Below are 115,343 nucleotides of genomic sequence, written 5' to 3'. Positions count from 1 at the left end.
AAAGCCCGTGGCGTAGTCGTCCGTCTTGCCGCCCCAGGCCGCATCGGCCATGCGCAGCATCAAGGGGCCCTGCGTGGTGCTCACGTCGGGGAAGGCCACGCGGCCCTTCAGTTCGGGGCGCCACAGGTCCTTCCAGGACGTCAGCGGGGCGACCTTGTCGCTGCGGTACACCAGGCCCACCGAGTACAGCGTGTAGCCGACGGCGTAGTTGCCGCCGATAGGGTTTTTCGCCACGTCGTACAGGGCTTTGTAATTGCTCAGCTTGGAGTAATCCATGGGCTGAATGACACCCTTTTGCGCCGCTTCCAGCATGCCGGAATCGGACAGCAGCACCAGGTCGATCACCGGGTTCTTGGCGTGCACCACCAGCTTGGCGATGCGGTCCGCATTATTCCCCGTTTCCACCTTGATATCGCAACCGCATTTGGCCTTGAACGGCTCGTACACATACTTCATGAACAAGGGCTGGGCAATCGGATAGGCCGAAATGACCAGCTCGCGTTTTTCCGCGTGGGCGGCGTTGGCCAGCAAGCCTAGGCTCAACGCCAACATGAGGTGCTTTTTCAAGATGCTTCCTTTCAGGGGGCGGCGCTGCGGGACAGCGCCTGTAAAGATGAATCAGAATCAGAAATAATGTCGCATGCCGACGATCAGCACGCTTTGCGTCTTGCCGCCCGAGGCGCCGAAGCCGAACACGCGGGCGAACGTCGCATCGCCTGCCGCCTTCTGGTAACTCCAGGTGATGGCGACGTCGGTGCGCTTGGACAGGAAGTAATCGGCCTGGAAGTTGACCTGATGCCATTTTGGCGTCTTGTTGATCACATCATATTTACCCGTGGTAAAGAAATACGAGGCGCCCAGGTTCAACGCTTCCGTCAGCTTGTGGTTCACGTTCAGGTCCACGTTTTGCAAGGTCAGATTGCTTTGATCCAGGTAGTGGTAGCGCACGTTGGTGTACAGCGCGCCGAACTTGGTCCTGCCGACATTATAAAAGCCTCCCGTACCGGCGATGGCCTGGCTGTCCACGCCGGCGCCCTTGACGGCGCTCTTGTTGAAGATCAGCAGGGAACTGCCGTAGTCGTTGCCGATGGCGCCATTCGGCGCATCGGGGCTGTTCGGGCGATCCATCTTGGTGTAGGCGACGGCCCAGCTGAAGGCATCGACCTTGTAGCCGGCGCCCATGCTGTAGACGCGGTTGCGGTTGGAGTCTTCCGGATTTTCGCTGAAACCGTACAAGCCCGTGAACGACAGGTTGCTGATGTTCGGGCTGACATACTTGACGGCATTTTGCACGCGCAAGTTGTTGTAGCCATTGTCGTTGTCGCCGATGTGCACGCCGTTACTGGCGATGACCACCGGGCCCAGCAGATCCTTCACGGCTTCGTACTGGCGGCCCAGGGTGAGCGTCCCCTTGTCGTTGCTCGACAGGCCCACATACGACTGGCGGCCAAACAAACGGCCGCTTTGCGAGGCCGTGCCCGTCATCACGTTAAAACCGTTTTCCAGCACGAAGACGGCCTTGGTGCCGTCGCCCAGGTCTTCCTGGCCGCGAAAACCGATGCGGGGATTCTGGTTCGTGCCGCTCAGCGCATGCGTGCGGCTGCCCTTGCCCTCATCCGACACATAGCCGATGCCGGCCGACAGCAAGCCATACACTTGCACGCTGCTTTGCGCCTGCGCCGCGCCCTGCGCCGCCAGCAAGCCACCCACCACCATCGTTCCCGTCATCCATTTGTTCATCGCCGCCACCCTAAAAAGAATAAACCCTGAGTTTTTTTGGAATTATTTTATTGATACATCCCTAGTCTGGCGCACCGCCGCACCTGCCGGCGCCGCATTCCAGGCTCTTCTCCCGAATATTGTTGCTTTCAAGACAAGTAAGGACCAGTCCAGAATATGGTAAATTGCGGGATAAGAAAATTTGTTTATTTTTATAAATCCATTACTTTTTCTAATAAGCAAAGCCATGCATGAACTGAGCAAGAAAATTTCCTTACGACATTTGCAAGCATTTGCCACCCTAGCCCGGGTAAACAGCTTCAGCAAGGCTGCACAGGAATTGTGCGTGACCCAGCCGGCCCTCAGCGCATCGATCAAGCTGCTGGAAAATCAACTGGGAAAAAAGTTGTTTAACCGCACAACCCACCAGTTGGAACTGACGCGCGAAGGCAAGCTGGCGCTCGATTACGCCACACATTTATTGAATACGGCCAGCAACACCTTTGCCGATATCCAGCGCGCCATCGGCAGCGGCCGGCACCGCATCCGCATCGGCGCGATTCCCTCGGCCATGGCGATGACGGCCGTGGTGGTGGCGCGCTACTGCGAGCAGCATGGCGATGAAGTGGAAATCGTCCTGTCGGACATGCCCAACGACGGCTTGCTGCATGCGCTGCATTCGGGCCAGCTGGACTTTTGCGTGGGCATCGAGGTGCCTGGTTCCGTCTCGCTGGAAAGCGTGGGCCTGTTCGAGGACGAGCTGGTCTTGGTGACGGCGGGACGCCATGCGCTGGCGCCGCTGAAGGAAGTGCGCTGGGAACAGCTGGCGGGCCAGGAAATCGTCGTGTTTACCAAGGGCAGCATCTGGGAGTTCGCCTCGAGCGCGCTGCGCCAGCATGGCTTGAGCCCGTCGAGCCTGTACCAGATGATCCACAGCGAATCGCTGTATGGCGTGGTGCGCGCCGGCATCGCCGTGGGCATCATGCCCAGCCTGTACACGACCTTCCTCAACGACGAGGATCTGCATGTGGCGCCCCTGCGCCAGCCCACCTGCAAGCGCAAGATCGCCTTGATGCGGCGCAATGAAATCAGCCGCAACCACCATGTGGACGACTGTTTTTCAGCGTTGCGCCAGGATTTACAGCAGGTCGATCAGTGGTTTTAAGTTAAAACTCAAGCAGGTGCTTTCAGCAGATTCGCCAGGGCAACATACTGCTCCAGGCCCACGGTTTCCGGACGCAGGGTCGGATCGATGCCGGCCGCCTTGATCTGCTCTTCCGTAAACATGCCGGCCAGGCAGTTGCGGATCACCTTGCGGCGCTGCGAGAAGGCCTTCATGACCACCGCTTCCAAAGTGGCCTGGTCGCAGGCCAGGCGCTCGGCCACGGGAATCATGCGCACGATGGCCGATTCCACCTTCGGCGGCGGATCGAAGGCCGTCGGCGGCACGATGAACAGCAAGGACATGTCATAGCGCCATTGCAGCATCACGGACAGGCGGCCATACGCCTTGCTGCCCGGCTCGGCCACCATGCGTTCGACCACTTCCTTTTGCAGCATGAAATGCTGGTCCTGCACCAGCGGGGCGAAGTCCGCCAGGTGGAACAGCAGCGGGCTGGAAATGTTGTACGGCAAGTTGCCCACGATGCGCAGCTTCTGGCCGGCCGGCACGGGAATTTGCGCGAAATCAAACTTCAGCGCATCGCCCGAGTGGATCGTCAGCTTGGCCGGATTGAAGGTCTTTTCCAGGCGCACGATCAGGTCGCGGTCCAGTTCCACCACATGCATCTGTTTCAAATGGCGCAGCAGCTGCTCCGTCATCGCGCCCAGGCCGGGGCCGATCTCGACCATGGCGTCGTCCGGCTGCGGCGCGATGGCGGCCGTGATGTCGTCGAGGACGAAGCGGTCATGCAGGAAGTTCTGGCCAAAGCGTTTGCGGGCAACGTGTTTCATAATGTGTTTTCTATCAATGCGGTAAAGCCGGCACAGGCCGGCGGGATCGTTGAGCAGGCAGCGTCGGGTTACGCCTTGCGGCTAACCCGACCTACGCTCTGGTCGGGATACTCGCGCGCAGCATGTCGAGCGCCGTTTGCAGGGCTTGCTCCATGCTGTGGCTATCGGCCAGGCCCAGCCCTTGCGCGGCCAGGTCCAGCGCCGTGCCGTGGTCGACCGAAGTGCGGATCAGCGGCAAGCCCAGGGTGATATTGATGCCGCGCCCGAAGGTTGCGTATTTCAGCACGGGCAAGCCCTGGTCGTGGTACATGGCCAGCACGCAGTCGGCGTCCGCCAGGTATTTGTGTTGGAACAAGGTGTCGGCCGGGTACGGTCCGCGCGCATCGATGCCGCGCGCTTGCGCCGCGGCAATCGCGGGGCTGATCACCTCGATTTCCTCGCGTCCCAGATAGCCGCCCTCGCCCGCGTGCGGGTTCAAGCCGGTGACCAGGATGCGCGGCGCGGCGATGCCGAATTTCTGTTGCAAATCAAGCTGAATGATATCCAGGGTGACGGCCAGGCTGTCCATCGTGATGGCAGCGGACACGTCCTTCAATGGCAGGTGCGTGGTGGCCAGCGCCACGCGCAAGGTCGGCTCGCCGTGACCCGGTTCGCCGGCCAGCATCATCACCACTTGCGGCGTGCCGGTTTTTTCTGCCAGGTATTCCGTATGGCCGGAAAAGGCTACGCCTGCATCGTTGATCGTGCTTTTTTGCAAGGGTGCCGTGACCATGGCGCCAAACCAGCCGGCCTGGACACCTTCCACGGCCGCGTCCAGGGAGGCCAGCACGGAGCGGCCATTTTCCTTGTCCAGCACGCCGGGAATGACATTGTTAACAGTAGGAATGTCGATTACGGCCAGGCGGCCGGGACCGAACTGGGGCAAGCCGCTGTTGCGCACGGCTTGCAGCGACAGCGCCGCCAGGCGGATCTCCGGATCGATCAGACTGGCCGTCAGCGCCAGGAAGGCGGCGTCGCCCAGCAGGATGCAGTTGACTTCATTGCGCATGGCCCAGGCCGCGCGTATGGAGATTTCCGGGCCGACACCGGCCGGTTCGCCACAGGTGATGGCGATGGCCGGACGGCGTGCAAGGGGCAAGTTACTCATGCGCAATGAATCAGCAGCATTACTGGTCGTCCGCGCGGAATTCGACGTAGGCACGGTCGCGCACTTCGCGCGCCCAGTTTTCCGTCGCTTCTTCCAGCTTGCGTTCGCGCAAGGCATTGCGTGCGGCGGCGCGCTGCTTCTCTTTCGAGACGTCGTCGCTCTTGCGTTCCAGCACTTCGATCAGGTGGAAGCCAAAGCTCGATTCGATCGGCTGGCTCACTTCGCCCGGTTTCAGCGCATTCATCGCCGTTTCAAATTCCGGCACGGTGTCGCCTGGATACAGCCAGCCCAGGTCGCCGCCCTTGGCCGCGGAACCGTCGTTCGAGAACAAACGGGCCAGGTCTTCGAATTTGGCGGCCTTGTTGTCGAGACGCTCCTTCAATTCCAGCAGTTTGCGTTTAGCTTCGGCCGCCGACAGGGTCGGCGTCACTTTCAGCAGGATGTGGCGGGCATGCGTTTGCTGCACGGCGGCCACGGCTTGCGCCTCGGCAGCGCTGCGGCGGTCCAGCAGCTTCAGGATATGGAAGCCCGTGTTGCTCTTGATGATAGGCGTGATCTGGCCTGGCTTCAATTTCAGCAACTGTTCCGTGAACAGGGGCGGCAGGCGGTCGCTCTGGCGCCAGCCGATATCGCCGCCGCTCAGCGCATCGCTGGCGTCGGAATAGGTGGCGGCCATCTTGGCGAAATCGGCGCCCGTGCGCAGCTGGCGGCTGACTTCTTCGGCGCGCGCGCGGCGGGCGGCGATTTGTTCGGGGCTGGAATTTTCCGGAATGCGCACGAGAATTTGCGCCAGGTTCATCTCCACCTGTTCGCTGGCTGCCGCTTTTTCCGCTTCCAGGAAGTTATCCACCTCGGAATCGGAAATCTGGATCTTGGCGTCGACTTCGTGCTCGCGCAGGCGCTGCATGATGATTTCATCGCGGATTTCTTCGCGGAAGGTCGCAAACGGCGTGCCTTCCTTTTCCATCTGGTTGCGCAGCTCTTGCACCGTCATTTTTTGCTGTTCAGCAATACGGCCAATCGCGCGGTCCAGGGTCAGGTCATCCACGCGCACGCCCATTTCCTTGGCCAGCTGCATTTGCGCGCGCTCGACAATCATGCGCTCGAGCAACTGGCGGCGCAGGTCGGCAGGGTCGGGAAGCGGGATATTCTGCGCCTTCATGCGCTGCTCCACGCTCTTGATGCGGGCCGCCACTTCATTGCGCGTGATCACATCGTCATTGACGACGACGGCGATGGAATCGATGGTCTGGCCACTGCTCGACGCGGGGGGCGTGAAGCCCTTGACCGGCGCTGGGGCAGCGGCAGCGGGCTTGGCCGCAGGCGCTGGCGCTGGCGCTGGCGCTGGCGCAGCCTGTTGCGCCCAGACACTACTGGTCGTGGCGCCGGAAATGGCGCACAACAAAACCGTTGCAATTTTGAGTTGGTGCATACTGGCATTACGCATAATGTGTAGAGCGCTCATGAGTTCAGGTGAATAAAAAAACCGGTTTGTGCCAGCGCCGGGAACACCGGCGGCGGCAACGGTGCCTATCTTAACGGAGTGGCTGGCTCAGTGTCTGGTAACCGGGGATGGTTTTTGTAAAAGTTTCCAGGCCATTCGCGCCCAAGCCCAGGCCACTCGACAAGCCCGTCAATTCCAGCTGGAAGAAGATCGGTGTCGAGACAGTCTTGTTCGTCGTCACGAAACGCTGCGCCCCCATGCGGAACACCCAGCAGTCGCCCTTGTATTCCAGGCCGACCAGGCTTTCCAGCATGCTGCGATCCTTCACGGAATAGCTGATGCGTCCCACGCCATACAGGCGGTCCGTCAACGGCCATTGGGACGACACTTCAACATTGCGCCAACCAGCATCTCCACGCTGGAAACGATTGCCAAAATTCAATACCTTCTTGGCACCGGGCTGATATTGCAAGGTGTAGTTGTAGCTCACCAGTTGACGGTCGCTGGGATTGTACTGCACCAGGCTGTCGGCGGTCCAAGTCTCGGACACGCGGCCCGTCGCGGCCAGCAGGATATCCGAACGCGACTGATTCACGGGCGTGCTCGAATTGAGCTGCACGCGCTGGTCGGCAAAATAGAAACGCTGGCCGAAGGTCAGTCGCATGCGCTCCGTGCCGTCCGCCTGCAGGAAGCGCGACACCAGGGCGGCCGTGACCTGGTTGGCGTCGCCGATGCGGTCGCTGCCGACAAACCGGTTTTCCGTGAAGATCTGCGTCAGGTTGAACGTGCCGGCGGCCGTATCGAAGTTCGGAAACTGCGACTGGTCGCGGTACGGCGTATAGACGTAGAACAGACGCGGTTCCAGGGTTTGCGTGCCGCCCTTGGCGCCAAACAGATTCGTGTCGCGTTCAAACACCAGCCCGCTGTCGACCGAGAACGTCGGCACGGCGCGCGTAAACGAGGTCGACGGGAACAGTGCCTTGGTCCTGGCGTCATTGTCGAGCTGATACGCGCTGGCATTGAGCATCAGCTTGGGCGTGATGAAGTAGCCAGGGCGCAGGATGGGGAAACTCACTTGCGGCACGGCCACGAGGCGCGAGCCTTGCACCAGAGTCGGATGCGCGAAGCGCGTCGCTTCCGCGTCGAAGGTCCAGTCGAAGCCGCCCCAGACATCGTATTTGCCAGCATGAAAGTTCACCGCCGGCAAACGGTCATACGGACGCGTGACGGTCAGGCTGGGATTGTTGACCGCATCGGGATCCTGCAGCACCTGGTAATTCTGCACGCGCGCCGTCAGGCTCCAGTCCTCGGTGCGGTAGTCGGTGCGCAATTCGCGCAGCAACTGGCGCTCGGTGGCGGTGGCGACGGTTTTCGAAAAATCGTTCGGGTAATTATTGTCGGACGCTTCGCGCAGATCCCAGCTGTAACTCCAGTCCTTGGCCAGCGCCTGCTCATGCTTGGACTTGATCATGTAGCGGTTGGTCTTGGTCTGCTTGTCGTTAGGCAAGAACTCGAACGACGTTTCGCCCTGGTACAGGCCGGCATCCGTCTCGCCCATGTAGCGGCCCGTCGCCCCGAGCTGGATGCCGCGCCGCTGGATATAGCGCGGGTACAGGGTCAGGTCGCGGTTCGGCGCGATGTTCACGTAGTACGGCATCAGCAGTTCGAAACCGTTCTTCGAGGCAAAGCCTGGCGTGGGCGCCAGCCAGCCCGAGCGGCGCGCACCCGACAGCGAAAACGAGATGCCCGGCGTGCCCAGGATCGGCACGTCCTTGAAATAGATGATGGTCTTGCTGCCGGTGCCCACGTCGCGGCCCGTGTCGAGGTTCAAGGTGCTCGATTTCAGGTACCAGTCAGGATTCGGTCCCTCGCAAGTACTATAGGTGCCGTCGATCACAGTGGCTTCATCGGGATTGATGAAGTCGACGCGCTCGGCCTTGCCCTGGCCGCCGCCCACTTCGAAGCGGTAAGTCGGGTTGAGCAGGAAACCCTTGCCGGTCTCCATGTTCAGCTTCAGGACGTCGCCCGTGTAGTAATCGCCGAAACGCCACATCTTGATATGGCCCTCGGCATCGAACTGATCTTCAACTTGTTTGTAACAAGCTGTATCGGCCGTCATTTTTGTGGTTTTTCCGCGCTCAATCACGACATTCTGGTCGAGATTGATCTCCCGCTCCGGGCGTCCGTTCATGCTGTTCGCCGTCATGACGGTGGGCGCGTCGGGATCTTCCACATGCACCGGACGCGGTGCTTTCTGGGCGTGGACAGGCACCGTCGTAGCGGCGACGAGCGCGCTGATGGCGAAAGCCCAGCGCTGCGAAGGGGGGGAGGCCGAAAACCAGCTCATGAATTGGAAGGGGCAAGCACCATTGACAGGCGATTTTTTGATTTGAATCCCTTATTATATGGGAATCTGCACCATCAACCCGATTCCACAGGCCGCTTAATGTCATTCTCCCCCAATTCCCCTGCCGCGCCGGCATCCGCCGACGCTCGCCTGACCCTGTTGAAAGCCTGGTTGACCTCGCTTAACCTCGTTTCTCCCGATTCCGCCCGCCCCGCTTCCAGCGATGCCAGCTTCCGCCGCTACTACCGTCTCGATGTGCTGCCAGGCAATGCAACATTGCCGGGAAGTACACTGGTCGCCATGGATGCGCCGCCCGAGCGCGAAAACGTGCCCGCCTTTGTCAAGGTGGCCGGCTTGCTGAAAAGCGCCGGCGTGTCCGTGCCCGACATCATCGCGCAAGACCTGGAGAATGGCTTCCTGCTGCTCTCCGACCTGGGCACGACCACCTATCTCGACGCCTTGAACCACGACAATGCCAGCGTGCTGTACGCCGAAGCGCTGGAATCGTTGATGAAAATCCAGCTGGCCAGCGCCCCCGACGTGCTGCCCGAATTCGACCGCGCCTTCATCCTGCGCGAAATGAATCTGTTCCCGGAATGGTTTATCGGCAAGCACCTGGGCGCCACCTTGACGGATGTGCAACAAACCCAGCTGGACAAGGTCTTCGAGGCCATCACGGCGAATATCTTGTCGCAGCAGCAAGTATTCATGCACCGCGACTACCATTCGCGCAATTTGATGCACATCAACGATGGTTCGACCCCCAATCCCGGCATCCTCGACTTCCAGGACGCCGTCTTCGGTCCCGTCACCTACGACATCGCCTCGCTGCTGCGCGACGCGTATATCCAGTGGGACGAGGAACTGGTGCTCGACTGGGTGATCCGCTACTGGCAGCGCGCCAAGCAGCTGGGCTTGCCCGTCAATCCCGACATCGACGCCTTCTACCGCGATTTCGAATTCACGGCCCTGCAGCGCCACCTGAAAATCCTCGGCCTGTTCGCGCGCCTAAACTACCGCGACGGCAAGGATCTGTACATGGGCGACCTGCCGACCGTGCTCGACTACGTGCGCAAGACGGCCAACCGCTACACGGAACTCAAGCCGCTGGTGCGTTTGCTCGATGCGCTGGAGAATAAAACGCCGCAAGTCGGCTATACGTTCTAGGCACTTTCCTGCTGCGCGGCCTGTCCGCGCAGCCGACTTACCGATACTGAAAACGACTACCCATGAAAGCCATGATCTTTGCCGCAGGCCGCGGTGAACGGATGCGTCCGCTTACCGATACCTGTCCCAAACCGCTGCTGAAAGTACGCGGCCGCCCGCTGATCGTCTGGCATGTGCTGAACCTGGTGCGCGCCGGCATCACGGACATCGTCATCAACCATTCCCATCTGGGCCACCTGATCGAAGAGACCCTGGGCGACGGCAGCGCGTATGGCGCGCGCATCGCGTATTCGCCGGAAAGCACACCGCTGGAAACGGCGGGCGGCATCGCCCAGGCGCGCCACTTGCTGGGAGAAGAGCCGTTTCTCGCCATCTCCGGCGACATCTATTGCCCCTATTTCGACTTCAAGCAGGTGCTCGACGTGCTGGCCGACAAGGATGTGCTGGGCACGCCGTATCCGGCCGACCAGCGCGACATCGCCTGGACCTACCTGGTGCCCAATCCCGACTTCCATCCCAAGGGCGACTTCGGCCTGACCTTGTTCTCGATCAACAATACGGACGACACCAAATGGACCTTCGCCAATATCGGCGTGTACCGTCCTGAAATGTTCGACGGCATCGCGCCGGGCAGCCACGCCAGACTGGGCGATCTGCTGCGCCAGTACGCGGACCAGGGCCGCGTGGGCGGCGAAGTGTATACGGGCGAGTGGACCAATGTCGGCACCCCAAAGCAACTCGACGCGCTCAATGGCGCGACAGCCAGGGCGCCGGCGGCATGATGGCCAATTACGCGGCACGGCGCGCGGCGCTGCTGGCACAGATGCTGCCGGGCAGCGTGGCCATCCTTGCCACAGCGCCCGAAGTGCCGCGCAACAGCGATTGCGATTATCCGTACCGCCACGACAGCTATTTCTATTACCTCAGCGGTTACACGGAACCCGACAGCGCCGTGGCGCTGGTGGCCGCCAGCGCCACGGCGCCCGCGCGCGCCATCCTGTTTTGCCGCGCCAAGAACACGGAGCGCGAAATCTGGGATGGTTTCCGCCATGGCCCCGAGGCGGCGCGCGCCAGCTTCGGTTTTGACGCCGCCTTCCCCATCGAGGAACTCGACGCGGAAATGACGCGCCTGCTGGCCGACTCCCCCGCCATCTACTATGCGCTGGGCGGCAGTCTCGATGCGCAGGTGAAGCTCTGGCGGCACAACGTGCGGCAAAAGGCCCGCAGCGGCGTCACGGCGCCGGCCATGGCGATTGAACTCAACGGCATGCTCGACGCCATGCGCCTGCTGAAAGACCCAGAAGAACAGCAGCTGATGCGCCGCGCCGCCGCCATTTCCAGCACCGCCCACGCGCGCGCCATGCGCGCCACGCGGCCCGGCCTGCACGAATACGCGCTGGAGGCGGAGCTGCTGTACGAATTTCGCCGCAGCGGCGCCCAGTTCCCCGCGTATTCCTCCATCGTGGCCGGCGGCGGCAACGCCTGCATCCTGCACTACAGCGCCAACAATGCGGTATTGAAAGACGGCGAACTGGTCTTGATCGACGCCGGCTGCGAACTCGATGGCTACGCCTCCGACATCACGCGCACCTGGCCCGTCAACGGCCGTTTCAGCGGCCCGCAGCGGGCGCTGTACGAACTGGTGCTGGCGGCGCAGCAGGCGGCGCTGGACATGGTGCGCCCCGGCTTGCCGCACAGCGCCATCCACGAGGCGGCCGTGCAGGTGCTGGCGCAGGGCATGCTGGACCTGGGTTTGCTGGAGCGGCAAAAAAACGGCGGCGTGCAGGACGTCATCGCCGACAAGGCGTATATGCCCTTCTACATGCACGGCACCAGCCACTGGCTGGGCATGGACGTGCATGACGTGGGCGCCTACCGCGACACGGACGCGCCCGGCAAGCCGTGGCGCGCGCTCGAAGCGGGCATGGTGCTGACGGTGGAACCGGGCATCTACGTGCGTCCCGGCGCCGGCGTGCCGGAGCAGTTCTGGCATACGGGCATCCGCATCGAGGACGATGTGCTGGTCACGCCGCAAGGCCATGAAGTCTTCAGCACGGCGCCCAGGAGCGTCGCTGAAATCGAACAACTGATGTCACAGGATTAACCCCGCCGCATGCATACACCGTCCACTTTCGATCTCGCCATCTGCGGCGCCGGCCCCGTCGGCATGGCCCTGGCCGCCCTGCTGATGCAGCGGGGCAGCCGCGCCGCCGGCATCGCCCTGCTCGACGCCAAATCCCTCGAACAGGCCAGGCGCGACCCGCGCACCATCGCCCTGTCGCACGGCAGCCGCCAGATACTCGAGGAAGCGGGCGCCTGGCCCATGGAGGCGACGCCTATCCACCAGATCCACGTGTCGCGCCGCGGCCAGTTCGGGCGCAGCCTGATGGACCGCAGCGAGCATGGCGTCGAGGCGCTCGGCTATGTGGCGCGTTACGGCGCCGTCGTCAGCGCGCTGGCCGACGTGTGCGAGCGCCTGGGCGTGGCCAGCCTGCGCCAGGCCATGGTGACGGGCAGTGAGGAAGACGCCGACGGCGTGTCCGTGCAGATCGACCAGGCGGGCGCCCCGTCGAGCTTGCGCGCCAGCCTGCTGGTGCAGGCCGAGGGCGGTCTGTTCGGCCAGCAGACGGAACGCGCCGTCAGCCGCGATTATGGCCAAAGCGCCATCATTGCCCATGTGCGCACAAGTAGCCCCATCGCCCACCGCGCGTACGAGCGCTTTACCGATGAGGGTCCGCTGGCCCTGCTGCCGCAGGACGACGGCTACGCGCTGGTGTGGTGCGTGCCGCCCACGCGCGCCGAACAATTGCTGGCCCTGGACGACGCTGCCTTCCTGGCCCGCCTGGGCGTCGCCTTCGGCAGCCGCCTGGGACGCTTTACGCACACGACGGCGCGCCTGGCCTATCCGCTGGGCCTGAACGCGCAGGCGAACGGCACGGCGCGCACGGTCACCATCGGCAACGCGGCACAAACCCTGCACCCGGTGGCGGGACAAGGCTTGAACCTGGGCTTGCGCGACGCCGCCGTGCTGGCCCGCGTGCTGGCGCAGGACAGCAGCCCCGCAGCGCTGGAACGCTACGCCAGCCTGCGCCAGGCCGACAGGGGGCTGACCGTGCGCGTCACCGACACCATGGCGCGCATCTTCACGGGCAGCGCTCCCACGCAAGGCTTGCTGGGCCTGTCGCTGGGCTTGCTGGACGCCTTCCGCCCGGCGCGCAAGAGCCTGGCGGAACTGATGATGTACGGCCGCCGCTGAGCCTTATCAATAAGCAAAGAGCACGGGCGAAAAAGAAACAGGCGGGCGATCCGGCATGGAGTAAACGGCCCGCGGATGCGACAATGGCTGTCACCTGGTTTTTGGCGACCGTTCCATGACAGATGCATTGCCCGCAGCACCGCCTGCCGCTCTTCCCGAAGTGCTTTTTTCCCGCCTGCTGGAAGACGCCCTCGACGCCGTCATCATCATCGATGAACATTGCCGCATCCGCTATATCAATGGCGCCATGCAGGCGCTGTCGGGCTATGCCGGCGGGGAATTGCTGGGCCAGACCCTGAACGGCCTGCTGCCCGACGCCGTCGGCGCGCAGCACGACAACCACGTGATCAACTACATCCGCAGCTCGCGCACGTCCAGCGTGCTGGGCAAGATACGCGAATTCGCCATCCGCCACCGCGACACGCAAATGATCCCCATCGAAATGAAGGCGCTGGACCTGGGCGTGGTCGACGGCATGCGCTATTTCGGCGCCTTTTTGCTCGACGTGCGGGAACGGCGCGAACTGGCGGCAAAGAACGCCAGCCTGCTGGCGCAGCTGGAACAGCAGGCGCTGCACGATGCGCTGACGTCGCTGCCCAACCGGCGCGCCTATGAAGCGCAAGCCGCGCAGGCGATGGCGCGCGCGGCGCGCAGCGGCGCCGCCCTGACCGTGGGCGTGGCCGACCTCGACCATTTCAAGAAGATCAACGACCGCTATGGCCATGCCGTGGGCGACGCCGTGCTGCGCACGGTGGCGCAGGCGCTGCGCGACACGGGACGCATCACCGACGTGGCGGCGCGCCTCGGCGGCGAGGAGTTCGGCCTGCTGTTCCCCGACGCCAGCCTGCGGCAGGCGCACCAGGTGGCCGAACGCATCCGCGCAGCCGTGGCGGCGGCGGTCACCGTGCTGCCCGACGGCGGCTCGCTGCAGGTGACCATCAGCATCGGCGTGGCCTCCCTGACGGCCGGCGCCACCCTGGACGCGGCCATGTCGGATGCCGACAAGGCCCTGTACGCGGCCAAGCACCAGGGACGCAATAAGGTCGTCGCAGCCTGAAGACAAGCGTAGGTCGGATTAGGCGGGGCCGCCGAGGCCGAAGGCCGTAATCCGGCAACATTGTTGGCCCCAATACGTCGGATTACGCGGGGCTTTGCCCCGCTAATCCGACCTACGGCAAAAAATACCACTTATTCGACTGCCTTGAGCATATCCTCGATCACCTTCTTGGCGTCGCCAAACACCATCATCGTGTTCGGCTGGTAGAACAGGTCGTTGTCCAGGCCCGCATAGCCGGACGCCATCGAGCGCTTGTTGACGATGATGCTCTTGGCCTTATAGGCTTCGAGGATCGGCATGCCGGCGATCGGCGATTTCGGGTCCTTCGCCGCCGGGTTGACGACGTCGTTCGCGCCCAGCACCAGCACCACGTCCGTCTGGCCGAATTCGCCGTTGATGTCTTCCATCTCGAAGACCTGGTCGTACGGCACCTCGGCTTCGGCCAGCAGCACGTTCATATGGCCCGGCATGCGCCCCGCCACCGGGTGGATCGCGTACTTGACGGTGATGCCCTTGTGCGTGAGCTTTTCCACCAGTTCTTTCAACGAGTGCTGCGCGCGCGCCACGGCCAGGCCGTAGCCGGGCACGATGATGACGGTTTCCGCATTGCTCATGATGAAGGCGGCGTCGTCGGCCGAACCGGATTTGACCGGACGCTGTTCCTGCGCGCCGGCCGCGCCGGCCGCCGGCGCATCGCCGCCGAAGCCGCCCAGGATGACGTTGAAGAACGAGCGGTTCATGGCCTTGCACATGATGTACGACAGGATCGCGCCGGAAGAGCCGACCAATGAGCCGGCGATGATCAGCATCGAGTTATTCAGCGAAAAACCGATGCCGGCCGCGGCCCAGCCCGAGTAACTGTTGAGCATCGACACCACCACCGGCATGTCGGCGCCGCCGATGGGGATGATGATCAGCACGCCCAGCGCGAAGGCGATGAGGGTCATGATGACGAACGGCGTCCAGGCCGGTTCGACGCCATCGGCGAAGCAGAACGTCAGGCCCAGGCCCACCATCACCAGCGCCAGCACCAGGTTGAGCATGTGCTGGCCCTTGAAGCTGACGGGCGCGCCCTGGAACAGGCGGAACTTGTATTTGCCCGACAGCTTGCCGAAGGCGATCACCGAGCCGGAGAACGTGATGGCGCCGACGAAGGTGCCGATGAACAGTTCGAAACGGTTACCGATGGGCAGCGCCTCGCCGTGTTTCGCGATATTGAAGGCCCACGGTTCCGACACGGCCGCCACGGCGATGCAGACGGCCGCCAGGCCGATCAGCGAGTGCATGGCCGCCACCAGTTCCGGCATCTTCGTCATTTCCACGGTTTTCGCCAGGTAGGCGCCGATGGCGCCGCCCGTGACGATGCCGATGAGGACGAGGGTCAGGCCCATGCCGCCCGTCTGCTGTTCCTTCAGTTTCAGGATCAGCGCGACGGTGGTGACGGCGGCAATGGCCATGCCGCTCATGCCGAAGGCATTGCCGCGGCGCGCCGTCGATGGCGACGACAGGCCTTTCAAGGCCTGGATGAAGCACACCGAGGCGATCAGGTACATCATCGTCACCAGGTTCATGGTGACGAAGCTCATGGCGTGACTCATTCTTTTGCTCCTTGCTTGGCCTTCGGTTCTTTTTTACGGAACATCTCGAGCATGCGCTGCGTGACGAGGAAGCCGCCGAACACATTGACGGCGGCCAGCGCCACGGCCAGGGTGCCGGCCACTTGCGCCAGCGGGCCATCGGTCAGGCCGGCCGCCAGCATGGCGCCGACGATGATGATGGCGGAAATGGCATTGGTGACGGCCATCAGCGGCGTATGCAGCGCCGGCGTGACGGTCCAGACGACGTGGTAGCCGACATAAATGGCCAGCACGAAGATGATCAGGTTGGTGATGGTGTGACTGATTTCCATGATGTTGTTCTCTCCGGCGCCGCGTTATTTTCTGAGGATGTCATTGCCCGCGCAAACCAGGCTGGCCTTGATGATTTCATCCTCGCGGTCGATCAGCAATTGATCGTCCTTGTCGATGATGAGCTTTAAGAAGTCCAGCACGTTACGCGCATACAGGGCCGAGGCGTCGGCCGCCACCAGGGTCGCCAGGTTCGGCTCGCCTACGATGTACACGCCGTGCTTGACGACCGTCTTGCCCAGCTCGGACAGCGGGCAGTTGCCGCCCTGCTCCACGGCCAGGTCGACGATGACGGAACCGGGTTTCATGGCTTTCACCGTCTCTTCGGAAATGAGCACGGGCGCGGCGCGGCCGGGAATCAGTGCCGTGGTGATGATGATGTCGGCCAGTTTCGCCCGTTCGTGCACCAGTTCGGCCTGGCGGCGCATCCAGTCGGCCGGCATGGCGCGCGCATAGCCGCCCGAACCCTTGGCGATTTCCTTTTCTTCATCGGTGAGGAAGGGCACGTCGAGGAACTTGGCGCCCAGCGACTCCACCTGTTCCTTGACGGGCGGGCGCACGTCGGACGCCTCGATGACGGCGCCCAGACGCTTGGCCGTGGCGATCGCCTGCAAACCGGCCACGCCCACGCCCATGATCAGCACGCGGGCCGCCTTGACGGTGCCGGCCGCCGTCATCAGCATGGGCATGAAGCGCTGATAGGTATTCGCCGCCACCAGCACGGCCTTGTAGCCGGCGATGTTCGCCTGCGACGACAGCACGTCCATCGACTGCGCGCGCGTGATGCGCGGCACGGCTTCGAGGGCGAAGGCGGACAGGCCCGCCGTCGCCATGGCGGCGATATTGTCGGCGTCAAACGGGTTCAACATGCCGATCAGCACCGTGCCGCTGGCCATCAGGGCCCGTTCGCCGGCGTCCGGTGCGCGCACCTTGAGCACGATGGCGCAGCCATAGGCTTCCTGGGCGGTACCGATCTGCGCGCCGGCGGCGGCATACGCGTCGTCGGGAATCGAGGCTTGCAGGCCCGCCCCCGACTGCACGACGACTTGATGCTTGGCTGCCAGCTTCTTGACTGTCTCGGGCGTGGCTGCCACCCGGGTTTCACCAGGCCGTGTTTCGGCCGGTATGCCTATCCTCATGATGCCTCCGCTAATTGATAAACTGACTAGAATCTAACACGGAAAGCAGCGCGTTAAACGTTTGTGAAGCAGCAACTTTTAGTCGTACGACACTAATTTCATCCGCATCCATGATTTGTTTCACCATGCGGCGCGGCGCCCATATTGTGGGAAAGGTGTGTCAATCTCACCACAGTCGAGCAAGCGTGCGCGCTTGTTTTGACCACAGGGAAAGCCTATATTAGCGGGCGCTTCCTGCCATCTTGCCAACTAAGCCCCCATGCTAGTGCGCTCCCCGGGAAAGACGTAAGTACCTCCCACCGCTATTTGCTAAAACGTTGTCATTTATCAATATGTCCGCGCAACAAAAGGCCGGCTTCAAACCGCGCGCGCAGAACAAGATAAAATGTCGGCTCTTTCAAGGATGGAATCATGCCGAGAATCTGGAAACCCTCTGTCACCGTGGCCGCCATCGTCGAGCGCGATGGCCTGTTTTTACTGATTGAAGAAGAGACCAGCGAAGGCATCAAGCTCAACCAGCCAGCCGGCCACCTCGACCCGTTCGAGTCGCTGGAACAGGCGGTGATCCGCGAAACGCTGGAAGAAGCGGCCTACGATTTCATCCCCACGGCACTGGTCGGCATGTACATGTCGCGCTACCAGTCACTGCGCACGGGCGAGGACGTGACCTATCTGCGCTTCACCTTTTGCGGCACGGCCGGCGCCGAGCACGACCGCCCGCTGGACGAAGGCATCATCCGCACCCTGTGGATGACGCGCGACGAGCTGGCGGCGTGCCAGGAACGCCACCGCAGCCCGCTGGTGCTGCAGTGCGTGGACGAATACCTGGCCGGCCGGCGCGCGCCGCTGGCCCTGCTGCACACGCATGCGTCCGTTTTCAATAGCGCATAGCAATACGCATTGCCATATTATTAAAGTACACTGGAAAGCAAGATGAGCAAGAAGAAAGTCGTGATCGGCATGTCAGGCGGGGTCGATTCCTCGGTCGCGGCATGGATGCTGAAGGAACAAGGCTATGAAGTCATCGGCCTGTTCATGAAAAACTGGGAAGATGACGACGATTCGGAATACTGCTCCACGCGCCAGGACTGGATCGACGCGGCCAGCGTGGCCGACGTCATCGGCGTCGATATCGAAGCCGTCAATTTCGCCTCCGAATACAAGGACCGCGTGTTCGCCGATTTCCTGCGCGAGTACCAGGCCGGCCGCACGCCGAACCCGGACGTGCTGTGCAACGCCGAAATCAAGTTCAAGGCCTTCCTCGACCACGCCATGACCCTGGGCGCAGACCTGATCGCCACCGGCCACTACGCGCGCGTGCGCCAGGCGCCGGCCGATGCGGGCCGCTATGAACTGCTCAAGGCCGTCGACGCCAGCAAGGACCAAAGCTACTTCCTGCACCGCCTGAACCAGGCGCAATTGTCCAAGACCTTGTTTCCGCTCGGTGAAATCCCGAAGACGCAGGTGCGCCAGATCGCCGAGAAGCTGGCCTTGCCGAACGCGCAGAAGAAGGATTCGACGGGCATCTGTTTTATTGGCGAACGTCCGTTCCGCGAATTCCTGAACCGCTACCTGTCGTACAAGCCGGGACCGATGAAGACGGCCGACGGCAAGACCGTGGGCGAACACGTGGGACTGAGTTTCTATACGCTGGGTCAGCGCAAGGGCATCGGCATCGGCGGCGTGAAGTCGTACCAGAACGCGGACGGCAGCAGCGACGCCTGGTATGTGGCGCGCAAGGATATCGCCAACAACACCCTGTGGGTGGTGCAGGGCCACGACCACCCGTGGCTGCTGTCGCCGGCCTTGAGCGCCGACCAGGCCAGCTGGGTCGCCGGCACGGCGCCGCAGGCGGGCGCCTTGAGCGCCAAGACGCGCTACCGCCAGGCCGACGTGGCTTGCCAGCTGCTGCCGGAGGGGAATGAACACTTCGGCCTGGCCTTCGACCAGGCGCAATGGGCCGTCACGCCGGGCCAGTCGGCCGTGCTGTATGACGGCGACGTGTGCCTCGGCGGCGGCATCATCGCCGGCGCGACGGGCCTGGCCGGCGTCTAGGAATTGCCTTGCGCAGCGGCGGCCAAGGCCTGCTGCTTGCGCACCATGGCGATCACCGTATTGCGCACGGTTTTCAGGACCGTGTCGGCCATGAACGGTTTCACGATGAAGCCCGACACGCCCATGGCGTGGGCCGCCTGCAGCGAGGCGGCGTCGATGCCGCCCGAGACCATGAAAATGAGCGTCTTCGGATACTGGGCGCGGATGGTCTGCACCACATTCGTCCCGTCTTCCACCTGCTCGCGCGCGATGCAGACGAAATGCGGATGGTGCTTGACCAGCAGCGCCAGCCCCAGCGCGCTGGTATGCGTCTGCCCGCAGACATCGTAGCCGCCATCGGTCAGGACCGTGTTCAGCAGGCCGCGCGCCACGGCGCTGCTGTCGATCAGGACAGTCTTTAACATCATGATTACATCCCTTGCTTGATTTTCTATTGCGAGTTCCACTCAGAGAGCGCCCATCAAAATGCTCAGGGCTAGGCGCGTTGCCGAAGGCAGTACGAATGTACGACGAGGCAAGGCAACAACGCCATGAGCTTTTTTTGGGCGCTCTACTTTTCCCACGCCAGCTTGTTCCAGGTGACGCCCAACGTCACGTCGGTCTTGAGTTCGACCAACTTTCTTGAAAGATACAGTATTTCCCGCTCTTTTCGCAGGCTTTCGCCCAGCGCGCCGGGCAAAATCCCCGCGCCGGCCATCACGGCGTCGATATTGCCGTAGGCACGCAACAGTTTCGCGCCCGTCTTCAGGCCGATCTTCGACACGCCGGGAATGCTGTCGGTGACATCGCCCATCAGCGCCAGCAGGTCGGGCAGCAGTTCCGGCGGCACGCCGAACTTTTTCTCGACCCAGGCGCGGTCGTGCCAGATGCCCTTGAAATGGTCCCATACCAGCGCGCCGTGGGCGATCAGGCCATGCAAATCCTTGTCGGTGGTGGCGATGACGGCCGCGCCGCGCCCCTCGTGCAGCCAGCGCATGACGGCCGTGCCGATCACGTCGTCGGCCTCGACCTCGGGAATGCTGACCACGTGCATGCCGAAGCTGGCCAGGGTGGCGTAAAAGCCGGGCAAGGCGTCGCGCAGCACTTGCGGCATGGGCTGGCGCCCCTCGCGGTAGCCGGCATACAAGGCGTGGCGCCAGGTCGGGCCGCCGAAATCGAAGGCGGGCAGGATGTGCGTTGGTTCGTGGTCGTTGATCAGCGTACGGAACGACGACAGCGCATGGCGCAGCGCGATCTCCGCCTTCAGGTCGGAATCGGGTTCAGGACTGGCTTCGTAGACGCGGCGTACGATATTCAAGCCGTCGATAGCGAGGAGTCTGGCCATGCGGTAAGTGGATACTGGTTGAATCGGGCATTTTACCGTATGGCGCCCCGCGCATAGCCCGTCAACGCCGCTTACTTTGCGAAATCGTACGGTCCGCCTTTTTCCAGCGCACGCTGGTAGGCAGGCCGCGCGTGGATGCGCTGCAGGAAGGCCGTCAGCTTCGGCAGGCGCTCGTCGAGTCCGCCGCGCATGGCCGCCGCTTCCAGCGGAAAGCTCATCTGGATGTCGGCCGCCGTGAATTCATTGCCGGCAAACCATTTGCTTTTCTCCAGTTCCGCTTCCATGTAGGCCAGCTGGCTGTTGATATTGGGCAGGATGAAGCTGCTCTTGACCTTGCCGGCGATACCGCGCGCGACCGGTTTGACGAAAAACGGCATCGGCGACGATTCGACCTTGTCGAACACCAGCTTCATCAGCAGCGGCGGCATGGCCGAGCCTTCCGCGAAATGCAGCCAATAGGTCCAGCGCAGCTTCTCGGGCGTGCCCGCCGCCGGTATCAAACGGCCATTGCCGTAGCGCTCGACCAGGTAATCGATGATGGCGCCCGATTCGGCGATGGTGTTGGCGCCGTCCGTGATCACGGGCGACTTACCCAGCGGATGCACGGCCTTCAGCGAGGCGGGCGCCAGCATGGTTTTCGGGTCGCGCTGGTAGCGCTTGACCTCGTAGTCGAGGCCCAGCTCCTCGAGCAGCCAGAGCACGCGCTGCGAGCGCGAATTGTTCAGATGGTGGACGACGATCATGGCGATTTCCGTTGGCAATGGTTGAGTCCCAGTATAGCCGGGCGCTGCGTACAGGGCGCGCGCCGCTCCGATTCGGCCATTCAGACAAAATATATTACGCCTGAACAATATTTTTATTGACAACTTCTTGACAATCATGCATCTTAATTCTTTTTCAATTGCAAGGATTCCTGGCGTGGATATCGACACCAACAACCCGAACACCCAGCGCGAAGGCATTACCTTCAGCGCCACCGGCAGCGAATACTTCCGTATCTGGATCGTCAACCTGCTGCTGAGCATCGTCACCCTGGGCATTTATTCCGCCTGGGCCAAGGTGCGCCGCAACCGCTATTTCTATTCCAGCACCCACCTCGCTGGCAGCAGCTTCGAATACCACGGCAATGCCGTCGCCATCCTGAAGGGCCGCATCGCGGCCGTGGTATTGATCGGCGGCTACAACATCGCCTTCCAGGTCTCGCCCATCGTCGGCCTGATCATGCTCGTGCTGATGATGGCCGTGCTGCCATGGCTGGTCTGGAAAAGCCTGCAGTTCAAGCTCTACAACACCAGCTACCGCGGCATCCGCTTCGGCTTTGACGGCAGCGCCAGGGAAGCCTACAAATACTTCCTGTGGCTGCCGATCCTGAACACCTTCACGGCTGGCCTGATGACGCCGTTCCTGCACCAGCGCCTGAAGCGCTTCCAGCACACGCAGAGCCGCTTCGGCAGCAGCAATTTCAGCTTCGACGCCACGGTGGGCAGCTTCTACAAGACCTATTTGCTGTTCTTCGCCCTGCTGCTGGCCGGATTCCTGGTCCTGATCTTTGTCGTCTTCGCCAGCGTCTTCGCCACCTTTGCCACCGATGCCAATGATGTCACCAAGGCCGGCAGCATCTTCGGCGCCGTGGCCGCCCTGTATGCGTGGGCCTTTATCGTGCTGCCGCTGTTCCTGACCATGATCCAGAACCTGATCTGGAACCACACGCGCCTGCAGCAGCACCAGTTCCAGTCGCAGCTGACCTGGGGCCGCACCACCTTCGTCATGCTGACCAACCTGCTCGGTATCGTCGTCACCCTGGGCCTGTTTTCGCCGTTCGCCCAGGTGCGCTGGCTGAAGTACCGCCTGGAAGCGACATCGATGCTGGTGCATGGCAGCCTGGACGCCTTCGTCGCCGCCACCGGCGAGCAGGTCTCTGCCACGGGCGAAGGCATGGTCGACCTGCTGGACTTCGACCTGTCGCTGTAGCATGACGCTCGATCACCAAGCGCCGGGCGCGGCCCCCGTGCCCGCGCGCTATTTCGACGGCCAGACCTCGCGCCTGTACCACGTCACGCTCAGCGTGCACGATGGGGTGGCCGTGCTGGCCGGCGACATCGCGCGCAGCTGCCCGCTGGGCGAGCTGCACGTGTCCGAACGCAGCAGCCACGCCGTGCGCAAGGTCAGCTTTCCCGACGGCGCCTACCTGGAGATCGCCGACCAGGCGGCCTTCAACAGTCTGCTGCACGACACGGGCCACCGCGACGGCTGGGTGGTGCGGCTGCAGCAAAGCTGGCGCGGCGCCCTGCTGGCCACGGTCGCCACCGTGCTGGCCCTGTGGCTCAGCTATCAGTACCTGCTGCCCGTGGTGGCGAAGGGGGTCGCGTATGCGATTCCCCAGTCCGTCGAACGCCAGCTGGGCCAGGGCGTGCTCGATTTCCTCGACGGCCACGTGTTTGAGGCAAGCAAGCTCGATGGCAAGCGCCAGCAAGCCTTGCGCGCCCGGTTCGCGCGCCTGGCCACGCCCGGCGACAGCACGCCCGAACACCGCATCGTTTTCCGCAAGAGCAAGATCGGTCCGAACGCGTTCGCCCTGCCGTCGGGCGACATCGTGCTGACCGATGAAATGGTGGAACTGATGCCGGACGACGACGCCATCATGGGCGTGCTGGCGCATGAACTGGGCCATTTGCAGCAGCGCCACCTGACGCGCCGCCTGATCCAGACCTCGGCCGTGGGCGCCGGCGCGGCGCTGCTGTTCGGCGACGTCTCGACCGTGGTGGCGACCTTGCCGCCGCTGCTGCTGGACCTGAAATACTCGCGCGACGTGGAGCGCGAGGCGGACGACTACGCGATCGCCATGCTGCGCCAGAACGCTATTCCACTGGAACACCTGGCGCAGGTGTTTGTCGCCCTGGGCAAGCTGGACGAAGGCACGCCGTATCTGTCGAGCCATCCGGCCAGCACCGAACGGGTCGAGCGCATCCGCGCCGCACAACGGTGAACACCTGACCAAACCTACTGCGCGTCGCGCTTTGCGGCCGGCGATGCTCACCGTACTAAAGTACGGTTGCGCTTCTCGGCCACAAATCACTGCCGCTCGCTACGGTTTTGTCAGGTGTCGCATGCGTGGATAGCATCGCTCCAACCGCACACTTTCCCATTCAGCAAGATCCACAAATCACCGGTACACTCAGCAATATCAGTCTGACTTCCCCGGAGTGCCCATGCACCTAGTACCATTTCGCTACCTGACCTTCATTGCGACGGCAGCCATCTTTGTCCTGTCCCTGTTCTACTACGACCATTACTGGCTGCCCGTGCTGGCCGGTGCCCTGACCCTGGTCGGCATCAGCGACCTGCTGCAAACCAAGCGCGCCCTGCGCCGCAACTATCCCATCCTTGCGCATTTCCGCTTCTTTTTTGAGAGCATCCGCCCCGAAATCCGCCAGTATTTCCTGGAAAGCGACAGCGAGGCGACGCCGTTTTCGCGCAGCCAGCGCAGCATCGTCTACCAGCGCGCCAAGGAGCAGACGGACAAGCGCCCGTTCGGCACCCAGCTCGACGTGTATGAGGCGGGCTATGAATGGATCAACCACTCGATCGCCCCCGCCAAGGTCACGGGCCACGACTTCCGCATCGAGATCGGCAACCATCCCGACTGCCCGCGCAATAAGCCGTATTCGGCCAGCGTCTTCAATATCTCGGCGATGAGCTTTGGCGCCCTGTCCGCCAACGCCATCCTGGCCCTGAACGGCGGCGCGCGCAGCGGCGGCTTCATGCACGACACGGGCGAAGGCAGCATCAGCCCCTACCACCGCGAAAACGGCGGCGACCTGGTGTGGGAAATCGGCTCCGGCTACTTCGGCTGCCGCAATCAGGACGGCACGTTTTCGGAAGAGCGCTTCATCGCCAACGCCAGCTCGGAGCAGGTCAAGATGATCGAGCTGAAAATGTCGCAGGGCGCCAAGCCGGGCCACGGCGGCGTGCTGCCCGGCCCGAAAGTGACGATCGAGATCGCCACCACGCGCGGCGTGATGGTGGGCGAGGATTGCGTCTCGCCGGCCGCGCACAGCGCCTTTTCCACGCCGATGGAAATGCTGCAGTTTATCGACCGCCTGCGCACGCTCTCGGGCGGCAAGCCGACGGGCTTCAAGCTGGCCATCGGCCATCCATGGGAATTTTTCGCCATCGTGAAAGCCATGCTGGAAACGGGCATCACGCCCGACTTCATCGTCGTCGACGGCAGCGAAGGGGGCACGGGCGCCGCGCCCCTGGAATTTACGGACCACGTGGGCACGCCCCTGCAGGAAGCGCTGGTGCTCGTGCATAACACCCTGGTGGGCGCCAACCTGCGAGACAGGATCAAGATCGGCTGCTCGGGCAAGATCATCACGGCCTTCGACATCGCCCGCTTGCTGGCGCTGGGCGCCGACTGGTGCAATTCGGCGCGCGGCTTCATGTTCGCGCTGGGCTGCATCCAGTCGCAAAGCTGCCACACGGACCGCTGCCCCACGGGCGTGGCCACGCAAGACCCGCAGCGCCAGCGCGCGCTGGTGGTATCCGACAAAATCGCCCGCGTGGCGCACTTCCACCAGAACACCATGAAGGCGCTGGCCGAGCTGATCGCCGCCGCCGGCCTGGCGCATCCGCAGGAACTGCGCCCGCACCACCTGGTGCGGCGCATCTCGCCGAACCAGGTGAAACTGGCGTCGGCCCTGCTGCCCTTCCTGGAAGCGGGCCAGCTGCTCGACCCGAGCCAGCTGCCGCAGCTGCCGCCCGTGTTCGGCCTGTACTGGCCCAAGGCGCAATCGGCCTCGTTCCAGCGCCTCGATTGACACGGTGCTTGCGCAAGTGCATTAATACCACTTAATAACCACTTGCGCAAAAACCCAAATCCAATACAATACCAAAACAAGTACAAAACCAAGGCAGCTTTTCCGGTGACCGCCACGATGCGCCACCACGGTGCCAGAATACGTATGCCGTCGTCACAATCAATACCGGAGGAGTTGCAGCATGGAGCAGGGTTTGCGCGAGAAAATAGGACAGTTGTTCATGGTGGGCTTCGACGCCCTGCAGGCGGACGAGCATATCAAGACCTTGATACGCGAAAAGAAGGTAGGCGGCGTGATCCTGTTCCGCCGCAATGTGCACACGCCCGCGCAAGTGTCGGCCCTGTGCCGCGAGCTGCAGGAAATCAACGCGGAAGTGTCGGACATCCCGCTCTTGATCTCGATCGACCAGGAAGGCGGCATGGTGATGCGCATCGAGCAGGGCGTCACGCCGATTCCCGCGGCGATGGCCTTCCAGGCGGCCGGCTCCATCGAGGACTGCGAACGCATGAACCAGATCAGCGGCGATGAAATGCGCCAGGTCGGCATCAATATGCTGCTCGCCCCCGTGCTGGACGTGAACAACAACCGCAACAACCCCGTCATCGGCGTGCGCGCGTATGGCGAGGATGCCGCCACCGTCATCGACTATGGCATGGCAGCCATGCGCGGCCAGCGCGCCAGCGGCGTGGCCGTGACCGCCAAGCACTTCCCCGGCCACGGCGACACGGCCATCGACACGCATTACGCCATGGCGCTGGTCCCGCACGACAAGGAACGCCTGCGCGCCGTGGAACTGGCGCCCTTCCGCGCGGCCATTGCCGGCGGCGTGGACGCCATCATGACGGCGCACGTGGTCTTCCCTGCCTTCGAAGCCGACACCAGCGTGCCGGCCACCCTGTCGAAGGGCGTGCTGACGGACCTGCTGCGCGACGAGTTGAAATACCGGGGCGTCGTCATCACCGACTGCCTGGAAATGGCGGCGATTGCCGACGGCATCGGCATCGCCCAGGGCGCCATCGCCACCCTGCAGGCGGGCGCCGACATCGTCCTCATCTCGCACCGCGAAGCGCAGCAGACGGCCGCCATCGAGGCCGTCATCGCCGCCGTGGAGCGGGGCGACATTGCGCTCTCCCGCATCGACGCGGCGTGCGCGCGCGTGGCGGAACTCAAGCGCAACCGTGCCGTGCGCGACTGGCGCACACGCCCCCTCGCCCCGCCGGCGCTGATGCAGCCGGCCGCCATGGCCCTGTCTCAGCTGCTGCAAAAAGCGGCATTGCGCGTGCAGGGCGACTACCGCCCGCTCGACGCGGGCCTGCCCGTGACCCTGCTGACGGTGGAAGTGCGCTCGCGCAGCGAGATCGACGAAGTGGCGCTGGGCCGCAACAAGGAAGCGCGCAGCTCGATGCTGCCGGCCCTGCTGGAAGCGGGCCTGGATGTGCGCGAATACGCCTTGTCGGCCGAGGCGCTGGACGACGAAGTCGACGAGGCCATCGCCTTTGCGCAAGGCGCGGGGCAGATCGTGCTGCAAACGTATAACGCCATGTTCGTCGACGGCCAGCGCCGCCTGATCGACGCCCTGCCGCACGACAAACTGTGGCTGGTGGCGGGCCGGCTGCCCTACGACCTGGACCTGGCGCCCCACGCGCAAGGCCGCCTGGCCGCCTTCGGCTGCCGCCCGGCCGCGCTGGTGCCCGTGGTGGAAAAACTGGCCGGCAAGGCGTAAATCCACGCCGCCGTCATGCACATGCCGGGCACTGCCCGGCATTTTTTATGCCGCGTCGCAATCGAAGCGCATGCCCGTCATCTGCTCGCTCTGCGCCCATAGCCGGCGTGCCTGCGCGGGGTCGGCGGCCCAGCGCCGCACGCCCGGCCCCGTGCTGTCGTCCGCCACCAGAGTGGCGATGTCGCAATCCTCGCAATACACGCCGCCCAGACCATCGAGCTGCGCGCTGGTGGCGCACCAGACGGCGGTGGCCGCGCCCTGCGCCACATTCTTGAAACCCGATTGCGGCGGTGGATTCACCTGGCCCTCGTCATCGAGCGCCCCGACCCGGCGCAAGTCGTCGAGGTCCAGATGGCGCACCAGCGGCGTCAGGATGGCGCCCGGATGCAGCGAAAAGGCGCGCACGCCGTGCGCCGCGCCGCGCCGGTCCAGCTCCAGGGCAAACAAGGCATTCGCGCTTTTCGACTGCGCATATGCGCGCCATTTATCGTACGGCTGGCGCAGGAAATGCGGGTCGTCCAGGTGGACGGCAGCCTGCCGGTGTCCCAGCGACGACACGCACACGACGCGCGCGCCTTGCGCCTGCCTAAGGGCGGGCCACAGGCGTGCCGTCAGCTGGAAATGCCCCAGGTGATTCGTCGCGAACTGCCCCTCGTAGCCGCGCGCATCACGCAGCAGAGGCGTGGCCATGATGCCGGCGCCGTTGACCAGCACGTGCAAGGCGCGGCCGGTGGCAAGAAAGGCGGCGGCAAAGGCATCGATCGATTGCGGATCGAGCAGGTCGAGCGCGGCGACCTCCACGCCGGCCATACCATCCAGGGCCGCTTGCGCCTGATGCGGGTCGCGCGCCGGCACCAGTACCTTGGCGCCGGCACCGGCCAGCACGCGCACCGTTTCCAGCCCCAGGCCCGACGCGCCGCCCGTGACGATGGCCTGCACGCCGGACAGGTCGCGCCCGGCCAGCGCCTCGGTGGCGGTCGTGGCGGCATCAAAGCCGGAGCGCAGGGGAATTTGTTGCTTGTTGATGCTGTCCATGGGATCTGCCTTTGCAAGTGGCGCCAGTCCGAATGGCTGGCGAGATGGATATGTTGCGCGCAAAGAACTGGACTGTGAATGGCATAAAATCTTCAATACTATCGCCATCGTCCAGAATTGAGCTCCGCCATGGATTTACTCTCCGATGTACTTTCGCTGTTTGATACGCGCAGTTCCTATTTTGCCGGCCTGAAGGCGGGCGGCGACTGGGCCATCGACTTTCCGCCGCCGGACGGCATCAAGTTCAACGCCGTGATCGAAGGCGGCTGCTGGCTGACGGTCGCGGGCATCGACGCTCCCGTACAACTGCATACAGGCGACTGCTTCCTGCTGGCGCAGGGGCATGCGTTCACCCTGGCCAGCGCACCCGGCTTGCCGGCCGCGCCGGCGCTGGAAGTGTACCGGCACGCGCAGCACGGCGTGGCCCGCCACGGCGCGCCACAGCACGATTTTTTCCTGATCGGCGGACGCTTCAGCTTTGGCGACGAGGCGGCCATCCTGCTCGACTGTCTGCCGCCGCTGCTGCACGTGCGCGGCGACACGGACCAGGCCGGCGTGCTGCACTGGGCCTTGCAACGCATGGCGCAGGAGCTGCAGGCGACGGCGCCCGGCGCGGCGCTGATGACGCGCCACCTGGGCCACATGATGCTGCTGCAGATGCTGCGCCAGCATCTGGCAGCGCAGGCCTCGCACCCGGCAGGCTGGCTGTTCGCGCTGGCCGATCCCCGGCTGCGCGCGGCCATCGAAGCCATGCATGCGCAGCCGGCGCAGCGCTGGACATTGGCGCAGCTGGCCGCCGTCGCGGGCCAGTCGCGCTCCGCCTTTGCCCTGCACTTCAAAACCAGGGTGGGCGTGACGCCGCTCGGCTACCTGCTGCGCTGGCGCATGCGCCTGGCCACGCGGCGCCTGAAGGACAGCGGCGCGCCCATCGCCTCGATCGCGCAGGCGCTGGGCTACGATTCGGACAGCGCCTTCAGTCACGCCTTCAAGCGCGTCATGGCGTGCTCGCCGCGCCAGTACCGGCTGCGCCACGCGGGCATGCAGGCGTAAAAAAACCCGCAATGGCGGGTTTTGAAAAACGGGGTCAGGGTGGCGGCACGGGCGGCAGGGCCGCTACCGCCAGCAAGGCAAAGGGGCCGAGGAACAGGCCGATGCCGAACCACAGTCCCCCGTGGCGGCCGCGCCGGCTGGCCAGCAGCCAGGTGGCGACGGCAAACAGAAACATGAAGATCAACAGTATCGCCATTGCCACTCCTTGCCATGCGAAAAGCCCAGTGTAGCCCACGGGCGCACCCGTGGCTACACTGCAATACAGGCTTTAGCGCTGTACCTGCATCAGGATCACGCGCTTGCTGCTGCCGTCGGCCGGCGGCGTGTTTGACGGCGGAGGCGGACTGTCGCAGGAGCCGCAGGAACCGCAGCCGCTGCCGCAGCCAGGCGCCACCTTGAAGAAGGTCGACATCTTCGCCTCATCGAGGCCGCAGCGCACCAGGCCGCGCACGATGGCGCGGCGCACGCCCGCCGGCAGGTACTTGGTCGAAAAATGCAGCAGCGCGGCGGCGACGATCAGGGCGACGATGAGGGTTTGCCACATGGTTTTCTCCTAAGCGCCCAGCAACAGGGCGACGCGGTACGTAATGAACGAGGCCGCATACGCCAGCGCGAACATGTAGCCGGCCATCAGCAACGGATAGCGCCAGCCGCCCGTTTCGCGTTTCACCACGGAGAGGGTCGACAGGCACTGCGGCGCGAACACGTACCAGGCCAGCAGCGACAACGCAGTGGCCATCGACCACGAATGGGCGATCAGCGGCTCCAGGGTGGAAGCCAGCGCGTCGCCCGTTTGCGACAGCGCATACACGGTGCCCAGGGCGCCGACGGCCACTTCGCGCGCCGCCATGCCCGGTACCAGCGCGATGCAGATCTGCCAGTTGAAGCCGATGGGCGCGAAGATCACTTCCAAGCCGCGGCCCAGGATGCCCGCCAGGCTGTAGTAGATGGGCGGATGGATCGCGTTGTCCGGCGCGCCAGGGAAGGTGCTGAGGAACCACAGGATGATCATCAGGCTCAGGATGATGGTACCGACGCGCGTAAGGAAGATCTTCGCGCGCTCCCACAGGCTGACGGCCAGGTTGCGCAGATGCGGCCAGTGGTAGGCCGGCAGCTCCAGCAGCAGCGGCTGGTTGCCGCGCACGCCCATGCCGCGCTTCATGACCCAGGCCACGGCCATGGCCGAGATGATGCCGGCGAAGTACAGCACGAACAGCACCAGGCCTTGCAGGCTCAGGTAGCCCCACACTTCGCGCTCGGGGATGAAGGCGGCGATGATCAGCGCATACACGGGCAGGCGCGCCGAGCACGTCATCAGCGGCGCGATCATGATGGTAACCAGGCGGTCGCGCGGGTTCTGGATGGTGCGCGCCGCCATCACGCCGGGAATGGCGCAGGCAAAGCTCGACAGCAGCGGGATGAAGGCGCGGCCCGACAGGCCCACGCCGCCCATCAGGCGGTCCAGCAGGAAGGCCGCGCGCGGCAGGTAGCCGCAGTCTTCCAGGCTCAGGATGAAGAAGAACAGGATCAGGATCTGCGGCAGGAACACCAGCACGCTGCCGACGCCGCCGATGATGCCTTCCACCAGCAGGCTTTTCAGGTGGCCATCGGGCATGTTCGCCGTCAGCAGGGCGCCCAGGTGGCCCACGCCATCGGTGATCATTTCCATCGGCGTGGCGGCCCAGGCAAACACGGCCTGGAAGATCAGGAACATCAGCACGGCCAGGATGATGGGGCCGAAGACGGGGTGCAGCACCACGTCGTCGATCTTTTCCGTCAGGTTGCCGCTGTCGCGCGTGTCGTTGCTGACGGCGGCCAGGATGCGGCGCACTTCGCGCTGCGTCTCTTCGACGCTGACGGCGTCGATGGCCGCCAGCGGTTTCGGTTCCACTGCCGGCAGCGGCAGCATGGCGTCGATGGCGCCCAACAATGCCTTTTCGCCGTCATGCTGCACCGCGACGGTTTCCACCACGGGCATGCCCAGTTCCTGCGACAGCCTGGCCGTGTCGATGAGCATGCCGCGCTTGCGCGCCACGTCCGTCATGTTCAGCGCCAGCAGCATGGGCAGGCCCAGGCGCTTGACTTCCAGCACCAGGCGCAAATTCAGGCGCAGATTGGTGGCGTCGACCACGCAGATGATGGCGTCCGGGCGCGGGTCACCCTTGCGCAAGCCGCCCACCACGTCGCGCGTGATGGCTTCATCAGGCGTGGTGGCCGACAGGCTGTAGGCGCCCGGCAGATCGAGCAGGCGCACGGGTTTGCCGGCGGGCGAGGTGAAATGGCCTTCCTTGCGCTCGATGGTCACGCCGGCGTAGTTCGCCACTTTCTGGCGCGCGCCCGTCAAACGGTTGAACAGGGCCGTCTTGCCGCAGTTCGGATTGCCCAGCAAGGCGATTTGTGGCTGGTGCGGCGGCTTGTGCGCGCCCGCTTCCACGATAGTTTCGACAGCACCCATGGTTATTCCGATTGAGACAGCGGTTGAATCGTGATCAGCGCCGCTTCGAAGCGGCGCAGTGCGAACGTGGCATTGCCGACCTTGATGGCCAGCGGATCGCCGCCGGGAATGCCGCGCTTGAGCATGCGGATGCGTTCGCCGGGAACGAATCCCAGCTCCATCAACCGGCGGACGAGGTCGACGCCGTCTTCCGTCTGTCCTGCCGCGTGGGGCGTGATATGCAACACCGTGCCGCTCTGGCCGACTGCCAGCGCGTCGAGCGTCATCATGGGTGGAACTAGAGTCATGAGCAAATTCCGTTCAAATTAAGAACACCGGGACAGACTGCTGCGCCTGGCGCATGTCCTGATGTTGTGAGGTAAAACGCAACTGTTGCGCATTACCGACAAGCGGCCTTTCAATGTGTCCGGACGGCGACCGTCCGAGACAATACCAGCATTATAAACATGAATGCGAATTGTTTTTATTTAGCCCGGAGAGCCGCCCCCATCAAGGGCTGCGCCATGCGCGCAAAGCGCATGGCAAGCTGCCGGGCCAGCCCGCCAACTGCCGCACACTTGATCAAAATCGCTTGCATTGTCCCGCACTTTGCGCGACAATGAAACGTAATGATAATGATTCTCATTAAAACACTAGCAACAATGCTTCACGGTACTAGTGTCTGTTCATCCTCCAGCCAGAAGGTGTATCAATGATTGTATGTGTCTGCAACAACATATCTGATCGTGAAATCCGTCAAGCCGTCGATCTTGGCCTGTCCAGCATGGCCGAACTGCGCCGCGACCTGGGCGTGGCCACCTGCTGCGGCAAATGCCACACCTGCGCGCGGGAAGTGCTGAACGATCACCTGACCGCCACCGTGGCGCTGCAAGAAACCGTATTGATGCGAGCTGTACTGACAAACTAAAGAAAGCGATGAACGCCATGACGATGATGCCCCCGCCCGTAACGGTGCAGGCCGTGCAGCAATTTGCCGACTTCGACAAGAAGCGCAACAAATTCGCGCCGCTGATGGCCATCGTCGTCCTGCATATCGCCGGCTTCTACGCCATCCAGAGCGGCCTGCTGAGCCGCGTCGTCACGGCGGCCATGCCGACCATCACGACCATCAGCATCATCGCCCCGCCGGCACCACCGAAACCGCCGGCGCCGTCCGTACCGAAAACCGTGGAACTGAGCGCACCCGTACCGCGCGCCGTGATCCCGCCGCTGCCGCTGATCGCCGTGGCGCCCACCGAACCGACGATCACGCCGCCGCAGCCGACGCGCGCCGAAGCGGCACCGGTCACCACCGCCGCGCCGACGGCGCCAGCGGCACCGGCGCCGACGCCACCGGCGCCAGCGACGCCGCGCACCGTCAGCAGCGTCGAATACATCAAGGCGCCGCAGCTGATCTACCCGAATCTGTCGCGCCGCCTGGGCGAAAGCGGCACCGTGGTGTTGCGCATCCTGATCAATGAAAAGGGCTTGCCCGAGCAAATCCTGATCCAGAAATCGACCGGCTACACGAATCTCGACGAAGCGGGCCGCCAGGCCGCGCAGCGCGCGCTGTTCAAGCCCATGATCGAAAACGGCAAGCCCGTGCCCGTGTACGTGCTTGTCCCCCTGACCTTCCAGCTGAGCTAGCCTTCCTGCGGCCCTAGGGCCGCTGCCAGCCCGCAAGCACCGCACCCTGTGCCCTGCTTGCTTTTTTGCGCCCGTTTTTAGTCAAGCGATTTGCTTGTTTCAGTCTGCCAGCCTACATCCCCGGGCCAGGCAGACTTTTTTTTTGCCGGTGCATCACGCAGTATCGTAGGTCGGATTAGCGAGGCCAAAGGCCGCGCGTAATCCGACATCACCACGATTACATCTCCGCCCACATGCGCAGCAAATTATGATAATGCCCCGTCAGTCCCACGGTGGCCGGCGAATCGCCATGCTCTGCGCGCACGCTCTGGATGTTTTGATCGAGCTCGAACAGCATGCTGCGCTTCCAGTCCTCGCGCACCATGCTTTGCGTCCACAGGAAGGAGCAGATGCGCTCGCCGCTGGTGACGGGCAGCACCTGATGCACGCTGCTCGACGGATACACGATTACATCGCCGGCCGGCAGTTTCACTTCGTGCGTGCCGTAGGAATCGACCACCACCAGCTCGCCGCCCTCGTACTCGTCCGGCTCGCTCAGGAACACGGTCGACGAGACGTCGGCGCGCATCGACTGCATTCCGTTTTTCGGCGTGCGGATGGCGCCATCGATATGCAGGCCATAGTGCTCGCCGCCCGCATAGCTGTTGAAGAAGGGCGGCAGGATGCGCAGCGGCAGCACGGCCGCAAAGAACAGGGGATGGGCCATCAGCGCGCGGCTGACGATCTCGCCCAGCTCCAGCGCCAGCGGCGAACCTTCGGCCAGCTGGCGGTTGCGCTTGACTTGCGCCCCTTGCGCCCCGACGCTGGCGCGCCCGTCGACCCAGTCCGTCTGCGCCAGGCGCTGGCGGAAGTGCGTCACCTGTTCCGGCGTCAGCACGCCGGGTATATGCAGCATCATCTTGCTATCCTTTTTTCAGTAAATAACGCTGCCTGATTATCGCATCGCCGGCAGCGGCCAAGAAGCCACAAAAGCAAGAATGGCCCAACATTTCCCGCCTGTTCAGCGCGGTCATGCACGCGATCCGGCGGCGCCAAAAGCGGGCCAGAAACGCGAATGAGAATGGCCTTCATTTTCCTTAACAAATAAAAAACGGCGCAAGCGGGCAATCCACTTGAGAATGGGTTTTATTCGCACGATATTTACGTTAAAAAGACGGAAAAATGCCGTTTCACACCGAAAACCACCCATATTTTGCGCTATCATGCGGGCATAGCGAAACCGGCAACCTGCGCGCCACCAGGCAGCCCTGCGCCACCCGGCCGTGAACGCCAGCAGCCTGCGGTTTCATCATCGAACGCGACACAGAACAAAGGAAATGCCATGAAGGGCGATAAAGAAGTCATCCGCATGCTCAATGCACAGCTCACCAACGAACTGTCGGCCATCAACCAGTACTTCCTGCATGCGCGCATGTACAAGCACTGGGGCCTGGAAAAGCTGGGCAAGAAGGAATATGAAGAATCGATCGGCGAAATGAAACACGCCGACAAGCTGATCGACCGCATCCTGATGCTCGACGGCCTGCCTAACCTGCAAGCGCTGCACAAGCTGCTGATCGGCGAGAACACGCCGGAAATGCTGGAATGCGACCTGAAGCTGGAACGCGCCGCGCACGCCACCGTCAAGGAAGGCATCGCCATCAGCGAAAAAGCGGGCGACTACGTCTCGCGCGACCTGTTCCTGATGATCCTGGAAGACACGGAAGAGCATATCGACTGGCTCGAAACGCAGATCGACCTGATCGCCAAGGTCGGCATCCAGAACTACCTGCAAAGTCAGATGGCGATTGAAGAGTAATCTTTTTCGCAGCATCAAAAAAAAAACCGGCAGTGCCGGTTTTTTTTCGTCCGTCCTCAAGTCTTTGTGGCCTGCGACGGGCGCAGCTTGACGAACAGCACCGCCACCGCCGCGCACAGCAGCAGGGCGCCGGCCAGCCGGATGACGTTCTCCGGATTGCCACCCAGCCAGCTGCGGTAATACAGGGGCAGGGTGAAGATCTGGATGATCATCGGGATGACGATGAACATATTGAAAATGCCCATGTAGACGCCCGTGCGCTCGGGCGGAATGCAGCCGGCCAGCATGATGTAGGGATTGCCCATGATGCTGGCCCAGGCCAGGCCCACGCCCAGCATGGGCAGCAACAGCAACGCCGGACTGTGGATCAGCGGGATGCTCAGCATGCCCACGCCGGCCGCGCACAGGCACAGGCTGTGCATGCGCTTGGGGCCGAAGCGGCGCGTGAACGGCACCAGCGCAAAGGCGGCGACAAAAGCGACGAAATTATAGAACGCGCCCACCTGCCCGTTCAGCAGGCCCGCGTCGCGAAAACCTTGCGACGCGGGATCCGTCGTGTGAAACAGGGTCGCCGCCAGCGACAGCGCGATGTACTGCCAGTAGCAGAACAGGGCGTACCACTGGAACAGGTTGACGAGGGCCAGCTGCTTCATCGTCGGCGGCATATCGCGCAGGGCCGCGCCGATATCGGCCAGCGTATGCCGCCAGCCCGGCGGGCGGCTGCGGATGGCCGCCAGCTCGGCCGCCGTGAGCGGATTTTCCGGCGTCGTCTTCAGGGTCCACAGCACCGAAGCGAGCGAGAACACGGCGCCGATCAGGAAGGCGGCGATGACGATGTGCGGGATATGGCTGCCATTGACGGCATCCTTGTTCATGCCCAGCATGACCAGCAGCGACGGCGTCAGGTAGGCCAGCGTTTGCCCCAGCCCCGTAAACGCGCTTTGCGTGAGAAAACCCAGCGAGTGCTGCTTCTTGTCGAGCTTATCGCTGACAAAGGCGCGGTACGGCTCCATCGTCACATTGTTGGCCGCGTCGAGTATCCACAGCAGGCTGGCGGCCATCCACAGGGTGGGACTGAACGGCATGGCCAGCAGGCCCAGGCTGCACAGGATGGCGCCGATCAGAAAATAGGGCGTGCGGCGGCCCCAGCGCGTCACCGTGCGGTCGCTCATCGCGCCGATCAGCGGTTGCACGAGCAGCCCCGTCATGGGACCGGCAAGCCACAGGTACGGCAGGCTCGCCTCATCGGCGCCCAGGTATTTATAGATGGGGCTCATGCTGCTTTGCTGCAGCCCAAAACTGAACTGGATGCCGAAAAATCCGACGTTCATGTTGACGATCTGCCAAAACGACAGATGCGGACGGTGCGCGCTGGCGTTGCTCATGCTGGCTCCCGATCTTGCTCCCGCTCCAGCCACAGCATATGCCATGGCTGCAGGCCTACCGTGCCGGCCAGCACGCTGCCATCGAGGCTGTTGCGCCATTCGCCCGCGGGCAAAGTGAAACGCTGGCTGGCGCCGCTGAAGTTGCTCAGGTTGAGAAATCCGTCGCCGCGCAGCAGCGCCAGCACGGCCGGCGCATCGGCCTGCATCACGCTGCGCGGCGCGGCGGCGGCCAGTGCCGGCAAGCGCCCGCGCACGTCGATCAGCTGGCGCAGCGCCAGGTACAGCCGGCCGCTGGCGCTCACGCCATCGTGGCGCCATGCCAGCAGGCTGTCGTCGAACGCGGGGCGCTGCAGCCAGCGGCTGTCCATCGCCCGGTCGGCACGCTGCGTGTAGCTGTGATCGTTGGTCATGCCCAGTTCATCGCCCATGTACAACACGGGCAAGGCGCCAAAGCTCAATGCCAGGCCATGCAGCAGCAGCAGGCGGCGCAACGCGTATTCCTGCTCCTGCACCGTGACGGCGCTTTCCAGGCCGGCCAGCGAGGCGGCCATGCCGTTGCTGCCATGCGCCTTGTCGGCACTGCTGCTCTGGAAGGCGGCGCCGCGCGCATAGCTGCCGGTGGCGCCGGCAAAGAACTGCGCGATGCGCGCCAGGCGCGCCGGCCCGTTCGCGCCCGCCTCATTGAGCAGCACGTTCCAGCCGATGTCGTCGTGACAGCGCACATAACTGAGCCAGCTTGCGGCCGGCGGCAGCGGCGGCGTGGCGGCGATCACCTGCTGCAGCAAGTCCGTGCTTTCCTCCGCCAGCGCGCCCCAGCCAGCGGCCATCAGGCTGCTGTGATAGGCGATATGGCACTCGGGCGCCGTATTGCTGCCAAAGTAGGCGGGCAGCTTGGGCGTGGGCACGATGGCTTCGGCCTTGAGCAGCACGCCCGGCGCGACGATGGCGGCAATCGCCCGCAGGGCTTGCAGCAGGCTGTGGGCTTCGGGCTGATTCATGCAGTCCGTGCCGTCGCGCTTCCACAGGAAGGCCGTCGAATCGAGGCGGAACACTTCGATTCCCTTGTTGGCCAGGCCCAGCATGGCGCCGGCCATGGCCGCGAAGACGGCTGGATTGGCGTAGTTCAAATCCCACTGGTAGGGATAGAACGTGGTCCAGACCCAGCGCTGCAGCTCCGGCACGAACGTGAAATTACCGGGCGCCGCCTGCGGAAAGACCTGGCCCACGGTGCCCTCGTAGCGGTCCGGCTGCACGCGGTCCGGATAGGTGTGGAAAAAATCGCGCAGCAGCGGGTCGCCCGCCTTGGCGCCCAGCGCCCACGCATGGTCGTCGGCCACGTGATTGAGGATCAGGTCCGAGCACAGGCTGATGCCGGCCGCGCGCAGCTGCGCCGTCAGCGCCAGCAAGTCGGCATTGCTGCCCAGGGCGGGATCGACTTCCTCGAAGCTGGCGACGGCAAAACCACCATCGCTTTCGCCGGCCCGCGCACGCAAGAACGGCAGCAGGTGCAGATAGGTCACGCCCAGTTCGCGCAGATGGGCAATGCGCGCCGCCACGCCCTGCAGATTGCCGCCGAAGCGCTGCACGTAGGCGCTGTAGCCCAGCATGGACTGGCTGGCAAACCAGTCCGGCTGTTCTTCGCGCTGCGCATCCTGGCGCAGCAGCGCCGGCGCGCGCGCCGCATACAGCCGCCCCACGCTTTCCATCAGGTCGCCCAGCCAGGGCAGGAAATCAGGCCGCTGGCCATACAGGCTGCCCAGACGGTCGAGCAAGACCGCCTCCTGGCGCGCATAGCGGCGCGCCGCATCGGCGCGCAAGTGCGTAGGGAGCGGCGCGAGCAGGCGCGCCAGGGGGCTGCGTATCGACATCATGAATCCTATCCTTGCTTAAAATGCGTATTTCAGGCTGACCTTGACGGCGCGCCCCGTGATCGAGCGGGCCGCATGGCCATCGCCCTCGACTTCCGTATAGCCGATCTTGTTGAGCAGATTATTCGCCGTCAGCGCCACCTGCATGTGCGGCGTGAGCTGGTAATTGACGAAGGCGTTGAGCACCTGGTAGGCGGGCAAGGTGATCGTGTGCGCATCGTCGCCCCACGACTTGCCCGTGCCGACCAGGCTGGCGCCCAGGGTGGCGGCTCCCCATTCATAGGTGGGCGCGATCTGGTACACGACGCGCGCCTGGCGCCGCGGCATATTGCCGATCAGCGCCACGTCGGCCGCCGCCGTGCCCGTGATCTCGGCATCCGTGAACGTCAATCCGCCGTTGATGCGGAAGTCGCCGGCGCTGTAGGCCGCTTCCAGTTCCACGCCCTTCGCTTCATAGCTGTTGGCCGTGCGCAGCTGGGTGGTCGCTTCGTAATTGCTTTCCCTCGTCTTGGCCTGGAACACGGTGACGAAGGTGCTCAGGGGACCCTGACGCCATTTCACGCCACCTTCGAGCTGGCGCACGGTGTTGATGGCGACCGGCACGCTGCCATCGAGCGGCGTGCCGAACAGGATGCGGTCAGCATTGAAGGCCACGCCTTCGCTGACGCGGGCAAACACGGCCAGGCTGGCTTGCAGCTTGTAGTTCGCGCCCAGCGAGTACGACGTGTGGCCCAGGGTGTAGTCGACCTGCTGCACCGTCGACGGCAGGTACGCTTGCGCGCCGGTGGCGATATTGGCCGTGCCGCTGGCATGCTGGCGGTCGCGCCGCAGGCCGCCGTCGAGGTTCAGCGCGCCGCTTTCCCAGGCCAGGTTCAGGTAGGGCGAGGTCGTGCGGTATTCCATGTCGACGGCGCGCGAGCAGCAGGCGCCGAAGGCCGGGCCGATGTAGCCGGGCGTGCCGCTGGCCGTTTGCAGCAGCGCCGGCTGGTCGCCCGTGGCCTGCATCAGGTATTCATTGAAGTTCCAGGTCAGGCCCAGCTTTTGCTGCGACAGGTACAGGCCGGCCGTGGTGGTCAGCTTGCCGCTGTCGAGCACGAACGTCCTGGCCAGCTTGGTGTCGCTCAGGGTATTGCTGGCGTCGTCGATGGACGTGTTGAACACCACGGCGGAAAACGCGCGGCCGATGTAGGGCTTGCCCCGATTCGGGCCGCTGGCAAACACATAGCTGCCGTCGCTGCCGTTATTCGACGGGAACACGCCGGTGAAGCGCCCCGAATTGTCGGCGTAGCGGAAGTTTTCGCTCACGCTCCAGCCCTGCCCCAGCTTGAACGATGCCTCCAGGCCCACGGTATCGCTTTTGACGTGCAAGCCGTCGTTGACGCGGGTGGCCACGCGCTGGTTATCCTTGTTCAGCACCATGTCGGGCACCCAGTACGGCGAATAGAAGCTGGCCTTGCGCGGGTCGATGCCGGCGATTTCCCCGATGCGGCCAGCGCGCACGCTGACCGGCACCGGCAGGGCCGTGGGCGACTGGTCGTCGAGGTGCTTGAACGACAGGCGCACGAAACCGCTGTCGAATTCATGCGTGACATTGCCGCGGATCTGACCGCCCTTTTCGCTGTTGACGCCACTGTGGCGGATGCCTTCTCCCGTGCGCCAGGAGCCGCCGATGAAGAAGCGCGTGCGCTCCGACACCGGCGCGCCATAGTCGAAGTCGACCCTCGTCTGGTCGTAGCCCAGGCCGCGGCTGATGGCCACGCTGCCGCCCTTCTCCTTGCCGTTCTTGCTGATGAAATTGATGATGCCGCCCGGCGAATTGGTGGCCAGGGTGGAAGCCGAACCGCCGCGCACCACTTCCAGGTGGTCGAGCGTGGAATCGATCTTGACGAAGCTGTCGGGCGTGGTGAAGTTGAAGTCGCCGAACTGCAGCACGGGCAAGCCGTCTTCCTGGATCTGCACATAGCGCGCGCCGCCGGCGGAAATGGGCAGGCCGCGCACGGTGATGTTGGCATTGCCTTCGCCACCCGAAGACTCTGCCCGCAAGCCCGGCACCGAGCGCAGGACTTCGGCGGCGCTGGTCGGCGCATTGTGCAGGATGGTATCGAGCTCCATGCTGCTGACGGAATTGCTCGATTTCATTTTGGACGTGCCGCCGGTGGTGCCCGTGACCACGATGCGTTCCAGGTTCAGGCCATCGGCAGGGGCGGCGCTGGCGGTGTCGCCGGCCGATTGCGCCTGGGCTGCGCCCAATTGCAGCATGGCCAGGGCGACGGCGGCGGCCATGCAGCCGCGTTGAGCAGTACGTGTCTTCATCTTGTCTCCAGTGTTGTATGCCGATACGTCGAGGTATCGGCTTGTTATGAGTCCTGGCTGCCGCATGCCGTGGCGCGCTGCCTGGGCCGGTACGTCATTATTCAACGAATAAGAATTTATTGCAATCGATTGCAATCGAGCGCTGCAACATGGAAATGTTGTTGTTTTTAAGAGAAAACTACGGGCGACACAGAGGAAATCTAGCGGGATTTGACGTGAATGCAGCGGTTTTCATGCTGCGGCGCAGCATGAAAATAAAAGAGGAAATTAGAAATTATTGCAATCGGTTGCAATCACTTGCGGCACGCTTCAGCGGCCCGAGGCGCGTACGATCAGCTCGGTTGGCAATTGCCGGGATGGCGCAGGCGCGCCGTCGACCAGCGCCAGCAGCGAAGCCACCAGCGCGCGTCCGGCAGTACGGATCGGCTGGCGCACGGTGGTCAGCGGCGGATGGAAATACGCGGCCAGTTCGATATCGTCGTAGCCGACCACGGCCACCTGTTCCGGCACGGCCACGCCGCGCGCGCGCATGGCGTTGATGGCGCTCATGGCCAGCAAGTCGCTGCAGGCAAAGATGGCGTCGAACGGCAATTGGCGGTCCAGCAGTTCCTGCACGTCCGTCGCGCCGCCCTGCGGCAGGAAGGAACCGGCCACGTACAGTTGCGGGTCGGGTGCCAGTCCCTGCGCGGCGAGCGCCTGCGCATAACCCTGGTGGCGCTGCGCCACTTCGGGCAGCTTGGCGTCGCCAAAGAAGGCGATGCGCCGGCGCCCCGCCGCCAGCAAGTGTTCCGTGGCCAGCCTGCCGCCCGCGACGTTATCGCCGCCGACGGTGCAATACAGCTGCTGCGGCAATTGCGCGCCCCACACGACGATGGGCACCTGGCGCGCAGCCAGCTGGTTCAGTTGTTCATGGTGGCGCCACTGGCCGATCAGGATGATGCCGATCACGCGGCCGCTGTCGAAGGACTGGGCCGCCGCATCGAGCGTTTCGGCATCGACGCGTGAAATGAGCATGTCGAAGCCCTGCTCCGTCAGCGCATCGGCCAGGCTGCCCAGCATGCTCAGAAAGAAAGGATCGGACAGGTGCTGGCGCGTGGCCGCGTCATACGGCACCACCACGCCCACCGTGCGGTTCTGTTTCAGGCGCAGGTTTTGCGCGCCGATATTGATGGAATACTTGAGCGAACGGGCCAGCGCGATGACGCGCGCGCGCGTCTCTTCATTGACCAGCGAACTGCCGCTCAGCGCGCGCGACACGGTCGACGTGGACACACCGGCCAGGCGCGCGATATCGGCCATCTGCAGGCGCTGCTGCGCCTTCGAGTCGGAACCGGTCATCGTGCGCTCACTGCGGCACGGTGTCCTTGAACGATGGCCGTTCGGACAGTTTGTCGAACAGGCGCGCCAGCGCCGGGTGCTCCGCGCGCCAGTCGATTTCCGGGAAGCGGAAGCTGAGCCAGCCCAGGGTACAGCCCACGGCCACATCGGCCAGGGTGTAGTTCTTGCCGGCGCAATACGCGCTCTCGCCCAGGCGCGCCTCGAGCGCGGCCAGGCCCAGCGTGACCTTGTCCAGCTGGCGCGCGATCCAGGCGGCGCTTTGCTGCTCGGGCGGGCGCTGCGTGCGCTCCAGGCGCACCAGCACGCCCGCGTCGAGGATGCCGTCGGCCAGCGCTTCCCAGTTCTTGATATCGGCCCGCTCGCGGCCATTGCCGCCGGCCGGCAACAATTTACAGACGGGCGTGAGCGTGTCGAGGTATTCGACGATGACGCGCGAATCGATGAGCGCGCTGCCATCTTCCATCACCAGGCAGGGCACCTTGCCCAGCGGGTTGGCCTGGGCGATGCGGGTTTCCGGCACCCACACGTTTTCCAGCTCAAAGACATAGTCGAGCTTTTTTTCCGCCAGCACGATACGGGCTTTGCGGACATACGGGCTGGCAAGGGAGCCGATCAGTTTCATAGGTACTTTAAGGTAAGGAGCAGCGCTCAGTATAGCATCGGCGGCAGCCGCCTTTTTGGCGGCACGCACCCGGCGCACCGCCCAGTGTGGCAGGCATGCCGCATCGGGGGCGGATTCGGCCAAAATGGGAGGCGCCGGCAGCCGACGGACGGCTGGCAGGCCCCCAGCGGTGGTAAAATCGCCCTTTACTGTGGCGCCGTCAGTGTTGCTGTATTGCAATAGCCCTGCCCTCCCCGCGCGCCACACGCCAACCGTTTCTTTAACTTGCGTCCGCTCTCATGACTTCTACTACTCCGTATTCCACGCTGTCGGCCCTGTCTCCGCTCGATGGCCGCTACGCCAGCAAGACCGATCTGCTGCGCCCGATCCTGTCCGAAGCCGGTTTCATGCACCACCGCGTGAAAGTGGAAATCTCCTGGCTGCAAGCGCTGTCGCAAGCCGGTTTCGCCGAAATCAAGCCGTTCTCGGCCGAAGCGAGCGCCCTGCTCGACAAGATGGCGGCCGACTTCTCGGAAGCCGACGCGGCCCGCATCAAGGCCATCGAAGCGGTCACCAACCATGACGTCAAGGCTGTCGAATACTGGCTGAAGGAACAAGTGGCGGACGTGCCGGAACTGGTGGCGGCGTCGGAATTCATCCATTTCGCCTGCACCTCGGAAGACATCAACAACACCTCGCACGGCATGATGCTCAAGGCCGCGCGCGACGGCGTGATGCTGCCGGCATTGAACGGCCTGGTGGCCAAGCTGACGCAGATCGCGCACGACAACGCCGATGTGCCGATGCTGTCGCGCACGCACGGCCAGACGGCCAGCCCGACCACCCTGGGCAAGGAATTCGCCAACGTCGTGGCCCGTTTGCAGCGCGCCGTGAAACGCATCGAACAAGTGGAAATCCTCGGCAAGATGAATGGCGCCGTCGGCAACTACAACGCCCACCTGTCGGCCTACCCCGGCTTCGACTGGCCCGCATTCTCGCAGGCCGTCATCGAACAGCGCCTGGGCCTGGTCTTCAACCCGTACACGATCCAGATCGAACCGCACGACTACATGGCCGAGCTGTTCGACGCCTTCGCGCGCGCCAACACGATCCTGCTGGACCTGAACCGCGACATCTGGACGTATGTCTCGCTGGGCTACTTCAAGCAAAAGCTGAAAGCGGGCGAAATCGGCTCGTCGACCATGCCGCACAAGGTCAACCCGATCGACTTCGAAAATTCGGAAGGCAACCTGGGCCTGGCCAATGCCGTGCTCAAGCACCTGTCGGAAAAACTGCCCGTCTCGCGCATGCAGCGCGACTTGACCGATTCGACCGTGCTGCGCAACATCGGCGTGGGCCTCGGCTACACCTTGCTGGCGTATGACAGCTGCCTGCGCGGCCTGAACAAGCTGGAAGTGAACCACGCGCGCCTGGCGCAAGACCTGGACGCGACCTGGGAAGTGCTGGCCGAGCCCGTACAAACCGTGATGCGCCGCTATGGCATCGAAAATCCGTACGAGCAGCTGAAAGAGCTGACGCGCGGCAAGGGCATCTCGAAAGAGGCGCTGCAAACCTTCGTCAATGGCCTGGCCATTCCGCAGGATGCCAAGGACGTGCTGCTGAGCATGACGCCGGGCAACTACATCGGCATCGCGGCGCAATTGGCCAAAGCCATCTAAGCCGTTTCCACATGGGGATCGTCCGATCCCGCTCCCGCGGGGCGGCCAGCATACAAATGCTGCCCGCCCCGCGGTTTTTCCCGCACTCTTTCTTGTAGAATCTCCAGCACGCAGCGCAATTTGCTTTTCTTTGGTATATTAGGCCGAATTAGTCCTAACACGTACTACATTCAAGAAAGCCGCCGATGCAACGCTACACCACCACCGCCATCATCCTGCACTGGCTGACCGCCCTGCTGATCATCAGCGCCTTCGTCATGGGCCTGGTCATGACGGATATTCCCGGCCTGACGCCCACCAAACTCAAATATTTCTCCTGGCATAAATGGCTGGGCGTGACCGTGCTGGCCATCGCCGCCATCCGCCTGCTGTGGCGCAAGGCCAACGTGCCGCCGCCGCACCCGGCCAGCATGGTTGCCTGGCAAAAGAAGGCGGCCGATGCCATGCATGTGCTGCTGTACATCCTGATCTTCGCCGTGCCCATCTCCGGCTACCTGTACACCCTGGCCGCCGGCGTGCCAGTGGTCTACCTGGGCCTGTTCCAGTTGCCCGTCATCATGGCGCCGAATCCGGAACTTAAGCCGCTTTTAAAAGAAATTCATTATGTTCTGAACATGACGATGGCCGCCGCCGTGGCCGCCCATGTGCTGGCGGCCCTGAAGCACCAGTTCATCGACCGCGACGGCGTCCTCAAGCGCATGCTGCCCTGACATCGACTTCCCCTTGCTCACTGAAACTACAGGAAAAAAACAAGATGAAAACCACCCAACGCATCGTCCTCGCTTCCCTGCTGGGCCTGTCCGTAGCCGCCACCGCCGCCACCCTGCTGAAAGTCGATCCCGCCAAGACCAGCGTGTCGGCCGTGTTCAAGCAAATGAATGTGCCGGTGGAAGCGAAGTTCAAGAAATTCAATATCGCCATCGATTACAACCCGGCCGCGCCGGACGCCTCGAAGGCGTCGGTGGAGATCGAGACGGCCAGCATCGATATCGGCGACCCCGAGTACAACAAGGAAGTGGCGAAGAAGGAATGGTTCAATTCGGCCCAGTTCCCGAAAGCCACCTTTGTCTCGAACAGCATCAAGGCCGCCGGCGCGGGCAAGCTGACGGTAAGCGGCAAGCTGAGCATCAAAGGCAAGACCACCGACGTCACCTTCCCCCTGACGGTGAAGGCTGATGGCGGCAAATACGCGTTCGACGGCGCCCTGCCGATCAAGCGCCTGACCTACAACATCGGCGAAGGCGAGTGGAAAGACACGAGCATGGTTGCCGACGAGGTCACCATCAAATTCCACGTCGCCGCGCAATAACACCTGAGAAAACGTCCATGACTGCGTTGCTCTTGCCTCGTCGTACTATTCGTACTGCCTTCGGCAAGGCGCCTTGTCCTGAACGTTTTTCAGGCGTTACCAAAAACAACCCCACAACCTGTTCAACTTTAGGATCTGCATGAAATTTTCGCACTTGATGATCGCCGTGCTGGCAGCTGCCGGCGCGGGTTCGGCCATGGCCGCTACCGACACCTACAATCTCGACCCGACGCACACTTTCCCAAGCTTTGAAGCCGATCACATGGGCATGTCCGTGTGGCGCGGCAAGTTCAACAAGACCAAGGGGACGGTGACCCTGGACCGCGCCGCCAAGAGCGGCAGCCTGGATCTGGTCATCGATGCCGATTCGATCGACTTCGGCCTCGATGCCATGAACACGCACGCGAAAAAAGCGGACATGTTCAACGTCGAGAAATTCCCGCAAATCACCTACAAGAGCACCTCGCTCAAGTTCAACGGCGAGCAGCTGGTGGAAGTCGATGGCGAACTGACCCTGCTGGGCGTGACCAAGCCCGTCAAGTTGAACGTGAGCAAGTTCAAGTGCATCATGCACCCGCGCTACAAGCGTGAGGTGTGCGGCGCCGATGCCACGGCGGAATTCAAGCGCAGCGACTTTGGCCTGAACTACGGCATGCCGGCGTTCTCGCCGGAAGTCAAGCTGGCCATCCAGGTGGAAGCGATCAAGGCCGACTAAACACGATCTTGCCGCATGATAAGCCCGCCTCGCTGCCCGCAGCCAGGCGGGCTTTTGCATGCGCCATGCGAATCCGCTGGACTTTTCTATCGTGCGGCATCACTATCGATTGGCATGATGTTGTTCTGACATGCCACACCCACTTATCCACCGCGCGGAGGACTACATGAATTTCATTATCTGGATCGTTATTGGCGGCGTCATCGGCTGGCTGGCCAGCATGGTCATGAAAACCGATGCGCAACAGGGCATCTTCCTCAATATCGTCGTCGGCATCGTCGGCGCCTTCCTGGGCGGCTGGCTGCTGGCGCCGCTGTTCGGCACGGGCACCATCAATAGCGACAATTTCAGCCTGTCTTCGCTGCTCGTTTCGTTCCTGGGCGCCGTGATCCTGCTGGGCATCGTCAATCTTTTGCGCCGCGGCAAAATACGCTAAGCAAGCAAAAAGCAGGGCATGGCAAGTGGCCGGGCCGCGCAAGCGCCCGGCCATTTTTCATTGCCGCCAGGACACGTATGGACAAATACCACAACCGCCGCACGAGAAAATGCGGGTTGCCAGCCGCTTCCAGCCCCTCTGCCAGCGCAAAACATATCATTCAGGCAAGCACTTGCGAATATGCTGCCAGGAAAATGTGATTGACTAGTGCGAGTCCGATACGGATACTCTATGTCGCCCGCTGCATAATCAGCGGGTACGCCGCTGATTCCGACTTCCCTACAATGTAAAAGAACAGAACTCGAATGAAAAAATCTCTCATCGCGCTCGCCATCCTGAGCAACTTCGCACACGCCGACGAAGGCATGTGGATGCCCCAACAGCTGCCACAAGTAGCCAAGGAACTGAAAGCCGCCGGACTGAAACTGGACCCGGCCACCCTGACCAAACTGACCGAATTCCCGATGGGCGCCATCGTCAGCCTGGGCGGCTGCTCGGCGTCGTTCGTCTCGCCGCAAGGCCTGGTTGCCACCAACCACCATTGCGTCTACAACAGCGTGGCGGTCAATTCGACCAAGGAGCGCGATTTGCTGGCCAACGGTTTCCTGGCCAAGACGTTCGCTGAAGAATTGCCGGCCGCCCCGGGCAGCCGCATCTTCGTCACCTCGGCCGTGACGAATGTCAGCGACAAGATCATCAGCGCCGACGTGGCCAAGCTGCAAGGCAAGGCCCGCATCGATGCGATCGAGAAAAACCAGAAGAAACTGGTCGCCGAATGCGAAAAAGAAGCGGGCTTCCGCTGCACCGTGTCGAGCTACTACGGCGGCCTGGAGTTCTACCTGATCAAGCAACTGGAAATCCGCGACGTGCGCCTGGTGCACGCGCCTCCAGCGGGCGTGGGTAAATTCGGCGGCGACACCGACAACTGGATGTGGCCGCGCCACACGGGCGACTACGGTTTCTACCGCGCCTATGTCAGCAAAGACGGCAAAGCTGCCGACTTCAGCAAGGACAACGTGCCGTACCAGCCAAAACACGTGCTGAAACTGGCCAAGGATGGCTTGAAGGAGGGCGATTTCGTCATGGCGCTGGGCTACCCAGGCCGCACCAACCGTCACCGCCTGCCATCGGAAGTGGCGTTCACGTTTGACTGGAACTACCCGGCCTTCGTGAAAGCGTCGGGCGAAACCCTAGCCATCATCGCGCGCGAAACCAAGGACAACAAGGACGTTGCCCTGAAATACGCGGGTCAGGTGGCTGGCGTGAATAATTACTACAAGAACCGCCAAGGCATGCTCGATTCCTACGCCGGCAGCGACTTCCTGGCGCGCAAGACGACGGAACACGAAGCCCTGAAAACCTGGGTCAACGCCAATCCTGCTCGCAAGGCGGAATTTGCCGGCGACATCGAGCAAGTGGAAAAGCTGATCGCCGAACGCGATGCCGACACCAAGCGCGACTTCTTCCTCAGCTACGCCCAGCCACGCCTGCTGAACACGGCACGCAGCCTGTACCGCCTGTCGAACGAAGGCACCAAGGCCGATACGGAACGCAAGTCCGGCTACCAGACGCGCGACTTGCCACGCCTGGAAGCGGGCATCACCTCGGTCGAGCGCACCTACGATGAAAAAGTCGACAAGGCGCTGGTACTGAACAGCCTGACCAAGTACGCCGCGCAACCGGCCGCACAGCGCCGCGCCAGCTTCGACGCCGCCATCGGCATCAAGGACGGCATGTCGCAAGCCGACCTGGCCGCCGCCCTGGACAAACTGTATGCCGGCAGCAAGCTGGGCGACAAGGCCGAGCGCGCAGCCTGGCTGAAACGCACGCCAGCCGAATTCCAGGCCAGCAAGGACAGCTTCATCCAGGCCGCCGTCGCCATGTATCCGGATTCGCTGAAAAACGAAGCGGAAGAGGAAGAACTGGCCGGCAAGATCCAGCAAGCCTACGCCAACTACATGAAAGCAAAGATCGCCTTCATGAAGAGCAAGGGCCAAGCCGTCTATCCTGACGCCAACAGCACCCTGCGCGTGACGTTCGGCCGTGTTGCCGGCCGTGACCATGGCGCCGACGGCACCACCTGGACCGCCTTCACCACCGTCAATGGCGTCGCCGCCAAAGCCACGGGCGAAGGCGAGTTCAATGCACCGGCGAAGCAGCTGGCCGCGATCAAAGCCAAGGACTTCGGCAAATTTGTCGATCCGAAGCTGAAAACAGTGCCGGTCGACTACCTGGCCACCCTGGACATCACCGGCGGCAACTCCGGTTCGGCTGCCCTGAACGCGAAAGGCGAATTCATCGGCCTGGCATTCGACGGCACCCTGGACTCGATCATTTCCGACTGGGACTACAACAAGGCCAACACCCGTTCGATCCAGGTCGACCTGCGCTACATGCTGTGGAACATGAAACACATCGACCACGCAGACAACCTGCTGAAAGAAATGGGCGCCGAGTAATTCGCGGATAACAACAACTAATAAGCCCGGCAACGGGCGGTTGTTCCCTGAGCCACTCCTGCGGGAGTGGCTTTTTTTCGTCTAACGTTTTATTTTGGTGAAACGGTAAGGCGCGGCTTGCTCCTCGCCAAACACGTGCGCGCGGCCGCTTCCCAGCGGCAGCATCACCCTCCGGCCATCGTGCAGCAGCAAGGCCAGGTCGGCGCCGGGAAAGCGCTGCGTCAGCAGCGGATACGCTGGCCGGGCGATGCGCGCGGCGGGAATCACGATGCGGTAATCGCCGTCGCCAAAATCCAGCAGCAGCGCGGCCGCCTCATCCGGCCCCGGCAGCGCCGTGATGCGCAGACGCGTGCTGCCCTTGACGAGCTCGAAGGCCGACCATACGGGCAAGGCACGCCGCATCGTGCCGACCCGCAACTGCGGCGCCTGGCCCGCCTCCGCCGACGTCAGCAAGACGTCAGGCGACGCCTCGGACGCCGCCCCATCGACGGCCAGCAGCCAGCCCCGGTAGCGTATCAGCGCGCCCTGCGCACTAGCCGTCACGGAGCCGCCCTGCGCCACCGGCTCCTTGCTCGCCGGCAAGCGCAACGGCGCCGCCTGTGCCGCCAGGCATATCCCCCACACCAGTGCCGCCATCGCCGTCTTGCCCATGCCGCCTCCCTTGCGCGTGAAACGTATTCATAACACAAGTTCGACCCGGCCCATCTGCCGCGCCTCAAGGCGCCAACGCCGGTGCTACAATTGGCCCCTAGCGGGCGTACTTACCCAGCGCGCCTTCCCCCTCCCAGACTCAGACCGCTATGCCACCAGACTTGCGCACGACCTACGAACTCGGTAACCACAACCAGACCACGACCTGGCTGGAATGCATCACCTTCTATCAAGATCTCGCCGCACGCTATCCGCAGGTGCTGCACTTCGAACAGATCGGCCTGTCCGACTCGGGCGTGCCCATCCACGCTGGCGTCGTCAGCGCGGACGGCGTGTTCGACCGCGAGCAGATCAAGCGTGCGGGCCGCACCGTGTTCTTCAACAACAACGGCATCCACCCGGGCGAACCGGAAGGCATCGACGCCTGCATGGCCATCGTGCGCGACCTCTGCACGCAGCCGGAACGCCTGGCGGCGCTGGGCAGCACCGTGCTGCTGTTCATCCCGATCTACAACGTCGACGGCAGCCTGAACCGCGCCAATACCTCGCGCGTGAACCAGGATGGCCCGGAGCAATTCGGTTTCCGCGGCAACAGCCGCCACCTGGACTTGAACCGCGATTTCATCAAGTGCGACAGCCTGAACGCGCAAGTGTTCAACCGCCTGCTGGCCAGCTGGGACCCGGACGTGATGGTCGACACGCACACGTCGAACGGCGCCGATTACCCGTACACGATGACCCTGATCCACACGCAGACGGATAAGCTGGGCAATGGCCTCGGTCCCTTCCTGCAAGACACCATGCTGCCGCACATCTTTGCGCAGATGGAACAGGCGGGCTGGCCCACCTGCCCTTATGTGAACCCCGTCAAGGACAGCCCCGACCACGGCATCGCCGAATTCCTCGAAGTGCCCCGGTTCTCGACCGGTTTTGCGGCCCTGCATCACGTCATCGGTTTCATGCCGGAAACGCACATGCTGAAACCGTTTGCCGACCGCTACGCTTCCATGCGCGCCCTGCTCGACATCACCATGGCCTTTACCATCGAACATGGCGAACAGATCAAGCAACTGCGCGCGCAAGCCAAAGCAGCGGGACGCACGCAAGCCGAATGGCCCATCCACTGGGCCATGAACGAAGAGCAGCCGTCGACCTTCCCCTTCAAGGGCTACGCAGCAAAATACACGCCAAGCGTGCTGGGCGACTACCAGCGCCTGTCCTACGACCGCTCGCAGCCGTGGGAACGCGACATCGCCTATTACAACCGCTTCGATGCGGACGTCACCGTGGCCGCGCCGAAAGCCTATGTCGTGCCGCAAGCGTGGCGCGAAGTGATCGAGCGCCTGCGCTGGAACGGCGTCGACATGACACGCATCACCGCCGAACAGACGGTAACGGCGCGCTACTACCACATTGCCAACGTCGGCACGCGCGCCACCGCCTACGAAGGCCACATGTTCCACGACACGGTGGAACTGGAAGCGCGCACGGGCCAGTTCACCTTGCAGGCGGGCGACTATGTGGTCAGCCTGGAGCAGGACAACGCGCGTTATGCCGTGGAAACGCTGGAACCGCAGGCGCACGACAGCTTCTTCCGCTGGGGCTTCTTCAACAGCGTGCTGGAGAAGAAAGAAGCGTTTTCGGATTACGTCTTTGAAGACATGGCGTCGGAACTGCTGCGCGACGAACCGGCGCTGGCCGCTAAATTTGCCGAGTGGAAGGCAGCGAATCCGGCCCTGCTGAGCAATCAGGAAGCCGTGCTCGACTTCATTTTTGAACACTGCCAGCGCTTTGCCGAGCCGGAATGGCGGCGCTATCCCGTCATCGCCCTCATGTAACTGGGGACTGTAGCGACTGCAACATCCTGGCGCCGCATCGGAGACCCCGGTGCGGCGCCTCTTTCTGTGCCCTGCCCACAAGGTAATCCCATGCACTACGCACTGAACCTGCGCACCTTTATCTACAGCCATTATTTTTACCTGGGCTTGCGCGTGGCCATCGGTCTGGTCGGCCTGGCCTTGCTGACCCAGGAAATCAGCGACAGCGCCACCGCCATGACGGTGTGCATCGGCGCCCTGTGTACGACCCTGATGGACATGCCCAGCCCGCTGCGCCACAAGTTCAATGAAATGCTGGCCTCGGTCCTGCTGTGCAGCGCCGTCACCTTGTTGATCAGCCTATGCGGTCCCGTGCAGTGGCTGCTGATGACGGTGCTCGTGCTGGTCAGCTTTCTCGCCAGCATGATGGTGGTGTACGGCAAGAAATCCATGCCCTTGCAACTGGCCGCCCTGTTCATCATGACCATGTCGATGGAACACCAGATGACGTGGCAGCAATCGTTCCACCATGCGGGCCTGTTCATGCTGGGGGGGTTGATCTATCTGGCCTATGCCATGGCCATCGCCTGGGTCTTGCGCCACCGCATCAAGCAGCAAGTGCTGGCCGAAGCCCTGTTCGAACTGGCCGCCTACATCGACATCAAGGCCGATTTCTACGACACGCGTTTCAATTTGACGGAGCAGTTCAACAAGCTGGTGCGCCATCAAAGCATTTTGGCCGACCGCCAGCAGGCGTCGCGCGATCTGATTTTGCGCAGCCACAAGAACAGCAAGGATGCCATCGTCGTGCAAGTGCACGTGTGCATGCTCGATTTATATGAACTGATCCTTTCCACGCACACGGATTACGCGCTGCTGCGCCAGCACCTGGCCGACTCCGATGTCTTGAAATCTTTGCACGACCTTGCCTACAAGGCGGCGCGCGATATCGAAGCCGTGGCGTATGCCGTCACGCGCAAGCGCGCCTCGTATGCGCAGATCAGCTATGACAAGGAATGGACCGAGATCGAAGCGGAAATCGCGCGCCTGCACGCCAAAGGCGACGGTGCGCAGGAAGCGCTGGCGACCCTGCGCGCGCAGCGCAACAAGATCCGCGCGATTCTGAAAATGATCGCCGAGCTGCATCTGGCCACGCAAAAAGTCTATGCCGACGTGCCGTTCTGGAGCGGCGCGGACATGGCGCCGTTCTTGTCGCAGCAGAAATACGAACTGAAGACCTTGCTATCGAATCTGCGCCTGGATTCGCCCGTATTCCGCTTCGCCCTGCGCGTGTCGATGGCCATCTCGGTCGGATTGCTGATCGGCCACTGGCTGCCGTATGCGGCGCACAGCTACTGGATCGTCTTGACCATCGTCATCATCCTGCGCCCTACCTTCAGCATGACGCGCCAGCGCCGCGCCGACCGCATCATCGGCACCATCATCGGCTGCGTCATCACGGCCATCGTGATCCGCTTCGTGCACAGCAATATCGTGCTGATGGCCATCTTGTTCCTCTCCATCGTCGCCACGCCCACCTTCATCTATCTGCGCTACCGCTACACGGCCATTGCCGTGAGCCTGATGATCTTGCTGCAAATGCACCTGGTGGCGCCCAGCAACCCGAACCTCGTCAGCGAACGTTTGATCGACACCCTGATCGGCGCGGCGGTGGCCACCGTGTTCAGCTTTGTGCTGGCCAATTGGGAATACCAGAGCCTGCCGCGCCTCGTGCGCCAGGTACTCAACGTGAACCTCAGCTATATGCAGGCCAGCTTCGCGCTGCTGCAGGGAAAATGTTTCGACGATTTCGCCTACCGCATCGAACGCAAGCGTTTGATGGACAGCCTGGCCGCGCTCAGCTCGGCGCTGGTGCGCATGCTCGACGAACCGGCCAGCAAGCAGCGGGCCGTGGAAGACATCAACCTGTTCATCGTGCAAAATTACTTGCTGGTCGCCCACGTGGCGGCGCTGCGCTCGATCCTCGGGCGGCATGCCAGCCAGCTGCCCGTCGCGCCCGTCAACGCCTTGCTCAGCCATAGCCACACGCAAGTGTGCCTGACCCTGTCGCGCGCACTGGAGCAGCTCGACAACAAGGCCGCCATCAGCGCGCCGCTGGCCCCTCCTGCCGCGCCGCCCGTCAGCGACGTGGCCTGGTCGGGCTGGCCGCTGGTGCAGCGCCGCATCCGATTGTTGCAGGCAGATGCGGACAAGATCGTGGTACATAGCGCGGCGATCGTGCACATCGTTGCACCGCGCGCCTGACAAAAAGTCCATGGCGTTGTTGCCGCGCCTCGTCGTACATTCGTACTGCCTTCGGCACGGCGCCTAGCCCTGAACATGTTGTCAGCCGCTTTATCCAGGCTGGCCTGCCTTTGGCAGGCCACTGATCACTACTTCAAATACCGTTCAAACCAGCCGATAGTACGCTTCTGCAAGTCGCGCTGGTGCTCGGGCTTGCGGAAGGAATGGCCTTCGCCGTCGTAGATGAACAGGCTGGACGGCACGCCCATGGCGCGCAAGCCATGCCAGAATTCCAGCGACTGGGCAGCCGGCGTTTCCACGTCGCGCTCGCCCACATAGATCAGGGTCGGCGTCTTCGCCGCCTTGATCGATTCGATGGGCGAGGCCTTGCGGTAGACGGCCGGATTGTCATAGGCGGAGGCGCCAAAGAAGGGGATCATCCACTGGTTGATGCCGTTCTGGCCGTAATAACTGATCCAGTTCGATACGCCAGCACCGGCCACCGCCGCCTTGAAGCGGTCGCTGTGCGTGACGCCCCACATGGTCATGAAGCCGCCATACGAATGGCCGATCAAGCCCAGGCGCTGGCCGTCGACGGGCGCCACTTTTTCCACGGCGTCGATGCCGGCCAGGATGTCGCGCCAGTCGCCGCCGCCGAAGTCGGCCATGTTGGCGCGCGTAAATGCCTGGCCTTGGCCAAAGCTGCCGCGCGGATTGGGCAGGAAGACGAAATAGCCCTTCTCCGTCAATTCGCGGATCAGGGAGCTCGCCGCCACGTAGCGGGGCGAGGCGGCCGCGCCCGGGCCGCCATGCACGTTGACGACCATGGGGTAGCGCTTGCCCGCGTCCGTCTTCAACGGCCCCAGCAGCCAACCTTGCACCTTGTATTGTTCGTTGTTCCAGCCCACGTTGCGCACCGTCAGCTGGGGCGCGAAGCCGTCATTGTCGCGTGTGATTTTTTTCAGCTGGGCCACCGGTCCCGCCACCAGATAGCTGGCGTGCGTAAAGTCTTCCTGCGCGGCAGCGGCCTGCAAACCATCGGCGCTGAACGACAGACGGCCATCGCTGCCGCTGCTGCTGATTTCGCCGAGCAGCACCGGCTGGGCCGGACCCGTTTGCACGTCGACGGGCACCAGCGCCAGCTGCGAATCGATCAGGGCCGTCGCCAGCAAGCCGGCGCCGCGCCAGACGACGCCATTGAAGGTGCCGCGGTAATCGGGCGTGAGATTGCGCGGCGTGCCGCCGGCCAGCGGGACGGTATAGATATCGCCGCCGATGGAGCCGAAATCGCTCATCAGGCCGCCGATGAAGACCACCGTCTTGCCGTCCGGCGAGACCGAGGGCAGGTTCATCTGCATGGCCGGCGACGCGATCACGCGCAGGGCGCCCGTGGCGGCATCAATATGGCTGAGCTTGGCGACCCACCAGTTGCTGTCGCCATTGCCTTGCGCGCTGGTGGCGACAAAGCCGCCCCCATCGGGCGTCCAGCTGTATTCATACACATAGGTGTCGGCGGGTGACAGCAGACGCGGTTCGCCGCCGCTGACAGGCACGACGGCGATGCGCTGGGCATCGTCTTCGCTGCCCACTTCGCCCACCTGGCGCGCGCCCGCCTCCACGGCGCCGGCCAGCTTGCGCGCGCCCACCGTCGCCAGCAGCGCCAGCTGCTTGCCATCCGGCGACCAGCGCGCCGTACTGGCCACACCTTTGATACTCGTCAACACGCGCGCCTGTGCCTGCGTCATCGTGGCCAGGTACAGCCGCGCCGTGCCCGCCTTGGCATCGTAGCCGATGAAGGCCAGCTGCCGGCCGTCGGGCGACCAGCTGGGCTTATCGTAGGAACACACGGCACACGGGTCGAATTGCTGCACGATGGTGCCGTTGGCGGCGTCGCGCACGACGATGGCCGCGTGCGGGCGCTGCGGCTGTGGCTGTTCCGCCTTGCTCGACTCGATGGCGGCGATGCGCTGGCCATTCGCCGACAGGGCGACGGCGCGGTAATCGCGCAGCACCGGGCCGCTGGCAGGCGCGGCTTGCGCCATGGTTCCCATTAAGCTGCTTGCCAGCAAGCCGCAGGCGGCCAGATCAGTTATTTTCATCATGTAAATTCCGGTTAGAAATAAAAAAAACCGCCAGCAGGCGCGGCGGTTTTGGATGGAACAGACTGCATCAACGGGCCTTCTTGCCCAGGTGTGAATGCCGCATGCTGTACAGGAAGTAAATGGCCACCGTCACCGCCATCCACACGCTGAACACGACAAACGTCGTATGCGGCAAATCGCGCATGATGTACAGGCAGGCAAACACGCTCAGGCCCGGTATCGCGTAAGGGCCGAACGGCACGCTGAAGCCTTCGATGCGGTTCGCGCCCTGCTTGTGGCGCAGCACGGGCACGGCGATCGAGACCACCATGAACGCCGTCAGGGTGCCGATGCTGACCATGTCCCACAGGTAAGTCGCATCGACGGAACCGGCCACCAGAGCCACCACGAGGCAGACGATGATGGTATTGCTGACGGGTACCAGGGTGCGCGGGTGGATCTTCTGGAACGATTTCGGGATCAGGCCGTCGCGGCTGACGGCAAACAGGATGCGCGTCTGGCCATAGATCGTCACCAGGGTCACGCTGAAGACGGAAATGACGGCGCCGGCCGACAGCACCAGCGCGGGCCAGGTCTTGCCCGTGACGTTTTGCAGGATCACCGCCAGGCCCGCTTCCTGGCCTTCGAACAATTTCGCCTGTTGCGCGCCGAGGGCGGCCACGGCCACCAGCAAATAAAACACGGTGACGATGAGCAAGCCATACAGGATGCCGCGCGGCACGTTGCGCTTGGGATCTTTCACTTCATCGCCCGCCGTCGCCACCGTATCGAGGCCGATGAAGGAGAAGAAGACGGTGCCGGCCGCCGCCGTGACGCCCGTCATGCCGGCAAAGCCCTTGCTATTGTCGGTATTAAAGAAGGGGAAGAAATTGTCGGCATTGAAGCCGGAAAAGGCAATGGCAATGAAGAATACGAGGATGGACAGCTTGATGATGACCATGATGGCGTTCATCAGGGCCGATTCCTTGGCGCCGCGCAGCAGCAAGAAGCCGCACATGCAGATCAGAAAGATCGGCGGCAGGTTGATGTGGCCGGCATGAAACTCCATGCCATGCGGGCCGGAAACGATCATCGGCGTGCGCAGCATCTCGGGGATGTGCCAGCCGAAGGCATTTTCCAGGAAGTTATTCAGGTAGGACGACCAGCCGATGGCCACGGCACTGCCCGCCAACCCGTATTCGAGCAGCAGACAGGCGGCCATGATGAAGGCAAGAAACTCGCCCACGGTGGCGTAGGCAAACGAATACGAGGAGCCGGAAGCGGGGATGCGGAACGACAATTCCGCATAGCACAAGGCCGTCAGGCCGGCCGTGATGGCGGCGATCAGGAAAGACAGGACGACCGACGGGCCCGCCTTGGGGACGGCTTCGACCATGGTAAAGAAAATGCCCGTGCCGATGGTGGCGCCGACGCCGATCATGGTGAGGGAAAACAGGCCGATGGACCGGCTCAAGCCGCTGCTGCTGAGGCCTTCACCATATTCGACCGTGGTATCGATCGGCTTGGTGCGGCAGAGTTTCTGGACCAGGGTTTGGCTCACTAGACATCCTTTATGAGGCATACGTATTTTCGTACGACGGGTAAAAACAAATAGCGCTCCGGCCTTGAGTAACCCCCAATAAATTCTTGTGTTTTCTAGCTTCCATAAGTGGCGCGCTGCTGCGTTACCCATCGCTAGCAGTGCTCGCACTGCGTCGCGCCGGGCGCCTTGCATCACATCCACTTCTGTTTGCTATAAATTCACAATAATTTCCTGGCGATTACTTACCTGGCAAAAAACCGGAAAGATCGCGTCCATTCTCAAAACTAAGCGATTATAGGGCTTTCACCGGTTCAGCTAAACAGAACTTTGATGCAAGGAAACAACGCCAGGCGTGCGCCGGCCAAGCCGCAACAGTGCGGGCACGGCCGAAGTTGCTTCTATGAAAGAAAAAGCGCGCCGCTGCAGGGGCAGGGGCGCGCTTCTGGCTCAGCTCAACGACGCTGGCTTACTTCTTGCCGTGTGGCGCATCGGCCGGCGGCCAGCCCGCTTCGTAGCCTTGCGGCACGTCATCGCGCTTGTCCTTTGGCGCCAGGCCCAGCGCGTAGTACAGCACCGTCAGCAGGATCAACCAGGCCGGTCCCACCATCAGGGCGATGCGCGTATCGGGGAAATACGCCATCAGGCCGATCACCAGCGCCAGGAACGCCAGCGAAATCCAGGAACCATACGGCGCGAACGGCATGCGGAAGGCCAGGTTCTTGATTTCCAGCGGCGTCAAGGTCTTGCGGAACTGGATCTGCGTGACCAGGATCACGCCCCAGGTCCAGACGGCGCCGAAGGTGGAGATCGAGGTGACCCAGATAAACACTTTTTCCGGCACCAGGTAGTTCAGCAGCACGCCCAGCAGCAGCGCGAAGACCGACACGAGGATGGCGCGGCGCGGCACGCCGCTGGCCGTCGTTTCCGCAAACGCCTTCGGCGCCTGGCCTTGCAGCGCCAGGTTGTACAGCATGCGGCCCGTGCTGAAGATGCCGCCATTGCACGACGACAAGGCTGCCGTCAGCACGACGAAGTTGATGATGCCGGCCGCCGTCTTGATGCCCAGGCGTTCGAACGTCATGACGAACGGGCTGCCGGTGGTGCCGATTTCATTCCATGGGTAGATCGACAGGATGACGAACAGCGCGCCGACATAGAAAATCAGGATGCGCCAGAACACCGAATTGATGGCGTCGGGAATCGATTTCTTCGGGTTCGCCGCTTCGCCGGCCGTCAGGCCGATCATTTCCACGCCCAGATAGGCAAACATCACCATCTGCAAGGACATCAATACGCCCTGCGCGCCGTTCGGGAAGAAGCCGCCATGCGTCCACAGATTCGAGATGCCGACGGCCACGCCGCCGTTGCCAAGACCGAAGATGATCATGCCCGTGCCGCCGACGATCATCAGGATGATGGTGACGACCTTGATCAGGGCAAACCAGAACTCGAACTCGCCGTAGGCTTTCACGGCCAGCAGGTTGATCGCGCCCATGGAACCCAAGGCCGCCAGGGCCCAGATCCAGCGCGGCACGTCGGGGAACCAGATGCCCATGTAGATGGCGACGGCGGTAATTTCCGCCACGCACGTGACCAGCCACAGGAACCAGTAGTTCCAGCCCGTCAGATAGCCTTGCAGGGGGCCCAGGTAATCCTGAGCATAGCGGCTGAAGGAACCGGCAACCGGGTTGTGCACGGCCATTTCGCCCAGCGCGCGCATGATCATGAAGATGACCGCGCCACCGATGATGTACGACAGCATGATGCCGGGACCGGCCATCTTGATCGCGTTGCCGGAACCCAAAAACAGGCCCACGCCAATCGCTGCGCCCAGCGCCATCAGGCGGATTTGCCGCTCGCCCAGGCCGCGGTGCAAGCCTTGTTCACTCGTTTTCATTACGTGTCTCCGTTTTTTCTTGAATACACCGATCCCTCCACCCCAATGGCGGTTCCGCTCTTGCTGGAAAGGAGGAAAGGACGAGCCGGCGGCAATCGCCGGCATGCTCAGCTGATTAGGCCAGTTCGGCGATCAGCTCGATCTCGACGCATGCGCCCAGCGGGATTTGCGCCACGCCGAAGGCGGAGCGGGCGTGCTTGCCGCTGTCGCCGAAGACTTCGACGAACAGTTCCGAGGCGCCATTGGTCACCAGGTGCTGCTCCGTGAATTCGGAGGTGGAATTGACCAGGCTCATCACCTTGACGATGCGCTTGACCTTGTTCAAGTCGCCGCCGCATGCATCTTGCAGGGTAGCGATCAGTTCGATGGCGATGCCGCGCGCTGCGATCTTGCCTTCTTCCGTGGTGACGTCCTTGCCCAGTTGGCCAACCCAGACCTTGCCATCCTTCTTGGCCAGGTGGCCGGACAGGAAGACGGTATTGCCCGTGCGGGCATGCATCACGTAGGCGGCAGCTGGCGCGGCGACGACTGGCAGTTCAATGTTGAGGGCTTTGAGTTTTTCGTAAAACGACATGCTATTTCTCCAAGAAAACAATATAAGCGAAACCAAAATTCATGCACGGCAGGGCACGGAGGATGACGCCCTGGCAGCGCGGTAGTGACCGACAACAGTGCCAGATTAAACGTCATCATATTGGTGAACCAGCAGTTTTAGTTCACAAATAGGCCCGGTTATTCAGTGGATTATACCGACAATCAAACAAAATTCAGCATCGGTTCATGAAGCATGCTCTACAGGCATCGAGCGTGACTTTTTTCATTAAATTGTCACTTGTGCAATGTCAAGCCCTCCGGGTCAAGGTTTATCGCCTGCAAAAATGCCAGGTCGTGCGAAACCACAAGTAACGCCCCCTGGTATTGCAGCAGCATCTGCTCCAGCGCCTGCAGGCTGGCCAGGTCCAGATGATTGTCGGGTTCGTCGAGCAGCAGCAGTTGCGGCGGCGCCTGCGCATACAGTTCGGCCGCCAGCGCCACCTTCATGTGCTCGCCGCCGCTGAGCAAACGGCTGGGCATGGTGGCGCGTGCGCCGGCGATGCCCAGCAGCGCCAGCCGCGTGCGCAGCTCGCCTTCCGGCACGATGCTGTTGCGTGCCTGCAAGCGTTGCACGGCGCTCCACTCGCCATCTTGCAATCCCGCATGCTGGTCCAGCCACGCCACCCGCGCATGGCGGCGCAGCTCGCCGCTGGCGGGCGCCAGCTGTCCGGCGATCACGCGCAGCAGGGTCGACTTGCCGCTGCCATTGTCGCCCGTCACAGCCAGGCGGCGCGGCCCGCTCAAGACCAGGTTCACAGGCTGCGCCTGGCCGTGCGGCAAGACCAACTCGCGCAACTCCAGGATCAGCTTGCCGTTCGGCACGGCGCTCTCGGGCGCCAGCAGCAGCCGCTCGGTCTCGGGCGCACAGCGGGCGCTGGCATCCATCACGCGCTGCTGGCGGGCCTGCTGCGCCTCTTGCGCGCGCACGCGCAGCTTGCCCTGGCTATCCTGGCTTTTCTCCTTTTTCGCGTCCAGCAGCAGCTTGCTCTGGTTGCCTTCGCGCCCTTCCCTCTCGCCGCGTCCGACACGGCGCTGTTGGCGCTCGGCGTGCTGCTGCGCTTCGCGCTGCTCGCGTCTGGCGCCGGCCTTTTCCGCCTGCAGGGCGGCAGCAAAACCGGCCTGTTCCAGCGCGCGCTGCTGCGCATACAGCGCGTAATTGCCGCCATAGCTGCGCAAGCCCTGCGGCGACAGCTCGACGATCGTATCGACGTGCTCGAGCAAGCCGCGGTCATGGCTGACCAGCAGCAAGCCGCCGGGCCAGCGCGTCATCTGCGCCACCAGGCGGGCGCGCTGCCGCGCATCGAGATGGTTGCTCGGCTCATCGAGCACCAGCCAGTCCGCCTGCGACAGCCAGGCGCCTTGCAGGGCGATGCGCTGGCGTTCGCCACCGCTCAGGCTGGCCGTTGGCGTGCCGGCATCGACATGGCGCAAATCGAGCGCATCGAGCGCCTGGCGCAATCGGGCGTGGGCATCCCAGCGTTCACCCACCAGGGCATAGTCGGCCTCGTCGACGCTGCCTTCAGCGATGCGCGCCAGCGCCGCCAGCAAGTCCTCCATGCCGGCGAGCGCCGCCACGCTGGGATAGCGCTCCGGATCGAGTTCCTGCGCCACGTAATGCACGGCGCCGTCGCAGCGCACGGCGCCAGAAGACGGCTGCGCCCGGCCTGCCAGCAGGCGCGCGAGCACGCTCTTGCCCACGCCGTTATCGCCGACGAGGCCGATACGTTGCGGGGCAAAAGCAAATTGCAAATCGGAAAACAGGGCACGGCCATCGGGCAGCGCAAAGGAAAGACGGTCGAGTTGCAGTAATGCGGGCATGGATACTCCTTGAGCAAGGCTGGCGAACCCGCGCGGCGCAATGGCGCGCTGGCGGGAAGGGCGAGGCCGTGCACAGCACGGCAGTATCAATGGCGCATGTCGAAGCGTCCTGGAGAAATGGGAAAGAAGCGTCAGTGTAGCAGAGCAGACCTGTTAGCGCTGGCCCAGGGTCGTGTCGCCGAACAGGTGCTTGTATTCGCGCGGCTGCGAGCGCCAGTACTGCGGCGGCGCCGACACTTGCGCGCCCAGCTGGGCCGCAGCGTGCCAGGGCCAGCGGGGATCGAACAGGATGGCGCGCGCCAGCGCCACCATGTCGGACTGGCCATTGGCGATGATGTCTTCGGCCTGCTGCGCTTCCGTGATCAGGCCCACGCTGATGGTGGGCAAGCCGCTGTCGCGCTTGATGCGTTCGGCAAACGCCACCTGATAACCGGGTCCCACGGGAATCTGCTGCTGCGGCGAAATACCGCCGCTGGAGACGTGGATGAAGTCGGCGCCCAGCTGCTTGAGTTCCTGCGCGAAACGCACGCTTTGTTCGATGTCCCAGCCGCCATCGACCCAGTCGGTGGCGGAAAGGCGCACACCCACGGCCATGCTGGCGGGCACGGCGGCGCGCACGGCTTCATAGACCTCCAGCGGAAAGCGCATGCGATTGTCCAGGCTGCCGCCATACGCATCCGTGCGCTGGTTGGACAGGGGCGACAGGAACTGGTGCAGCAGATAGCCATGCGCCGCGTGCAGTTCGATGCCTTCGATGCCGAGCGCATGCACGCGCTGGGCGGCGGCCACAAACGCCCCCTTGATTTGCAGCAAGCCCATCTCGTCGAGGGCGAGCGGCACCGTTTCGCCAGGCGCGTGGGCGATGGCGGACGGGGCCACCGTTTGCCAGCCGCCCTCGGCCAGATGCACGCAGGCGCCGCCCTGCCAAGGCGCGCGGCTCGACGCCTTGCGTCCCGCATGACCCAGCTGCACCACCAGCGGAACCGGCGCATGGCGGCGGATCGCCTGCACCACCTTGGCCAGTGCAGTTTGATTCGCGTCCGACCACAGGCCCAGGTCGTCGGCCGAGATGCGTCCCTCGGGCGAGACGGCCGTCGCTTCCGTCATCAGCAGCCCCGCGCCGGACAGGGCCAGATGGCCCAGGTGGATCATGTGCCAGTCGGTGGCGTTGCCGTTGTCGGCCGAGTACTGGCACATGGGCGCGATGGCAATGCGGTTGGCCACCGGCAGCGGCCCCAGTGCAAACGGCGTGAATAACTGGCTCATGGCGCACTCCGGAATAGGGGAAGCCCCGATTCTACTGTGCTTTGGAAAGTACGGCTTACACCTGCTTACGTTTGATACAGCGCAAGGGCTAGCCTTGGGCAAGCAGGGCCGCTAATCTGGACACATCAACAACACCCGCAATACCACCCCAGGAGAACACATGAACACGACGACTACCGCCAGCCGCATCCACCCCTTGATGGCCGGCGCCGCCATTTCCGTGACCGTTCTGTGCCTGGTGGGCGCGGCGTCCATCGCCGGCATCCTGCCCAATTCGCGGGCGAACGTGCCTGCCATGCCTGCCGACGTGGCCGCCATGACGCCGGCCAACGCGGCAGCCCTGGCAGCGCCAGTGGCCGCGCCTGTCGTCGCGCAAGCTGCTCCCACACCCGCTCCGGCGCCTGCACCCGTCGTGCACAAGCGTGTCGTAAATCATACGGCGCAGGCCCGTCCTGCCTACCGTGACAACAATGACGGCTACCGCGAGACGGCCTACCGCGAACCCGTACGCCAGCAGCAGCCAGTGCCTGCGCCGGCTCCCGCCCAGCCCAACTACGTGGGCATCGGCACGGGCGCCGTCATCGGCGGCTTGATCGGCAATCAGGTAGGTGGCGGCCGCGGCAAGGCGCTGGCGACGGTGGCCGGCGTGATCGGCGGCGGCATACTGGGCAATGCGGTGCAGAACCAAGTCCAACAGCCACAACGTTAATCGTACGGTCCCAGATAATCGAGCTTGCCCACGGCCACGCCATTGTTGCGCAGAATGGCGTGGACCATGGAGACGTGGAAATAGAAATTCGGCAAGGCAAAGCTGAGCAGGTAATCGTCACCCGAGAATGTTGTCCCCTCGTCAGTCCAGTTCAGCACGACTTCCTTCTGCGCGCTGCCCGCCATCTGGCCCGCGTTGACGCTGTCGATATAGGCGATGGTGTTGGCGATGCGTTCCTGTAACTGCTCGAACGACGCTTCGTTATCCTCGAATTTCGGCGCCGGCGCGCCGCTCAGGCGCTCGACCGACATCTTCGACGTATCGCTGACGCGCTGTACCTGCGCCGTCAAGTCCAGCATGTCGGGCGCCAGCTGCGCACCCAGTAAAATCTCGGGCACGATGCCGTCTTCCTCGACATGGGCCTGCGCTTTTTCCAGCAGGGCCGAGACGACCCGCAAGCCGCGGATGAAGACGGGAATGGTTGCCTGATACATGGACACGGACATGGCTGACTCCTGATAGTGAACGATGAGCCAGTGTACCCGAGGCGCTGTCTTCCGGCAGCGCGCACAATGCCACTCCTGTGCGCCGGCGCACCGAGCGGCCCAGTTCATCCTACTTTTCCAGATTCACCTTGCCGTCCGGCGCATGGCCGGGCTGTTCGGCTGCTTCCTGCTGCTGTACTGGCTGCGGCTGCGGCTTGTCCTTGCGCTTGCCGCCGAAAAACTTGACGATGGCCGCACCGGCGCCGACCACGGCCAGGATCAGTACTTTCTTGAAGGCCAGCAGCAGCGCCAGCAGTTTGCCGAACAGGCCCAGCTTGCTGGCCACGCCGCCGGCCACCAGCGCCGCCAGGCCGTATTCGGCCACCTTGTCCGTCTTGCTGTCGAAATCCGTGTAGCGGTTACCGTCGGTAAATTCCGTGAACGCCGTCACTTGCTGCATTTCCTTCTTGATCGCCTCGATCTGCTGCATGCTGGCGATCGCGTTCAGGTTCAGCACGCCTTCGCGGCCCAGCACGCGCACGTTGTAGTTCAGCGAGTGCTCGCCGCCATCGACCATCAAATCCTTGGCCCAGTACAGCTTGTGCGTATCCTTGGCATAGCTGGGTTTTTCCGCCCAGCCCATCAAATGGATGCCGGGATAACCCTGCTTCTTGCGCTCCGCATTGTTTTCCAGCACGGACGCCTGCATATCCTTGAGCAATTCGTCGTATTTGATGCTGTCCGCATCGTCATCCTTGATATGCCCTTCCTTTTCATACGTGACGATGACACCCCAGCTATCGCGCTCGAGCACGCTGGTCTTGGCAGGCACGATCATGCCCAGCGATTCCATGCCCGGAGGATTGCCCCAGGCATCGACCAGCACGCGCTCGGCATCGGCCGGCGACAGGTAACGGAAGTTTGCGGGCAAATCCAGGGTGGCGATGCCGCCCGGCAAGGTGATCTTGCCGCGCTGCAAGTGCAGCTGGGCGAGGAATTGTTCGGCCGTCATTTCCGGCGCGGCGGCCTTCTCATCGGCAGGAGCGGCGGCCGTGAGGCCGGAGAGGGTCAGACACAGCAAGGCTGTCAGCAGGCGTTTCAACATGATCGGTCCAAAAATTGCAAAGGGTAAATATTTTAAACCAATCAATTGCTTAATGGATAATTATTTCCGTGCGGCATTTTTTATAAAAAAAGCGCCAGGCGGGTTTCCCCGGCTGGCGCCTGATACGGCGTCATCGCTGGACAATCACGCCACGCGCACCACCATCAATCCCGCGCGCAAGCCCACCCGCACATCGGGGTTCGGGAACACCACCAGCTCTTCCGCGTGCCGCACCGTGTAGACGTGGTCGCCATCGCTGGCGATCACGGCGTGCTGCGGCAAGGAGGTGAAATTCTGCGTGCCGCGATCGAAGGCCATGCGGAATTCATCGCTGTGCTTGATGATTTCCTGCGCCACCTTGAACACATGCGGTTGCGCCTTGACGGGCTGCGCGGGCAAGCCGCGCAACAGGCCGTCCAGCGCCCGCGACACGTCGTCGAACAGCGATAAATCGTTCTGCCCCAGAGTGCCCACGCGGCCCAGTTCCACCGTGCTGGCGGCCGCACCGCAATGCTCGGCCGAATAATAACTGTAGGTGCCGGCCGACTGCGGATTCATGATGATGGCGCCGATGGCCGCCTGGCCCAGCCAGGCTATCAGCTGCGCCTTGGCGTCGTCGTCCACCAGGTCCGGCACGATGGCAAACGTGGGGTACACGGAAGGCCGGATGGCCGTGTGCAAATCCAGGTGCCAGCGCACGGGACCGGCCGCGTCAAAGAACGCTTTGGTCGCGGCGATCATTTCATCGGCGCGCGCGCTTTCCGCCGCTTGCGCCAGGCTGCCCCGCACGGGGCGGAACATGCGATTGAGGTCGGCGTCGATGAAACGCTTGCCGGCCCGGATCGCATCGACGTTGCCTACGCAGACGAGCAGGTCGACGGCCAGCTGCGACGCATCGCGCGACAGCGCGTCGAGCAGATGCGCCAGCACTTCGATCGGCCCCGTCTCGTCGCCATGCACGCCGACAGAAACGGCCACGCTGGGGCGGCCCTTATCGGCTTGCGGCTTGACCACTTGCAGCATGCCGGGCGCCGGCAAGGCCACCGTGAAACCGGCGTTGGCGAACAGCTGCGCCACGCCGCTGAAATCGGCCTGCGCCAGCGCCTGCACGGCCGGCGGCAAGCCGCCAGCGCCCGGCACTACCTGGGTTACTACTTGTGTTGCTTCTTGCGTCATTACACCGCCGCTTCCGCTGGGGTTTTCGCCGTGATTTTATTCACGGCTTCCGACAAGGTCCACACGTCCAGCATGGCTTGCTCCAGTTCCGTCGCCGCCACATAGGCCGACAGGCCCAGCGCGCCCGTCACCGCATCGACGGCCTGGCCCGCATTGCCTTGCTCGGCGCGCGCCAGCACCTGCGTCAGCAGACGCTGTTGCGTGCGGCGCAGGGCTTGCTGCGCGTAGTTGCGCAACTGTTCCTGCGACTTGCCTTGCGCGGCCAGCTTCAGGCCACGCTCCAGCGTGTCGATGCCCGCCTGGCTGCGCAGGGCCAGGCCCACTTGCAGGAAGGCAGCCAGGTCCATCGAGGCAGGGCGCGGCACGGACAGGGCCGGGAACAGGAAGCCGGCAACGACTTCCAGCGCATCGACCGCATCCCACGCCTGCACGAAGGCGGGCGTCAAGCCCGGCACCAGCGCCGCTTCCGACTTGATGCCGACGGCTTTGAGCAGCTCGCGCTTCGATTCCGCGCCGAACAAACGCGTCAGTTCGGCCAGTCCCGCGCCGCGCAATTGCTCGGCCGGCACGGACAGCACGCCGGCGATCATCGTTTGCTGCAGCACGCGCGTTTGCGCATCGACCTTGATCGACACGTCGCGCGGCACCGTCAAGGCGTCCGCATCGAGCGCGTCGAACACGGGCGCCAGGTTCAGCGCCACCCAGGCCTGGCCCCAGGCCAGGATCACGGCCGACTCGTCCACGCCGTGTTCCGCCGCCAGGTTGCGGATCATCAGCGGGCCGCAACGGTTGATCACTTCATTGGCCAGCACGGTCGCCAGGATGGCGTTGGCCAGCGGGTGGTCGAGCGCCGAACGGGTTGCCACCAGCAACGACGGGAAGTACGGTTTCAGGACCGGCTCGGCCCACGTTTCGTCCGTCAGCGGCAGGGCGGACAGGATGCGCTTGAAACGGTTCTTCACGTTGGCGATCACCACCGCCAGCTCCGGCGTGGTCAAGCCACGGTTGTCCAGCTTGCGACGCGCCAGTTCGGCCACCGACGGCAATTGCTCCAGTTCGCGCGACAGGGCGCCCTCCTCTTCCAGGCTGGCGATCAGGGCGGCATAGCCATCCTGCACGGCGCTCTCGCCTTGCGCCTGCAATTCGCGCACCAGCAAATGCGTCTGCTGCGTGTTGTCGCGCAAGACCAGGCGCTCGACGTCGTCCGTCATCGCATACAGCTCGCGGTTACGTTCCGCTTCCGTCAGCTTGCCCGCATTGACTTCCACGTCCAGCCAGATTTTCACGTTCACTTCATGGTCCGAGCAATCCACGCCGGCCGAATTGTCGATCGCATCGGTGAAGATGCGTCCGCCCGCCAGCGCGAACTCGATGCGGCCCGCTTGCGTCGCACCCAGATTCCCCCCTTCGGCTACGACCTTGACGCGCAGCTCATTGCCATTCACGCGGATATGGTCATTCGCGCGGTCCTTCACCTGTGCGTGCGTCTCGGTCGAGGCCTTGATGTAGGTACCGATGCCGCCGTTGTAGAACAGGTCCACCGGGGATTTCAGGATGCGATGCATCAGCTCTTCCGGCGCCAGCGAGGTCTCCGTGATATCGAGCGCGGCGCGGATCTGCGGCGACAGTTCGATCGTGCGGGCGGAACGTGGATACACGCCGCCGCCTGCAGAGATCAGCTCCTTGTTGTAGTCGTCCCACGAGGAGCGCGGCAAGGCGAACAGGCGCGCGCGCTCGTCGAACGAGACGGCGACATCCGGCGTCGGATCGAGGAAGATGTGGCGGTGGTCGAACGCGGCCACCAGTTTCAGCTGGCGCGACAGCAATACGCCGTTGCCGAACACGTCGCCCGACATGTCGCCCACGCCGACCATGGTGATCGGCGTGGTATTGAGGTCGTGGTCCATTTCATAGAAGTGGCGTTTCACGGCTTCGAATGCGCCCTTGGCCGTGATGCCCAGCTTCTTGTGGTCGTAGCCGTTCGAGCCGCCCGAGGCGAACGCGTCGCCGAGCCAGAAACCGCGCTGCACGGCGATGCCGTTGGCGATGTCCGAGAACGTGGCAGTGCCCTTGTCGGCGGCCACCACCAGATACGGGTCGGCATCGTCGAAGCACACGGTATCGACCGGCGGGACGATATTGCCGAGCGAACGGTTGTCCGTCACTTCCAGCAGGCTGGAAATGAACAGGCGGTAGACGGCTTCGCCTTCGGCCGCGATGGTTTCACGCACGGCATCCTTCGGCATCATCTTGCAGACAAAACCGCCCTTCGCGCCGGCCGGCACGATGACGGCGTTCTTGACCATCTGCGCCTTGACGAGGCCCAGCACTTCGGTGCGGTAGTCTTCCATGCGGTCGGACCAGCGCAAGCCGCCCCGGGCGACGGGGCCGCCGCGCAGGTGCACGCCTTCAAAGCGGCGCGAGAAGACGAAAATCTCGCGGTACGGACGCGGTTCCGGCACCAGCGCCAGGCTGCTGGTGTCGAACTTGAAGATGATCTTGTCGCCTTGCTGATTGTTCTGGAAGTAGCTGGTGCGCAGGGTGGCTGCCATCAGGTCGGCCAGCGCGCCGAGGATTTCCTCGGTATCGGCGTGGTTCACGGAGGGCAGGCCGGCCTTGATGGCGGCGATGCTTTCCAGGGCTTGCGCGTGCTGCGCGTCGGACAGCGAAGGATCGAAACGCTGCAGGAAGGCTTCGACCAGGGCTTTCACATGGGCCGGCTGCTTGCGCAGGCTTTCGGCGATGTAGCGCACCGAGAAGCGGCTGCCCGTCTGGCGCCAGTAGCTGGTGTAGGCGCGTACCAGCTGCACTTCGCGCGTCGACAAGCCGCCTTCGATGACGAGGCCGTTCAGGCGGCCATCTTCGGCCGTGTCGTTGAACAGGGCGGCAAACAATTCCTGCGCCACGGCGACGACGGATGGCTGCGCCAGTTTCGCCGCGCTGGCGGCATCGACCGTCAGGCTGGTGACGAAATAGCGCGTGCCGTCGGACAGCGAAACCGAATACGCCTGTTCGCGGTCGATGGCCACGCCCGCATTGTGCAGGGCCGGCAAAATGGTCGACAGCGGCGGCACCTTGTTGGCCGAGTACAAACGGATGGTGGTGACGGCGCCCGTCTCGATGCGTACGGCCACATGCGCCGGATCGGTATTGCGCAGGATGGTGTCGAGGTCGCGGAAGGCGACGGCCGGCGCGGTGGCGGCCACGTAGTCGAGCGGCAAGGTGGCGCAGAGTTTGCGCAGGCTGGCGCGCAGGGCCACGTCGGGCACGGCGTCGGCCACGGCGGCAAAGCCGTTATGCCAGCCATCGAGCACGCCCAGCAGCGGCTGTTCGATATCCGTTTCCAGGTCCAGCGGGTAACGGGCGGCGTGGGCGATCAGGTAGACGCGCGCCAGGGGACCGTCGGCCACCAGCGTTTGCGTGCTCACGTGCGTGGCGCCGGAACTGGCTTGCAGGGCTTTGGCCAGGCTCGATGCGACGCTGGCGCTGTAGCGCTCGCGCGGCAGGTAGACCAGCACGTTCAGGTGGCGCGCGTACACGTCGCGGCGCGCGAAGACCTTGGTGCGCGGCTGCTTGTACAGCGAAACGACGGAACCGCACACTTGCGCCAGCCAGTCGAGGTCCGCTTCCAGCGCCTCGGTGCGCGGCAGGGATTCGAGGATTTCGCGGAATTTCTCGGCACGGAAGCCATGCTGGCGCACGCCGGCCAGGCTCAGTACCTTGGCCACGCGGCCGCGCGCAAACGGCAGCGCCGCCAGCGGGGTGGAATTGCCGGCGCGGGTGAACAGGCCGACGAAGCAATGCTCGCCCAGGATCGCGCCTTGCGTATCCATGTCGCGCACGCCGATGAAGTCCAGCTGCTGGTCGCGGTGCAAAGTACCCGCCACGTCGGCCTTGACGATGGACAGCGCCGAGTCGCGCTTGGCCAGGGTGTCGAAGTCGCCGGGGATATTCGCCAGGCAGGTGCCATACACGGGGTGCGCCGTATCCTGCAGCACGCCGACGCGGCTCGGGATGTCGCGTTCGAGTTCGCGCACGCCCGGCTTGACGCGGTAGTAGGCGTAGCCGAATACTTCAAAGCCGCCGCTGCGGGCCCACTCCAGGAAGGCGGCCACTTCCGCGCCCTCTTCGCCATGCTGCGATGCGGCCGCGGCGACGGTGGCCAGGCGCTCGCTCATGGCGGCGGCATCGCGGCGCACGACGGCAGCGTCACGCGCGACCGTTTCCAGGGCGGCGACCAGCGCGGCCAGGGCTTCCGGCGCCAGCTCTTCGTCGAGCAGCACCAGCACATACGATTCGAGCGGATCGCCCGGCTGGCGCACCGCTTCGACACTGCCGTCAGCGGCGCGGCGCACGGGCAGCACGGTGTTCATCACGCCGCGCACGGCCAGGTGCTGGCGGCGCATGGCCATGACGATGGAGTCGACCAGGTAAGGCATGTCTTCGTTCAGGATCAGCAAGGCGCTCGCCATGCCGCCACGGCCATCCGCATAACGCAGGGTGGCGATTTGGCAGCCGCTGCCGGTGCGCTTGGCCGCTTGCGTGAAGCCGTCGACCAGCACGGGCGCCAGGCTGTCGGGCGCGATGTCGGCCAGGTCTTCGGCGTCGAGCGAGTCGAGCCATGCCTGCACCAGCTGCACGACAGGCGCTGCCGCCTTGCCCGCATTGCCAGCCGCGTTAATCAGCTCCAGCGTTTGTGTACGCAAATCTTGTGGCGTGTGATTCATCTTGCATCTCCATTACGGTAATGTGAATGTCCAACGCTGTCGTTTGGGCTTGTGGCTGGGCGGCAGCGGTGTCAAGAGACGGGGGTCGCCCGTCCAATTCTGTGCTACGGATAGTCTGTCTCGGATTTTCTGTGTGTTTTTCTATCGCCTACAAGTCGTACAATCCAGGTAAGTTGAGGATGATCGTCAATTCTTCAAGCGCAGCATGCACTTCCAGCGCCAGCTGCGGATCGGCCAGGTCGCCCGGCTCCAGATGGTCGCGGTAGTGCTTTTCCACCCACTGCACCAGCCGATGGTACAGCGTTTCCGTCATGATCACGCCCTGGTGCATGGCGCGCGCCTCGGTTTGCGTCAGGGCCACGCGCAAACGCAGGCAGGCGGGCCCGCCGCCGTTGCGCATGCTCTGGCGCAGGTCAAAATGGATCAGTTCATCGATGGGGCCACCGCTGGCCACCAGGCCTTCCAGGTAGCGCGACACGGCGCGGTTTTCCTGGCATTCCTGCGGGATCACCAGCGCCATCTTGCCGCCCTCTTTCGTCAGCAGCTGGCTGTTGAACAGATAGCTGCTGACGGCGTCCGCGATCGGTACCTGGCCCGTGTCCACGCGCAAGGCTTGCAGCTCCGCCCCGGTGGCGGCGACGGCGCGGCGCAGCTGCGACAGGCTTTCCCCTTCATCGGCAAACGCCTGCTCGTGATAGAACAGCACATTGCCATTGCCGACGGCGATGACGTCGTTATGGAACACGCCCTGGTCGATCACTTCCGGGTTCTGCTGCACGTACACGGTGCGCTTCGCGTCCAGGCCGTGCAGGCGCGCCACGGCTTGCGACGCTTCCAGGGTCTGGCGCGCCGGATAGCGCTTCGGCGACGGCGCGGAGGGATCGAACTCCACCCGGCCATACACGAACAATTCAACGGACGGCGCGCCGTGGCTCGCGCCCAGGCGCGTGTGGTTGGCCGCGCCCTCGTCGCCAAAGGCTGGCGTCGACGGCAGCGCGTCGTGCACGGCGAAGTGCTTGGCATCGCTGAAAATGGCGCGCAGGCTGCGCGCCGACTGCGCGTGCTCGAAGGCGCGGTGCAGCTTGTTATTCAGGTTGGCGGCCGTGAAATGCACGCGGCCATCCTGCGTATCGGCCGACGGGCTGACCGTGGCGGCATTCGCCGTCCACATGGGCGAGGCGGAATAGGCGCAGGCCAAAATCACAGGGGATTCCTTGTAGGCGCGCGCCAGCACTTCGGCATCGCTGCCCGTGAAACCGATGGAGCGCAGCAGGCGGAAATTCGGCCGGTCCTGCGGCGGCAGCAAGGCTTGCGCAAAGCCGCGCGCGGCCAGGGCGCGCATCTTGGCCAGGCCCTGCAAGGCGGCCTGCTTCGGATTCGAAGCGCTTTTCACATTGCTGAACGAGGCCACGTTGCCGAACGACAGTCCGGCATAGTTATGCGATGGCCCGACCAGGCCGTCAAAATTGTATTCGCGCGTGCTGTGCATGGGAGTTCCTTAAAAATTCAGGCCGGGCGACAGCTTGGCCGGCAGTTCCAATACGCTGTTCTCGATCGAAGCGACCGGGTAGGCGCAATAGTCGGCCGCGTAATAGGCGCTCGGACGGTGGTTGCCCGACTTGCCGATGCCGCCGAACGGCGCCGTGCTGGCCGCGCCCGTGGTGGGACGGTTCCAGTTGATGATGCCGGCGCGCGCGCGCGTCTGGAAGGTTTGCCACAGGGCCGGATCGTCGGACAAGAGCGCCGCGGCCAGGCCGAATTCGGTGGCGTTGGCGACCTTCAGGGCCGCATCGAAATCGGCCACGCGGATCACCTGCAGCAGCGGGCCGAACCATTCCTCGTCGGGGATGCCGACAGCGTTGGTAACGTCGACGATGCCGGCCGTGACAAAACCCGCCTCGGGATTCAGCTGGCGCATCTGCAGCAGGGTGTTGCCGCCCCTGGCGACCATGTCCGCCTGCGCCTGCACCAGGCGCGCGGCCACGGCACTCGAGACAACGGGTCCCATGAATGGCTGCGGCTGCGCATCGGACGCGCCGATGCCCAGTTTCGCCGCCACTTCCACCAGGCGCGCGACGAAGGCGGCGCCGGCTGCGTTATCTTGTACCACCAGGCGGCGCGCGCAGGTGCAGCGCTGGCCGGCCGAGACAAAGGCGGAGAAGATCGCGTGGTGCACGGCGGCGTCCACGTCCTTCACGTCCCATACGACGAGGGCGTTGTTGCCGCCCATTTCCAGCGCCAGCATCTTGCCCGGCTGGCCGCCGAACTGGCGGTGCAGGCTGATGCCCGTCTGGCAGGACCCCGTAAACAGCACGCCATCGAGGTGCGCATTCGCGCCCAGCGCCACGCCCGTGTCGCGCCCGCCGTTGACGAGGTTGACGACGCCGTCCGGCAGGCCTGCCTGCTGCCACAGCTGCACGGTTTTGATGGCCGTGCGCGGCGCATATTCGCTGGGCTTGAAGACGATGGTGTTACCGGCGATCAGGGCCGGCACGATATGGCCGTTCGGCAGGTGGCCGGGGAAATTGTATGGGCCGAAGACGCCGAACACGCCATGCGGACGGTGGCGCAGCACGGCGTCGCCATCGGCGATCTTGCTTTGCGTGATGCCCGTGCGCGCGTGGTAGGACTGCACCGAGATATCGATCTTGTTGGCCATGGTGGCCACTTCCGTGCGCGACTCCCACAGCGGCTTGCCCACTTCTTCCGAGATCAGCAGCGCCAGCGCCTCGGCATGCTCCTTCAGCAGTTCGCGAAAGCGCACGCAGATGGCGATGCGCTCGTCGACGGGCGTATCGGCCCACGCTTCAAAGGCGGCGCGGGCGGCCTGGCAAGCTTGCCCGACTTCGTTTTCCGTCGCTTCCAGGCTGGCCCAGGTCTGCTTGCCGTTCGACGGATCGATGGTAACTAGTTCGCGGCCCGTGCCCGGCAGCCAGGCGCCGTTGATGAAGTTCGATTGCGTGGTATTCACATTAGACATGGGGATGCTTCCTCGGGTTGAGTGACAAGGTGCGCACGGTATCGCCTTGATGGCAGCGCAGCAGATGCAGTTCATCGTCGTCCAGCGCGAGCTTGCCGCTGTGCGGATTGGCGCTGGTGACAATCATGCGGAAATCTTTCAGGTCGGTGTTCGACACCAGGTAAGGTTCGGCCTGGGCGGCGTCGCCGCACGCTTCAGGCGCAGGCACTGGCACAGTCGCGGCATCGAGCACGGCCGGCATGCTGTCGCGCATGGCGCGCAGCTCAGAGACGCGCGCCTGCAGCACGGGACCGGCGTCGAAGATGTCGACATAACCTTCGAAGTGCAAGCCTTCCTGTTCCAGCAGGCGGCGCGCGGGCGCCGTACTCAGATGCACCTTGCCGATGACTTCCTGCGCCTCGTCGGGCAGGTAGGCCACGTACATGGGCTGGCGCGGCATCAGCTCGGCGATGAAGGATTTCTTGCCCAGGCTCGTCAGGTCGTCGACGTGGTGGAAATCCATCTTGAAGAAGTGGCGGCCCAGGCCCTCGTAGAACGGCGAGCTGCCGTCCGGCGCCTGGTAGCCGCGCATTTCGGCGATCAGCTTTTCCGTGAACAGGTGCGGGAACTGGGCGATGAACAGGAAACGGCTTTTCGACAGCAGCTTGCCGTTGTTGCCGCTGCGGTAATCGGGGTGCAGGAACAGCGAACACAGTTCCGTGCTGCCCGTCAGGTCGTTCGACAGGTACAGGGTTTCCATGCGCGTAAACACGTCGAGTTCGCGGCTGGAATGCACCAGGGTGCCGATGCGGTAGTTATAGAACGGTTCTTCCAGGCCCACGGCGCCCTTGATGGCGCACACGCCGGCCAGGCGGCCCGTGTCCGTATCCTCCATGACGAACATGTAGTCGCGCTTTTCGGGCGCGATGGTTTCGGCGAACGAGGCGCAGGCGATGGCCAGGCGGTCGCCCAGCATTTTCATGTCCGGCTTGAGGGTGGTCATGCCGGTGCCGACCTGGCTGGCCAGGCCGTACAGGGCATCGAGGTCATTGGCGTTGATGGCGCGTACTACTAGCATAATGTTCTCTCGGTTAGATGCGCACGCAAATGACGCTGTCGCCTTCGGCCACGGCCAGCGCTTCCAGCAGCTCGGGCGGCAAGCCGACGGTGTCCTGCGCTTCGAGCGCATCGCAGGTGAAGGTGACGGCGCGGAAGTTGCGCTCCGCGCCCGACGCGATCGCGTAATTCACTTTCAGGCCCGTGCGGCTGGGCGTGACGCCTGCGACGACGCGGCGCGTGAGCGACCCCGTAAACGAGCGCAGCGCATGCTTGTGCGCCTGCAGGATCGGGCCGCCATCGAAGATGTCGATGTAATCGTCCGCTTCAAAACCTTCTTCCGTCAGCAGATTGAACGCCAGTTCGCCGCTCGGGTGGATCTGGCCCATGGCCGCCTGCGCGTCGCCGGGCAACAGCGGCACGTACACGGGGTAGTGCGGCATCAGTTCGACGATCAGGGTGCGGTTGCGCGCGCCGCCGATGACTTTTTCGGCATCGAGGAAATCCATCTGGAAGAACTTGCGGCCCAGCGCATCCCAGAATGGCGACTGGCCGTTGGCGTCCGTGATGCCGGCCAGCGGCACGAAGAAGCGGTCGCCGAAACGGTGCGGCGCCAGCACGGCGAACAGCAGCCGCGCGCGCGACAGCAGGGCCGCTTCCAGGCCCGCCTGCTCCATGTTGCGCACGTAGAAGCCGGACAACTGCGAATAGGCCGTCAGTTCCGAGCACAGGGTCAGCGCATGCACGCTGTGGCTGATGTTCAGGTCGCGCGAGACTTGCTGGATGACGTCGTTGCGAAAGGAAAAATAGGTGCCGTTCGAGCCGGCCGAGGCGAAGATGGCGGCCGTGCCGGCGATGCTCTTGTCGAGCAGGGATTCAAGCACGAAGAGATACGACTCTTCGCTGGGGATGTCGACATGGGCGGCAAACGAGGCGATGGAGCGCTCGACGGAGGCGGCGATCTTCTCGCGCGTCTTCGGCAGGGTATGGACACCCGGCATGGTTACCGCGGCCAGCGCTTCGAGGGCTGCAATATCCGCAATTTCTACCGGACGGACAACATACATGGGTACTCCTTCAATGCTGACGATACATGGGCTGAAAACCCGGGTAGAACCAAGCCGGCCCGCGGCAAAGCGGCGGGCCGGTGATCAAACAGGGAGCGAGGCTAGCCTCAGGCTTTCAGCATGCCGTCGATGGCGGCGCGCAGCAAGCGGCCCGCTTCGGCAATCTGCTCGTCCGAGACGATCAGGGCCGGCGCCAGGCGCACCACGTCCATGCCGGCGATCAGCACCATCAGGCCTTGCGCTTCGGCCGCTTTCTGGATGTCTTTCGCGCGGCCCTTCCAGGCATCGCTGACGACCAAGCCCAGCAGCAAACCGCTGCCGCGCACCACGGAGAACACTTGCGGGTAATCCGTGATCAAGCCTTGCAGCATGGCGATGGTGTTGACGCTGGCTTCCTTGACGCGCGCCAGGAACGCCGGCGTGTTGATCGTCTCCAGCACGGTCAGGGCCACGGTGGCGGCCAGCGGGTTGCCGCCGTAGGTGGTACCGTGAGTGCCGACGGCCAGGGTTTGCGCCAGTTCATTCGTGGTCAGCATGGCGCCGATCGGGTAGCCGTTGCCCAGCGCCTTGGCGGCCGTCAGGATGTCCGGCGTGACGCCGTAGCCCATGTAGGCGAACAACGCGCCAGTGCGGCCCATGCCGCTCTGGACTTCGTCGAAAATCAGCAGCGCGCCGGTCTTGTCGCACAGGGCACGCAGCTCCTTGAGGAACTCCGGATTGCCCGGCACCACGCCGCCTTCGCCCTGTACCGGCTCGACGATCACGGCGCACACGTCATCGCCGATGGCGGCGCGCGCCGCTTCGATGTCGTTGTAGGCGATATGGTCGATCGACGGCGGCAGCGGCTCGAAGCCTTCCGTGTACTTGGCCTGGCCGCCGACGGAGACCGTAAACAGGGTGCGGCCGTGGAAGGAGCTGAAGCACGAGATGATGCGCGACTTGTGCGCGCCGAACTTGGTGTGCGCGTACTTGCGCGCCAGCTTCAGGGCCGCTTCGTTGGCTTCCGCGCCCGAGTTGCAGAAGAAGGCGCGGTCGGCGAAGGTCGCTTCCGTCAGCGCCAGCGCCAGACGCAGCACAGGCTCGTTCGTATAGCCGTTGCCTAAATGCCACAAATTATTGATTTGCTTGGTCAGCACGTCGACCAGGGCCGGATAGCAGTGGCCCAGGCTGTTGACGGCGATGCCGGAGGTGAAATCGAGGTAATGCTTGCCCGACTGGTCCCACAGATCCAGTCCGGAACCGCGCACGGGCACCATGGCTGCAGGGGCGTAGGTAGGAACGAGGACCTGGTCAAAGGTTTCCCGGGTGACTGGACGAGCCGTTACGGTCGAATCAAGCTTGGCATTCATAGCATTTCCCCATCAATATGTTAGGTACTCCGCAGCTACGACAGCTACGTGTGTACTGCATTATAAAAAGCGGGATGCTAAAACTCTTTTGAATCTGCGACAAGGATTTTCACAATTCATCACAGCTGCCTTGATGCTGGCTAGACCGGCGGCATCAGCTTGCGCTGCCGCTCTTCGCGGGGGGTATTGCCAAACAGGGTGCCGAACGCCGTGGAAAAGTGCGAGCCGGAGGAAAAGCCGCACATCAGGCCAACTTGCACGATGGAATAATGTGTATCAAGCAACAGTTGCCTGGAGCGCTGCAAACGCAGCTCCAGGTAGTAGCGCGACGGCAGGCTGCCCAGGTACTGCTTGAACAGCCGTTCCAGCTGGCGCCGCGACAGGCCCACCAGGCTGGCGATGTCGTCGGTCGACAACGGCTCCTCGATATTGGCTTCCATCAAGGTCACCGCTTCGGACAGCTTCGGCTGCAATACGCCGAAACGCGCCTGCAAGGCCACGCGCTGGCGCTCTTCCTTGCCGCGCACCTTGTCCACGCACAGCGCTTCCTTGACGAGCGCCTGCACGTCGGCGCCAAAGATGGTCTCGATCAGGGTCAGAGAAAAATCGATGCTGGCCGCGCCGCCGCAGCAGGTGATGTGCGGGCCGTCGATGTCGAACAAATGCGGCGTCAGGATGGCCCGTTCTGCCTTCGCTTCCGCATCGGCATACAAGGCCCACGGCAGGGCGATGCGCACGCCATCCATGACGCCCGCGTCGGCCAGCCACAGCACGGCCGCGCCCACGCCGCCCCAGAACGGCGCCGAACGGCAGCGCTCGATCACGGCCCGGCACAGCTCGGCGCGCAGCGGCGCCTGCGTTTCATCGGCCACCAGCAGCGCGATATGCCAGTGGCCGCCCTGCGCGGCCACCTGTTCCGGCGTGCGCACGTCCAGCTGGAACGCCTGCGACCCCAGCGCCCGCGCGCACAGGCGCAGCGGCTGCACCAGGCCGGCCCAGGTGATCGACTCGGCATCGCCGGCATGCACCAGCAGCAAACGCAGCGGTTTGTCGAGGCCGATACGGGAAAGATTAGCGAAGGACATCGGCGGGGCGGGATCGGGGCAAGGGCTGAGTTGCCCACATGATACCGGACTTCCGCCCCAGCGAGACCCTCATGCGGGGGCACATCCTGGCGCGGCGGAAAAAAGCGGGGCGGAAGGATATAATCACTGCCATGGGTGAACGATATTTAAAAAGTATCCGGCTGCTGGCCGAATGCATGCAAGGCTTCGAGCGGTTTTCTAGCGACTTCGTGCGCCAGTACGGCTTGACGCATGCGCAATTCGACATCATTGCCACGCTCGGCAACACTTGCGGCATGTCCTACAAGGAACTGGGCCAGAAAACCCTGATTACCAAGGGGACTTTGACGGGCGTGGTGGACCGGCTGGAACAAAAGGGGCTGGTGATACGCGAACGTTGTCCACGCGACAAGCGTTCCTATTACGTGCGCCTGAGCTGCGAGGGCGAACAGGTGTTCCATGACGTGTTCCCCAAGCTGACAAAGCAAGGCCAGCGCCTGTTCGACGGCTATACCGAAGACGATTTCATACGTCTGGAAAGCACCCTGGCAGGCTTGAAACACGCGATCGCCAACGGTCACGGCTGACCATTCACCAAGCACAGACATTCAAACAAGACAAAGGAAACCAAATTGAAAACCTCACTGCTCGAAGGCAAAAAGCCCGCTCATTTCGATAAACACATCATCGGCAACCTGCTGCTCAATGCCAGCACGCCGGAACTGGTGCGTCAGGAAAAACTGATCATCGGCGTGCGCAACGAAGACGGCGAAATCTACCGCCTGATCGGCGCCACCAAGCACAACAGCTTCATGAACGCCGTCGAGGAACTGTTCGACCTGGGCTTGACGGATGAGCTGGAAGACAGCGACGAGCTGGTGGAAGGCTGCGACGCGATCTTCAGCGAAGTTCTGTAGTAGCGCTGTCGTTAAAAAGAGGCATGTCAACAATATAGGCATGCCTTTTTCCGTTTACGGGGCTTTGCTTGCCTTTTGTCCAGCTGTTTGCGAAAAGATCACGGTTAAAAAGTTCCGCACGGAAATATTGCGAGTATAATTTTTTCAATGAACAGACTCGACGCCTTTAAAAGCATCGCCGCGCAAGCCGCTCGTGGCGAGCTGACCTTTCCTGCCAATGTGGACGCTTCGCTCAAGCTGCAAGAGGCGCTGGCCGATCCCGACTGCCATATCGAGGCCGCCGCCAAGCTGGTGCAGGCTGACCCGCTGCTGGCCGCGCGCACGGTGGCCATCGCCAATTCGGCGGCGTTCAACCGTTCCGGCAATGAAATCACCAGCGTGCGCAACGCCGTGCAACGGCTCGGCGTGCGTACCCTGCAGTCGGTGGTGGCATCGCTGATCGTGCGCCAGCTGGGCAGCACCATCACCGATCCCGCGCTGCAGGCGAAGGCCAACCAGCTATGGGAACATACGGCCCACGTGGCGGCCCTGTCGCAGGTACTGGCCCGCCGCGTGACCAAGGTGGATCCCGATACGGCCCTGTTTGCCGGCATCATGCATGAAGTGGGCGGCTTTTATCTGCTGTCGCGCGCGGCCGAATTCCCCGGCATCCTCGATGGCGAACCGCAGGACTGGGTCGAGCATGGCGAACAGGCCATCGGCCATGGCGTCCTGACCAAGCTGAAGGTGCCGGAAGCGGTGATGGGCGCCATCGATGCGCTGTGGGAAGGCTTGCGCGCCATTCCGCCCGAATCGCTGGGCGACACCCTGCTGCTGGCGAATGACCTGGCGCCCGTCTCGTCGCCCCTCAATGAAAGCCCGGCCGCCATCGCCGTGCGCGCCGCGCGCGCCGCCGGCAGCATCGATTGCGTGATCGGCGACGATGCGACCTTGTCGAGCATCATGGAAGAATCGGACGATGAAGTGCAGTCGCTGCTGAAGGTGCTCGTGCATTGATGTGCTTCACCCTCTAAATGTGAGCACTCGCCATCAACAGCAAGCGCCAATAACGGCGAAAAAAAACCCGCTCGAAAGCGGGTAAAGTCCAAAGCTAGGGATGTCCTGAAAGAGACAGCCCTATCTTATGCGGTGTGCCGCGCCGGCTCCGTGCGCTGGCACACTTAGCGCGCAGATTATCCCGGCAGCAGTTCGACATCCGTTTCCTGCCAGGCGCGCAGCTGCCGCACGCGGGCGAACCACGCCTGGATATGCCGGTACTGCGCCAGGGGCAGCCGTACGGCCTCGCTGTACATCAGCGGCGCGGCCACGGCGAAATCGGCCAGGGTCACATCGTCTGCGTGGATCCAGCTGCGTCCCGCCAGGTGCGCGTCCAGCACCACGGCGCACTCATGCAGGTCGCGCTCGCCGCGCGCCTCTTCCAGCGGGTCCGCCGGACCATTGCCCGTCATGCCCTTCCACGCGCGTTCCCAGGCCAGCACGCTGACGGCGGGCGCGAAGTGCTGCGCGGCCCAGAACAGCCAGCGGTTGACGTCGGCGCGCGCCTGCGGCGCCTGCGGATAAATCGTCTGGCCCGGCACCTGCTCGGCCAGGTATTGCATGATGGCGCACGATTCCCACAGCAGGAAAGCGCCGTCGGCCAGCACGGGCACCTTGCCGTTCGGGTTCAGTTCAAGCAGACGGCGGCGGTCGTCCGCATTCATCAGGTCGACTTCGGCCAGTTCCAGCGGCAGGCCGAGGTGGATCGCCGTCATCAGGGCACGGCGGGCATTCGAGGACATGGGGTGATGGTACAGGCGCATGGCAAAGGCTCCGGTGAGTGAAGAAGCCACCATCGTAGTTGCCGTCACTGACAGTTTTTGTCAGGAGCGAATATCAGGATTCCGGATCAATCTCATGCGCCTTGCGCCAGGTGTCGAGCAAGGCGTGGCGCCGCGTGGGATAGCGCTCCTCGTGCTGCCGCACGCTGGCGATGCGGTCGATGCGGAAGTGCCGGTAATCGCCGCGCAGTTCGCACCAGGCGGCCAGCAGGCGCTTGCCCTCGAAAAAGGCCAGGGCGAAGGGCCACACCGTGCGCAAGGTGGCGCTGCCGTGCTCATCCTGATAGGCAAGCGTGAGTTTCTGTTCGTAGCGGATCGCCTCGCGCACGGGCTGCACGTAGCGGTCGGCCGGCTGTGTGCCATCGGCGGGGCGGCCCAGCGGCACCCACAGGCTGGTCTCGGCCATGCTGTCGCGCAAGTCGCGCGGCGAGGCGGCCGCGATCTTGGCCAGGGCATTGCTGGCCGCCTGCGCCAGGCCCGCGTCGCCCTGCCGGCGCACCCAGCGCGCGCCCAGCACCAGCGCCTCCAGTTCATCGGCCCCGAACATCAGCGGCGGCAGGAAGGCGCCGCGGCGCAGCACGTAGCCGATGCCCGCCTCACCCTGCAAGGGTGCGCCCAGTTCGGCCAGGGTCTGGATATCGCGGTAGATCGTGCGCTCGGATACGCCCAGCTGCTGCGCCAGCTGGGCCGCCGTGACGGGCACGCGCCTGGCGCGCATGGCATCCATCAGCAGGAACAAGCGGCCGCTGCGGCTCATGGACAGTCCTGCAAGGCCTGGTCGCCCATGACGAGGGCCGACAGGGCCGGCACATACAGATAACCACCGGGCGCCAGGCGAACCGCGCGCGGCCCCTCGTCCACGCCGGCGATGCCGTAGCAGCGCTGCAGGCGGGCGGCGGCCGGCCACCAGTGGACGGCCGCCTCCTGGTCGGGAAAGCGCTGGCGCACGCTCTCGGCCTGCGCCGCCACTTGCGGGAAATCGCGGTAAAAGGCGGAAGCAATGCCCAGTTCCGAGGCAAACGCCGCTTCCTGCGCCGCAGTCTCCGTCAACTGGGCCGCCAGCGCCGCCGTTTCGCGCTCCAGGTCCTCGGCCGCCACGCCAGCCTCGGCCAGGGTGCGGCGCATCTGTGCCGGACTCGCCTGCGCGCGCAGGAATGCCGATTCCTGCAGCGCCAGCACGGCATCGGCCGGAATGCGCTTGTACCGCGCGGCCGGGAAGACATACAGGGCGCAGCTGCCCGCACACACGGTGTCAACGGCAATATCCCATTGCTGCCGGCGCAGGTAGCGGCCCAGCTGCATGGCCGCCTGCGCATCGCCACCCTCGCTGTTCACGCGCAACAGCGTCGTCCCCGGCGTGGCCAGCTGCCGCAGCGTGTCCACGTCGCCCTCGGCAATCGGGCCGCGCAGGGCGATGGCACCGCTGTCCACTCGGCTCAATTGCGCGGCATTGACCAAGGTGCCGATGCCCGCCATGATGCCCATCACTATCAAACGCTTCATCGTCATCCACCATAAAAAAAACGACCACCGCAAACGGTGATCGTTCCTCATTCGACCTGCAAAAAACCTGCGCTTACACCACGGCGCCGTCGGTTTCGTCTTTTTCCTTGATCGGCTTGATCAAGTCTTCGCGCTTGACGCCCAGCCACATGGCGATCGAGGCCGCGACGAACACGGACGAGTAGATACCGAAGCAGATACCGATGGTCAGCGCCAGTGCAAAGTGGTGCAGGGTCTGGCCGCCGAAGACCAGCATCGACAGCACCATCATCTGGGTCGAGCCGTGGGTGATGATGGTACGCGAAATGGTGCTGGTGATCGCGTTGTCGATCACTTCATGCACGGAAGCCTTGCGCTGCTTGCGGAAGTTTTCGCGGATACGGTCAAAGATCACCACCGATTCGTTGACGGAATAACCGAGCACCGCCAGGATCGCCGCCAGCACCGTCAGCGAGAATTCCCATTCGAAGAAAGCGAAGAAGCCCAGGATGATCACCACGTCATGCAAGTTGGCGATAATGGCCGAGACAGCGTATTTCCATTCGAAGCGGATGGCCAGGTAGATCATCACGCCGATAATCACCACCACCAGCGCGTTCAAGCCGTTCTGCGCCAGTTCCTCGCCCACTTGCGGGCCGACGAATTCAACCTTCTGCAGTACCACCGCCTCATTGCCGGCGGTGTCCATGCAGGCGCTCTTGAGCACATGTTCGCCCTTGGCGGTGACGGTGTCGATGGCCTTGGTCGTGCCCTGCTCGGCCTTGCACAGCGATTCGAACACGCGCTGCGAGGTGTTCGCGGCGCTGACGCCATTTTCCACCGGCAGGCGGATCATCACGTCGCGCGCCGTATCGAAGCTGGTCACGCCCGGCTCTTCATAGCCCATGGCGATGAGGGTGCCGCGTATGCCTTCAAGATTGGCCGCCTTGGGGTATTTCACCTCCATCAGGGTACCGCCCTTGAATTCGACGGACAGGTGCAAGCCCTTGTGCACCAGGAAGAAGACGGCGGCAAGGAAGGTCACGGCCGAAATCACGTTGAAAATCAACGCATGGCGCATGAAGGGAATATCTTTTTTGATCCGGAAAAATTCCATGAAATCCTCTGAGTTCTATTCTGTGCGTCCGGCGGCTGGGCCACCGGACGCGATCGCTGTTGACGCTATTGGGTGAGTCGGGGCCGTCGCTTATTTGCTGGCGCCCGGCACCCACACCGTGCCGATCGACAAGGTCGTCAGCTTTTTCTTGCGGCCATACCAGAGGTTGACCACGCCACGCGACACGAACACGGAGGAGAACATCGAGGTCAGGATACCCAGGCAATGCACGACGGCGAAGCCGCGCACGGGGCCGCTGCCGAAGGCCAGCAGCGCCAGGCCGACGATCAGGGTGGTCACGTTCGAGTCCAGAATCGTGGCCCAGGCACGGTCGAAGCCGGCGGCGATCGCCGCTTGCGGCGTATTGCCCGCACGCAGCTCTTCACGGATACGTTCATTGATCAGCACGTTGGCGTCAATCGCCATGCCCAGCGCCAGCGCGATAGCGGCGATACCTGGCAAGGTCAAGGTCACCTGAATCATCGACAGCAAGCCGACCAGCAACAGCAGGTTGGTGGCCAGGGCCAGCACGCTGAAGGCGCCGAACAGCATGTAGTAGGCGATCATGAAGATGGCGATGGCGATGAAACCGTACAAGGTCGAGTGGAAGCCCTTGGCGATGTTTTCCGCGCCCAGCTGCGGTCCGATCGTGCGTTCTTCGATGACGGTCATCGGTGCGGACAGGGCGCCCGAGCGCAGCAGCAGCGCCAGTTCATTCGCGTTTTCCGCGCCGCCCATGCCGGTGATCTGGAAGCGCGAACCGAGTTCCTGCTGGATGGTCGCGACCGACAGCACTTCCGGCTTGCCCTTTTCAAACAGCACGATGGCCATGCGCTTGCCCACGCGTTCGCGCGTCGCTTCGCGCATCTTGCGTCCGCCGTCGCCGTTCAGGTCGATCGACACGGCCGCTTGCTGGTTCTGGTCGAAGCTGGCCGTGGCGCTGGAGATATAGTCGCCCGTCAGGATCACGTCTTTCGCCAGCACGACAGGCACGCCCTTGCCGACGGTGAACAATTCCGAGTTGAACGGAATAGCGCTCGACAGTTCGGTGCCGGGCACGATGCTTTCGTCGACCAGGCGCACTTCCAGCGTCGCCGTGCGGCCGATGATGGCTTTCGCGCGGGCCACGTCCTGCACGCCAGGCAGTTGCACCACGATGCGGTCGGGACCTTGCTGCTGGATCAGCGGTTCGGCCACGCCCAGCTCGTTGACGCGCTTGGAGAGGGTGGAGATATTCTGTTTCACGCCTTCGTCGATGGTCGCCTTCAGGGCCGCCGGCTTCAGGGTGATATTCAGTTTCAGGTCGCTGCCTTCGCCCGCATCGGCAAACGCCAGTTCCGTCATCTGGTCGGACAGGACATTCTTTGCCTTCAGGCGCGTTTCCGCGTCGCGGAAGTTGATCTGCACGCTGTCGCCCACGCGCTCGATGCCCGCATGGCGGATATTCTTGTCGCGCAACACGCTACGCGCGGCGGACTGGACGCCCTGGACTTTCTTGTTCAGTACGGCTTTCGCATCGACCTGCATCAGGAAGTGCACGCCGCCGCGCAAGTCCAGGCCCAGGAACATGGGCAAGGCATGCAATTTTTGCATCCACATCGGCGTATTGGCTTGCAGGTTGACCGTCACGATGTACGCGGGGTCGCTGGCATCGGGATTCAGGTCCTTTTCCAGCACCAGTTTCGCCTTGAACTGGGTATCGGGATCGGCGAACCGCACGCGCACGGAGGCGAGGTTGCCGGCGCCATCCATGGTGACACCTTCCGACTTGACGTTCTCTTTCGTCAATATTTGCTCGACTTGCGTCATCAGCTCGCCCGTCACTTTGACGGTCGACTTGCCGCTGGTTACTTGCAGCGCCGGTGACTCACCGAAATAGTTGGGCGCCGTATAGAGTGCGCCCAGCAATAAGGCGACGACGATGATGATGTATTTCCAGGCAGGATAGCGATTCATAGTGATTCAGCGTTCAGTGTTGAGCGTCGGAGGCGTCGCGAGGGGCGGCCGATAGCCGCCCCGGGTCTATCATTGCCGAGGCAATGACAGCGAGAAATTACAGTGCCTTCAGGGTGCCTTTAGGCAGCAAGGTGGTAATGGCACTCTTTTGCACCGTGATTTCGGTGCCGGTCGCCACTTCGATGGTGACGTAAGCGTCCACTACCTTGACAACACGGCCCAGCATGCCGCCGGCGGTGACGACTTCGTCACCCTTGGCCAGCGCGTCCATCATCGCCCGTTGTTCTTTGGCGCGTTTTTGCTGTGGACGGATCATCAGGAAATACATGACCACGAACATCAATACCAGCGGCAGGAAGCTGGTCAGGTTGCCGCCGAGGCCCAGGGCGTCGGTTGGGGCTTGCGCATAAGCGTTGGAAATGAAAAACACGGTGACTCCAGTTCTAATCAGTTTGAAAAAATAGCGCTGTATTCTAGCATTGGCTATACGTCATAACCCGAATTGCAGGCATGGCAACTTTAAGTGGGGCTAAAAAGGCATTATGCAATGCTTTATCGCCCCCGTCCAAGCACCAATACACAAAACTTCCGGCCCTGCTGCCGCCAGGGCGCAAGCTAAGCTTTTCTTAAGTTCCGCGTGCCCGTTCCGCATGGAATTGCAGCGTAAACGCGTGGAAACGGTCTTCATCGAGCGCCTCGCGCATCTGGCGCATCAGGTCCAGGTAGTAATGCAGGTTGTGGATGGTGTTCAGGCGCGCGCCGAGGATTTCCTTGGAGCGGTGCAGATGGTGCAGGTAGGCGCGCGAGAAGTTGCGGCAGGCGTAGCAACTGCACGTCTCGTCGAGCGGCGCCTGGTCTTCCTTGTACTTGGCGTTCTTGATCTTGATGTCGCCGAAACGGGTGAACAGCCAGCCATTGCGGGCGTTACGCGTCGGCATGACGCAATCGAACATGTCGATGCCGTTCGATACGCCCGCCACCAGGTCTTCCGGCGTACCCACGCCCATCAGGTAATGCGGCTTGTTGGCCGGCAGGCGCGGGCCCACGTGGGCCAGCATGCGCATCATGTCCTCCTTCGGCTCGCCGACGGACAGGCCGCCGATGGCGATGCCGGGGAAGTCGATCTCTTCGAGCTTGGCCAGCGACTCGTCGCGCAGCATTTCGAACATGCCGCCCTGCACGATGCCGAACAGCGCATTCGGGTTCTCGCCGCGGTGAAACTCGTCCTTCGAGCGCTGCGCCCAGCGTAAGGACATGCGCATCGACTTGGCCGCTTCCTCGATGGTGGCCGGGCGGCCCTGGATCTCGTACGGCGTGCATTCGTCGAACTGCATGACGATGTCGGAATTCAAGACGCGCTGCACCTGCATCGACACTTCCGGCGAGAGAAACAGTTTATCGCCGTTGATGGGCGAATTGAAATGCACGCCCTCTTCCGTGATCTTGCGCATGGCGCCCAGCGAAAACACCTGGAATCCGCCCGAGTCCGTCAGGATCGGCTTGTTCCAGCCCATGAAACCGTGCAAGCCGCCGAATTTTTCCATGACCGTGTTGCCTGGACGCAACCACAGGTGAAACGTGTTGCCCAGGATGATCTGTGCATCGATCTCGTTGAGTTCCAGCGGCGACATGGCTTTGACGGAACCGTAAGTGCCCACTGGCATGAAGATCGGCGTCTGCACGACACCATGGTTGAGTTTCAAGGTGCCGCGGCGTGCCTTGGTCAGGCCGCTCGTGTCGGTCTTGAGTAGTTTAAATTCCAGCATGGTCAGTCTTTCACGGGAGTATCAAGGTTCAGCGCAGCGCGCGATTGCGTGGTCAGCAGCATCGCATCGCCATAGCTGAAGAAACGGTAGTTCTGCGCGATCGCATGCGCGTAGGCGTTGCGGATCGGCTCATAGCCGGCGAAGGCCGACACCAGCATCAGCAGGGTCGACTTCGGCAAATGGAAGTTGGTGATCAGGCGCGTCACCGTTTTAAAGGCGTAGCCGGGCGTGATGAACAGGGCCGTATCGGCGCTGCCCGCCACCAGCCGGCCGCTTTGCGAGGCCGATTCCAGCGCGCGCAGGCTGGTCGTGCCGACGGCCACCACGTCGCGCCCGGCCTGCTGCGCGGCGCGCACGGCGTCGACGGTTTCCTGCGGCATGGTGTACCACTCGGTATGCATCTTGTGTTCGGCCAGCACTTCCGTGCGCACGGGCTGGAAGGTGCCGGCGCCCACGTGCAGGGTCACATAGGCAAAGTTGACGCCCTTGGCCTTCAACTGATCGAGCAGGGCCTGGTCGAAATGCAGGCCGGCCGTCGGCGCGGCGACGGCGCCGGGCACCTTGTTGAAGACCGTCTGGTAGCGCGTTTCGTCAAATTCGTCCGCATCGTGCTCAATGTAGGGCGGCAGCGGCAAGCGGCCATGCGCCTCGATCAACTCGAACACGTCGGCCTCGAAGTGCAAGGTAAAGAATTCGCCGGCGCGCTGGCCCACCGTCACGTCGAAGGCGTCGGCCAGGCGGATGCGGCAGCCGGGCGGCGGCGACTTCGACGCACGCACCTGGGCCAGCACGGTGCGGTCGTCGAGCACGCGCTCGACCAGCGCCTCGATCTTGCCGCCGCTTTCCTTGACGCCGAAGAAGCGCGCCTTGAGCACGCGCGTATCGTTCATTACCAGCAGGTCGCCCGCCTGCAACAGCCCGACGATATCGGCAAAGCTGCGGTCAACCAGGGCGTCGCCGTCCAGGTGCAACAGGCGCGAGGCGCTGCGCTCGGCCAACGGAGTTTGCGCAATGTTTTCTTGCGGCAAATTAAAATCGAAATCGGAAAGCGAATACATGCGTTTTGCTTCAAAAGTACGTCAAAAATGATTAGGAGTGCGCAATGGAACATCTGGCACTATACTGTGCGCCTATACAGGCATTACAATAATCCGCCGCAACACAACGACTGCGGTACGCACAGGGTGTGCCGGACAACCCTCTATTTTACGCTAGCGGCACAAAAATCTCCGATATGTCCGAACCCAAGCCCGATCTTCCTCCCACAGCCAAGCCGGTCGCCAAGCCGAAGGTCGCCAAAAAAGTGGTCAGCACGGAAAGCCGCCTGGCCAAACTGGGCTTGCGCACGGATATGGACCTGGTGCTGCACCTGCCGATGCGCTACGAGGATGAAACCAAGGTCTACACGATACGCGACGCCTGCCTGCGCGGCGGCGAGTCGTGGCAAGTGGAAGGTGTCGTCACCAAGTGCGAAGTCAATTTCAAGCCGCGCAAGCAATTACTGGTGACGATCGCCGACGAAACGGGCAATTTGCTGCTGCGCTTCATGAATTTCTACGGCAGCCAGGTCAAGCAGCTGGCCGAAGGCACGCGGGTGCGCGCGCGCGCCGAACTCAAACACGGCTTTTTCGGCGCCGAGATGGTCCACCCGACGTACAAGGTGGTCAACGAGGGCGCGCCGCTGCCCACGGCCCTCACGCCCGTGTATCCGTCCGGCGAAGGCCTGTCGCAGCACGTGCTGCGGCGCGAAATCGCCGACGCCATGCGCCGCATCGACTGGCGGGATACATTACCCGATGATCTGCTGCGCGGGATGCAGCTGTCGCCGTTCCGCGCCGCCGTGCACCTGCTGCACTATCCGCCGCAGGACATCGATGAAAGCGCGCTGATGGACCGCTCGCACCCGGCCTGGGTGCGCATGAAGTTCGATGAACTGCTGGCGCAGCAGCTGTCGCTCAAACGCGCCCAGCGCGCGCGCCGCTCGAAAGGCGCGGCCTCGCTGCCCATCGTCGGCACCTTGTCGAACGCCTTCGGCGCCGCCCTGCCCTTCAAGCTGACGGGCGCGCAGGCGCGCGTGCTCGAGGAAATCCGCGCCGACCTGCGCCAGCCATATCCGATGCAGCGCTTGCTGCAGGGCGACGTCGGCAGCGGCAAGACGGTGGTGGCGGCGCTGTCCGCCACGCAGGCGATCGACAGCGGCTACCAGGCCGCGCTGATGGCGCCCACGGAGATTCTGGCGGAGCAGCACTTCCGCAAGATCGCCGCCTGGATGGAGCCGCTGGGCGTGAAGGTGGCCTGGCTGACGGGCAGCCTGAAGAAAAAGGAAAAGACGGCGGCGCTGGCCCTGATCGAATCGGGCGAAGCGCAGCTGGTGATCGGCACGCATGCGCTGATCCAGGATAACGTGCTGTTTGCGAAACTGGGCCTGGTGATCGTCGACGAGCAGCACCGCTTCGGCGTGGGCCAGCGCCTGACCCTGCGCAACAAGGGCGACAGCGCGGCCGTGCCGCACCAGCTGATGATGTCGGCCACGCCGATCCCGCGCACCCTGGCCATGACGTATTACGCCGACCTGGAAGTGTCGGTGATCGACGAGCTGCCGCCCGGCCGCAGCCCCATCGTCACGCGCGCCATCGACCAGAACCGGCGCGACGAAGTCATCGCCCGCGTGTATGCGGCCGCGCTGGAAGGCCGGCAGGTGTACTGGGTCTGCCCGCTGATCGAGGAATCGGAAGCGCTGCAGCTGCAGACGGCCACCGACACCTACATGATGCTGGCCGAAGCCCTGCCCGCGCTGCAGGTGGGCCTCGTGCACGGCCGCCTGAAACCGGCGGAAAAACAGGAAGTGATGGACGCTTTCATCGCCGGCCATATCCACGTGCTGGTGGCCACCACCGTCATCGAGGTGGGCGTCGACGTGCCGAACGCTTCGCTGATGGTGATCGAGCATGCCGAGCGTTTCGGCCTGTCGCAGCTGCACCAGCTGCGCGGCCGCGTGGGCCGCGGCTCGGCGGCCAGCGTCTGCCTGCTGCTGTACCAGGGCCCGCTGGGCGGCGTGGCGCGCCAGCGCTTGATGACCATGCGCGAAACGACGGACGGTTTTGAAATTGCCCGGCGCGACCTGGAAATCCGCGGTCCAGGGGAATTCCTCGGCGCGCGCCAGTCCGGCCAGGCCATGCTGCGCTTCGCCGACCTGGAAACGGACCAATGGCTGGTCGATCAGGCCCGCGACGTGGCGCACGATCTGCTGCACGCTTCCACGGCGGCGGCCGCAGCCACCGTGGAAGCGCACCTGGCGCGCTGGCTGGGTGGAAAAGAAGAGTTTTTGAAGGTGTAAAGCCGGTATTGCTTTCAGGTGCTGTCGGATTACGCGCTGCGCGCTAATCCGACCTACGCGAAAAGACACCGCAATAGGTCGGGTAGGTCGGATTAGCGTAGCGTAATCCGACAACATTGTTGACTAATGTCACTCCCGCCCAACACCTGTCATGTCTACGACATCACCGCCCCAATCCTCCGCACACAAGCCGTGCTTTACATACCGGTGAAAACTGGAATACGGCCAATCGATGACTTTACTCGCCAAGCCATGCTTGACGGGGTTGTAATGGATGTAATCGACATGCTTTATCAAGTCGCGCTCGTCGCGTAGCACATGCTCCAGTAGCGATGCTGCCAAACGTCTTTCAATCCTGCATGCTTGCTGAACCACGTCTTGATCAAGCGCCAGCGCGTCATGAAATCGGCATCGTCTTCAGGCAAGGTCCAGATGCAATGCAGGTGATCGGGCAAGATGACGATGGCGTCGATAGCGAATGGCCGCTTCTGGCGCACGGCGCGGAAAGCGTCCCTGAGCAAAGCCACGGCAGTTTCCGAAGTAAAGACGGGCCGGCGGTGTGCCGTCACCACCGTGAAGAAAAAGCTGCCGCCTGGCTGGAATGCGCGTCGATATCGCATGGTTTCGGGTGTTGTCGGATTACGGCCTGCGGCCTAAACGCTATCGGTATTGCTTATTTCCGGGTGTTGTCGGATTACGGCCTGCGGCCTAAACGCTATCGGTATTGCTTATTTCCGGGTGTTGTCGGATTACGGCCTGCGGCCTAATCCGACCTACGTGTAAAGACACCGCAATAGGTCGGGTAGGTCGGATTAGCGTAGTGTAATCCGACTTCCAGCGTAATCCGACTTTTGGCAATCGGCCTTGCGCCCGCGCAGCCTACATGCACATCCAGAAGCGGTTCGCCAGGTCGAGCATGAAGTCGGGCCGCAGATAGGCGAGGAAGACGAGAGCCAGCAGCGCGGCGCCGGCCAGGCGCCACAGCCATGTGCGCCAGCTGGCCATTACGCGGCCACCGCCGTGCGCTTGACGGCGCGCTCGTCGATGGGCAGGTTGATCAGCGCGGCCAGCAAGCCCAGGCCGATGGTGATCATCCACACGATGTGGTAACTACCCTGGTGCTCGTACAGATAGCCGCCCAGCCACGCACCGAGGAAACTGCCCACCTGGTGCGAGAAGAACACCATCCCGGCCAGCATCGACAGGTGCTTGACGCCAAAGATGCCGGCGATGATGCCGTTCGTCAGCGGCACGGTCGACAGCCACAGCACACCCATGCCGGCGGCGAACAGATACACGGACCACGCCGACAATGGCGCCAGCAGGAACACGGTGATGACCACGGCACGCGTCACGTAGATGGCCGACAGCAGGTAGCGCTTGGCGATCTTGCCACCCAGTTTGCCCGCATAGTAGGAACCGACGATGTTGAACAGGCCGATCAGGGCCAGCGCCGTGACGGCGATGTTCGGGTTCATCAGGCCCTGGTCCTTCAAATAGGCCGGCAAGTGCACGCCGATGAAGACCAGCTGGAAGCCGCAGACAAAATAGCCCGCCAGCAGCAGCCAGAACGAACGGCTGGCGATGGCTTCGCTGAAGGCGGCGCCCACGCTTTGCTGCGGGCCGCTGGCGTGCGAGACGGGCGGCTCGCGCAGGTAGAAGGCCATCGGGATCATGGCCAGCAGCACCAGCGCGGCCAGCACGTAAAAGGCGTTTTGCCAGCCCACGGCGGAGATCAGCTGCTGCTCGACCGGCATCATCAGGAACTGGCCGAACGAGCCGGCCGCCGACGAGATGCCGAAGGCCCACGAGCGCTGCTCGGGCGGCGCGCTGCGGCCGATGATGCCGCTGATGGCGCCAAAGGCCGTGCAGGCCAGCGCCAGGCCGATGAAGATGCCCGAGCCGACGATGAACAGGGTGGGCTGCGTCACCAGCGCCATCCACACGAGGCCCGCCATGTAGCTGATGGCGCCGACGATGACGACGCGCATGGTGCCGAAACGGTCGGCCGCCATGCCGGCGAACGGCCCGAAGACGCCCCACATCAGGTTTTGCATGGCCAGCGCCAGCGAATACGTTTCGCGCGTCCAGCCGTTCGCTTGCGAGATCGGCTGCATCCAGAAGCCCAGGCCGTGGCGCACGCCCATCGCCAGGGTCAGGACGACGCCGCTGGCGATGAGGACGGTCTTCAGGCTGGGACGGGATGCGTGCAATGTCATGGGGTTCCTGTTCACGCCTGGTCGGCTTGGTAGACGAGGCCGATCTGGCCGCGCATGGTGTCAAGGTTGCGCATCAGCGCCACGCTGTCGGCGTGCGGCATGACGGGGCTTTCCAGCAGGCCGGCGCGGATGCAGCGCATCGCTTCGATGGCCTCGTGCGCGTAGCCATTGCCCAGGTGCGGCGCGGCGACGACGCGGCGTGCACCATCCATCATTTCGACGATCAGCTGATCGGGCTTGTAAAAACGGTTGGGCAGGCGGATGCGCCCCAGGCTGCCGGAAATCGTCATTTCCGTCGGCGTCTGCGCGCGCAGGCTGCAGGCGCAGGACGAGGTGCCGCCGCCCGCGTGCAGCAAGGAAAACACCACCTGTTCGTCGACACCGGTGGCGCCCATCTCGGCCAGCGCCTGCACGGCCGATACCGGGCCGAGGAAGAAGGCCGCCATCGACAGCGGATAGATGCCCACGTCGAGCAGCGCGCCGCCGCCGAGTTCGGGATTGAACATGCGGTGCTCGGGCGGGAAATGGGCGACAAAGCCGATATCGGCCTGCACCTGCCGCAGCACGCCGATCTCGCCGCTGGCGATGATGCGCTGCGCTTCCTGCACGGCGGGCAGGAAACGGCTCCACATCGCTTCCATCAGAAACAGCTTTTTCTCGCGCGCCATATCGACCACGGCCTGCGCCTCGCGCGCGTTCATGGTGAACGGCTTTTCGCACACGACGTGCTTGCCGGCGGCCAGGCACATCAGGGCATTTTCCGCATGCAGGGTGTGCGGCGTGGCGATGTAGATCACGTCCACGCCAGGATCGTCAGCCAGCGCCTGGTAGGAGCCGTGGCAACGCTCGATGCCGAATTCGGCGCCGAAGGCTTGCGCGCCGGCGGCGCTGCGCGAGGCGACGGCCGCCAGCTGCGCTCCAGGCGCGTCGCGCAAGCCATTGGCCATCGCGCGGGCGATCTTGCCGGTGCCGAGGATGCCCCAGCGGACGGTATGCTCCATGCTCTACTCTCTTTCTGCGCCAGCTGCCTTGCGCTTCGGGCGGAACACCGCCGCGTCATTGTAAAAATCGTCGTCCTGGCCTTCGCACCAGCCGGGTAAACCGAGCACCGGCAGCGGCGTGAAGTCCGCCGTGGTGAGGCCTTGCTGCGCCAGGTCCTGCGCCACCCGCTCGTCGAGCCAGGCGCGGCGTGCCGCGTCGTCGAGCGCAAAGTAAGCGTCGCCGGCAAAGATCACGCGCGTGTGCGCCGTGATGGCCTTGCGCGGCGCCACCAGTTTTTCCATCAGTGCGTGGCCGAACAGCCAGACTTCGGCGTCGCCGCCCGCGCCAAATTTCTCGCGCTGCGCGATGAACGCGCTGCGCCAGTCGTGTCCGCGCAAGGCCGCTTCCAGCGCGCGCCCCGCATCGCTGTCGCGCAGCACCAGCAAGGCGGAATTTTCATCGAAAATCGTCGCGCCGTCGCGCGCCGGGCCGCGCGATTTGCCCACGCCGGACAGGGCGATCTGCGCCGCCTGCAGCGCATTCAATTGCCGCTTGATGCGCGGGAAGGTGAGCCACACGAGCGCGTTGAAAAAATCGTGCAGATTGTCGCGCGTGGGCACGCCGCCCGTGGCGCCGATGAACTCCTCGTAGGCCACGCCTTCGGGCAGGTCCGCTTGCGGCACGAAGGCCAGCGGCAAGCCGGACGGATTGCGCAAGTCCAGCGCCCGCGCCCGTCCGTTCAGCGCCGCGATCACCGTGTCGCGCTGCAGGTCCAGCTGCCGTCGCGCCGGCAGCACCGTGGCAAACCAGGGGCGGGTCCAGTCTATCGATGGCAGCATGAATGCTTAGACCATTTTCCAGTTGATCTGTTCGCCCGCGTTAAGCGGAATCACGTGGCTGTCGCCCAGCGGCAGCGAGGCCGGCAAGGTCCAGCTTTCGCGACGCAAGGTGATGGTGTCCGTGTTGCGCGGCACGCCGTAGAAGGCCGGGCCGTGGAAGCTGGCGAACGCTTCCAGTTTATCGAGCGCGCCGGCGCGCTCGAACGCTTCCGCATACATTTCCATCGCGTGCAGGGCCGTGTAGCAACCGGCGCAGCCGCAGGCCATTTCCTTGGCGCCTTGCGCGTGCGGCGCAGAATCGGTGCCGAGGAAGAAGCGCTCGTCTCCGCTGGCGGCGGCCGTCATCAGGGCCAAACGGTGCTCTTCGCGCTTGAGGATGGGCAGGCAGTAGTAATGGGGGCGGATGCCGCCCTTGAAAATCTCGTTGCGGTTGTACAGCAGATGGTGCGCGGTGATGGTGGCGGCGATCGGGCCTTCCGCTTCGGCCACATACTGCGCCGCATCCTTGGTGGTGATGTGCTCGAACACCACGGACAGGGCCGGGAAGGCGCTGCGCAGCGGACGCATCACGCGCTCGATGAAGACGGCTTCGCGGTCGAAAATGTCGATTTCCGGGTCCGTCACTTCGCCGTGCACGAGGAAGGGCATGCCCACTTCCTGCATCACTTCCAGCACCTTGTAGCAATTCTTCAGATCCGTCACGCCCAGGTCGGAATTCGTCGTGGCGCCGGCCGGATAGAGTTTCACGGCTTGCACGATGCCGCTATCCTGCGCGCGGCGGATTTCATCGGGCGAGGTGTTGTTCGTCAGGTACAGCACCATCAGCGGATCGAAATTCACGCCTTCCGGCACGGCGGCCAGGATGCGCTCGCGGTAGGCGCTGGCATCGGCCGTGGTGGTGACGGGCGGTTTCAGGTTCGGCATGACGATGGCGCGGCCGAACTGGCGCGCGCTGTGCGGCAGCACGCTGGCCATGACGGCACCGTCGCGCAGGTGCAAATGCCAGTCGTCTGGACGGGTGATGGTGATGGAATCTGGGGTGTGATCGGGTGTGGACATGGCGGCTGCTCTCAGGCGGTCATTACGGATAGCGCCATTTTACCAGCCGCAGGACCGTCCCGCCGGCCGGGAGAGCCCGCGCATGCTGGCTGGCAGACGGCAAAACGGCCGGTATCAACCGGCCGTCTTTGTCTTTACTAAAAAAGCACGAAGAGCATCAGGACTTGGCCGATGCCGTCTCCTGCTTGGCGACCCAGGCGCGGATCTCGGCCAGCATCTGATCCAGCTTGGCGCGGTCGTATACCTGGCCACGGCTGACCACCAGGCGGATCCGGCGCGTGGCGCCGATGTCCTGCAGCGGGTTCGCGTCGAGCACCAGCAAATCGGCCGCCTTGCCGGCCGCCACGCTGCCGTAGCGCTCCAGCTTGCCCAGGAAGCGGGGGCCGTTGATGACGGCCGACTGCAAGGCTTGCTGCGGCGTCAGCCCGTATTGCACGTACAGGCCGATTTCATCGTGCAGGGCCTGGCCCGGATAGTCGAAGGAATTCAAGAAGCCCGCGTCCGTGCCGGCGATGATGCTCACACCCTGCTGCTGCAAGATCGGCAGCAGCTTGGCCGATTGCTCGAACTGCGCGTGGCGCTGGGCGATAGCTTCCGGTCCATCCTTGGCAGCGCGCTGCACGCGCCAGTCGTAGGTGGCGCGCAAGCCTTTGCCGATATATTGCAGGGCCGGATCGTGCGTGTGGTCTTCGCGGTCCAGGTAAGCCGTCACGCGCGAGCCCCACAAGGTCGGCACGATGGCCGTGCCGCGCGCTGCCAGGTAGCTGAAGGCCTTGCGCGCCGTCGCCTCGTCGTAGCTTTGCAGGCTTTCGCGCATGGCCTCCTTGCCCGTCATCGTGCCGGCAGCCACCTTCTCCGTCAGCTCCTGTTCGCGTGGCGTCGTGGCGCGCAGCAGGTAGGATTGATGTTCGATCGTGCCCAGGCCCGCATCGGCCATCTGCGCCAGGGTCAGCTGCACGGGGATATGACCCGAAGTGCGCATGCCCCGCTCGCTCGCCTGGCGCAACGCTTCCAGGTAAAGCTCCGGCTTCAGGGTGTTTTCCGTGATCTTCACGAAGTCCACTTGCTGCGCCTGCAGGCCATCGAGCGCGCGCGTGACTTCCTGCGGCGTGCCCACTTCGATGGTGCCCTTCCACAGCGGCTTGATGCCTTCGAGCTTGGCGCCAGAGGTAAAGATCGTCGGGCCTGGCAGCTGGCCAGCGTTGATCTGCCGGCGCCATGCCAGCACCGTGTCGGGCAAGTCGCCCGAACAGTCGCGCACCGTGGTGATGCCGTGCGCCAGGTACAAGGGCAGCAGCTGCTTGTTCTCGTCGATCAGCTCGGGGCCGCCGCCGAAATGCACGTGCGTATCCCACAGACCCGGCATCAGGTATTTGCCGGGCAGACGGATGGTCCGCTTCGGCGCGTAGCTGCGCAGCTGCGCCTCATCGACGACGGCGACGATGCTGTCGCCCTTGAGCAGCACGGTCTTGCCCTTGACGGCGCGGCCACCGGCCACGTCGATCAGGGTGGCGTCGCGCAGGGCGATGTCGACGGCGATCTTGTCGGCCGCGTGGGCATGGGCCAGCAGGCCCAGCGCCAGCATGGCGCCGGCGAGGTGTTTCATGTCAGGCATTCGTACTCAACTTCAAGGTGATGGAAAATTAATGGATGATCTTGGCGAGGAAATCGCGCGCGCGGTCCGAGCGGGTCGTGTTGAAGAAGTCATCCTTGCTGCAATCCTCGATGATCTTGCCCTGGTCCATGAAGACGATGCGGTTGGCCACGCGCCGGGCAAAACCCATTTCGTGCGTGACGACCATCATCGTCATGCCTTCCTGCGCCAGGCCCACCATCACGTCGAGCACTTCGTTGATCATTTCCGGGTCGAGCGCCGATGTCGGCTCGTCGAACAGCATGGCGATCGGATCCATCGACAGCGCGCGGGCGATCGCCACGCGCTGCTGCTGGCCGCCCGACAGCTGGCCCGGGAATTTATCCTGCTGCGACAGCAGGCCCACGCGGTCCAGGTATTTCAAGCCCTTGGCATTGGCTTCGTCGGCGCTGCGGCCCAGCACCTTGATCTGGCCGATGGTCAGGTTTTCGCGGATCGACAAATGCGGAAACAGCTCGAAATTCTGGAACACCATGCCGATGCGCGCGCGCAGTTTCGACAGATTCGTTTTCGGATCGTTGACGGTGATGCCGTCGACGATGATCCGCCCCTGCTGGATCGGTTCGAGGCCGTTGACGGTCTTGATCAGGGTCGACTTGCCGGAGCCGGACGGGCCGCAAATAACCATCACGTCGCCCTTGTCGACATTGGTGGTGCAATCGGTCAGTACCTGGAACTGGCCATACCATTTGCTGACGTTATTGAGTTCAATCATCTTGTTCTTTCTTTTACGGTTAGCGAATGATGGCGACGCGTTTCTGCAGGCGTTTGACGAGGAACGACAAGGCGTAGCACAGCACGAAATACACGACGGCGACAAACACGTACATCTCCACCAGGCGGCCGTCGCGCTGGGCGATCTTCGAGGCGGCGCCGACGAAATCGGGAATCGACAGCACGTACACGAGCGACACGTCCTGGAACAGCACGATGGTCTGCGTCAGCAGCACCGGGATCATGTTGCGGAACGCTTGCGGCAGCACGATGAAGGCCATGGTCTGCGAGTAGTTCATGCCCAGCGCCTGGCCCGCCCACACCTGGCCGCGGGGAATCGACTGTATGCCGCTGCGCATGATCTCGCAATAGTAGGCCGCCTCGAACATGATGAAGGTGATCAGCGCGGAAGAAAACGCACCCACTTTCACGGGTTCGTTCGCGCCGATGATCCAGGCGGCGATATACGGCACGAGGAAGTAAAACCAGAAGATCACCAGCACCAGCGGGATCGAGCGTATCAGGTTGACGTAGGTCGACGCCACGCCCGAGATGAGGCGGCTGCCGGACAAGCGCATCAGCGCCAGCACGGTGCCCAGCACGATGCCGCCCACCATGGACAGCGCCGTCAGTTTCAGGGTAAACACCATGCCGGTCTGGAACAGGTAGACCCATGAGCGGGAGATGACATCGAAGTCGAAATTACCGAACATATCAGTGTCCTCCCGTCTTGGCGCCGGCGACGATGAAGCCGGGGATGGCGACCTTTTTCTCGATCAGGTGCATCAGCACCACCACCAGCAGGTTGACGACGATGTAGATGATGGTGGCGGCCGAAAACGCCTCGAACACTTGGAAGGAAAACTCCTGGATGGCGCGCGCGCTGGCCGTCAGTTCGATCAGGCCGATGGTCAGCGCCACGGAACTGTTCTTGATGATGTTCAAAAATTCGCTGGTCAGCGGCGGCAGGATGACGCGCGCGGCCATCGGCAGCAAAATGAAACGGTAGGTTTGCGGCAGGGTCAGGCCCAGTGCCGTGCCGGCCAGTTTCTGCCCGCGCGGCAGCGCCTCGATACCCGTCGTCACCTGCACGGCCACGCGCGAGGAGGTAAAAAAGCCCAGGCACAGCACGGCCGTGACGAACGGCGCATTCGGCAGCGACTTGACCCAGGCGCCCAGGTCAGGCGGCAGCAATTCCGGCATGACGAAATACCAGAGGAACATCTGCACCAGCAGCGGCACGTTGCGGAACAATTCGACGTAGGCATTGGCCACGCCCACCAGCCATTTATTCGGCAGGGTGCGGACGGTGCCGATCACCAGGCCCAATAGCAGCGCCATGATCCAGGCCGCACCGGCCGTGGCCAGGGTCCAGATCAGGCCGGACCACAAGGTGTCCATATACGTGCCCACGCCATCGGGAGAAATCTCCCAGAAAATGCGCCAATTCCAGTTGTAATTCATGATCATCCTTCGCATGCAGCCCGAGGACAGCGGCCAGCCGGCCACCCGTCCCGCAAATAAATCGGGAGGCTTGCGCCTCCCGGTTTGTTACGCAATCTTTACTTTTTCCGTTTGTCCGAAGTCTTCTGCGCTTCGGGCACGGCCGCATATGCCGCCGGGTCGCCCGAGTCGGTCGGATTCATGAACACGGCCTTCAGTTGCGGCGGCATGGGGAATTTCAGGTTGATGTTTTTCGGCGGAATCGGCGAGGTAAACCATTTCGCATAAATGCGGTTGATGTCGTCGCTCTTGTACAGGCGGATCAGCGCATCATCGACCACTTTCTTGAAGGCCGGGTCGCCCTTGCGCAGCATGATGCCGTACGGCTCGACGGACAACGCTTCCTTGGTGATTTCGTAGTCGTTCGGGTTCTTCGAGTTGGCCACCTGCGACGCCAGCAAGATGTCGTCATTGGCTTCGGCCACCGCGCGGCCCGTTTCCAGCATCAGGAACGACTCGGGATGATCCTTGCCGACGGCAATCGTCATGCCCAGGTTCTTTTCCTTGTTCAAAATCGTCATCTGCTTGATGGTCGACGTGCCGGCCGTGGCGACCAGGGTCTTGCCGCGCAAGTCTTCCAGCGTCTTGATGTTCGAGGATTTTTTCGACAGCACGCGGTTGCCGATGACGAACATGGTCGGGGCGAATGCCACCTGCTGCTGGCGCTCCAGGTTGTTCGTCGTCGAGCCGCATTCGAGGTCGATGGTGCCGTTGGCCATCAGCGGGATGCGGTTGGCCGACGTGACGGGGCTCATCACCACCTTCAGTTCGCTCATGCCCAGGTGTTTCTGCAAGGCCGTGACGACTTTCATGCACAGGTCGATCGAATAACCCTGGTATTGCTGCTTGTCATCGAGATAGGAGAAGGGCACGGAGCCGTCGCGCACGCCGAGGGTGACGGAACCGGCTTTCTTGATCTTGGCCAAGGTGCCGGTCAATTCCTGAGCCTGGACTGGCGACATGCTGCTGATGACGCCGACGCTGAGCAGCGTGGCGATGATTTTGGTCAATTTCATAAATTCTCCTGGGCGGACAAACGGGATGGACTCCGAACGAAACAACTGTGGTGCAGACGCCACCAATGGAATTAATTTTATTTCATTTTCAGCGCCGGACCAGCCGTTTTCTGCGATTGCCCTCAAATAGGCGCTATACGCGCGCCTGAATCGGCGCGGCTGTAGCATTTTTCCTACTGATTCCCCTTTGCCGATTTATTTTGCCGGCGCCAGCCCCGCCAACGCGTCCTCTTCCGCCTCATCGTCCCGATTCGCCTGCTGGCGTTGCCACATCTGCGCATACAGGCCATCCGCCGCCAGCAATTGCGGATGCGTGCCCCGCTCGACGATGCGGCCATGGTCGAGCACGAGGATTTGCTGGGCGTCTGCCACCGTCGACAAACGGTGCGCAATCACCAGGGTGGTGCGGTTTTTGGCAATCTCCTTCAGCTGCGACTGGATCGCCTGCTCGGCCTTCGAGTCGAGTGCCGAAGTGGCTTCATCGAAGATCAGGATGGCCGGGTCTTTCAGCAAGGTGCGGGCAATCGCCACGCGCTGCTTTTCGCCGCCCGACAGTTTTAAACCCCGCTCGCCCACCATGGAGTTATAACCATCTGGCAAGCTTTCAATAAAATCATGGATCGATGCGGCTTTGGCCGCCGCCACGATGGCCTCCTTGCTGGCGCCCGGCTTGCCGTAGGCGATGTTGTATTCGATGCTGTCGTTGAACAGCACCGTATCCTGCGGCACGATGCCGATGGCCGCGCGCAGGGAATCCTGCGTGATATTGCGCAAGTCCTGACCATCGATGGTGATGCCGCCGCCATCGACTTCATAGAAGCGGAACAGCAAGCGCGACAAGGTCGACTTGCCCGAGCCGCTGTGACCCACCACGGCCGTCGTGGTGCCGGCGGGGATCTGGAAATCCACGTCGAACAGGATTTGCCGCTTGGCTTCATAGCTGAAATCCACATGCGCGAAACGCACGGCCGCGCCCCGCGTGACGAGCGGCTTGGCGTCCGGTGTATCGGCGATTTCGCGGTTCTCGTTCAGCAGGGAAAACAGTCGCTCCATGTCGGCCAGGCTTTGCTTGATTTCGCGGTAAATGACGCCCAGGAAATTGAGGGGAATGTACAGCTGGATCATGAAGGCGTTGACCAGCACCAGGTCGCCCAGAGTCATCGTGCCGGCGATCACGCCCACCGTGGCGCGCCACAAAATCAAGGTAACGGCCGTGGCGATGATCAGCGACTGGCCCGTATTGAGCAAGGACAGGGAAGTCTGCGATTTCACGGCCGCCGATTCGTAGCGCTGCAAGCCCTCGTCGTAGCGCTTCGCTTCGTAATCCTCGTTGCCGAAATATTTCACGGTTTCATAGTTGATCAACGAATCGATGGCCTTGGTATTCGCCTTCGAGTCGAGGTCGTTCATGGTGCGGCGGAAATGCGTGCGCCAGTTCGTCACCAGCACGGTAAACGCGATGTACGACACCAGCGCCACCGCCGTGATCACGGTGAACCAGATGTCGTAATGCAAGACCAGATAACCGAGCACGAGGGTGATTTCCACCAGGGTCGGCAGGATGTTGAACAGGGTGTAGGAAATGAGCGAACCGACGCTGCGCGTGCCCCGTTCGATATCGCGCGTCATGCCGCCCGTCTGGCGGTTCAGGTGGAAGCGCAGGGACAAGGCATGCAGGTGGCGGAACACTTGCAGCGCGATGGTGCGCACGGCCCGCTGCGTGACGCGGGCAAACAGGAATTCACGCAATTCCGTAAACAAGGTGGTCGACAGGCGCAGCAAACCGTACGCCACCAGCAAGCCCACGGGCAGCACGAGCAGCGCTTGCGGGTGCGCCGCCGTGATCGTCATGGCGTCGACGAGTTTTTTCAGGATCAGGGGCACGCCCACGTTGGCCAGCTTGGCGCCGACCAGGCATAGCAGCGCCAGCAATACCCGCCATTTGTAGACCCACAGGTACGGCAGCAAGGTCTTGATGGTGGCGAAATCGCTGTGGCTGGCGGAAGCTGGCGAGCGGGGCGGAGGGGGAGTCTGGGAACGGCGCATGGCGAAGGTCGGCTTTTTATGGTTCAATCGCAGCAATTGTAGCCTTTCATGAGAATAAAAGATGAGCACCTCCCCCGCCCGCCCCGACAACTGCCTCGCCGCCGGCCTGCCCGCCGGAAAAATGCCGGAACTGCGCATGATGCCCGCGCCGTCCGACGCCAATGTGTACGGCGACGTCTTCGGCGGCTGGATCATGGCGCAAGTCGATATCGCCGGTTCCCTGCCGGCCACGCGGCGCGCCAACGGCCGTGTCGCCACCATCGCCGTCAATTCCTTCGTCTTCAAAAACCCCGTCTTCGTCGGCGATCTGCTCTCCTTCTACGCCGACATCGTCAAGGTGGGCAATACGTCGATCACCGTCAACGTGGAAGTGTATGCCGAGCGCAACCGGCTGCAGGCATGCATCGTGAAAGTCACGGAAGCGACCCTGATCTACGTGGCGACGGACTCCGACCGCAAGCCGCGCAAGGTGCCGCCGATCGAGACCTTATTGGCGTCCTGATTGTCGTAATCATTCCACACCATGGATAGCCAGCGCCGCATCTTCTTGCTAAGCGCTGCGCGCATCACGGCGCTGGCCGCGGCCGGCAGCCTGCTGTCAGGTTCCAGTGCCGGCGCCGCTACGCGCCTGAACGGCACGGGTTATCCGTTTGCGCTCGGCGTCGCTTCCGGTTCGCCCCTGCCGGACGCGGTCGTGCTGTGGACGCGTATCTGCTACGACCCGCTGCACGCAGCCGCCACGCCCGCCATCGCCCTGAACGTGCGCTGGGAAGTGGCCGAAGACGAGGCTTTCCGGCGCATCGCCGCCAAGGGGCAAGCGACGGCGACGCCCGCCCTCGCCCACAGCGTGCACGTCGACGCAGGCGGCCTGGCGCCCGGGCGCTGGTACTGGTACCGCTTCATGCTGGGCGACGCCGTCAGCCCCGTGGGCCGCACGCGCACGGCGCCCGAGCCCGGCTCCATGCCTGCCTCGCTGAAACTGGCCGTCGCCTCGTGCCAGCACTGGGAATTCGGCGCGTATGCGGCGCACCGCCACATTGCCGCGGCTGCGCCCGACCTGGTGGCCTTCCTGGGCGACTACATCTACGAATGGGGGCCGTATCAGCTGCAGCACCCGAGCCGGGCCGTGCGCACGCATGAAAGTTTTACGCTGGACGAGTACCGCGCCCGCTATGCGCAATACAAGAGCGACCGCGACTTGCAGGGCGCGCACCTGGCCGCACCGTGGATCGTCACCTGGGACGACCATGAAGTGGCCAACGATTACGGCAATGACCGCGACGAACTACTGACACCCACGTTCCTGCAGCGCCGCGCGGCCGCCTACCAGGCGTTTTATGAGCACATGCCGCTGCGCCTGCTGCCGCTGGGCAGAAGGGGCTTTGTCGACATGCGCATCTACCAACGCTACGACTGGGGCCGCCTGGCACGCTTCCACGTGCTGGACGACCGCCAATACCGCGCCTACCACGCCTGCGCCAGACCGGGCCGCGGCGGCTCGAATTCCGTCACCACGCGCAACTGCCCCGACTTGCGCAAGCCCGACCGCACCATGCTGGGCGAAGAACAGCAGCGCTGGCTGCAAACCGGTCTCGATGCATCTCCCGCGCGCTGGAATATCCTGGCCCAGCAAACCCTGATGGCGCAATCGAGCCAGGTGCCCATCCTGCGGCCCGGTGACGAACGCGTCTGGACCGATGGCTGGGATGGCTACCCGATGGCGCGCCAGCATCTGCTCGACGCCTTGCGCAGCAGCCAGGCCAGCAATCCGCTGGTGTTGTCGGGCGACGTGCACACCTTTTATGCGACCGAACTGAGCCGCAATGCCACGCGCCCCAGCAGCAAGGCCAATCCCGTGCTGGCGACCGAGTTTTGCGGCACCTCGATCACGTCCAGCTCCCGCCCGCAGGCGCGCACGGACCAGTACGTGGCGATGAACCCGCACATCCGTTACGGACGCAGCGACAAGCGCGGCTATATGTTGCTGGAAATCACGCCGGAGAAAACGACGACCCTGTTCCAGGGCCTGGAGAATGTGCGCGACAGCACTTCTGCCATCGCGACACTGGCCAGCTTTACCGTCCGGGACGGCAAGGCGGGCTTGCAAAGTTAAAGCCTAGGCAACCTTCTTTTCGTCGCGCAATTGACGGCGCAAGATCTTGCCGACATTGGTCTTCGGCAATTCATCGCGGAACTCGATGTATTTTGGTTTCTTGTAGGCCGTCAATTCATGCTTGCAATGCTCGCGGATCTGTTCCACCGTCAGGTTCGGGTCCTTGCGCACGACAAACACTTTCACGGCTTCGCCCGCGTTGGCGTCCGGCACGCCGATGCATGCGCATTCGAGCACGCCAGGGCACGACGCGACCACGTCTTCCACCTCGTTCGGATACACATTGAAGCCGGAGACGATGATCATGTCTTTCTTGCGGTCTACGATTTTTACATAGCCGCGCTCGTCCATGACGCCCACGTCGCCCGTCTTGAAGTAGCCGTCGGCCGTCATCGACTTGGCCGTCTCGTCCGGACGCTGCCAATATCCCGCCATCACTTGCGGGCCGCGCACGGCGATTTCGCCCGGCTCGCCCAGCGGCACTTCCACGCCGTCGTCGTTGAGAATCGCCACTTCCGTCGACGGGAAAGGCAAGCCGATGGTGCCCGTGAATTCCGTGATATCGACGCGGTTGCCCGTCACCACGGGTGATGTTTCCGACATGCCATAGCCTTCGATCAGCGGGCAACCCGTCAGTTTCAGCCAGCGTTCGGCCACGTTGCGCTGCAGGGCCATGCCGCCGCCATTGCACACCTTGTAGCTGGAAAAATCGAGCTTGGCGAAGTCGGCATTGTTCAGCAGCGCGTTATACAAGGTATTGACGGCCGGGAAGACGACGATCTTGTGCTTGCTCAATTCCTTGACGAAGCCGGGGATGTCGCGCGGATTCGGAATCAGCACGCTCATGCCACCCAGACGCATGCCCATCAGGGCGCTGACCGTCAGCGAATAGATGTGATACAGGGGCAAGGCGCACATGAAGCCCATCGAGGTGGCACGCATTTCAGGCGTCATCACGGGCGACATCCACGCCTCGTTCTGCAGCACGTTGGCGATCACGTTACGGTGCAACAACATCGCGCCTTTCGACACGCCCGTCGTGCCGCCCGTGTATTGCAGGAAGACGATATCGTCATGCCCCTGCTGCACCGGCGTCAAGGTCAAGCGGGCACCCTCGGCCAGCACCTTGTTGAAGCTGATGGCGTTCGGCAAGGAGAACGCGGGCACCATTTTCTTGATCTTGCGCACGACGAAGTTGACGATGGTCCCCTTCAAGCCGCCCAGCAAGTCGCCCATGGTGGCCACGATCACGTGCTTGACCTGGGTATGCGGCAGCACCTGCTCGACCGTGGTGGCGAAGTTTTCCAGCACGATGATCGCTTCGCTGCCCGAATCGATCAGCTGGTGCTGCAGTTCGCGCGGCGTGTACAGCGGATTGACGTTCACCACCGTATAGCCGGCGCGCAGGATCGCCGCCATGGCCACCGGATATTGCAGCACGTTCGGCAGCATGATCGCCACGCGTGCACCCCGTTGCAGGCCCTTGCTTTGCAGCCAGGCGCCCATCTGCTGCGACAGCTGGTCGAGCTCGCGATAGGTAAGGAATTTATCCATGCACACGAAAGCGTTACGGTCCGCGTATTTCTGGAACGACTCTTCCAGCAAATGCGTGACGGAACGGTATTGCGTGCAATCAATCTCTGCGGGAACGCTGTCCGGGTACGACTTCAACCAAATCTTGTCCATCTCGCCTCATCTTTATCTGTAAAAGGGATGCGCCCCCTGGCGCATCCACATTGTTTATGCTGCTATCTTTTTCTCGTCGCGCAAGGCGCGGCGCAAAATCTTGCCGACGTTGGTCTTCGGCAATTCATCGCGGAATTCGATGTATTTCGGCCGCTTGTAGCCGGTGAACTGCTCCTTGCAGTACGCGGCCAGCACTTCCTGGGTCAGGTTCGGATCCTTGCGCACAACAAACACTTTCACGGCCTCGCCCGAGTGTTCGTCCGGCACGCCCACGCACGCGCACTCGAGCACGCCTGGATGGGCCGCAATGACGGCCTCGACTTCATTCGGATACACGTTGAAGCCGGAGACGAGGATCATGTCTTTCTTGCGGTCCACGATCTTCACGTAGCCGCGCTCATCCATGATGCCCACGTCGCCCGATTTGAAGTAGCCGTCCGGCGTCATGACCTTGGCCGTCTCATCGGGACGGTTCCAGTAGCCGCTCATCACTTGCGGGCCACGGATGGCGATCTCGCCCGTCTGGCCCAGCGGCACTTCCTTGCCGTCATCGTCGAGGATGGCGATATCGGTCGATGGCACGGGCAAGCCGATGGTGCCGGAAAACGCCGTGCTGTCGGCACGGTTGCAGGTGGCGACGGGCGACGTTTCCGATAAGCCATAGCCTTCGATGATGGACACGCCCGTCACCTGCAGCCACTTGTCGTTGACGGCTTGCTGTACCGCCATGCCGCCGCCATTGGCGATCTTCAAGCCCGAGAAATCGAGCTTGGCGAAGTCGGGATGATTGACCAGCGCGTTATACAGCGTATTGACCGCCGGCAGCAGGTTGAACTTGTATTTGCCCAATTCCTTGATCAGGCCCGGGATATCGCGCGGATTCGGGATCAGGATATTCAGGGCGCCCACGCGCGTGCCCCACATGGCGCAGGCCGTCAGCGCAAAGATGTGATACAGCGGCAAGGCGCAGACGACGATCATCTGTTCCTTGCTGTTCTGGTCGAGCGCCGCGCCCGACCACGCTTCGCTCTGCAGCACATTGGCGATCACATTGCGGTGGCTTAAGGTCGCGCCTTTCGACACGCCCGTGGTGCCGCCCGTGTATTGCAGGAAAGCGGCGTCGTTGATGCTCAGCTCGACGGGCGTGAGCTTCATGCGGCTGCCCAGCTCCAGCGCCTGCTTGAAGCGCATGGCGTTCGGCAAGGAATACGCGGGCACCATCTTCTTGACGTTGCGCACGACAAAATTGACGATCATGCCCTTCAAGCCGCCCAGCATCTCCCCCATGCTGGCGACGACGATGTGCTTGACGGCCGTCTTGCTCAGCACTTGCTCGAGCGTATGGGCAAAGTTTTCCAGCACGATGATGGCTTCGCTGCCCGAATCGTTCAGCTGGTGCTCGAGTTCGCGCGGCGTATACAAAGGGTTGACGTTGACCACCGTGTAGCCGGCGCGCAGCACGGCGGCGATCGCGACCGGATACTGCAGCACGTTCGGCATCATCAGGGCGACACGCGCCCCCTTCTTCAGGCCGCGGCTTTGCAGCCAGGCACCCAGCTGACGCGAATAGGTATCGAGTTCGGCATAGGTGAGAAACTTGTCCATGCAGACATAGGCATTGCGGTCCGCATATTTTTGAAACGCTTCTTCCAGCAAATGCACCAGCGAACGATATTGATCAGGATCGATGTCGGCGGGGACGCCGGGAGGGTACGACTTCAGCCAAATTTTGTCCATCCTGTGCCTCTTGTCTCGAATAATCGTGGGGGAGCCGGCGCACCCTGCCGGCGCGGATCATCGCTGCGGATTCTGTCGTCCTGCAGTCAGTTTGAGCATTCTGACGAGCAATTGCTCTATGCTACTAATGCGATGCTATCGGGCGCCGCGCTTCCATGCAAGCGCTTTCAACAGTATTCGAGCGGCAACTCTAGGGCCTTTTTATGCTGCATTGCAGCATGATAAATACGCTGTTACCGAATCGCTTGCCTCGGCATACGGGACAATCTTTACGGGTCAGGGGCTGGACAATTGTTCCAGCGCATGCCTGCGCTCAGGCTTCTTGAGCTGGGCCATTGTGTGCACCGCAGCATAAAAAGCACGAAAGTTCTTTTTTTCTTCCAGCAATTTTTTGAAGGCAGGCAAAAATTCATTGTAGGTAGACACGGAAGCCAGGTGCGCATTGCTCAATGGCTGCTCGAACCAGCGGTCGTAACCGGCAAAACCGCCCCAGTTTTGCTTGAGCACCTGATACGCGTCTTGCAATGCCGCAAACACCTGCGCCTTGCGCGCGCGCTTCTCCGCAGCGCCGGCCTCGCTCGCATACACGGCTTCCAGTTTGCCCCGGTATGTCAGCAGCAAGGCCAGAAAATCCTGGCGCCGCGCCGCATACTGCGCGTACGACGCGCGCATGGCGTCATTGCCCTCGCGCGCCAGCCAGCGCTGCACGCCCGCCTCTTCCACGGCGCTGGCGAACGACTCGTTGAAGGCCGAATCGCCGGGCACGTACACCACCTGGTGCGCCAGTTCATGGAAAATCAGGCGCGCCAGTTCCGCATCGTTGTAGTTGATAAAGGTCGACAGCAAGGGATCGTCGAACCAGCCCAGGGTGGAATACGCGGGCACGCCGCCCACCTGCACGTCGTAATGCAGGGCGCGCAACTCGTCGGCATACGCTAGCGCCTCGTCCTTGCTGTAATAGCCGCGGTAATTGACGCAGCCGGCGATGGGAAAACACCATTGCAGCGGCTGCAGCGACAATTCCGGCGTGGCCACCACGTTCCACAGCACGAACGGGCGCCGCAGGGACGCGTAGTTCTTGTAGCTGCCATTGTCCGGTAAATCCAGTTCGCTGACGGCAAAGCGGCGGATCTGCTGCGCCTTGGCCAGGCGCACTTTCAGGCGCGGTTCGGTGGCCGGATCATCGAGCCAGTCACCGATGGGGCGCGCGCCGGACCACAGCGCATATTGCCCCTGCGCCGCCTGCGTGTAGTAGCGCAGCTGCGTGCAGCCGCCCAGCGGCAGGCACAGCATGCCGACAAGCAGGCGGGCCGGCCAGCGCGCCATGTCAGGCAGCCTTTTCCACTTCGACCAGCGTATCGTAAAACGTCGGCGCGCGGCCCATGTCCGTCAGGCGCTGGCTCGTCACTTCATTGGCGTTCTTGCCATCGCTGGCGAGTTTCTTCCACCACACGGACAAGCCCACCACCAGGCCTTTTCTCGCCTTGTCCGTGACCCTGGCCTTGGCGACAAAACTGCCACGGTCATTGAAGATGCGCACCATGTCGCCGGCCGCGATGCCACGCGCGGCGCAGTCGTCGGGATGGATGTCGAGGTGCGGCTCGCCTTCGGCCGCGCGCAGGCTTTTCACGTTCACAAAGGTGGAATTGAGGAAATTGCGCGCTGGCGGGGAAATCATGGCCAGCGGGAAGCGCGCCGCCAGCGCGGGATTGCTGGCTTGCGATTCGTGCGGCGCGATATACGTGGGCAAGGGATCGAGTCCCGCCTGCGCCATGGCGCTGGAATAAAATTCGCACTTGCCCGATGGCGTGGGGAAACCACCTTCGGCAAATGGCGCCTCGGGCATGGCCAGCTTTTGCCAGCCCCTGCGTTTCAGCGATTCCCAGTCGAAATGCACGGCACGGGCATCCGTCGCATCGAAGGCCTTGGCCGCCAGCGCATCGTCGCTTTCCTGGAAGCATGGATCATCAAAACCCATGTATTGGGCCAGCAGGCGGAAGATTTCCGTATTCGCCTTCGCTTCGCCCAGCGGCGCCACGGCCGCGTTGTTCGCCATCATGTACAGATGGCCGTAGGTGGAATGCGCATCGACGTGTTCCAGCTGCGTGGTGGCGGGCAACACGATGTCCGCGTAATCGACGGTATCGGTCTGGAAGTGTTCGAGCACGACCGTAAAAAGGTCTTCGCGGGCAAAACCCTGCGCCACTTTCGAGGAATCGGGCGCCACCGCCAGCGGATTCGAGTTGTAGACGATCACGGCTTCCACTTGCGGGCCAAATTCGGGCGAGCTTTCTTTTAATAAATCATCGCCGATGGTGCTCATGTTGATGGTACGCGGCGTGCCTTTCAACAAATCAGGGCGCTGCAGGGCCTTGCGGTTGACGGGGAAGGAACCCGAGCTCGACAGTTGCATGCCGCCGGCCGGATGGCGCCAGGCGCCCGTCAGGGCCGGCAGGCAGGCGATATTGCGCACGGCCATGCCGCCGCCATGCACGCGTTGCACGCCGTAGTTGGTGCGGATGGCGGCACCCTCGCCAGAGCGGCACGCCTGGCCGTACAGGCGCGCCAGTTCCACCACTTCCGTGGCCGTGATGCCGCACACCTCGGCCACGCGCTCGGGCGGCCATTCCAAAGCGCGCTGTTTCAAGGCATCGTAGCCGACCGTGTAGCGTTCGATGTAATCATGGTCGACCAGGTCTTCGGTGATCAAAACATGCATCAAGCCCAGCGCCAGGGCCGCATCGGTGCCCGGCAGCAAGGCGATATGCTGGTGGCATTTTTCAGCCGTCAGCGAGCGGTACGGGTCGATGGCGATCAGGGTGGCGCCATGGCGCTTGGCTTCCTGCGCCCGCATCCAGAAGTGCAGGTTCGAGGCGATGGGGTTGCCGCCCCAGATGATGATCAATTTGGCGTTCTGGAACTGCTCCAGGTCCGTGCCGATGCTGGCGCCCACCGTATAGCGGTAGCCCGTGGCGCCGGCCGAGGCGCAGATGGTGCGGTCCAGCAGGGAAGCGCCCAGCTGGTTGAAGAAACGCGAGGACATCGATTCGCCCTGCACCAGGCCCATGGTGCCGCAGTAGCTGTACGGCAAGATCGCCTGCGGATCGCGCGCGGCGATCGGCTTCAAGCGGGCCGCGATGGTCTGCAATGCCTCTTCCCAGCTGATGCGTTCGAACTTGCCTTCCCCCTTCTTGCCCACGCGGCGCAGCGGATGCAGCAGCCGGTCCGCATGATAGGTGCGCTCCGTGAAGCGCGATACCTTCGTGCACAGCACGCCAGCCGTGGTCGGGTGGTCAGGATCGCCCTTGACGGCGGTGGCCACGCCATCGGTCACGGTGACCAGCAAGGCGCAGGTATCGGGGCAATCGAGCGGGCAGGCGGCGCGCACTTGGGTGGTGGTCATCGGGCAATCCAAAAACGTTGGGGGAAGGCGATACTGTAAACCATTCCGCGCGCTTGCTGTTGGCGCCGTGGCAAGCACGTCCGTGCGCTGGATTTACCCGGCAAACAAGGGCTACAATGCACTATTAGCCGCGCCTGTTTTTGATCAAACAAGCGCGGTCCGGCGCGCCATACATTGCTGCGTGCCAGCATCCACAGGAGAGTCCCATGAAACTAGTTGATCCGATCTTGGCGTTTCAATCCGAACTGCAAGGTATCCGCCGCGACCTGCATGCGCACCCCGAGCTGTGCTACGAAGAACAGCGCACCTCGGACGTCGTCGCCGCCAAACTGACGGAGTGGGGCATTCCCGTGGTACGCGGCCTGGGCCGCACTGGCGTGGTCGGCATCATCCAGCATGGCAGCTCCAAGCGTGCCATCGGCCTGCGCGCCGACATGGATGCCTTGCCCATGCAGGAAATGAATACCTTCGAGCATGCCTCGCGCCACCCGGGCAAGATGCACGCCTGCGGCCACGACGGCCATACGGCCATGCTGCTCGGTGCGGCCCATTACCTGGCGCAACACCGCAACTTCGATGGCACGGTCTACCTCGTCTTCCAGCCGGCCGAAGAAGGCGGCGCAGGCGCGCGCGAAATGATAGCAGACGGCTTGTTCACCCGCTTTCCCATGGATGCCATCTACGGCATGCACAACTGGCCAGGCGCGGAAACGGGCACCCTGAGCGTGGTGGAAGGGCCGATGATGGCGTCGAGCAATGAATTCCACGTCACCGTCAAGGGCAAGGGCGCCCACGCGGCCCAGCCCCACAAGGGCATCGATCCCGTGATGGTGGCCGTGCAGATCGCGCAAAGCTGGCAAACCGTCATCACGCGCAACAAGAGCCCGCTCGACACGGCCGTGCTGTCGATCACGCAAATCCATGCGGGCAGCGCCACCAATGTGATTCCCGACGATGCCAGTCTGGTCGGCACCGTGCGTACCTTCACCACGCCCGTGCTGGACCTGATCGAAGCGCGCATGCGCGACATCGCCGTGCACACGGCCGCCGCTTTTGGCGCGGAAGTCGATTTCCACTTCAAGCGCAACTATCCGCCGCTGGTCAACCATGCGAAAGAAACGGCGTTTGCCGTCGACGTGATGAAAAGCGTGGTGGGCGCCGACAAGGTCAACGCGAATGTCGAACCGACCATGGGCGCGGAAGATTTCGCGTTTTTCCTACAAGAAAAAGCCGGCTGCTACATCTTTATCGGCAATGGCGATGGCGAGCACCGCGACGGCGGCCACGGCCTGGGGCCGTGCGTCTTGCACAATGGCAGCTACGACTTCAACGACAATCTGCTGCCGATCGGCGCCAGTTTCTGGGTCAAGCTGGCCGAAGCGAGCCTGCCCGTCGCTTGATTCAGCTCAACTTATCCGGACCGGTGCCCAAGCGCTGGCCCGGATTCAACGCTTCCAGGGCCAACAAGGCAGCCGCGTGGTCTGCCGTCGGGTGGCTCATGGCGAGGGTATCATAGCGCTGCGTCACCAGTTGCGTCACCGGCAAGGTGACGTGCGCCGCTTCCGCTGCCGCGAGGATGTTGTGCATATCCTTGATCTGACTTTTCACCTGCCCGCCCGCAACAAAATTGCGCTCCAGCATACGCTGGCCATGCACCTCCAGAATCTTGCTCTCCGCAAAACCACCGCGGATGGCTGCCCGTACGGCGGCCGCATCCGCGCCAGCCGCCTGGGCCAGCAGCAAGGCTTCCGCCACGATATTCAGGGTCGCGCCGACGATCAGCTGATTGCACAGCTTGGCAACTTGGCCACTGCCGGGTGGCCCCACCAGGGTCGGGCGCCCCATCGCCGCCAGGATAGTTTCCACGCGCGCGTAATCGCCGGCGCTGGCGCCTGCCATGATGGCCAGAGTACCCGCCTGTGCCCCGCCGACGCCACCCGACACGGGCGCATCGATGAAGCCATGGCCTGCGGCATGCAAAGTGGCATGAAATTGCCGGGCTTCCGATTGCTTGGTAGAACTCATATCGATCCAGATCGCGCCAGCGGGCAGGACCGGCAGCGCCTCTTGCAGTAGCTGCGCCACGATGGGACCGGCTTCCAGCATCGAGATGACCACGTCCGCGCCATTGACCGCCTCAGGCACGGATACGGCCGGCTGCGCCCCTGCCGCACGCAGGACTTGGGCCTTGCTGTGCGTGCGATTCCAAATTGTGACAGAATATCCAGCGCGTAGCAGGCAGCGGACCATCGGATCCCCCATCAGACCGATACCGAGAAATGCGATTTTTGTAGAGAATGTCAATTGAACCCCTGAAATCAACAAGTGGCGAGAGCGGCATGCAAAAAAGCTGCCTGCGCAGACAAGACAATAGCCTATCGGCCAATTTTACGATGAAAGCCTCTATGTTCTTCAAGAAGAATCTCCTCAAATCCATCGCCGCCGTTGCCGCGCTGATGGCGGCCAACGCCGGCTTTGCCGCCGACGACAAGCTGATCGACTCCGTCTACGGCGAATATGCCAAGGGCGTGAAGGTACAAATGGTACGCGCCGGCGTGACCTCGAACTGGGATAAGGCCTGGTTTGTATCGAATGGCACGCAGCTGAGCGGTTACTGGGATGCCAGCATCGGCGGCTGGGATGGCAAGAGCTATCGCAACGTCCCTGGACAGCATCAAAAACTGTGGGACCTGGGCTTTACCCCTGTGTTCCGCTTTGAAAATACAAATAAGCTGGGCTTCTATGCGGAAGGCGGCATTGGCGTACACATGCTGTCCAAGCTGTACGACAACGACGATAACCGCCTGTCGACCCACTTCCAGTTCGGCGACCATATCGGCGTCGGCTATATCTTCAATAACAAATGGGAAGTCGCTGCGAAGATCCAGCATTTCTCGAACGGCGGTTACAAGAAACCGAATAGCGGCGTCAATTACATGAACGTCAAAGTCGCTTATCACTTTTAATGGGTTTGATAAATGACAAAGGCAGCGCGCAGCGCTGCTTTTTTTTTCGTCTGCTGAACAGCCGGGGGCAGTCCCCCACACACTGACCGTCGGTCGGCGGATCGGCGTAGGTCGGCGTAGGTCGGCTTAGCGCAGCGTAAGCCGACAGCACCAGCGGCGCATCCAACCGCCAGACGAAAAAAAACCCGCCAATTGCTTGACGGGTTTTTCTCTTACTGCGAATAACAAGCCTGACGATAACCTACTTTCACACTGGTTGCAGCACTATCATCGGCGCAAAGT

The 115,343-nt window shown here is 63.1% G+C and carries 98 protein-coding genes (1 of these 98 running past the window's edge); 33 read left to right on the top strand and 65 right to left on the bottom strand.

The genetic code is table 11. From position 1 onward, the window contains the following. Together AC0V2Y_RS11365 and AC0V2Y_RS11360 are read right to left on the bottom strand one after the other, a co-directional pair. On the bottom strand, positions 1-567 hold the 5' portion of the coding sequence (locus tag AC0V2Y_RS11365) for an ABC transporter substrate-binding protein (RefSeq protein WP_475414138.1). 456 nt of this gene lie to the left of the window's left edge; 567 of the gene's 1,023 nt are visible here — the first part of the coding sequence; it begins with the start codon at positions 565-567; its stop codon lies beyond the left edge, outside the window. Between the two features lie 57 nt (positions 568-624). Then, positions 625-1,740 (bottom strand): porin, encoded by a 1,116-nt coding sequence (locus AC0V2Y_RS11360; protein WP_475414139.1) that lies wholly within the window; start codon positions 1,738-1,740, stop codon positions 625-627. A 226-nt stretch (positions 1,741-1,966) separates the two neighbouring features. On the opposite strand from AC0V2Y_RS11360, the gene AC0V2Y_RS11355 reads away from it, so the two are divergent. Next, positions 1,967-2,884: a LysR family transcriptional regulator gene (locus AC0V2Y_RS11355; protein ID WP_034778821.1), complete on the top strand. Its 918-nt coding sequence runs from the start codon at positions 1,967-1,969 to the stop codon at positions 2,882-2,884. Positions 2,885-2,892: 8 nt separating this feature from the next. On the opposite strand, the gene rsmA is transcribed toward AC0V2Y_RS11355, so the two are convergent. The 4 genes from rsmA to AC0V2Y_RS11335 form a co-directional block, all read right to left on the bottom strand. After that, complete coding sequence (gene rsmA / locus AC0V2Y_RS11350; protein ID WP_475414140.1) at positions 2,893-3,672, bottom strand: 16S rRNA (adenine(1518)-N(6)/adenine(1519)-N(6))-dimethyltransferase RsmA; 780 nt, start codon at positions 3,670-3,672, stop codon at positions 2,893-2,895. Between the two features lie 91 nt (positions 3,673-3,763). Beyond that, positions 3,764-4,819, bottom strand: coding sequence for a 4-hydroxythreonine-4-phosphate dehydrogenase PdxA (gene pdxA / locus AC0V2Y_RS11345; protein WP_475414141.1), 1,056 nt, complete (start codon positions 4,817-4,819; stop codon positions 3,764-3,766). 19 nt (positions 4,820-4,838) lie between these two features. Next, positions 4,839-6,251, bottom strand: a complete 1,413-nt coding sequence (locus AC0V2Y_RS11340; RefSeq protein ID WP_475414142.1) for a peptidylprolyl isomerase — start codon at positions 6,249-6,251, stop codon at positions 4,839-4,841. Between the two features lie 103 nt (positions 6,252-6,354). Continuing rightward, positions 6,355-8,610: an LPS-assembly protein LptD gene (locus AC0V2Y_RS11335; RefSeq protein ID WP_475414143.1), complete on the bottom strand. Its 2,256-nt coding sequence runs from the start codon at positions 8,608-8,610 to the stop codon at positions 6,355-6,357. A 99-nt stretch (positions 8,611-8,709) separates the two neighbouring features. On the opposite strand from AC0V2Y_RS11335, the gene AC0V2Y_RS11330 reads away from it, so the two are divergent. The 5 genes from AC0V2Y_RS11330 to AC0V2Y_RS11310 all read left to right on the top strand — a co-directional run bounded on the left by AC0V2Y_RS11330 (position 8,710) and on the right by AC0V2Y_RS11310 (position 14,090). Then, positions 8,710-9,777: an aminoglycoside phosphotransferase family protein gene (locus AC0V2Y_RS11330; RefSeq protein ID WP_475414144.1), complete on the top strand. Its 1,068-nt coding sequence runs from the start codon at positions 8,710-8,712 to the stop codon at positions 9,775-9,777. A gap of 62 nt (positions 9,778-9,839) precedes the next feature. Next, positions 9,840-10,559 carry an N-acetylmuramate alpha-1-phosphate uridylyltransferase MurU gene (gene murU, locus AC0V2Y_RS11325; protein WP_475414145.1) on the top strand — a complete coding sequence of 240 codons (720 nt, stop codon included), beginning with the start codon at positions 9,840-9,842 and terminating at the stop codon, positions 10,557-10,559. Then, positions 10,559-11,881, top strand: coding sequence for an aminopeptidase P N-terminal domain-containing protein (locus tag AC0V2Y_RS11320; RefSeq protein ID WP_475414214.1), 1,323 nt, complete (start codon positions 10,559-10,561; stop codon positions 11,879-11,881). The genes murU and AC0V2Y_RS11320 overlap by 1 nt, the downstream gene beginning before the upstream one ends. A gap of 9 nt (positions 11,882-11,890) precedes the next feature. After that, a complete protein-coding gene (locus tag AC0V2Y_RS11315; protein WP_475414146.1) occupies positions 11,891-13,033 on the top strand; it encodes a UbiH/UbiF/VisC/COQ6 family ubiquinone biosynthesis hydroxylase in 1,143 nt (380 codons plus the stop codon). Between the two features lie 115 nt (positions 13,034-13,148). Next, positions 13,149-14,090, top strand: a complete 942-nt coding sequence (locus AC0V2Y_RS11310; RefSeq protein WP_475414147.1) for a GGDEF domain-containing protein — start codon at positions 13,149-13,151, stop codon at positions 14,088-14,090. A gap of 131 nt (positions 14,091-14,221) precedes the next feature. Here AC0V2Y_RS11310 and AC0V2Y_RS11305 read toward each other — a convergent pair whose 3' ends face one another. The 3 genes from AC0V2Y_RS11305 to AC0V2Y_RS11295 are packed head-to-tail and all read right to left on the bottom strand — an operon-like array spanning position 14,222 to position 17,136. Next, positions 14,222-15,676: an NAD(P)(+) transhydrogenase (Re/Si-specific) subunit beta gene (locus AC0V2Y_RS11305; protein WP_475414215.1), complete on the bottom strand. Its 1,455-nt coding sequence runs from the start codon at positions 15,674-15,676 to the stop codon at positions 14,222-14,224. Positions 15,677-15,684: 8 nt separating this feature from the next. Next, positions 15,685-15,999: an NAD(P) transhydrogenase subunit alpha part 2 gene (locus AC0V2Y_RS11300; protein ID WP_034745644.1), complete on the bottom strand. Its 315-nt coding sequence runs from the start codon at positions 15,997-15,999 to the stop codon at positions 15,685-15,687. 24 nt (positions 16,000-16,023) lie between these two features. Beyond that, entirely contained in the window at positions 16,024-17,136 is a 1,113-nt protein-coding gene (locus AC0V2Y_RS11295) for a Re/Si-specific NAD(P)(+) transhydrogenase subunit alpha (protein ID WP_099411321.1), read from the bottom strand. Positions 17,137-17,547: 411 nt separating this feature from the next. Between AC0V2Y_RS11295 and AC0V2Y_RS11290 the strand changes: the two genes are divergently transcribed. Beyond that, positions 17,548-18,027, top strand: coding sequence for an NUDIX hydrolase (locus AC0V2Y_RS11290; protein ID WP_010401817.1), 480 nt, complete (start codon positions 17,548-17,550; stop codon positions 18,025-18,027). 42 nt (positions 18,028-18,069) lie between these two features. Then, entirely contained in the window at positions 18,070-19,191 is a 1,122-nt protein-coding gene (gene mnmA / locus AC0V2Y_RS11285; RefSeq protein ID WP_475414148.1) for a tRNA 2-thiouridine(34) synthase MnmA, read from the top strand. Here the strand turns inward: mnmA and AC0V2Y_RS11280 are convergent. From AC0V2Y_RS11280 to AC0V2Y_RS11270, 3 genes are all read right to left on the bottom strand, one after another. Next, entirely contained in the window at positions 19,188-19,595 is a 408-nt protein-coding gene (locus AC0V2Y_RS11280; protein ID WP_077409312.1) for a response regulator, read from the bottom strand. The two genes, mnmA and AC0V2Y_RS11280, sit on opposite strands and share 4 nt — an antisense overlap. Positions 19,596-19,741: 146 nt before the next feature. Next, positions 19,742-20,515 carry a 5'-3' exonuclease gene (locus AC0V2Y_RS11275; protein ID WP_076571923.1) on the bottom strand — a complete coding sequence of 258 codons (774 nt, stop codon included), beginning with the start codon at positions 20,513-20,515 and terminating at the stop codon, positions 19,742-19,744. Between the two features lie 71 nt (positions 20,516-20,586). Continuing rightward, positions 20,587-21,258 carry a glutathione S-transferase gene (locus AC0V2Y_RS11270; RefSeq protein ID WP_475414149.1) on the bottom strand — a complete coding sequence of 224 codons (672 nt, stop codon included), beginning with the start codon at positions 21,256-21,258 and terminating at the stop codon, positions 20,587-20,589. A 175-nt stretch (positions 21,259-21,433) separates the two neighbouring features. On the opposite strand from AC0V2Y_RS11270, the gene AC0V2Y_RS11265 reads away from it, so the two are divergent. The 4 genes from AC0V2Y_RS11265 (at position 21,434) to nagZ (ending at position 27,058) form a co-directional block, all read left to right on the top strand. Beyond that, entirely contained in the window at positions 21,434-22,486 is a 1,053-nt protein-coding gene (locus tag AC0V2Y_RS11265) for a YjgN family protein (protein WP_475414150.1), read from the top strand. Between the two features lies 1 nt (position 22,487). Continuing rightward, positions 22,488-23,501 (top strand): M48 family metallopeptidase, encoded by a 1,014-nt coding sequence (locus AC0V2Y_RS11260; RefSeq protein WP_475414151.1) that lies wholly within the window; start codon positions 22,488-22,490, stop codon positions 23,499-23,501. A 223-nt stretch (positions 23,502-23,724) separates the two neighbouring features. Next, the gene (locus AC0V2Y_RS11255) at positions 23,725-25,335 is read left to right on the top strand and encodes an FMN-binding glutamate synthase family protein (protein ID WP_475414152.1); all 1,611 of its coding nucleotides are present in this window, start codon (positions 23,725-23,727) and stop codon (positions 25,333-25,335) included. Between the two features lie 181 nt (positions 25,336-25,516). Beyond that, positions 25,517-27,058: a beta-N-acetylhexosaminidase gene (gene nagZ / locus AC0V2Y_RS11250; protein ID WP_475414153.1), complete on the top strand. Its 1,542-nt coding sequence runs from the start codon at positions 25,517-25,519 to the stop codon at positions 27,056-27,058. 45 nt (positions 27,059-27,103) lie between these two features. Here nagZ and AC0V2Y_RS11245 read toward each other — a convergent pair whose 3' ends face one another. Then, entirely contained in the window at positions 27,104-28,084 is a 981-nt protein-coding gene (locus tag AC0V2Y_RS11245; protein ID WP_475414216.1) for an oxidoreductase, read from the bottom strand. A 138-nt stretch (positions 28,085-28,222) separates the two neighbouring features. Here AC0V2Y_RS11245 and AC0V2Y_RS11240 point away from each other — a divergent pair, with 138 nt between their 5' ends. Beyond that, positions 28,223-29,143: an AraC family transcriptional regulator gene (locus AC0V2Y_RS11240; RefSeq protein ID WP_475414154.1), complete on the top strand. Its 921-nt coding sequence runs from the start codon at positions 28,223-28,225 to the stop codon at positions 29,141-29,143. A 34-nt stretch (positions 29,144-29,177) separates the two neighbouring features. On the opposite strand, the gene AC0V2Y_RS11235 is transcribed toward AC0V2Y_RS11240, so the two are convergent. From AC0V2Y_RS11235 to AC0V2Y_RS11220, 4 genes are all read right to left on the bottom strand, one after another. Further along, positions 29,178-29,339 carry a hypothetical protein gene (locus AC0V2Y_RS11235; RefSeq protein ID WP_475414155.1) on the bottom strand — a complete coding sequence of 54 codons (162 nt, stop codon included), beginning with the start codon at positions 29,337-29,339 and terminating at the stop codon, positions 29,178-29,180. A gap of 72 nt (positions 29,340-29,411) precedes the next feature. Further along, positions 29,412-29,687, bottom strand: coding sequence for a hypothetical protein (locus tag AC0V2Y_RS11230; protein WP_077408812.1), 276 nt, complete (start codon positions 29,685-29,687; stop codon positions 29,412-29,414). Between the two features lie 9 nt (positions 29,688-29,696). Then, a complete protein-coding gene (gene feoB / locus AC0V2Y_RS11225; protein ID WP_475414156.1) occupies positions 29,697-31,598 on the bottom strand; it encodes a ferrous iron transporter B in 1,902 nt (633 codons plus the stop codon). 2 nt (positions 31,599-31,600) lie between these two features. Further along, positions 31,601-31,885 carry a FeoA family protein gene (locus tag AC0V2Y_RS11220; RefSeq protein ID WP_475414157.1) on the bottom strand — a complete coding sequence of 95 codons (285 nt, stop codon included), beginning with the start codon at positions 31,883-31,885 and terminating at the stop codon, positions 31,601-31,603. 404 nt (positions 31,886-32,289) lie between these two features. On the opposite strand from AC0V2Y_RS11220, the gene AC0V2Y_RS11215 reads away from it, so the two are divergent. Beyond that, positions 32,290-32,505 (top strand): (2Fe-2S)-binding protein, encoded by a 216-nt coding sequence (locus tag AC0V2Y_RS11215; RefSeq protein ID WP_152250664.1) that lies wholly within the window; start codon positions 32,290-32,292, stop codon positions 32,503-32,505. Between the two features lie 17 nt (positions 32,506-32,522). After that, entirely contained in the window at positions 32,523-33,224 is a 702-nt protein-coding gene (locus AC0V2Y_RS11210; RefSeq protein ID WP_475414158.1) for an energy transducer TonB, read from the top strand. A gap of 217 nt (positions 33,225-33,441) precedes the next feature. On the opposite strand, the gene AC0V2Y_RS11205 is transcribed toward AC0V2Y_RS11210, so the two are convergent. Further along, a complete protein-coding gene (locus tag AC0V2Y_RS11205; RefSeq protein WP_475414159.1) occupies positions 33,442-34,122 on the bottom strand; it encodes a Fe2+-dependent dioxygenase in 681 nt (226 codons plus the stop codon). Positions 34,123-34,545: 423 nt separating this feature from the next. On the opposite strand from AC0V2Y_RS11205, the gene bfr reads away from it, so the two are divergent. Beyond that, positions 34,546-35,022: a bacterioferritin gene (gene bfr, locus AC0V2Y_RS11200; RefSeq protein ID WP_034745609.1), complete on the top strand. Its 477-nt coding sequence runs from the start codon at positions 34,546-34,548 to the stop codon at positions 35,020-35,022. Between the two features lie 56 nt (positions 35,023-35,078). Here the strand turns inward: bfr and AC0V2Y_RS11195 are convergent, their stop codons facing one another. The 5 genes from AC0V2Y_RS11195 to AC0V2Y_RS11175 form a co-directional block, all read right to left on the bottom strand. Next, positions 35,079-36,407 (bottom strand): MFS transporter, encoded by a 1,329-nt coding sequence (locus AC0V2Y_RS11195; protein ID WP_475414160.1) that lies wholly within the window; start codon positions 36,405-36,407, stop codon positions 35,079-35,081. Continuing rightward, positions 36,404-38,278 carry an alpha-amylase family glycosyl hydrolase gene (locus tag AC0V2Y_RS11190; protein WP_475414161.1) on the bottom strand — a complete coding sequence of 625 codons (1,875 nt, stop codon included), beginning with the start codon at positions 38,276-38,278 and terminating at the stop codon, positions 36,404-36,406. Before AC0V2Y_RS11190 ends, AC0V2Y_RS11195 begins: the two co-directional genes overlap by 4 nt. A gap of 15 nt (positions 38,279-38,293) precedes the next feature. Continuing rightward, positions 38,294-40,588: a TonB-dependent receptor gene (locus AC0V2Y_RS11185; protein ID WP_475414162.1), complete on the bottom strand. Its 2,295-nt coding sequence runs from the start codon at positions 40,586-40,588 to the stop codon at positions 38,294-38,296. A gap of 309 nt (positions 40,589-40,897) precedes the next feature. Further along, complete coding sequence (locus AC0V2Y_RS11180) at positions 40,898-41,926, bottom strand: LacI family DNA-binding transcriptional regulator (protein WP_475414163.1); 1,029 nt, start codon at positions 41,924-41,926, stop codon at positions 40,898-40,900. A 7-nt stretch (positions 41,927-41,933) separates the two neighbouring features. Continuing rightward, positions 41,934-42,548, bottom strand: coding sequence for a glutathione S-transferase N-terminal domain-containing protein (locus AC0V2Y_RS11175; RefSeq protein WP_475414164.1), 615 nt, complete (start codon positions 42,546-42,548; stop codon positions 41,934-41,936). A gap of 278 nt (positions 42,549-42,826) precedes the next feature. On the opposite strand from AC0V2Y_RS11175, the gene purB reads away from it, so the two are divergent. From purB to AC0V2Y_RS11145, 6 genes are all read left to right on the top strand, one after another. Next, entirely contained in the window at positions 42,827-44,206 is a 1,380-nt protein-coding gene (purB, locus tag AC0V2Y_RS11170) for an adenylosuccinate lyase (RefSeq protein ID WP_475414165.1), read from the top strand. A 185-nt stretch (positions 44,207-44,391) separates the two neighbouring features. Next, positions 44,392-44,916 carry a cytochrome b gene (locus tag AC0V2Y_RS11165; RefSeq protein WP_070311507.1) on the top strand — a complete coding sequence of 175 codons (525 nt, stop codon included), beginning with the start codon at positions 44,392-44,394 and terminating at the stop codon, positions 44,914-44,916. Positions 44,917-44,960: 44 nt separating this feature from the next. Continuing rightward, positions 44,961-45,515: a YceI family protein gene (locus AC0V2Y_RS11160; protein WP_475414166.1), complete on the top strand. Its 555-nt coding sequence runs from the start codon at positions 44,961-44,963 to the stop codon at positions 45,513-45,515. 139 nt (positions 45,516-45,654) lie between these two features. After that, on the top strand, positions 45,655-46,230 hold the full coding sequence (locus tag AC0V2Y_RS11155; protein WP_436500184.1) for a YceI family protein: 576 nt from the start codon (positions 45,655-45,657) through the stop codon (positions 46,228-46,230). A gap of 166 nt (positions 46,231-46,396) precedes the next feature. Continuing rightward, complete coding sequence (locus AC0V2Y_RS11150) at positions 46,397-46,666, top strand: GlsB/YeaQ/YmgE family stress response membrane protein (RefSeq protein ID WP_071075198.1); 270 nt, start codon at positions 46,397-46,399, stop codon at positions 46,664-46,666. 305 nt (positions 46,667-46,971) lie between these two features. Further along, positions 46,972-49,125, top strand: coding sequence for a S46 family peptidase (locus AC0V2Y_RS11145; protein WP_475414167.1), 2,154 nt, complete (start codon positions 46,972-46,974; stop codon positions 49,123-49,125). 81 nt (positions 49,126-49,206) lie between these two features. Here AC0V2Y_RS11145 and AC0V2Y_RS11140 read toward each other — a convergent pair whose 3' ends face one another. Then, positions 49,207-49,776 carry a hypothetical protein gene (locus tag AC0V2Y_RS11140; RefSeq protein ID WP_475414168.1) on the bottom strand — a complete coding sequence of 190 codons (570 nt, stop codon included), beginning with the start codon at positions 49,774-49,776 and terminating at the stop codon, positions 49,207-49,209. Between the two features lie 149 nt (positions 49,777-49,925). On the opposite strand from AC0V2Y_RS11140, the gene AC0V2Y_RS11135 reads away from it, so the two are divergent. Together AC0V2Y_RS11135 and AC0V2Y_RS11130 are read left to right on the top strand one after the other, a co-directional pair. Then, on the top strand, positions 49,926-51,614 hold the full coding sequence (locus tag AC0V2Y_RS11135) for a M14 family zinc carboxypeptidase (protein WP_475414169.1): 1,689 nt from the start codon (positions 49,926-49,928) through the stop codon (positions 51,612-51,614). A gap of 90 nt (positions 51,615-51,704) precedes the next feature. After that, the gene (locus tag AC0V2Y_RS11130; protein ID WP_475414170.1) at positions 51,705-53,858 is read left to right on the top strand and encodes an FUSC family protein; all 2,154 of its coding nucleotides are present in this window, start codon (positions 51,705-51,707) and stop codon (positions 53,856-53,858) included. Between the two features lie 128 nt (positions 53,859-53,986). Here the strand turns inward: AC0V2Y_RS11130 and AC0V2Y_RS11125 are convergent, their stop codons facing one another. The 6 genes from AC0V2Y_RS11125 to AC0V2Y_RS11100 form a co-directional block, all read right to left on the bottom strand. After that, positions 53,987-55,939, bottom strand: coding sequence for a S9 family peptidase (locus AC0V2Y_RS11125; RefSeq protein WP_475414171.1), 1,953 nt, complete (start codon positions 55,937-55,939; stop codon positions 53,987-53,989). Between the two features lie 67 nt (positions 55,940-56,006). After that, positions 56,007-57,479, bottom strand: coding sequence for an amino acid permease (locus AC0V2Y_RS11120; RefSeq protein WP_475414172.1), 1,473 nt, complete (start codon positions 57,477-57,479; stop codon positions 56,007-56,009). 448 nt (positions 57,480-57,927) lie between these two features. Continuing rightward, positions 57,928-59,358: an amino acid permease gene (locus tag AC0V2Y_RS11115; RefSeq protein WP_475414173.1), complete on the bottom strand. Its 1,431-nt coding sequence runs from the start codon at positions 59,356-59,358 to the stop codon at positions 57,928-57,930. A gap of 115 nt (positions 59,359-59,473) precedes the next feature. Further along, complete coding sequence (locus AC0V2Y_RS11110) at positions 59,474-59,932, bottom strand: RidA family protein (RefSeq protein ID WP_034745569.1); 459 nt, start codon at positions 59,930-59,932, stop codon at positions 59,474-59,476. Positions 59,933-60,186: 254 nt separating this feature from the next. Then, positions 60,187-61,770 carry an ABC-F family ATP-binding cassette domain-containing protein gene (locus AC0V2Y_RS11105; protein WP_475414174.1) on the bottom strand — a complete coding sequence of 528 codons (1,584 nt, stop codon included), beginning with the start codon at positions 61,768-61,770 and terminating at the stop codon, positions 60,187-60,189. Positions 61,771-61,923: 153 nt separating this feature from the next. Then, the gene (locus AC0V2Y_RS11100; RefSeq protein ID WP_475414175.1) at positions 61,924-63,036 is read right to left on the bottom strand and encodes an NADH:flavin oxidoreductase/NADH oxidase; all 1,113 of its coding nucleotides are present in this window, start codon (positions 63,034-63,036) and stop codon (positions 61,924-61,926) included. Between the two features lie 160 nt (positions 63,037-63,196). On the opposite strand from AC0V2Y_RS11100, the gene AC0V2Y_RS11095 reads away from it, so the two are divergent. Further along, positions 63,197-63,745 (top strand): glycine zipper 2TM domain-containing protein, encoded by a 549-nt coding sequence (locus tag AC0V2Y_RS11095; RefSeq protein ID WP_475414176.1) that lies wholly within the window; start codon positions 63,197-63,199, stop codon positions 63,743-63,745. On the opposite strand, the gene AC0V2Y_RS11090 is transcribed toward AC0V2Y_RS11095, so the two are convergent. The 10 genes from AC0V2Y_RS11090 to AC0V2Y_RS11045 form a co-directional block, all read right to left on the bottom strand. Beyond that, the gene (locus tag AC0V2Y_RS11090; protein WP_475414177.1) at positions 63,742-64,251 is read right to left on the bottom strand and encodes a DUF1993 domain-containing protein; all 510 of its coding nucleotides are present in this window, start codon (positions 64,249-64,251) and stop codon (positions 63,742-63,744) included. The genes AC0V2Y_RS11095 and AC0V2Y_RS11090 overlap by 4 nt on opposite strands. A gap of 109 nt (positions 64,252-64,360) precedes the next feature. Further along, positions 64,361-65,335: a DUF2167 domain-containing protein gene (locus AC0V2Y_RS11085; protein WP_475414178.1), complete on the bottom strand. Its 975-nt coding sequence runs from the start codon at positions 65,333-65,335 to the stop codon at positions 64,361-64,363. Positions 65,336-65,479: 144 nt separating this feature from the next. Beyond that, a complete protein-coding gene (locus tag AC0V2Y_RS11080; RefSeq protein WP_475414179.1) occupies positions 65,480-66,511 on the bottom strand; it encodes a succinylglutamate desuccinylase in 1,032 nt (343 codons plus the stop codon). Then, positions 66,511-71,238 (bottom strand): NAD-glutamate dehydrogenase domain-containing protein, encoded by a 4,728-nt coding sequence (locus AC0V2Y_RS11075; RefSeq protein ID WP_475414180.1) that lies wholly within the window; start codon positions 71,236-71,238, stop codon positions 66,511-66,513. Before AC0V2Y_RS11075 ends, AC0V2Y_RS11080 begins: the two co-directional genes overlap by 1 nt. A 148-nt stretch (positions 71,239-71,386) precedes the next feature. Further along, a complete protein-coding gene (astB, locus tag AC0V2Y_RS11070; protein WP_475414181.1) occupies positions 71,387-72,727 on the bottom strand; it encodes an N-succinylarginine dihydrolase in 1,341 nt (446 codons plus the stop codon). A 9-nt stretch (positions 72,728-72,736) separates the two neighbouring features. Further along, positions 72,737-74,218, bottom strand: a complete 1,482-nt coding sequence (astD, locus tag AC0V2Y_RS11065; RefSeq protein WP_475414182.1) for a succinylglutamate-semialdehyde dehydrogenase — start codon at positions 74,216-74,218, stop codon at positions 72,737-72,739. Next, complete coding sequence (gene astA / locus AC0V2Y_RS11060; protein ID WP_475414183.1) at positions 74,211-75,275, bottom strand: arginine N-succinyltransferase; 1,065 nt, start codon at positions 75,273-75,275, stop codon at positions 74,211-74,213. The genes astD and astA overlap by 8 nt, the downstream gene beginning before the upstream one ends. 13 nt (positions 75,276-75,288) lie before the next feature. Continuing rightward, positions 75,289-76,320, bottom strand: a complete 1,032-nt coding sequence (locus AC0V2Y_RS11055; RefSeq protein WP_475414184.1) for an arginine N-succinyltransferase — start codon at positions 76,318-76,320, stop codon at positions 75,289-75,291. 107 nt (positions 76,321-76,427) lie between these two features. After that, positions 76,428-77,669 (bottom strand): acetylornithine/succinylornithine family transaminase, encoded by a 1,242-nt coding sequence (gene astC, locus AC0V2Y_RS11050; RefSeq protein ID WP_230539223.1) that lies wholly within the window; start codon positions 77,667-77,669, stop codon positions 76,428-76,430. Positions 77,670-77,809: 140 nt separating this feature from the next. After that, positions 77,810-78,754 carry a GlxA family transcriptional regulator gene (locus tag AC0V2Y_RS11045; RefSeq protein WP_475414185.1) on the bottom strand — a complete coding sequence of 315 codons (945 nt, stop codon included), beginning with the start codon at positions 78,752-78,754 and terminating at the stop codon, positions 77,810-77,812. A gap of 131 nt (positions 78,755-78,885) precedes the next feature. On the opposite strand from AC0V2Y_RS11045, the gene AC0V2Y_RS11040 reads away from it, so the two are divergent. The 3 genes from AC0V2Y_RS11040 to AC0V2Y_RS11030 all read left to right on the top strand — a co-directional run bounded on the left by AC0V2Y_RS11040 (position 78,886) and on the right by AC0V2Y_RS11030 (position 80,646). Further along, the gene (locus tag AC0V2Y_RS11040) at positions 78,886-79,320 is read left to right on the top strand and encodes a MarR family winged helix-turn-helix transcriptional regulator (RefSeq protein WP_475414186.1); all 435 of its coding nucleotides are present in this window, start codon (positions 78,886-78,888) and stop codon (positions 79,318-79,320) included. Positions 79,321-79,365: 45 nt separating this feature from the next. After that, positions 79,366-79,650: a hypothetical protein gene (locus AC0V2Y_RS11035; protein ID WP_230539226.1), complete on the top strand. Its 285-nt coding sequence runs from the start codon at positions 79,366-79,368 to the stop codon at positions 79,648-79,650. Positions 79,651-79,797: 147 nt separating this feature from the next. Next, positions 79,798-80,646: an HDOD domain-containing protein gene (locus tag AC0V2Y_RS11030; protein ID WP_475414187.1), complete on the top strand. Its 849-nt coding sequence runs from the start codon at positions 79,798-79,800 to the stop codon at positions 80,644-80,646. 176 nt (positions 80,647-80,822) lie between these two features. On the opposite strand, the gene AC0V2Y_RS11025 is transcribed toward AC0V2Y_RS11030, so the two are convergent. The 8 genes from AC0V2Y_RS11025 to queA all read right to left on the bottom strand — a co-directional run bounded on the left by AC0V2Y_RS11025 (position 80,823) and on the right by queA (position 88,846). Continuing rightward, positions 80,823-81,449, bottom strand: coding sequence for a glutathione S-transferase family protein (locus AC0V2Y_RS11025; RefSeq protein ID WP_475414188.1), 627 nt, complete (start codon positions 81,447-81,449; stop codon positions 80,823-80,825). 73 nt (positions 81,450-81,522) lie between these two features. Beyond that, on the bottom strand, positions 81,523-82,224 hold the full coding sequence (locus AC0V2Y_RS11020) for a helix-turn-helix transcriptional regulator (protein WP_475414189.1): 702 nt from the start codon (positions 82,222-82,224) through the stop codon (positions 81,523-81,525). Further along, a complete protein-coding gene (locus tag AC0V2Y_RS11015; RefSeq protein WP_475414190.1) occupies positions 82,221-82,970 on the bottom strand; it encodes a hypothetical protein in 750 nt (249 codons plus the stop codon). The genes AC0V2Y_RS11020 and AC0V2Y_RS11015 overlap by 4 nt, the downstream gene beginning before the upstream one ends. Before the next feature lie 73 nt (positions 82,971-83,043). After that, complete coding sequence (gene secF, locus AC0V2Y_RS11010) at positions 83,044-84,066, bottom strand: protein translocase subunit SecF (protein WP_070220687.1); 1,023 nt, start codon at positions 84,064-84,066, stop codon at positions 83,044-83,046. A gap of 90 nt (positions 84,067-84,156) precedes the next feature. Continuing rightward, the gene (gene secD / locus AC0V2Y_RS11005) at positions 84,157-86,022 is read right to left on the bottom strand and encodes a protein translocase subunit SecD (RefSeq protein ID WP_475414191.1); all 1,866 of its coding nucleotides are present in this window, start codon (positions 86,020-86,022) and stop codon (positions 84,157-84,159) included. A gap of 97 nt (positions 86,023-86,119) precedes the next feature. Continuing rightward, positions 86,120-86,452 carry a preprotein translocase subunit YajC gene (gene yajC / locus AC0V2Y_RS11000; RefSeq protein ID WP_298403037.1) on the bottom strand — a complete coding sequence of 111 codons (333 nt, stop codon included), beginning with the start codon at positions 86,450-86,452 and terminating at the stop codon, positions 86,120-86,122. A 196-nt stretch (positions 86,453-86,648) separates the two neighbouring features. Further along, positions 86,649-87,788 carry a tRNA guanosine(34) transglycosylase Tgt gene (gene tgt, locus AC0V2Y_RS10995; RefSeq protein ID WP_035822848.1) on the bottom strand — a complete coding sequence of 380 codons (1,140 nt, stop codon included), beginning with the start codon at positions 87,786-87,788 and terminating at the stop codon, positions 86,649-86,651. Positions 87,789-87,790: 2 nt separating this feature from the next. Next, positions 87,791-88,846, bottom strand: a complete 1,056-nt coding sequence (queA, locus tag AC0V2Y_RS10990) for a tRNA preQ1(34) S-adenosylmethionine ribosyltransferase-isomerase QueA (RefSeq protein WP_475414192.1) — start codon at positions 88,844-88,846, stop codon at positions 87,791-87,793. A 176-nt stretch (positions 88,847-89,022) separates the two neighbouring features. On the opposite strand from queA, the gene recG reads away from it, so the two are divergent. Then, positions 89,023-91,125, top strand: coding sequence for an ATP-dependent DNA helicase RecG (gene recG / locus AC0V2Y_RS10985; RefSeq protein WP_475414193.1), 2,103 nt, complete (start codon positions 89,023-89,025; stop codon positions 91,123-91,125). A gap of 293 nt (positions 91,126-91,418) precedes the next feature. Here recG and AC0V2Y_RS10980 read toward each other — a convergent pair whose 3' ends face one another. The 12 genes from AC0V2Y_RS10980 to AC0V2Y_RS10925 all read right to left on the bottom strand — a co-directional run bounded on the left by AC0V2Y_RS10980 (position 91,419) and on the right by AC0V2Y_RS10925 (position 103,156). Further along, on the bottom strand, positions 91,419-91,745 hold the full coding sequence (locus tag AC0V2Y_RS10980) for an REP-associated tyrosine transposase (RefSeq protein ID WP_475414194.1): 327 nt from the start codon (positions 91,743-91,745) through the stop codon (positions 91,419-91,421). Positions 91,746-92,004: 259 nt separating this feature from the next. Further along, positions 92,005-92,130 (bottom strand): hypothetical protein, encoded by a 126-nt coding sequence (locus AC0V2Y_RS10975; RefSeq protein ID WP_255206293.1) that lies wholly within the window; start codon positions 92,128-92,130, stop codon positions 92,005-92,007. After that, a complete protein-coding gene (locus AC0V2Y_RS10970) occupies positions 92,130-93,344 on the bottom strand; it encodes an MFS transporter (protein ID WP_475414195.1) in 1,215 nt (404 codons plus the stop codon). The genes AC0V2Y_RS10975 and AC0V2Y_RS10970 overlap by 1 nt, the downstream gene beginning before the upstream one ends. 11 nt (positions 93,345-93,355) lie before the next feature. Further along, a complete protein-coding gene (locus AC0V2Y_RS10965; RefSeq protein WP_475414196.1) occupies positions 93,356-94,345 on the bottom strand; it encodes a Gfo/Idh/MocA family protein in 990 nt (329 codons plus the stop codon). Between the two features lie 3 nt (positions 94,346-94,348). Beyond that, positions 94,349-95,164 (bottom strand): DUF3025 domain-containing protein, encoded by an 816-nt coding sequence (locus tag AC0V2Y_RS10960; protein WP_475414197.1) that lies wholly within the window; start codon positions 95,162-95,164, stop codon positions 94,349-94,351. A gap of 6 nt (positions 95,165-95,170) precedes the next feature. Next, positions 95,171-96,223, bottom strand: a complete 1,053-nt coding sequence (pyrC, locus tag AC0V2Y_RS10955; protein WP_475414198.1) for a dihydroorotase — start codon at positions 96,221-96,223, stop codon at positions 95,171-95,173. Between the two features lie 157 nt (positions 96,224-96,380). Further along, positions 96,381-97,829 (bottom strand): amidohydrolase family protein, encoded by a 1,449-nt coding sequence (locus AC0V2Y_RS10950; RefSeq protein ID WP_475414199.1) that lies wholly within the window; start codon positions 97,827-97,829, stop codon positions 96,381-96,383. Between the two features lie 37 nt (positions 97,830-97,866). Then, entirely contained in the window at positions 97,867-98,592 is a 726-nt protein-coding gene (locus AC0V2Y_RS10945) for an amino acid ABC transporter ATP-binding protein (RefSeq protein ID WP_475414200.1), read from the bottom strand. Between the two features lie 19 nt (positions 98,593-98,611). Further along, on the bottom strand, positions 98,612-99,304 hold the full coding sequence (locus AC0V2Y_RS10940) for an amino acid ABC transporter permease (protein WP_475414201.1): 693 nt from the start codon (positions 99,302-99,304) through the stop codon (positions 98,612-98,614). Position 99,305: 1 nt separating this feature from the next. Further along, positions 99,306-100,055, bottom strand: coding sequence for an amino acid ABC transporter permease (locus AC0V2Y_RS10935; protein WP_475414202.1), 750 nt, complete (start codon positions 100,053-100,055; stop codon positions 99,306-99,308). A 98-nt stretch (positions 100,056-100,153) separates the two neighbouring features. Continuing rightward, a complete protein-coding gene (locus AC0V2Y_RS10930) occupies positions 100,154-101,110 on the bottom strand; it encodes an amino acid ABC transporter substrate-binding protein (RefSeq protein ID WP_475414203.1) in 957 nt (318 codons plus the stop codon). Positions 101,111-101,305: 195 nt separating this feature from the next. Further along, a complete protein-coding gene (locus tag AC0V2Y_RS10925) occupies positions 101,306-103,156 on the bottom strand; it encodes an ABCB family ABC transporter ATP-binding protein/permease (RefSeq protein ID WP_475414204.1) in 1,851 nt (616 codons plus the stop codon). Between the two features lie 61 nt (positions 103,157-103,217). Between AC0V2Y_RS10925 and AC0V2Y_RS10920 the strand changes: the two genes are divergently transcribed. Then, positions 103,218-103,658 (top strand): acyl-CoA thioesterase, encoded by a 441-nt coding sequence (locus AC0V2Y_RS10920; RefSeq protein ID WP_475414205.1) that lies wholly within the window; start codon positions 103,218-103,220, stop codon positions 103,656-103,658. A gap of 21 nt (positions 103,659-103,679) precedes the next feature. Further along, positions 103,680-105,269, top strand: a complete 1,590-nt coding sequence (locus AC0V2Y_RS10915) for an alkaline phosphatase D family protein (protein WP_475414206.1) — start codon at positions 103,680-103,682, stop codon at positions 105,267-105,269. A gap of 3 nt (positions 105,270-105,272) precedes the next feature. On the opposite strand, the gene AC0V2Y_RS10910 is transcribed toward AC0V2Y_RS10915, so the two are convergent. The 4 genes from AC0V2Y_RS10910 to AC0V2Y_RS10895 all read right to left on the bottom strand — a co-directional run bounded on the left by AC0V2Y_RS10910 (position 105,273) and on the right by AC0V2Y_RS10895 (position 112,095). Continuing rightward, entirely contained in the window at positions 105,273-106,955 is a 1,683-nt protein-coding gene (locus AC0V2Y_RS10910; protein ID WP_475414207.1) for a long-chain-fatty-acid--CoA ligase, read from the bottom strand. 54 nt (positions 106,956-107,009) lie between these two features. Continuing rightward, the gene (locus tag AC0V2Y_RS10905) at positions 107,010-108,692 is read right to left on the bottom strand and encodes a long-chain-fatty-acid--CoA ligase (RefSeq protein WP_475414208.1); all 1,683 of its coding nucleotides are present in this window, start codon (positions 108,690-108,692) and stop codon (positions 107,010-107,012) included. Positions 108,693-108,968: 276 nt separating this feature from the next. Beyond that, positions 108,969-110,018 (bottom strand): aminopeptidase, encoded by a 1,050-nt coding sequence (locus AC0V2Y_RS10900; protein ID WP_475414209.1) that lies wholly within the window; start codon positions 110,016-110,018, stop codon positions 108,969-108,971. Between the two features lies 1 nt (position 110,019). Beyond that, positions 110,020-112,095 (bottom strand): molybdopterin-containing oxidoreductase family protein, encoded by a 2,076-nt coding sequence (locus AC0V2Y_RS10895; protein ID WP_475414210.1) that lies wholly within the window; start codon positions 112,093-112,095, stop codon positions 110,020-110,022. Between the two features lie 206 nt (positions 112,096-112,301). Between AC0V2Y_RS10895 and AC0V2Y_RS10890 the strand changes: the two genes are divergently transcribed. Then, positions 112,302-113,495, top strand: coding sequence for a M20 aminoacylase family protein (locus AC0V2Y_RS10890; protein WP_475414211.1), 1,194 nt, complete (start codon positions 112,302-112,304; stop codon positions 113,493-113,495). Between the two features lies 1 nt (position 113,496). Here AC0V2Y_RS10890 and AC0V2Y_RS10885 read toward each other — a convergent pair whose 3' ends face one another. Beyond that, positions 113,497-114,399: an NAD(P)-dependent oxidoreductase gene (locus AC0V2Y_RS10885; protein WP_475414212.1), complete on the bottom strand. Its 903-nt coding sequence runs from the start codon at positions 114,397-114,399 to the stop codon at positions 113,497-113,499. Between the two features lie 89 nt (positions 114,400-114,488). Between AC0V2Y_RS10885 and AC0V2Y_RS10880 the strand changes: the two genes are divergently transcribed. Further along, entirely contained in the window at positions 114,489-115,061 is a 573-nt protein-coding gene (locus AC0V2Y_RS10880; protein WP_230539252.1) for an acyloxyacyl hydrolase, read from the top strand. Positions 115,062-115,343: the final 282 nt, after the last annotated feature.

Source organism: Janthinobacterium sp. BHSEK, assembly GCF_056174685.1.
Note: the sequence above shows the minus strand (reverse complement) of the source record. Positions and strands in the feature narration are given on the sequence as shown.

Coding starts and splice junctions, on each gene's coding strand:
- recG (WP_475414193.1), top strand. CDS start 89,023: ATGTCCGAACCCAAGCCCGATCTTCCTCCCACAGCCAAGCCGGTCGCC.
- AC0V2Y_RS10915 (WP_475414206.1), top strand. CDS start 103,680: ATGGATAGCCAGCGCCGCATCTTCTTGCTAAGCGCTGCGCGCATCACG.
- AC0V2Y_RS11185 (WP_475414162.1), bottom strand. CDS start 40,588: ATGAAGACACGTACTGCTCAACGCGGCTGCATGGCCGCCGCCGTCGCC.
- AC0V2Y_RS11140 (WP_475414168.1), bottom strand. CDS start 49,776: ATGGGCAAGACGGCGATGGCGGCACTGGTGTGGGGGATATGCCTGGCG.
- AC0V2Y_RS11300 (WP_034745644.1), bottom strand. CDS start 15,999: ATGGAAATCAGTCACACCATCACCAACCTGATCATCTTCGTGCTGGCC.
- astB (WP_475414181.1), bottom strand. CDS start 72,727: ATGCACAGCACGCGCGAATACAATTTTGACGGCCTGGTCGGGCCATCG.
- AC0V2Y_RS11320 (WP_475414214.1), top strand. CDS start 10,559: ATGGCCAATTACGCGGCACGGCGCGCGGCGCTGCTGGCACAGATGCTG.
- murU (WP_475414145.1), top strand. CDS start 9,840: ATGAAAGCCATGATCTTTGCCGCAGGCCGCGGTGAACGGATGCGTCCG.
- AC0V2Y_RS10895 (WP_475414210.1), bottom strand. CDS start 112,095: ATGACCACCACCCAAGTGCGCGCCGCCTGCCCGCTCGATTGCCCCGAT.
- AC0V2Y_RS11080 (WP_475414179.1), bottom strand. CDS start 66,511: ATGACGCAAGAAGCAACACAAGTAGTAACCCAGGTAGTGCCGGGCGCT.
- AC0V2Y_RS11160 (WP_475414166.1), top strand. CDS start 44,961: ATGAAAACCACCCAACGCATCGTCCTCGCTTCCCTGCTGGGCCTGTCC.
- AC0V2Y_RS11340 (WP_475414142.1), bottom strand. CDS start 6,251: ATGCACCAACTCAAAATTGCAACGGTTTTGTTGTGCGCCATTTCCGGC.
- AC0V2Y_RS10950 (WP_475414199.1), bottom strand. CDS start 97,829: ATGAAACACCTCGCCGGCGCCATGCTGGCGCTGGGCCTGCTGGCCCAT.
- AC0V2Y_RS11215 (WP_152250664.1), top strand. CDS start 32,290: ATGATTGTATGTGTCTGCAACAACATATCTGATCGTGAAATCCGTCAA.
- AC0V2Y_RS10930 (WP_475414203.1), bottom strand. CDS start 101,110: ATGAAATTGACCAAAATCATCGCCACGCTGCTCAGCGTCGGCGTCATC.
- AC0V2Y_RS10975 (WP_255206293.1), bottom strand. CDS start 92,130: ATGGCCAGCTGGCGCACATGGCTGTGGCGCCTGGCCGGCGCCGCGCTG.
- secD (WP_475414191.1), bottom strand. CDS start 86,022: ATGAATCGCTATCCTGCCTGGAAATACATCATCATCGTCGTCGCCTTA.
- AC0V2Y_RS11105 (WP_475414174.1), bottom strand. CDS start 61,770: ATGCCCGCATTACTGCAACTCGACCGTCTTTCCTTTGCGCTGCCCGAT.
- AC0V2Y_RS11040 (WP_475414186.1), top strand. CDS start 78,886: ATGGGTGAACGATATTTAAAAAGTATCCGGCTGCTGGCCGAATGCATG.
- AC0V2Y_RS11085 (WP_475414178.1), bottom strand. CDS start 65,335: ATGTTGAAACGCCTGCTGACAGCCTTGCTGTGTCTGACCCTCTCCGGC.
- pdxA (WP_475414141.1), bottom strand. CDS start 4,819: ATGAGTAACTTGCCCCTTGCACGCCGTCCGGCCATCGCCATCACCTGT.
- astD (WP_475414182.1), bottom strand. CDS start 74,218: ATGTCTAATGTGAATACCACGCAATCGAACTTCATCAACGGCGCCTGG.
- AC0V2Y_RS10910 (WP_475414207.1), bottom strand. CDS start 106,955: ATGGACAAGATTTGGTTGAAGTCGTACCCGGACAGCGTTCCCGCAGAG.
- secF (WP_070220687.1), bottom strand. CDS start 84,066: ATGGAATTTTTCCGGATCAAAAAAGATATTCCCTTCATGCGCCATGCG.
- AC0V2Y_RS11180 (WP_475414163.1), bottom strand. CDS start 41,926: ATGACCGGTTCCGACTCGAAGGCGCAGCAGCGCCTGCAGATGGCCGAT.
- feoB (WP_475414156.1), bottom strand. CDS start 31,598: ATGGGTGCTGTCGAAACTATCGTGGAAGCGGGCGCGCACAAGCCGCCG.
- queA (WP_475414192.1), bottom strand. CDS start 88,846: ATGTATTCGCTTTCCGATTTCGATTTTAATTTGCCGCAAGAAAACATT.
- AC0V2Y_RS11235 (WP_475414155.1), bottom strand. CDS start 29,339: ATGGCGATACTGTTGATCTTCATGTTTCTGTTTGCCGTCGCCACCTGG.
- AC0V2Y_RS11135 (WP_475414169.1), top strand. CDS start 49,926: ATGCCACCAGACTTGCGCACGACCTACGAACTCGGTAACCACAACCAG.
- AC0V2Y_RS11280 (WP_077409312.1), bottom strand. CDS start 19,595: ATGTTAAAGACTGTCCTGATCGACAGCAGCGCCGTGGCGCGCGGCCTG.
- AC0V2Y_RS11230 (WP_077408812.1), bottom strand. CDS start 29,687: ATGTGGCAAACCCTCATCGTCGCCCTGATCGTCGCCGCCGCGCTGCTG.
- AC0V2Y_RS11205 (WP_475414159.1), bottom strand. CDS start 34,122: ATGATGCTGCATATACCCGGCGTGCTGACGCCGGAACAGGTGACGCAC.
- AC0V2Y_RS11145 (WP_475414167.1), top strand. CDS start 46,972: ATGAAAAAATCTCTCATCGCGCTCGCCATCCTGAGCAACTTCGCACAC.
- AC0V2Y_RS10960 (WP_475414197.1), bottom strand. CDS start 95,164: ATGCTGCCATCGATAGACTGGACCCGCCCCTGGTTTGCCACGGTGCTG.
- AC0V2Y_RS11075 (WP_475414180.1), bottom strand. CDS start 71,238: ATGAATCACACGCCACAAGATTTGCGTACACAAACGCTGGAGCTGATT.
- AC0V2Y_RS11020 (WP_475414189.1), bottom strand. CDS start 82,224: ATGAGCCGCAGCGGCCGCTTGTTCCTGCTGATGGATGCCATGCGCGCC.
- AC0V2Y_RS11355 (WP_034778821.1), top strand. CDS start 1,967: ATGCATGAACTGAGCAAGAAAATTTCCTTACGACATTTGCAAGCATTT.
- AC0V2Y_RS11055 (WP_475414184.1), bottom strand. CDS start 76,320: ATGTATGTTGTCCGTCCGGTAGAAATTGCGGATATTGCAGCCCTCGAA.
- AC0V2Y_RS11115 (WP_475414173.1), bottom strand. CDS start 59,358: ATGAAAACGAGTGAACAAGGCTTGCACCGCGGCCTGGGCGAGCGGCAA.
- AC0V2Y_RS11175 (WP_475414164.1), bottom strand. CDS start 42,548: ATGAAACTGATCGGCTCCCTTGCCAGCCCGTATGTCCGCAAAGCCCGT.
- AC0V2Y_RS11210 (WP_475414158.1), top strand. CDS start 32,523: ATGACGATGATGCCCCCGCCCGTAACGGTGCAGGCCGTGCAGCAATTT.
- tgt (WP_035822848.1), bottom strand. CDS start 87,788: ATGCTGGAATTTAAACTACTCAAGACCGACACGAGCGGCCTGACCAAG.
- AC0V2Y_RS11310 (WP_475414147.1), top strand. CDS start 13,149: ATGACAGATGCATTGCCCGCAGCACCGCCTGCCGCTCTTCCCGAAGTG.
- AC0V2Y_RS11110 (WP_034745569.1), bottom strand. CDS start 59,932: ATGTCGTTTTACGAAAAACTCAAAGCCCTCAACATTGAACTGCCAGTC.
- AC0V2Y_RS11330 (WP_475414144.1), top strand. CDS start 8,710: ATGTCATTCTCCCCCAATTCCCCTGCCGCGCCGGCATCCGCCGACGCT.
- AC0V2Y_RS11130 (WP_475414170.1), top strand. CDS start 51,705: ATGCACTACGCACTGAACCTGCGCACCTTTATCTACAGCCATTATTTT.
- AC0V2Y_RS11260 (WP_475414151.1), top strand. CDS start 22,488: ATGACGCTCGATCACCAAGCGCCGGGCGCGGCCCCCGTGCCCGCGCGC.
- pyrC (WP_475414198.1), bottom strand. CDS start 96,223: ATGTCCACACCCGATCACACCCCAGATTCCATCACCATCACCCGTCCA.
- AC0V2Y_RS11255 (WP_475414152.1), top strand. CDS start 23,725: ATGCACCTAGTACCATTTCGCTACCTGACCTTCATTGCGACGGCAGCC.
- AC0V2Y_RS11165 (WP_070311507.1), top strand. CDS start 44,392: ATGCAACGCTACACCACCACCGCCATCATCCTGCACTGGCTGACCGCC.
- AC0V2Y_RS10920 (WP_475414205.1), top strand. CDS start 103,218: ATGAGCACCTCCCCCGCCCGCCCCGACAACTGCCTCGCCGCCGGCCTG.
- AC0V2Y_RS11015 (WP_475414190.1), bottom strand. CDS start 82,970: ATGAAGCGTTTGATAGTGATGGGCATCATGGCGGGCATCGGCACCTTG.
- AC0V2Y_RS10880 (WP_230539252.1), top strand. CDS start 114,489: ATGAAAGCCTCTATGTTCTTCAAGAAGAATCTCCTCAAATCCATCGCC.
- astA (WP_475414183.1), bottom strand. CDS start 75,275: ATGCTAGTAGTACGCGCCATCAACGCCAATGACCTCGATGCCCTGTAC.
- AC0V2Y_RS11155 (WP_436500184.1), top strand. CDS start 45,655: ATGAAATTTTCGCACTTGATGATCGCCGTGCTGGCAGCTGCCGGCGCG.
- AC0V2Y_RS11150 (WP_071075198.1), top strand. CDS start 46,397: ATGAATTTCATTATCTGGATCGTTATTGGCGGCGTCATCGGCTGGCTG.
- AC0V2Y_RS11190 (WP_475414161.1), bottom strand. CDS start 38,278: ATGATGTCGATACGCAGCCCCCTGGCGCGCCTGCTCGCGCCGCTCCCT.
- AC0V2Y_RS11090 (WP_475414177.1), bottom strand. CDS start 64,251: ATGTCCGTGTCCATGTATCAGGCAACCATTCCCGTCTTCATCCGCGGC.
- AC0V2Y_RS11100 (WP_475414175.1), bottom strand. CDS start 63,036: ATGAGCCAGTTATTCACGCCGTTTGCACTGGGGCCGCTGCCGGTGGCC.
- AC0V2Y_RS10940 (WP_475414201.1), bottom strand. CDS start 99,304: ATGTTCGGTAATTTCGACTTCGATGTCATCTCCCGCTCATGGGTCTAC.
- AC0V2Y_RS10970 (WP_475414195.1), bottom strand. CDS start 93,344: ATGACATTGCACGCATCCCGTCCCAGCCTGAAGACCGTCCTCATCGCC.
- purB (WP_475414165.1), top strand. CDS start 42,827: ATGACTTCTACTACTCCGTATTCCACGCTGTCGGCCCTGTCTCCGCTC.
- AC0V2Y_RS11240 (WP_475414154.1), top strand. CDS start 28,223: ATGGATTTACTCTCCGATGTACTTTCGCTGTTTGATACGCGCAGTTCC.
- AC0V2Y_RS11195 (WP_475414160.1), bottom strand. CDS start 36,407: ATGAGCAACGCCAGCGCGCACCGTCCGCATCTGTCGTTTTGGCAGATC.
- AC0V2Y_RS11220 (WP_475414157.1), bottom strand. CDS start 31,885: ATGACTCTAGTTCCACCCATGATGACGCTCGACGCGCTGGCAGTCGGC.
- AC0V2Y_RS11315 (WP_475414146.1), top strand. CDS start 11,891: ATGCATACACCGTCCACTTTCGATCTCGCCATCTGCGGCGCCGGCCCC.
- astC (WP_230539223.1), bottom strand. CDS start 77,669: ATGAATGCCAAGCTTGATTCGACCGTAACGGCTCGTCCAGTCACCCGG.
- AC0V2Y_RS10900 (WP_475414209.1), bottom strand. CDS start 110,018: ATGGCGCGCTGGCCGGCCCGCCTGCTTGTCGGCATGCTGTGCCTGCCG.
- AC0V2Y_RS11360 (WP_475414139.1), bottom strand. CDS start 1,740: ATGAACAAATGGATGACGGGAACGATGGTGGTGGGTGGCTTGCTGGCG.
- AC0V2Y_RS10890 (WP_475414211.1), top strand. CDS start 112,302: ATGAAACTAGTTGATCCGATCTTGGCGTTTCAATCCGAACTGCAAGGT.
- AC0V2Y_RS10935 (WP_475414202.1), bottom strand. CDS start 100,055: ATGAATTACAACTGGAATTGGCGCATTTTCTGGGAGATTTCTCCCGAT.
- AC0V2Y_RS10965 (WP_475414196.1), bottom strand. CDS start 94,345: ATGGAGCATACCGTCCGCTGGGGCATCCTCGGCACCGGCAAGATCGCC.
- AC0V2Y_RS11270 (WP_475414149.1), bottom strand. CDS start 21,258: ATGATCGTCGTCCACCATCTGAACAATTCGCGCTCGCAGCGCGTGCTC.
- rsmA (WP_475414140.1), bottom strand. CDS start 3,672: ATGAAACACGTTGCCCGCAAACGCTTTGGCCAGAACTTCCTGCATGAC.
- AC0V2Y_RS11305 (WP_475414215.1), bottom strand. CDS start 15,676: ATGAGCTTCGTCACCATGAACCTGGTGACGATGATGTACCTGATCGCC.
- AC0V2Y_RS11335 (WP_475414143.1), bottom strand. CDS start 8,610: ATGAGCTGGTTTTCGGCCTCCCCCCCTTCGCAGCGCTGGGCTTTCGCC.
- bfr (WP_034745609.1), top strand. CDS start 34,546: ATGAAGGGCGATAAAGAAGTCATCCGCATGCTCAATGCACAGCTCACC.
- AC0V2Y_RS11030 (WP_475414187.1), top strand. CDS start 79,798: ATGAACAGACTCGACGCCTTTAAAAGCATCGCCGCGCAAGCCGCTCGT.
- AC0V2Y_RS11295 (WP_099411321.1), bottom strand. CDS start 17,136: ATGAGGATAGGCATACCGGCCGAAACACGGCCTGGTGAAACCCGGGTG.
- AC0V2Y_RS11025 (WP_475414188.1), bottom strand. CDS start 81,449: ATGCGCCTGTACCATCACCCCATGTCCTCGAATGCCCGCCGTGCCCTG.
- AC0V2Y_RS11275 (WP_076571923.1), bottom strand. CDS start 20,515: ATGGCCAGACTCCTCGCTATCGACGGCTTGAATATCGTACGCCGCGTC.
- AC0V2Y_RS11045 (WP_475414185.1), bottom strand. CDS start 78,754: ATGTCCTTCGCTAATCTTTCCCGTATCGGCCTCGACAAACCGCTGCGT.
- AC0V2Y_RS10945 (WP_475414200.1), bottom strand. CDS start 98,592: ATGATTGAACTCAATAACGTCAGCAAATGGTATGGCCAGTTCCAGGTA.
- AC0V2Y_RS10905 (WP_475414208.1), bottom strand. CDS start 108,692: ATGGACAAAATTTGGCTGAAGTCGTACCCTCCCGGCGTCCCCGCCGAC.
- AC0V2Y_RS11095 (WP_475414176.1), top strand. CDS start 63,197: ATGAACACGACGACTACCGCCAGCCGCATCCACCCCTTGATGGCCGGC.
- nagZ (WP_475414153.1), top strand. CDS start 25,517: ATGGAGCAGGGTTTGCGCGAGAAAATAGGACAGTTGTTCATGGTGGGC.
- AC0V2Y_RS11290 (WP_010401817.1), top strand. CDS start 17,548: ATGCCGAGAATCTGGAAACCCTCTGTCACCGTGGCCGCCATCGTCGAG.
- AC0V2Y_RS10980 (WP_475414194.1), bottom strand. CDS start 91,745: ATGCGATATCGACGCGCATTCCAGCCAGGCGGCAGCTTTTTCTTCACG.
- mnmA (WP_475414148.1), top strand. CDS start 18,070: ATGAGCAAGAAGAAAGTCGTGATCGGCATGTCAGGCGGGGTCGATTCC.
- AC0V2Y_RS11125 (WP_475414171.1), bottom strand. CDS start 55,939: ATGATGAAAATAACTGATCTGGCCGCCTGCGGCTTGCTGGCAAGCAGC.
- AC0V2Y_RS10925 (WP_475414204.1), bottom strand. CDS start 103,156: ATGCGCCGTTCCCAGACTCCCCCTCCGCCCCGCTCGCCAGCTTCCGCC.